The sequence below is a fragment of the Streptomyces sp. NA04227 genome (assembly GCF_013364195.1).
Taxonomy (GTDB): domain Bacteria; phylum Actinomycetota; class Actinomycetes; order Streptomycetales; family Streptomycetaceae; genus Streptomyces.
Map to the genome: position 1 here is coordinate 1276209 of NZ_CP054918.1, position 115343 is coordinate 1391551.

Genomic DNA, 115343 nt, shown 5'->3' on the forward strand with positions numbered 1-115343 from the left:
ACGGAACAGGGCGTCGCCGAGTTTCGCGTCCAGCAGGGCGTCCAGGGCGGCGGGCCCGCGGCCGTTGTTGTTCTGGAAGCCGTCCTTGAGCTCCACCTTGAGGACGACGGGCCGGTGACCCGGGTGCGCCTCGTGCCAGGCGCGGATGTCGGACAGGCAGCCGCCGAGGTCCTGGCTGGTGGGCTTGGTGCGCAGTTCCGCCGGGCTCTGCGCGTTCTCGCAGTTGTTGTCGTTGCCGAGCGGGTTGCTGTGCGAGACGCGCCAGGAGCGGCCGAAGACATTGGTCCACACGTCGAGTTCGAGCATGCCCGCACCGGAGTCCAGGGCGTCGGCGAAGTACGGGTACTTGCTCTTCTCGTAGGCGTTGTGCAGCCCCACGCCGGTGGTCGCCGAGTAGGGCGACTGCTCCGTGTCGGCGGCCGAGGCGGGGCCGGTACCCAGTGCCAGAGCACCCGCCGCCACCAGTGCCGCGGCGGCTCCCGTACGTCCGAACATGTCCCGCTCCCTTCGAGCCCCGTCAAATTCACTGCACGGTAAGGGAGTTGCGTGTCCGCGGGGAAGACACGGGATTTCCGGACCGGAGCAGGGACATGTCAGCGGCAAACGACCCTGTCACGAGTGACGTTGACGGCGGTCCGCTCTTGTCCCGCGACACATGGACACCCCACAATGCCCATGCCAAATCCGGAAGAACCGAAGATTGAAGAACTTCGGTTCGATACACAGAGGAACCCCCCACATGAAGAAGCCTCTGGTCGGTGCGCTGTTCACCGTCGCCCTCCTGGGTGCGGGCATCGCCCCCGCCACCGCGCTGACGGCCTCCGACGCCGCCGCCGCGAAGCCCACCAAGCCCAAGGCCGTCGACTTCGCGGGCACCGTCGCGCTCAGCAACTGCTCCGGCTCCCTGATACGGATGCCCGACTCCAAGCCCGAGGACCCGGCCCTGGTCATGTCCAACGGCCACTGCCTGGAGGAGGGTTTCCCCGCCCCGGGCGAGGTCGTCGTCGACCAGCCCTCCAGCCGTACGTTCACGCTGCTCAAGGGCGACGCGAGCGAGGCCGCGACGCTCACGGCCACCAAGGTCGCCTACGGCACCATGACCGACACCGACCTCTCCGTGTACGAGCTGGACAGCACGTACCAGCAGATCGAGGAGAAGTCGGGCATCAAGGCACTCGAACTCGCCGACCAGCGCCCGGAAGAGGGCAAGGCCATCACCGTGGTCTCCGGCTACTGGAAGAAGACCTACAGCTGCAGCGTCGACGGTTTCGTGCACGAGCTGCGCGAGGGCAAGTGGACCTGGAAGGACTCCATCCGCTACACCCCGGAGTGCAAGACCATCGGCGGCACCTCCGGCTCCCCGGTGATCGACGACGCGACCGGCAAGGTCGTCGCCGTGAACAACACCGGCAACGAGTCCGGCGAGGAGTGCACGGACAACAACCCGTGCGAGGTCGACGAGAACGGCAACGTCACCGTCCACAAGGGCATCAACTACGCCCAGCAGACGTACAACGTCCCCGCCTGCTTCGGCGAGGGCAGCAAGCTGGACCTGGACGCCGAGGGCTGCACCCTGCCCAAGCCGTCCGGCGCCCTGGCCAAGTAAGCACACCCCGAAGGAAGTTGGGGCGGCGCACGCCGCACGCGCACCTGCCCGGTGAGGTGACGGCGGCGCGATGAACACCACGGTGCCGTGGTCCCGGTTGTCTCCGGGACCACGGCACCGTGCATGCTGGTCCGTCGGGCGGCGCGCACCATGGCTGCCCAGGTCACGGCCCCAGGCAAGGAGAACAGTGAGCGTTCGTACGGCGATCCGGCCCGCTCGCGGCGGCCCGTGCACCCTCGTGGTGTGCCGGGGCTGCTGCTGCGGTCAGGCGGCCAAGTACCCCGGCTGGGACCACGCGGCCCAGCTACGGCGGTTCGAGGCCGCGGCGGCCGAGTCCGGCGGGCGGTTCACGGTACGGGTCACCGACTGCCTCGGACCGTGCGACCAGGCCAACATCGTGGTGCTGCGGCCCTCGGCGCAGGGGCGGCTGCGGGGCGGGCGGCCGGTGTGGATCGGCTGGTCGATGGGCGCGGACTGCACGGAGGAGATCATCCGGTGGGCGGCCGAGGGCGGTCCCGGTCTCGTACCGGTGCCCATGACCCTGGAGTTGCAGTCCGTGGAGTCACCGGCCGAACGCAAGCGGCGCAGGGACGGCACCCGGGCGGGCTGACGGCGGGTGAGTGCGGTCACCTATTGGGCGACCCGACGCCGCGCGTACGTCTCGATCTCGATCTTCATACGAGGGTCGGCGAGGCCGCACACGAGCATCGTGGCAGCGGGCCGTACCTCCCCGAACGCACTGCGCAGCACGGGCCAGCAGGGCTCGAAGTCCGCGCGCTCGGGCAACAGATAGCGCACCCGCACCACATCCGCGAAGGTGCACCCCGCCTCGGCCAGCGCGGCCCCGATATTGCGCAGGCACTGCTCGGCCTGGTCGACCACGTCGTCGGAGATGGTCATCGTGGAGTAGTCGAAGCCGGTCGTCCCGGACACGTGCACCCAGTCACCGTCGATCACGGCACGGGCATAACCGATCTGTTCCTCAAAGGTCGAGCCGCTGAGGATCGCGCGTCGCTCTGTCATGCGCCGCACGCTAAGTGTCCCGTACCGATACGTCCAATACTCCCTCGGCGATGATCTGATATCCCTGAGCGTATGGAGCGCCCCGAACTCCCCCTCGCGCAGCTGTACACCTTCGCCGTGCTCGCCGAGGAACTTCACTTCGGCCGCGCGGCCGCCCGACTCGGCATCGCGCAACCGCCGTTGAGCCAGCAGATCCGCCGCCTGGAGGACAAGGTCGGCCATGGTCTGTTCCGTCGCGAGCCGGGCGGCGTCACCCTCACCCCGGCCGGCCGCGAACTGCTGCCCGCGGCACGGCGGGCACTGACCGGCCTGGCCGACGGACTTGCCGCGACACGCGCCGTCGGCGACGGGCGGACCGGCAGCCTGCGCATCGGCTTCGCCGCCTCGCTCGCCCTGACCGTCCTGCCCGGTCTGCTGCGGACCTTCGGCCACCGGTTTCCCGGCGTGCGCCTGGACATCCACGAGATGACCACCGCGCCCCAACTCGCCGCCCTGCGCGACAAGAGCATCGACATCGGCCTGCTCCGCGAACCGCCCGCCGACGACACGGAGATCGGCTTCGCGACCGTACTCGACGAGCCCTTCGTCGCCGTCCTGCCGAAGACGCACCCGCTGGCCGCCCAACGCACCGTGCGCCTCGACCGGTTGGCGCACTCCCCCTTCGTACTCCTGCCCCGCGCGGCCGGTCCGGGACTGTACGACCAGATCACCGGCCTGTGCGTCGCAGCGGGCTTCACGCCGCGGATCGCGCAGCACGCGGTGGAGTGGCAGACGGTGTGCGCGCTGGTGGAAGCCGGTCTCGGCGTCTCCGTGGCCCCGGCGAGCATCCGGCGCATCCGCCTCCAAGGGGTCGCCTTCCGCGGTCTCGGTCCCGGCGTCGCCCGCACCCGGGTCGCCGTCGCCTGGCACAAGAACGAGACGAACCCGCTGGTCGACAACCTTCTGGCGACGGTCGGCCGATATCCACCGGACAGGCTCGCGGACAGACCTTAGGGTCGGTGCCATGACGGCACACACCTCCGACCCGGACGACGGCCACGGCACGAAGAACGACGCGGACGGCGGCGGGTACAAGGCCGCGAACGGCGGCGGGCAAGGCGTGGCGAGCGGTGCGGGGCAGGGCGGATCGGTACGCGTCGACAGCTGGATCTGGTCCGTACGCCTGGTCAAGAGCCGTTCCCTGGCCGCCACCGCCTGCCGTGGCGGACATGTGCGGGTCAACGGCGAGCGGGTCAAGCCCGCGCACGGGGTCACGGTCGGCGACGAGGTACGACTGCGGCACGCGGGCCGGGAGCGGATCGTCGTGGTCACACGGCTGCTGCGCAAGCGCGTGGGCGCACCGGAGGCCGTGCAAGCCTACGTCGACAACAGCCCGCCGCCACCGCCCCGCGAGGCCGTCGCACCCGCGGGCGTACGGGATCGCGGCGCGGGACGCCCCACCAAGCGCGACCGTCGGGACATGGAACGGCTGCGCGGCGGTATCGCGTTCGGCGGGACCGCGGCCCCGGGAGTGCCCCGCGGGTTCAAGGGACCGCATCCGGTGCCGCCCGAGCCGGACGAGTCGTACGAGGGGGACGAGCCGGGCGAGCCGACCGGGCCGGATGCCGGCGAGCCCGGACCCTCCGGGCGGGACGGATCCCGCTCGGGCCGGGACAGCTCGCGCTCCGGACGGGACGAGAACCCCTCCGGCCGGGACAACTCCCGCTCCGGACGCCCCCGTTCGCGAAGGCCCCGCCCGGAGCGGTGACTTGGCACGCGTCACCGCCCCGGACGTGCCTGCCCGGACATGCCTGCCCGGACATGCCTGCCCGGCCGTATCAACCGGTACGGCCGATGTGCGGGAACCGGGCCCGGTGACCCGGTCCCCGCACCGGGTGGTCAGTCGGCGGCGACGGCCCGCACCCAGATCCCGTCCGAGGTGAGATACCGGTCCACGGCGAGACCGGCTTCGGCGAGTGCCGCCTCGAAGGCCTCCTTCGTCAGGGGGCGCGCACGGAAGGTCTGGGTCCAGGAGGCGTCCGGGAACTCGTACTCGACGTGCACCGAGTGGACGCCGCCACCGACCGGTTCGGAGGAGCAGATCCGGACCGTGAACCCGCTCGGATCAACACGCTCGCGCGGCACCCTGGAGTGGTAGTCCTCGCCCTCCCGCTGGATCAGTACGACGCCGCCCGGGCCGAGGTGGCGACGACAGGTGCGCAGCAGTCCCTGCCGGACCCGCTCGTCCCCGGTGTGGACGAGGAAGGAGGCGAGGAGCACGACGTCGAAGGTCTCCCCGAGCTCCAGGCCCTCGATCGGGCCGCACACCGTACGAGCCCCGTCGACCCGCGCCAGCATCTCCGATGATTCGTCCACCGCGGTCACGGTGAAGCCCCGCTCGACCAGGGGATGGGTCATCCGCCCCACCCCGCAGCCCAGTTCGAGCAGCCGCGCCCCCGAGGGCACCGCGGCCGCGATGATGTCCGGCTCGTCGCCGACGGGCAGACGTGCGTAGAGGTCGACCGCGCAGCCGTCCGGCGTGATCGCGCCGGGCCCCGTCCCTTTGTGTCCCGTTCGCATCTGCAGACTCATGCCCTGTCAACGCCCGGACGGCACCCGGCGTTCCCCCGCGAGCACCCTGCGTGCCCCCGCTCCGCGTCGCACACTGGTGGAGAGGAGACCTCCGCCGCCCGGGAGGCGAAACGATGAGGCGCTCGGGAAACGAACCCGTCACCGCGCGCAGCGCCCTGCGCCTGCGCTTCTGGCTGAGCCTGTGGGGCCTGCTCTGGGCCGTGGGCGGAACGGTCGCCTTCGTGCTGGTGGGCAGGCCGGGCTGGGCCGCCGCCTGTGCGGTGCTGTTCCTCGTGGTGGTGACGGACCTGTTCCTGGTCGTACGGCACATCCGGCAGGGGCCGCACTACCAGCCGGGGCCCGAGGTACCGCCGTACCAGCCGCTGGACGATCTCCGGCCGCGTCGACGCCACCGATGAGACGCCACGGCTGAGACGCCACCGCTGAGACGCCACCGCTGAGCGGGACAGTGCCACCGGTCGGACGCGGCGGGTTCCGGGCAGCCCCGGGAGCGGCCCGACCCGGCCCTCAGGAGTCGAAGCGGGCGGCCTGGAGGTACTCGGGCTGGGGGTCGAGCGCGGCCGCGAGCCGGAAGTGGCGCTTGGCCTGCTCGGGGCGTCCGGCCCGCTCGTAGGTGCGGGCGAGGGCGAAGTGGGCGAAGGCGTTGTCCGGCTCGCGCTCCAGCACGATGCTGAACTCCAGCTCGGCGGGCCGTAGTTGGGCGGCGGCGAAGAAGGCGCGGGCCCGCAGCAGGCGGGCCGCGGTGTTCTCCGGGTGCGCGGCGATCACGGAGTCGAGGAGTTTCACCGCTCCTCGGGGGTCGCGCGCGGCGAGCAGTTGCTCGGCAGCGCGGAAGTCGATGACATGCGTCTGCGGCGTCGGTCCGGCGGATCCACTGCTTTCGGGCACGACAGAAGTCCTTCCCTCGCTCCGCTGGTTCAACGCCCGCCGGGCCGCGACTATTCCGCGGCGCTCCGCTCCCCCGCCCTGCGCCGCAGTTCCGCCCAGACCTCGGCGACGCGGGCGTGCAGTGCGGCCAGCTCGCCGTCGTTGTCGATGACGAGGTCGGCGACCGCGCGACGCTGCTCACGGGTGGCCTGGGCGGCCATCCGGGCCCGGGCGTCCTCCTCGCTCATGCCGCGCAGCCCGACCAGGCGCTCCAGCTGGGTCTCGGGCGAGGCGTCCACGACGACGACCAGGTCGTAGAAGGGCGCGAGGCCGTTCTCGGTGAGCAGCGGTACGTCGTGCACCACGACGGCGTCCTGGGCCGCTGCCTTCTCCAGTTCCGCGGACCGGGCCCCGACCAGCGGGTGCACGATGCCGTTCAGGACGGCCAGCTTCTCCTTGTCGGCGAAGACGATGCCGCCGAGTTTCGGCCGGTCCAGGCTGCCGTCCCCGGCGAGCACCTCCTCGCCGAAGGCCTCGACGATCGCCGCGAGCCCGGGCGTACCCGGCTCCACGACCTCGCGCGCGATCCTGTCCGCGTCGATGAGCACCGCACCACTCGCCACGAGCAGCCGGGACACCTCGCTCTTGCCGGCGCCGATGCCACCGGTCAGACCCACCTTCAGCATGGGCGAAAGCCTAGTGCCGCGCGGCGGACGTACGTGCGGGGGTCCGGTGACGGGCCGTTCCCGGCCCTGCGGGAAGGGGCGCCGCGCGGTCCGGCGTCGGCCACGCCGCGGGGCAAAGCTCGCCGGACGCCCAGCCTGTGAGTACGGGTAACAGGACGAACGCCTGTCTGGCTGCCCGGCAGGGCGGCGGAAACGATGGCGGGGGCAGGGCAGCGCAGACGCGCCCACAGCCCCAGGCACCCCGAGCGCCCCAACCGGCGGCATCCGCCGGTGACTTGGTGTGCGGGCCCCTGTCCCTCCTCGTCCCCGCCCTCCCCCTTCCGAAAGGCAGTGATCCCCCGTGAGTTCGAGCGGACAGCAGCCCGCGTTCGACCGATGGCGGTACGCGGGCGTCTTCGTTCTCCTCTTCCTGTTCGGCACCGAGACCTTCCTGGTCTCCCCGCTGCTGCCGAGCATCGCGGACGACATCGACGTCTCCGAGTCCGCCGCCGCCCAGAGCGTCACCGCGTACGTCCTCGTCTACGCGATCGCCGCGCCCTTCCTCGGACTGCTCAGCGACCGCGTCGGACGGCGCCGGGCGCTGCTCGCCGGGACCGTCCTGTTCGCGGTGGCCAACGCGACCGCCGCCGTGTCGACCGGCCTCACCCTGCTGATCGTCTCGCGCGCCCTGGCCGGTCTGGCCGCCGCCGCGGCGGGCCCGGCGATCTGGGCGCACATCGCCGAGACCGCGCCCGAGGAGGTACGCGGCCGGGCGCTCGGGCTCGGCATGGCCCTGTTCTCCTCCGGCCAGGTCATCGGCGTACCGCTCGGCGCGCTCCTTGCCGAAGTCGCGGGCTGGCGTTCGGCGTTCCTCGCCCTGGCCATCGGCACCGCCGCGGCCGTACCGTTGCTGCTGCGCCAGGTGACCGGCGCTCCCCCGGCCGACACCCCGGCGCAGAGCCGCGGAGCGATCGCCGCCGTACTCGCCGCCTGGGGCCACCCCGCGCTGCGCAAGGCTCTGATCGTCAACACGGTCTTCCACGCGGCCAACCTGGGTGCCTACACCTTCCTCGGCGTCCTGCTCGCCGACCGGTTCGATCTGTCGGTGGCCGCGCTCGGCCTGGTCGGTGTCCTGGTCGGCGCGGGCAGCGTGGCCGGTTCCCTGCTGGGCGGCAAGCTGGGCGACCGGGCCCGGGCGGCGGGCCGGAACCATCTGCCGCTGCTGCCGGTGTGGGGGCTGCTCCTCGCGGCGGGCACCGCCCTGACCTCGGTCGGCCCCGGCATCGTGCTCGCCCTCCTCGGCGTGACGATCTGGTTCGTGGCGAGCGGCGGGTTCGTCATCGACCAGCAGACCCTGGCCGGCACCGCCGCACCCGATCTGCGGGCCACCTCCAGCGCCTGGCTGACCTCGACCATGTACGCCGGTACCGGACTCGGCGCCTGGGCCGTGGGCGCCTTCGGTGACACCGGCGACGGCACCCTCGTCGTCGGAGCGGGCCTCGCGCTGATCTCGGCGCTCGCGGCGCTCACCGTCAGCAACGGGCTGCGCCGGAGCGCGTCGGATGCGGCGGCCACGTCGGATGCGGCACCGGCGCCCGGCGCGGGCTCCGAAGAAGCCGCGCGGCCGTAGACCCGAGCGGTGGTGACGGGTCCGGAGAACCGGATCCGTCACCACCGCTCAGCCCGTCACCAAACCGCTCAGTCCAGCAGCACCGCTCAGGCCCTCACCAACCCGCTCAGGCCGTCTTAACCGCTCAGCCCGCCGCGCGCTCCGCGGCGCCCTCCGGTTCCACCGCCCGCAGCGGACGCTCACACAGTGCCGCGATCCGCTGGCGGTCCTGCTCGCTCAGCGGCGTGCAGAGCAGCACCAGCGCGGACGGGTCGTCCACCGGGTGGAAGGACGACAACGACAGGGCCGTCGGCGCCATCCCCGGCGGCTGCACGGTCACCGTGCGGGCCGTCAGCTCCGCCACCGAGTGGCAGTCCCACCAGTGGCGGAGTTCCGGCGCGTCCTCCTCAAGGCGGTCGTAGAGCTCGCCGGTGCGCGGATCGGCGAGCGCGGGTCCCGCCTGGGAACGGAAGTGCTGGAAGATGTTCATGGCCAGCGGCTCCCAGTCGTGCAGCACCGTGCGCAGCCGCTGGTCGGCGACCATCAGCCACATCAGGTTGCGCCGGTCGGCCGGTACGGACTCGGGGCTGCCCCACAGCGCGCTCCACGGCGCGTTCCAGGCGAGCAGGTCGAAGTGCCGGTCGAGCAGCACCGCCGGGCTGACCGGCCAGGAGTCGAGGATCGGCCGGACCGTCGCGGCCAGGCCCGTCGACTCGGCGTCGGACGCCGCCGGTTCGTGGTAACCGGCCAGCCTCATCGCGTGCCGCAGTCCGGCCGCGTCAAGCCGCAGCGCCCTGGCCACCGAGGTCAGCACCTGGCGGCTGGCGGTGACCCGGCCCTGTTCCAGCCAGGTGTACCAGGCCAGGCCGACACCGGACAGCGAGGCGACCTCCTCCCGGCGCAGACCGGGTGTCCGCCGCCGCAGGGTGGCCGTCAGACCCACGTCCGCGGGCTTGAGCAACTCGCGGTGGGCACGCAGAAAGGCACCCAGTTCCTGGCTGGGACCCGGGGTGGCGGTGGACATGGTGACGGCTCCTCGGCCTCGGTCGGCGGGTACGCGGATACGGCGTCCGGGGGTCCGGGCGGCGGTCAACCGGCGCCCGGACCCCCGGAGTTCAACATAGAGCCTGTCGCTCGGATCGTGGCGCGAGCGGCGTCGTACGACACACGCTGTTGACAGCCGGATCCGAACGACAGGCCTCAGGTCGTGTCTGTGCGCTGTCTTGGCTGTGCGCTGTCTTGGCCGCGCGGGACGAGCCGCCACAGCCGCACCGGCATCGCGCTCACCCGTCCCCGCTCCTGCTGCCGCCGCCAGCCCGCCCGGCCGACGGCCCGGAAGAACTCCGCGCGCAGCCCGGGTTCGAGAACCGAGGCGTAGTAGTCGCCGAAGGTGGCCGCGTGGAAGTGCTCGTACTGCGCCGCCTCCCCGACCGTGACCGTCGCCTCCCGCTCCCACCAGGTGTCGACGGTGAAGAACTCGCCGAGCAGTGAGGCGAGTTCGTCCTCGGGGCGGGTGCGGGTGGCGATCGGCAGGACGCCGCGGTCGGCGAGCAGTCCGGGTACCGCCTCGGGTGCGATGCCGAGGCCGGTCAGGGCCTCCCGGACGATGTCGTCCTCGCCACCGAGTCCGTGCTCGTCGCGCGCGGGGTGGTAGGTGGTGAGCAGGAAGCTGCCACCGGGTGCGAGATGGTCGCGCACCCATGCCAGTACCCGTTGTTCGACCGGGAACAGCCAGTGCAGTACCGAGGTCATCGTCACCACGTCGGCCCGGTGCGGCAGTGGCGCGGGAGCGGTGAGGTCGGCCTGGTGCAGGGCCACCCGGGAGGCGTACGGGCGCAGCCGTTCGCCCGCCTCGGCGATCCGGTGCTCGGAGCGTTCCAGGCCCACGGCCAGCCGCAGCGAGGGGTGGCGTTCGAGTGCCGCCTGGAGCAACTGCCCTATGCCGCTGCCGAGATCGACCAGTACCTCGGGCTCGCCGGTGACCCGGTCGAGCACCCAGTCGCGGTCGTGGACCTGGCGCAGTCTGCTGGCGTCGTCGTACCCGCCGAGGGTACGGGCCTGGGCTTCGGTGCCGGACAGGGTCACGAGTGCTCCTCACGGGTGGCTGCCGGGTCGGCGGGGACGGCCGAGGCGGCGGGGACGACGGGTACGGCCGAGTCGGCGACGACGGGGGGTACGGCCGAGGCGGCTGAGGTCGGGGCGGCGATGAAGTCCTCCAGGCGGCGCCGGACCTCGCTCTGGTCGTACCGCTTGAAGAGGTTGATCCGGTTGCGGGCGAGGTCGCCGCGGTGGACCAGTTCGTAGAGGTGCTGGCGCTGGCCGAAACCGTCGCCGGTCAGTTCCCAGGCCAGCCGCAGCAGCCGGGACTTGCGCGCGGCGTCGATGCCCTTGCCGCGCATGTAGCGGTCCAGGAGGGGGCGCAGCCTGTCGTGTTCGAGGTCCTTCTCGGTGGGCTGGATCAGCAGTCCCGAGGCGCCGATGCGGCGCAGCACGTCCACCGCGCTGTCGGCCACCTCGGCCGACCAGACCCGGCTGGCGGCAGTGTCACCGGGGGCGAGCAGCCCGCCGTCGGTGACGGTGGCGCGGGCCTCGGCCGCGTCGAGGAAGATCTCGGTCAGTTCGGCGTACGAGGCGAGGCGGCCGAGGTCCTCCTGGATGTTGCGGAAGCCGTCGACGCCGATGCTCTCGGCCACCAGGGTGGCGGTGGCGAGCAGGGTGCGCAGCCGCTCCCGGTAACGGACGTGCCCGATGTACGCGGACCAGGCGTTGATCCGGCCGAGTCCGGTACGGGCCAGGTCGGCGTCCTTGAGCAGGAAGACCCGGTCCCAGGGGACGAGGACGTCGTCGAAGAAGAGCATGGCGTCCTGCTCGTCGTAGCGGGCGCCCAACGGATGTGCGTGGCCCCAGGTTTCGGCGCCCAGCGGCTCCCGGCACAGCGTCACCAGGCCGGGGGCGTTCAGGGGCAGCGCGAACCAGACGACGAACTGTTCGCCGCGCCGCTGGGTGAACGACGCGGACAGATAGACGAGGACTTCGTGGGCGAGCGGCGCGAGCGTGGTGAGCTGCTTGGCGCCGCGTACGACGATGCCGCGGTCGTTCTCCTCCAGGACCCGCAGGGCGAGGTCCGGGTCGTCCACCGGGTCGGCGGAGCGGTCGATCTGGGGGTCGCCGAGCGCGTGCGAGAGCACCAGGTCGTTGGTGGCGCAGTGCCGGTACCAGGCCGCCGCGTTGGCGCCGAAGCCCGGCCGGGACTTGTCCAGGAGGTTGCGGAAGTCGTAGACGCCGACGGCGATCGAGGCCATGAAGGCGGGTGAACGGCCGTGCTGGCCAAAGGCATTGGCGTGCCAGAACTCGGCGCTGCGGCGCTGCAGCCGCAGTTCTTCGAGGGTGGTGGGCGGCTGGTAGGCGCGGGCCAGCCGCTGCCCGCTCTCGGGGTCCTGGTAGGTGAGCAACTCCCGGTGCTGGGGGTCGTGTTGGAGGTCGAGCAGGTCGGCGAGGGCGTCGGCCGCGGGGCGGAAGGCGGGGTGCCCGGCGGGGTCCGCCACCCGCTTTCCGTCGAGGTACAGCTCCCGGCCGTCGTCGAGTTCGGCGCGGTACCGGTCGCCGGTGAGCAGCCCCCGGCCGGTGGCGGCGGAGGTGTCCAGGAGGGTCATGTGCGGGCTCCCGTGGAGGGTATGGGCGGGCGGGCCAGCGAGTGGTACTCGCCGTGGTGGTAGAGGAGCGGCTCGCCGGGCACCGCGTCCGCGGCGGCGACCTGTCCGACCAGGACGGCGTGGTCGCCGCCGGGCAGCACGGCGTGCAACCGGCAGTCGAACCAGGCCAGACAGTCGTCGAGGACGGGTGTTCCGGTGGTCCGCGGGCGCATCGCCGCCGCGGCGAACGGGCCGAGGGGGCGACCGGATCCCGGTGCGGCGAACTGCCGGGCCAGCGGCTCCTGGTGGCGGGCGAGGACCGACACCGCGTACCGGCCGTCGGCGCGGACCGCCTCGGCGAGGGGGCTGCGGGCGTTGACCGCGACGGTGACCAGGAGCGGGTCGAGGGAGAGGGTGACCAGCGAGGAGACCGTCTTGGCGAAGACCTCCTCGCCGTGCCGGGCGGTGACCACGGCGACCCCGGTACTCCAGCGGCGGGCGGCGGCGCGGAAGGCGTCGGCGGTGGCCTGACCGTGCGGGCCGGGGCGCGCCACGGCGTGCGGATCAGGGAGCGCTCCGGTGTGCGGGCCAGAAGGCGCTCCGGCCTGCGCCCCGGCGTGGGACCCCGCGTGCGGCCCGGCGTGCGGCCCGGCGTGCGGCCCGACCGCGCGGGCCGAGGCGCCGGTGTGCGGGGCGCTCACCGCAGCCCCACCCGGTAGGCGCGCAGCCACTCGTCGACCTGTACCAGGTGGTCGAGGCCGCCCACCGGGTTGGGCGCGGTGCGCGGACTGGGCAGGGTACGGCCCTCGGCCAGCGCCCGGCGTACGGTCTCCCGGTCGACCAGGTCGAACACCGGGGCCGCGGGGTCGGCGAGCAGATCGTGGGCCCGCTCGGTGAGCACCTCGGTGTAGCGCACGGCCGGTGTCGAGGGGTAGCCGCTCTTGGGCCGGTCGGCCACCTGGGGCGGCAGCAGATCGCGTACCGCGTCCCGCAGCAGCCCCTTGGGCCGTCCGTCCGGCGCCTTGAGGGACCAGGGCACGTTCCACGCGTACTCCACCAGCCGGTGGTCGCAGAACGGCACCCGCACTTCGAGACCGACCGACATGCTGACCCGGTCGACCCGCTCCAGCAGGGGCGGCAGCCAGCGGGTCAGCGCCAGGTGGAACAACTCGCGGACCCGGCGGTCCTCGTCGCTCTCGCCGGGCAGCGCAGGGGTCTGGGCCAGCGTGGCCCGGTACTGCTCGGCGGTGTACTCCTCGGGCCGGACCTCGGCGCGTACCTCCGGGCGCAGCAGCGCGGCCGGGGTGGTGCGGCCGTGCAGCCAGGGGAAGGTTTCGGCGGCGCGGGCGGCCGGGTCGTGGAAGTAGGGGTAGCCGCCAAAGATCTCGTCGGCGGCCTCCCCGGACAGGGCGACCGTGGAGCGTCGGCGCACCTCGCGGAAGAGCAGGTGCAGCGAGGCGTCCATCTCGCCCCAGCCGGGCCTGTCCCGGGCTCGCAGTACGGCCTGCCGGGCGTCGAGGAGGTCGTCGTCGGGGATGAGGACCGAGGTGTGCAGGCTGCCGATGTGCTCGGCGGCGGCCTTGACGAACGGGGCGTCGGCTCCGGTGCGCCAGTCGTCGGGCGCCCGGTCCGCGCTGCCGGGGAAGTCCACCGAGAAGCTGCTCACCTTGCCCTGCCCGGCGCGTTCCCGGGCCAGCGCGGCGAGTGCGGTGATGGCGCTGGAGTCGACGCCGCCGGACAGCAGCGTGCACAGCGGTACGTCGCTCATCAACTGGCGTTCCACCGCGTCGGCGAGGAGCTCGCGCACCGTGTGCCGGGTGGTCGCCGCGTCGTCGGTGTGCGGCGCCGACTCCAGGTGCCAGTACCGCGTCTCGCGGGTCACCGAGCGCCGTACCCGGACCAGATGGCCGGGGCGCACCTCGCGCAGGCCCCGGAAGAGGCCGTGCCCGGCCGTGGGCGCGGCGGGCAGCGCGAACAGTTCGGCGATGCCCTCGGCGTCCAGCTCGGCCCGGAAGTCCGGGTGAGCGAGCACGGCCTTCGGCTCGGACCCGAACAGGACACCGGTCCCGTGAACGTGCCAGTACAGCGGCTTGATGCCCAAGTGGTCGCGGACCAGGAGCAGTTCCTCGGTCCGTGCGTCCCACAGCGCGTAGCCGAAGATGCCGTTGAAGCGCCGCGGGGCGTCCGCGCCCCACTGCAGATGGGCGCGCAGGACGACCTCGGTGTCGGAGCGGGTACGGAAGGTGTGACCGAGACCGGTCAACTCCCGCCGCAGTTCGGTGTGGTTGTACAGCTCGCCGTTGTAGGTGAGGACCGTGTGATCGGCCTCAAGCGGCTGGGCGCCGCCGTCGAGGTCGATGACGGACAGCCTGCGGTGGCCGAGCGCGACGTGCCGGGAGACCCAGGTGCCGGAGGCGTCCGGGCCGCGGCAGGCGAGGGTTTCGGCCATCCTCGCGACGGTGGCGCGGTGGGTCCGCAGGTCGGTGGCCCAGTCGAGCCATCCGGTGACTCCGCACATCACCGCTCCCCGGAAGGGTCGGCGGGCAGGTCCCGCGGGGCGGTGGCCTCCCAGCGGCAGCCGTGCCCGGTGGGTCCGGTGCGCAGGCTGTGGGAGGGCTCGAAGCCCTTGGCGCGGATGTTCGCGGACAGGGCCTTGGTGCAGTACGTGCAGGGTGAGGCCAGGGTGATGCGGACGCCGGAGCGGCGGGCCTTCTCGCGGTAGTCCCAGATCGCGCAGTGGGTGATGGTCAGGGCGGCCCGGTCGGCGGCGCCGGATGCGGTGTCGTCGTCGAACTCGTAGTCGGATCCGTACAGTTCGGCCTGCCGGGCGATGCGGTGCACGGGGTCGGCGGCGCCCCGGCCGTGGTCGGGCTCCACGTCGGAGTGCACCGCGGAGATGGCCCGGGCCCAGTCGGCGAGTACCTGTTCGCCGTAGCGGATCACCAGGAAGCGTTCCATGAGGGCCTGGCCGCGGAAGAAGACGCGCTGCCAGCCGAGGGGACCGTCCGAGGGGTCCGGCAGGTCCGCGAAGATCTCGGCCTGGAGGGCGAACCAGTCGGACAGATGGCGGTTGTTGACGTGACGCTCGGCGAGCAGCCGGGTCAGACCGGCCTCCGCCTCGTGCAGCCGCTGCCGCCACAGCGCGGACCGTTCGGCCTCCGGCATGGTCCGGTAGGTGTTGCGCAGCGGATTGGCGGAGGGAGGACGGGGCTCTGGCGGGTGCTCGCGGCCCAGTAGGGTGGTGACGGGGTGTCCGGTCTCCCGGGCCCCGGCACTGTCGTCCGCGGTGGTCGCCGGAACCCCGTCGGAATCGCCGCGCGCGATGCCTCCTGCGGGCGCATCGCTCATCTCGAACTCCTTCGCAGTGGGGAGCGGACCGGTCGGGTCCTGTTGACCGGAAACGCTAGGGACCAGGTCACCGCGCCAGAAGCCCCGAAAGGCGGCGCCGGCGGCGACGATCGGAGCCCGGGAACTGCTCCGAAGGTCGCCCCCGGGTCGCCCGGCCGCGATACGCGAAAGGGCGGGCACCCGAAGGTGCCCGCCCTTGTGTGTCCGTGCCTCCAGGGCACGTATTGAGTCGTGATCAGTTGGTGGTCCGGGTGGGGTCTCGGTGGGACACGAAGACCTCCGCGCGGTGAAGACTCGACACGTCCACCACACCGGAGGTCTCCGCCATGATCAAGCCCAAGCGTCAACAATGCTCGTGATCAATACACCTAGCCGCAGCTCCTGATGTGGTAGACGGGGTTCCAGTCCTGCCAGCGCTGAACGCCGTCCGCGTTGGCGTAGGTGACCTCGCTCCAGCTGCTGTTGTAGAAGATCGCCTGGGCGTGGTTGGTCTGCTGGTTGAGGTAGTAGCCGCCGCCGTTCCAGTAGGCCAGGTCGTAGTAGTCGCAGTACCAGAAGTGGAAGACTTTCCAGCTCGTGGTGGTGGGGTCCCACGCCAGGGCGCACAGGTAGCCGACCTTGCACAGGTAGTAACCGTTGGCGTCAACGTGGGAGGTCTGTACCGCCGGCGTGACGGAAGGGGCGTAGCCGCCGAAGGTGGTGCCGCCGCCGTTGCCGGTGGGTGCGGCCGGCGCCACGTGGAGGGTCTGGGCGGGTCCCGCGGCAGTGGGTGCGGCGGCGTGAGCGGTGGCACCGGCGCCCGCGAACAGGGCACTGGCGGCGGCCAGCGCGACAACGAGCCTGCGGAAACTGGTCATGGTTGAGTCCCTTCCCTCGGCTGATCTGATTTCAGGCGGTTGTGTGGCACCTCGCCATCACAAACTGGTCACTGTGGCGTAAAGACGCCTTCCGGCCGGCATCGTGTCGGCCATGCGCGAGCGCAGACCCCTGAGCCCGAGCCGACGCTCTTCTTCTCCGCTACAGCACCGGGTTAGATGAGTGCGCGTGTCTGATGCCAACCTGACAAGTGGATTGGCGGCTTGAGGCTTACCGAGAGCCCCGCCGACGGGCTGTACCGGAGTTTGACGAGTCCCGGGCAAACAGCTGATTCCGGGATAGAGCAACGGGAGAGGACAACCTCTAATACCAGCCGGTGCAGACGACCTGCCCCCAGGACCTGCCGCAGGCTCGCATGACCATGCCGTCGTCATCGTAGGCAGGCGTGTAACCCCAGGTATCTGTCCCCAGCATCATCCAGCCCAACTGCGGTTCCCAACGCCCTGCGTTGGCATCCGTCAGGCTCCGTGCGCGGTCGACCCAGAGCTCGTCGTACATGTGCCCGTACTGTATGCGGCCCCACGCGCAGGCGGCTGTGCTGCTGTAGCGCAGCTCGTAAAGGGTGCCGCTGGCAGCTCGTACCGACCTCTTCGTCGAGGGGCTTTCCAACGAGCTCGGGTCCATACCGTCGCAGGTCCGCATGGTGCCTGTCGGCACCGCCTGCGCTTGAGGGGCCATCAGAACTGATGCTGCGACGGCCACTACTGCCGATACCGTCGTGCCCGACTTCCGTACCCAACGCTTCACTGGATTCCCCGTTCGTCAGTCCGCCTCCGACAGCGGATCCCCTGCGGTGTGTCGCCTCTTACTTCCAGTGCCGTTTGCCGTAACCGCCCTGCGGCATGGTCGAGTTCTACGTGTCAGATCCTGGCCGAATGCGGGCTTCACCACTACGTTTCCGCCGATGACAAACACCTTGCGATCCATACACTTCTGGTTATGACGGACCCGAAGCGCGGAGACCGTGGGAGCGATCCACCTCCCGTCCCCTGGCCGCCCCGCTCGGAGCCGACCCTGCATCAGCTGCGGCTGCTGCTGGTGGTCGCGGAGGAATTGCACTTCGGCCGGGCGGCGGCCCGGCTGTTCATCACACAGCCCGCACTGAGCCGCCAGATCACCGTGCTCGAACGGCACCTGGGAGTAGGCCTGTTCGTACGCAGCAGCCGCACCGTGGAGGCCACCGCCGCGTGCCGGGCACTCCTGCCGGAGGTCCGCGACGTCATTGAGGCGATGGAACGGCTGCGCCGGTCCTCAGAGGCGCAGCACCGCGAGCTCACCGGGCGGCTCGTCGTGGGGTCCATCGGCGCCGAGTCGTCGATGCGGCACGCGCGGGTCATCCTGGCGGAGCTGCGCGCCCGCTACCCCGAACTCACCGTGGAACTGCGCAACCAGCACCTCGCCGACCACATGCGAGAACTGCTCGACGGCGACGTGGACGTGGCGTTCCTGCGCCCGCCGGTACCCCCGGGCATCCAGATCCGGCACCTGGCCACCGAACCACGCATCGCCTGCCTGCCCGCCGGCGACCCGCTGGCCTCCCGGCCCGAAATCACCCTCGCCGACCTCGCCGGCCACCCCGTCGTCGACCTTCCCCCGCAACTCCCCCGCGTATGGTGGAACTTCTGGGCCGTCGACCCCCGCCCAGACGGCTCTCCCGTCCGCTACGGACCGGTCGTGGCCGACATGGAGGCGCTGCTGCACGTCGTCGCAGAAGGCAGGGCGATGGCGTTCCTGCCGGCCGCCGCCCGCGAATTCTTCCCCCGCCCCGGCGTCAGCTACGTCAACGTCACCGACCTTCCCCCGAGCACCTCGGCCCTCGCATGGGCCACCGCCCACCGCGACCACCCCACCGTCGCCGCAATCCGCCAAGCCGCCGCCGCAGCCTGGCCACCCCGCTGACGGAGCGCGCACATCAGACGGGCGGTCCACCTCTTCACGAGGGTGCATCGCGTCCTGCTTGGCGGGGTCGGCGGCGTTGCGCGCCTTGGAGGACAACGGACGCACGTACACGATCAGCACCAGGAGCTGTTCGCTGTCAGCCGAGTCCGTGCCGGTGTGCGTACAGGGCCGCGCGCAGCCGGTCGGACTGCCCGATCTTGCGCATCGCATGGGTGAGGTGCTTCTTCACCGTGGCCTCGGCCAGGGCCAGTTCGCGTCCGATCTCGGCGTTGCTGAGGCCGCGGGCGAGCTGGGTGAGGACCTGGCGTTCCCGGTCGGTGAGCCCGCAGTGCTGCGGCAACGGCTCGGTGACGTACCGGCTCGGGATCGCCGCCTGGGCACCGGCCGGGGGCGGCGCGGGCAGGAACACCCAGCCGCCCGCGCCCGCGATGCCCACCGCCCGGATGATCCGGTCCTCGGGCAGGTCGAGCGGGAAGCAGCCGCTCGCACCGGCGAGCAGCATCCGGCTCGCCTCGGCGGTGGTCTCCGCGCGCCGCAGCAGCAACACCCTTACCTCGGGCACCAGTTCGACGGCGCGCAGCCGCGCCACCAGGGCCAGGTCCTCGGCGAGCGCGCCGCCCGCGCCGAGCAGCACCACATCCGGTTTGACCCGGCGCAGCGCGTCGAGCAGCCGCAGCGGGTCCCCGGAGCTGCCGACGACCGTGATGCCCGGGTCGGAGCCCAGGACGGCGCGCAGTCCCGCGCTGGCCACCGGATGGCGCTCGGCGACGAAGACCCGGGTGACCGGCGTGCGGCGGTGGACTCCCGGCGCGGGACACGCGGGGTGCCCGCAGTCGCAGGACGCGACCCAGGAACGGCGGTAGGGCAGTTGCCCGCCCGGCCGCTCCTCGCCCTCGGCGAGCAGCTGGTGCCCGGCGATCATGTCGAGGGGGTTGTCGATCTCCGCGTGCAGGGACCCGGGGTCACCGGACGCGGTCGTGGTGGTCATGGTCGTCACCGTGAACTCCCCCGTACGGCAGAGGAGTTGACGCAGAAACGGCGGTACGGCGGCACGTGTGGTCCCCTCAGCGATGGCAGTTCGACCTGGATCGGGGAGTGGGCGCGCTGACGAAGGTTCCGTCAGGTCAGCGCCCGGCACACGGACGACACGACTCGTCGAAACACCTTCGGTGCCACGAGCCGCCGATACCGACCAGCGTGTAGCCGGTTCGCCGTCTGACCATGGCAACAGCGTAATTCGGCCGTTCGGCGGGGGTCAACGAGCTCCGGGTCACGGGCGTATGAGGGAAGTGTTTCCTCTGTACGACGGGTCCTATGACCAGGGGTATCAGCATCAATGCCTGGCTGGTTGTGGCCCCTTGCGCTCGCGCACTCTGCTCCTGCCCCCCCGCAGCCACCGTCCGCCCCGTCGCGACGCCCGGCGCTCCCCTCCCCCGCTCCGCGCGCCGGGAGTGCCCCGGCGCGCACGCACCGGACGCGCTCCCTGACGGGCATACGGACCCGCCGGAGCACGGCGCACGGCGCACCGCTCACCCCAGCCCAGAAAGGACCACACGCATGGCCACCGGACCGCGTCTGCCCCGGGAGACCGACGGATGAGGTGGTACCTGCTGCGGCGTCTGCTGCTCGCCGTCCCCACGCTCTTCGGCGTCACCGTCGTCGTCTTCGCCGCCGTCGCCCTGGTCCCCGGCGACCCCGTGGCCGCCCTGCTCGGACCGGGCGCCCCCGCCGAGGCACGCGAGCGGCTCACCGAGCGGCTGGGGCTCGGCGAACCGCTGCCGGTCCGCTACGGGCACTGGCTCGGGCACGCGCTGCAGGGCGACCTCGGTGTGTCCATCTCCTCCCAACGGCCGGTCGGAGAACTGCTGTTGCCCGCCCTGGGCCAGAGCCTGCTGCTCGCGGGGGCCGCTTTCGCGCTGGTGCTCACCGGCGGCGTCCTGCTGGGCGCCCTCGGTGCCGGCCGCCCGGAAGGACCCGGGGCCAGGCTGTCCCGCGCGCTGGGCACGCTCGCCGTGTCGGCACCGCAGTACGCGGTCGCCCTGCTGCTCATCGCCGTGTTCGCGGTCGAGCTGCGCTGGTTCCCGGCAGGCGGCACCCAGGACCTGTTCGCGGGCGGCACACTCGCCGACCGGCTGCACCACCTCGTCCTGCCCGCCGTGGCGGCGGCCCTGGTCCCGCTCGGCCTGACCGCCCGCGTCTTCGGCGCCGCCCTCGGCGCCACCCTGCGCTCCGACTTCGCCGACGGGCTGCGCGCCCGGGGCCTTGGCCGCACCGCCGTACTGCGGCACTGCGTACACAACGCCGCCCCGGCGCTGCTCACCATCGGCGGGCTCCAACTGGCCTATCTCCTGGAGGGGGTGGTGTTCGTGGAGACCCTGTTCGCCTGGCCGGGCCTGGGCCGTCTGCTCTACGACGCGCTCGCCGCGCGCGACCTGCCGCTGATCCAGGCGGGCGTGCTGCTCGTCGCGGTCGCCTTCGTGGGCGTCAACATCCTCGTCGACACCGCGCACGCCCTCATCGACCCCCGGCTGCGGGGTGCGCTGTGAGCCGACGCCCGCCCCTGTCCGCCGCGCTCGCGGTGACCCTCGTACTGGTCGCCCTCGCCGGGCCGCTGCTCGCCCCCGAGGACCCGGAGGCGGGCAGCCTCCGGGAACGGCTGCTTCCCCCGGGCAGCGAGGGCCATCTGCTCGGCACCGACACCCAGGGGCGGGACATGCTCAGCCGCCTGCTCGTCGCGGCGGGCCCCTCGCTGCTCGGCGGCGTCCTGCCGGTCGTCGTCGCCACCCTCGCCGGGGGCCTGCTCGGCATCGCCGCGGGTCTCGGCGGACGGCGCACCGAACACGCCCTGCTGCGCACCCTCGACGTGCTCTACGCCTTCCCGGGCGTACTGCTCGCGATCACCGTCGCCACCGTGATGCGGCCGGGGCTCGTGACCACCGTCGTCTCCCTCTCGGTCGTGCTCACTCCGGCGGTCACCCGCGTCGCCTTCACCGAGGTGCAGCGCATCCGCAGCGCCGCCTATCTGGAGGCGGCCCGGGTCAGCGGAGCGGGCGCGGGAACCATCGCGGTCCGCCAGGTCGCCCCGGTCGTCGCCCCCGTACTGCTCGTCTACTCATCCTCTCTGGTGGGCCTGGCCATCGTCTACGCCGCCGGGCTGTCCTTCCTCGGCCTCGGTGTGCCGCCGCCCGCCGCCGAATGGGGCGCCATGCTCGACGAGTTGCGGCCCAGCCTGCTCACCCGTCCCGAGGTGGCCGTCCTGCCCGCCGTCACCATCCTGGTGGTCTCCGTGGTCTTCAACGCCCTCGGCGAAGCCCTGCGCCGCGGCACCGAGGCGGGCCGGACGCTGCGTACGGAGGCCGGCCGATGAGCGCCCCGGAACGGCTGGACGTGGTGGATCTGACCGTCACGCACGGCGCGGTGCGGGCCGTGGACGGGGTGTCCCTGACCGTGCACCCCGGCGAAGTCCTGGTCCTGGTGGGTGAGTCGGGCAGCGGCAAGTCGACCCTGGCGCGCACCGTCCTCGGGCTGCCCGGCCCGCGCGCCCGGGTCGAGGGCAGCGTGCTGCTGTCCGGAACCGAGCTGCGCACCCTGGACGAACGGGCCCTGTCCGACGTCCGGGGGCGCCGTATCGGCTACGTCCCGCAGGACCCGGACGCCGGACTCGACCCGCTGCGCCGGATCGGTGCCCAGCTCGTCGAGGTACTACGGCGCCACCGAGTGGCCGTCGGCCGTCGCGCGGCCCGCGACACCGTCCCCGTACTCCTCGACGCGGCCGGGCTCACCGACCCCGACCGGGCGGCCCGCAGCTTTCCCCACGAACTCTCCGGCGGGCAGCGCCAGCGCGCCGTGATCGCGCTGGCCCTCGCCTGCGCCCCCGGGCTGCTGATCGCCGACGAACCGACCACCGCGCTGGACGCCCTGGTCCGCAACCGCGTCCTCGATCTGCTCGCGGCGCGCGGCACCTCGCTGCTCCTGGTCACCCACGACATCGGGGCGGCCCGCCGGATCGGCCACCGGGTGGCGGTGATGCAGTCGGGCCGGATCGTCGAGAGCGGCCCGGCGGACACGGTCCTCGCCGCCCCCGAACACCCGCACACCACCGCCCTCGTGGCGGCACATCCAGGGGGTCGGCGATGAGCCGGGGCACGCATACCGAGCTGCCGCGGGGCGCGGGCGACCGGCAGCCGGGCGAGACCCTCCAGGACCATCGGGTCGACGCCGAGGCCGACGCCGCCAAGAACACCGCCGACCAGGCGCCCACCTCGCTCCTCCGCCTCGACAACGTCTCCAAGCGCTACCGCCGCGGCCGCCTCGCCGTGGACGGCGTCTCCCTCACCGTCACCCGCAGGGAGACCGTCGCTCTCGTCGGTGAGTCGGGGTCCGGCAAGTCGACCCTGGCCCGGCTGGCCCTCGGGCTGCTCGCGCCCGACGCGGGAACCGTGCGCTTCGACGGGCACGAGCCGCACCGGCTGCGCGGGCGCACCGGCCGTCGCGTCCGGGCCCGGCTCCAGTTCGTGCCGCAGCAGCCGGGCGGCTCACTCAACCCGGCGCTGCGTGCCGGTGAGGCGGTCGCCTTCACGCTGCGCGTGCACGGCACACCCCGCCGGGAGCGCCCCGCGCTCGTCGCCGACCTGTTCCGCAGGGTCGGCCTGGACCCCGCGCTGGCCCGGCGCCACCCGCGTGAGCTGTCCGGCGGGCAGCTCCAGCGCGTCGCCCTCGCCCGGGCCCTGGCGACCGGCCCCGACCTGCTGGTGTGCGACGAGCCGACCTCGGCCCTGGACACCACGGTGCAGGCCCAGATCCTCGACCTGCTCACCGAACTGCGCGAAACCCTCGGTCTCGCCTGCCTGTTCATCTCCCACGACCTGGCCGTCGTACGGCGCCTGGCGCACCGGGTCGTGGTGCTGCGCGAAGGACGGGTGGTGGAGGAGGCCACGACCGCCGCCCTGTGGTCGGCGCCTGGCCACCCGTACACCCGCGCCCTGCTCGCCGCCGACGACGACGGCGACCACCAGTCCCCCACGCCGCCCCGGCCCGGTGATCCGGCCCGGGCCGGTGAACCGTCCGCCCCTTAGTGACGAGGAACCCATGACGCACCACCACGATCCAACCGCCCGCCGACGGCGCGGCTCCCTGGCCGCCGTACTGCTGCTGAGTCTCGCCGCGGCCGGCTGCGGCACCGGCTCCGCGGACTCCTCCGACGGGAAGTCCGGCGGCACCCTCGTCATCGGCGCGACGGGCAAGATCCCCAACGCCGACACGATGATCGGCGGCAACGGCTTCGAGGGCAAACGCCTCGTCACCTTCCAGCTCTACGAGGGCCTGACCCGCTACGACCTGTCCAAGAACAACGGCCCGGCCGAGATCACCGGCGCCCTGGCCACCTCCTGGAAGGTCGCGCCGGACCACCGGACCTGGACGTTCAGCCTGCGCAAGGGCGTGAAGTTCCAGGACGGCACCCGCTTCGACGCCGACGCCGTCCTGTTCAACCTCGACCGCTACCTCAACAAGAAGAGCCGCTACTACACGGACGCGGTCGGTGCCGGAGCGAGCGAGTACGCGGGCGGCATCACCAAGTACACCAAGCTCGCCGACGACCGCGTACAACTGGTCACCAAGCAGCCCAACGGGCACTTCCCCGAGGACCTCGCCCACGTCCTCATCGCCAGCCCCGCCGCCGTACGCAAGACCGGCTCGGCGAACTTCGCCGAACACCCCGTCGGCACCGGCCCGTTCCGCTTCGTACGGCAGAAGTCCGGTGAACAGATCGAGCTCGCCGGGTTCGACGGCTACTGGCGTGGCGCGCCCAAGCTCGACCGGCTGATCGTGAAGGCGCTGCCGGACGCCGCCGCGCGCACCGCCGCCCTGCGCTCCGGCTCGGTGAACTGGATCGAGTACCCGAACCCGGACGACCTGGAGAGCCTGAAGTCGGACGGCGCCAAGGTGCTCACCAACGCCTACGACCACCTCTGGTACTGGATCCTCGACACCGAGAAGGGGCCCTGGCGCGACCCGAAGGTGCGCCGGGCCGCCAACTACGCCATCGACCGCGAGGCCATCGCCGAGAACCTTCTGCACGGCACCGCCGAACCCGCCGAACAGGCCGCGCCCCGTGGCACGTTCGCCTACGACGCGGCGAACGACACCTACCGCCACGACCCGGCCAAGGCCCGCAGGCTGCTCGCCGAAGCCGGTTACCCCAAGGGCTTCACCACCTCCGTCACCGTGCCGACCGGCGGCTCCGGCAACCTCGTCCCGGTGCCCATCGCCGAGGCGGTGCAGCGCGACCTCGCCGCCATCGGCATCAAGGCGGACATCCGTACCACCGACTGGTCGACCCTGATCAGCGCCGAGGCCAAGGGCGAGGTGGCCCGCGGCTCGCAGGCCATCGCGCAGTCCACCACCCTCTTCCAGTCGGAGGCGCTGCTGCCGCTGTTCATCGGCACCGACAGCCCCTTCTGGACCGGGAACTACAGCAACCCGAAGGTGGACAAGCTCCTCGCCTCCGCAGGGCCCAATCCCGACCGAGCCGCCCGCGAGGCCGACTACACGCGGGCCCTGGAGCTGGTCACCGCCGACGCGCCCTGGCTGTTCGTGGTCAACGACCGCAATCCGCGGGCGCTTTCACCGAAGGTGCGCGGGCTCGTCCAGCCGCAGTCCTGGTTCCTCGACCTCACGACCGTAGAGGTGGCCCGATGACCCTCACACCGGCTTCCGCGCCCGGGACGCAACCGAAGTGGGGCGTCACCCTGCCCCTGCCCGGTCTCACCATCGACCGGCACCGCTTCCTCATCGAGCAGCTGCCCGACCTCGGCTACACGGACGTGTGGAGCGCGGAGGGCGGCGGCACCGACGCCTTCACCCCACTCGCCACGGTCGCCGCCTGGTCGCCTTCGCTGCGGATCGCCACCGGCATCGTCCCGGTGCACACCCGCGGTCCGGCGGTACTCGCCCAGACCGCCGCCACCCTCGCCCAACTCGCCCCGGGCAGGCTGCTGTTGGGCATCGGCGCCTCGGTGCCCGCCCATGTCACCGACATCAACGGCATTCCGTTCGACGAGCCGTACAAGCGCACCAGGGACGTCCTCAGGTTCGTCACCCGCGCCCTGCGCGGCGAACACATCGCGGGCGACTTCGACACCTTCTCCATCACCGGCTACCGGCTGCCGCACCCGCCCGCCGACCCGGTCAAGGTGATCCTCGGCGCCCTGCGCCCCGGCATGCTGCGCCTCGGCTTCCGCGAGGGCGACGGCGCCATCACCAATCTGCTCTTCCCCGAGGACGTACCGAAGATCCTGGACGCGGTCGGGCCGCAGCCGCCCGGCAAGGAACTCGTCGTCAAGGTGTTCGTCTGCCCCACCGAGGACACCGGCTACGCCCACCGCGCCTCGCGCCCCTTCCTCGCCTGGATCCTCAACCGCGAGCCCTACCGCAAGTTCCACGAGTGGCTGGGCCACGGCGAGTTGCTGCGCGAGTGCCACGAGCGGTGGGCCGAGGGCGATGTCGCGGGCGCGCAGAAGGCGCTCCCGGACGAGGTCGTCGACGGCCTGTTCATCAGCGGCTCGCCCGAGGAGTGCCGGGAACGCATCCTGCGCTACCACCAACCCGGCGTGACCACCATCCAGTTGTACGTGTCCCTGCCGCCCGAGGTCTTCATCAGCAAGGCCAGGGTCCTGGACACCCTGGCCCGGCTGGGCCCGGCCGCGGCTCGCTGAACCCCCGCCCCGGAGGCAACCGATGGAGCTCGACATACGCGGCGGCGTGCGCGCCGCACCCGTCACCGGCGAGACACCCGAGGAGCGTCAGGCCCTGCGCTTCGCCCCCGACCCGCGCGAGCGCGACGCCGATCCCGCGTTCGTGGCGCGCGGCGCCCGGGAGAACGAGGAGGACGGGCTCGACAGCGCCCTCGTCGTGCAGTCGAGCTCCTGGCCGGATCCCTGGCTGGTGGCCTCCTGGGCGCTGGCGGCCACCAGCAGGCTCCGGGTGGCGGTGGCCCACCGGGTCGGTACCACCGCGCCGACCGTGGCCGCCCGCTCACTGGCCACCCTGGACCGGCTGTCCGGCGGGCGGGCGGCCGCCCATGTCATCGTCGGCTCCAGCGACGCCGACGTGGCCCGCGACGGCGACACCCTCGGCAAGGCGGACCGCTACCGCCGGGCCGGTGAGTACCTGGAGGTCTTCCACCGGGCCCTGACCGAGGACCGGGACTTCGACCACGACGGCGAGTTCTACACCGTGCGCGGGGCTCGCGCGGGCCTGTTCCCGCGCCCCCGCGCCGAGTTGCTGTCGTTCGGCGGCTCCTCCCCGCAGGGTGTCGCGCTCGCCGGGCGGTACGCCGAGGTGTACGCGGTGTCGCCGCAGCCGCTGACCGCCACCCGCCGTCAGATCGCACAGGTGCACGCGGCGGCCGCGGAACACGGCAGGACGGTCCGGATCTGGCGCCATGTCACCGTCGTCACGGCCCGCACCGACGAGGAGGCCGAGCAGCGTGCCCGGCGCATCCGCGCGGACGCGCTCCGGCTCACCTCCGGACCGGGCGCTGCGGCACGGCTCGATGCCGTCCAACTCGACCGGGACCGCGAACGGGGCCGCGCGGCGGACACCCACCAGCTGTCCGCCTACATCGACCGTTCACTGGCGGGCGCGTTCATCGGCTCACCGGAGACCGTCGCCGCCCGGATCGGCTGGCTGCGCGCGGCCGGGGTGAGCATCGTCCAACTGGACATGCCGCTGGAGACCGACCAGGACCGGGAGCTGCGCCGCGACCTGGTCGCCCGGCTCCGCGCCGCCTACCTCCCGCCGCAGCCCCGCCGCGCCGCGCACGCGGGCCGCCGCTGGTGAGCCGGGCGCTGTCCGGGCCGGGCACCAGAGGGTGCCGGTGACACCGGAGGGTGTCGGTCGGCCCGGACAGCGCTCAGTTGTCGCCTTCGCGCTCGGCGAGGAAGCGTTCGAAGTCGCGGCCGATCTCGTCGGCGGAGGGCAGATCCGTCGGCTCGGCGAGCATGTTGCCGCGCGTCTGCGAGCCCGCGGCGGCGTCGTACTGGTGCTCAAGTCCCTCGACGAGGGCGACCAGTTCGCTGTCGCCCTGCTGGATCTGCCGGTCGATCTCGGTCTGCGTCCGGTGTGCCTGGGTGCGCAGGCTGTGCGCGGCGGTGGGCAGGACGAGGCCGGTGGCCGCCGTGATGGCCTCCAGCACACTGAGCGCGGCGTCCGGGTAGGGCGAGCGCGCGATGTAGTGCGGCACGTGGGCGGCGACGCCGAGGACGTCGTGGCCCGCGTTCATCAGGCGGTACTCGATCAGGGACTCCGCGCTGCCGGGCACCTGGGCCTCGTCGAACGGGCTGCGGTGGCCGGGCACCAGGTCGGTGCGGTTGCCGTGCGGGGTCAGGCCGACCGGACGGGTGTGCGGCACACCCATCGGGATGCCGTGGAAGTTGACCGTCAGCCGTACCCCCAGCCGCTCCACGATCTGCTGCACGGCGGCGGCGAAGCGCTCCCACTCGACGTCCGGCTCGGGCCCGGACAGTACGAGGAACGGCGCACCGGTGGCGTCCTGGAGCAGGCGCACCACCAGCTCGGGCTCCTCGTAGGCGGCCCAGCGGTCCCGCTTGAACGTCAGCAGCGGGCGACGGGCCCGGTAGTCCACCAGCCGGTCGTGGTCGAAACGGGCGACCGTCTGCTGGGGCAGGGTGTCGAGGAGCTGGTCGACGACTTGCTCACCGGTCTCCCCCGCGTCGATGTAACCCTCGAAGTGATACAGCATGACCAGACCCGCCGACTCCTGGGCGAGGGCCATGTCGACGACGGACAGACCCTTGGGGTCCCATGCGAACAAATCCTGTGGATCAACCACCGTGACCGCTCCTCCTCGTGTCCACAGAACAAGAACGCATCCCGAGGGGCGGTCATTCCCCGGCTCCCACATCAATTGGCAAAGCCGGGGCGGGAGTCGGGGTGAGGGCCGGGGGCGGCCCGTTGCCGCACACCTCCGGAAAACGCGGCGCGGCCCGCACTCCGTGAGGAGTACGGGCCGCGCTGCTTGCGCTCAGGGCATGTGCCCGGTGATCAGCTCTGGCCGCCGGCCAGCTTCTCGCGCAGAGCCGCCAGGGCCTCGTCCGAGGCCAGGGCTCCGGAGTTGTCGTCCGGCTGCTCCGAGGAGTACGAACCGCCACCGCCACCGCCGGAGGCGGCCGGAGCGGCAGCGTCGCCACCCTCGGCGGCCGCAGCGGCGTCCGCCTCGCGGGACTTGATGACCTGCGCCTGGTGCTGCTCGAAGCGCTGCTGCGCCTCGGCGTACTGGCGCTCCCACTCCTCGCGCTGCTTCTCGTAACCCTCGAGCCAGTCGTTGGTCTCGGGGTCGAAGCCCTCGGGGTAGATGTAGTTGCCCTGGTCGTCGTAGGACGCGGCCATGCCGTACAGGGTCGGGTCGAACTCGACCGAGGACGGGTCGGCACCGAAGGACTCGTTGGCCTGCTTCAGCGAGAGGCTGATGCGACGGCGCTCGAGGTCGATGTCGATGACCTTGACGAAGATCTCGTCGTTGACCTGGACGACCTGCTCCGGGATCTCCACGTGGCGCTCGGCCAGCTCGGAGATGTGGACCAGGCCCTCGATGCCCTCGTCGACGCGGACGAACGCACCGAACGGAACCAGCTTGGTGACCTTGCCGGGAACGACCTGGCCGATCTGGTGGGTCCGGGCGAACTGCTGCCACGGGTCTTCCTGGGTCGCCTTGAGCGACAGGGAGACACGCTCGCGGTCCATGTCGACGTCGAGAACCTCGACGGTGACTTCCTGGCCGACCTCGACAACCTCGGAGGGGTGGTCGATGTGCTTCCAGGAGAGCTCGGAGACGTGGACCAGACCGTCGACGCCACCCAGGTCCACGAAGGCACCGAAGTTGACGATCGAGGAGACGACGCCGGAGCGGACCTGACCCTTCTGCAGGGTGGTGAGGAACGTCTGGCGCACCTCGGACTGGGTCTGCTCCAGCCAGGCACGGCGGGACAGGACCACGTTGTTGCGGTTCTTGTCCAGCTCGATGATCTTCGCCTCGAGCTCCTTGCCCACGTAGGGCTGGAGGTCGCGGACGCGACGCATCTCCACGAGGGAGGCGGGGAGGAAGCCGCGGAGGCCGATGTCGAGGATGAGACCACCCTTGACGACCTCGATGACGGTACCGGTGACGATGCCGTCCTCTTCCTTGATCTTCTCGATCGTGCCCCAGGCGCGCTCGTACTGGGCGCGCTTCTTCGAGAGGATCAGGCGGCCTTCCTTGTCCTCCTTCTGGAGAACAAGGGCTTCGATCTCGTCGCCGACGGCAACGACCTCGTTGGGGTCGACGTCGTGCTTGATCGAGAGCTCACGGCTCGGGATGACACCTTCGGTCTTGTAACCGATGTCGAGCAGGACCTCGTCCCGGTCGACCTTCACGATGACGCCGTCGACGATGTCGCCGTCGTTGAAGTACTTGATCGTCTCGTCGATCGCGGCGAGGAAGGCTTCCTCGTTACCGATGTCGTTGACCGCTACCTGCGGAGTGGTGGCGGTGGTCTCGGTGCTGCTCGTCATGTGGGAAAGGGCTCCGGTACGGACATTGAAGTCGTAGGTACTGCTACGCCGGGAGCCCGTATCGCTCTGATGAAGCCGGACAGCCAAGGAAGCGCCGATTCCGTCTCTTCCGGGTCCCGGAGAGGGGAAAGCGCCTCGACAACCGAGGGGACATACAACAGATGCGAGCGCAGCCTGCTCGGTCCGAGGAGCGCAGGCTCGCAGCGCAACTTGTAGCATACGGGGGCAGCCGGGCAGGGTCAACGCACGAAGACGGACACCCGGGACGGATCAGTACACACCGGGCACAACATTGTGCGCACGACCGTCCACCGCTCGGCGCGCGGCGGCCCCGGTATCGCGGCCGCCCCGGGAGACCCGCGGCGGGTTTCCCGGAGAATACGACGAGGGAGCCGATCATCCAAGGGTCCGGAACACAGCAGGAGCCGGAAGCGACCCGGCGTGCCGCCGGAGCGACCGAGAGCAGCCGCGCCAATCGCGGCTGGTGGGACCGCAACGCCGACGAGTACCAGCGCGAGCACGGCACCTTCCTCGGCGACGACCGCTTCGTCTGGTGCCCCGAGGGCCTGGACGAGGTGGAGGCCGAACTGCTCGGCCCGGTCGAGGAGCTGAAGGGCGCCCGGATCCTGGAGATCGGCGCGGGCGCGGCGCAGTGTGCGCGCTGGCTGCGCGCCCAGGGCGCGGAGCCCGTCGCACTGGACCTCTCGCACCGCCAGCTCCAGCACGCGCTGCGCATCGGCGGCGACGGCATCGCCCTCGTCCAGGCCGACGCGGGCGCCCTCCCCTTCGCGGACGCCTCCTTCGACCTGGCCTGTTCCGCGTACGGAGCGCTGCCGTTCGTCGCGGATCCGGTACGGGTGCTCGCCGAGGTGCGACGGGTACTGCGTCCCGGCGGGCGCTTCGTCTTCTCGGTGACCCACCCGGTGCGCTGGGCGTTCCCCGACGAGCCCGGCCCCGACGGCCTGTCGGTGTCCGCCTCGTACTTCGACCGCACGCCGTACGTGGAGCAGAACGAGCAAGGCGGCGCGGTCTACGTGGAGCACCACCGCACGCTCGGCGACCGGGTCCGCGACGTGGTCGCGGCGGGGCTGCGCCTGGTGGACCTGGTCGAGCCCGAGTGGCCGGACTGGAACACCCAGGAATGGGGCGGCTGGTCCCCGCTGCGCGGCGGCCTGATCCCCGGTACGGCGATCTTCGTCTGCGAGCGTGAGCGGGGGGCGTGAGCGCCCGCGCCGGTTTCGCGATCCCGGGTTTCGCGATCCCGGGTTTCGCGATCCGGGGCTCCACGACCCGAGGCCCGGCCGGTCCGGGACACTGACCGGGTGATCCGCACCGAAGCCCTGGCACAGCTGCCCGTTCGCGCCGTCCTGTCCGAGTTGCGTGCGGCCCTGGAGGGGCCCGGCCGGGCGGTGCTGTGCGCGCCGCCCGGCACCGGGAAGACGACGCTGGTGCCGCTGGCCCTGGCCGGGCTGCTCGGCGAGGGCGGCCCGGGCCGGGTCGTGGTGGCCGAGCCGCGCCGGATCGCCGCGCGTGCCGCGGCGCGGCGGATGGCCTGGCTCCTTGGTGAGCGGGTGGGTGAGCGCGTCGGCTACACCGTGCGCGGGGAGCGCAGGGCGGGTCCGGACACCGTGGTCGAGGTCGTGACCACGGGTGTACTGCTCCAACGCCTCCAGCGCGACCAGGAGTTGGCGGGCGTGGACACGGTGATCCTCGACGAGTGCCACGAGCGGCATCTGGACGCGGACACGGTCGCCGCGTTCCTTCTGGACGTACGGGCGGCGCTGCGGCCGGAGCTGCGGCTGCTGGCCGCCTCGGCGACGACGGACGCGGCCGGCTGGGCAGAGCTGCTCGGCGGGGCGCCGGTGGTCGAGGCGCGGGGGGTGGCGCATCCGGTGGAGGTGGTGTGGGCGCCACCGGCCCGTGAGGTGCGTCCGCCGCACGGGATGCGGGTGGACCCGGCGCAGCTCGCCCATGTGGCCGCGATGGTGCGCCGGGCGCTGGCCGAGCGCACGGGTGACGTCCTGTGCTTCCTGCCCGGCGTCGGCGAACTCGCCCGGGTGGCCGGACAGTTGGGCAACCCGGGCGATGTCGAGGTGCTCCAGGTGCACGGCGGGGCGCCGCCCGAGGTGCAGGACGCGGTGCTCGCGCCGGGGCGGGGCAGGCGCGTGGTCCTGGCGACCGCCGTCGCCGAGTCCTCCTTGACGGTGCCGGGCGTGCGGGTCGTCGTCGACTCGGGTCTGGCCAGGGAACCGCGCGTCGACCACGCCCGTGGGCTCAGTGCCCTGACCACGGTGCGCGCCTCCCAGGCGGCGGGCCGACAGCGGGCGGGCCGTGCGGGGCGCGAGGCGCCGGGCACCGTGTACCGCTGCTGGGCCGAGGCGCAGGACGCACGGCTGCCCCGGTTCCCGGCACCGGAGATCAAACTGGCCGATCTGACGGCCTTCGCGCTGCAGGCCGCCTGCTGGGGCGATCCGGACGCCTCGGGCCTGGCGCTGCTCGACCCGCCCCCGGCGGGTGCGATGGCGGCCGCGCGTGAGGTGCTCGTCGCGATCGGCGCGGTGGACGCGGGAACAGGGCGGGCGACGAAACGTGGCGTACGGATGGCACGGCTCGGCCTGCACCCACGGCTTGCGCGTGCGCTGCTGGACGCCTCGGTCCCGCTCGGCGCCCGCCGCGCCGCCGAGGTGGTGGCCCTGCTCAGCGAGGAGCCGCCGCGCGAGTACGGCGACGACCTCGCGGCGGCCTGGCGCGCGGCCCGCCGCGGCCGCGACGCCTACGCCGCCCGTTGGCAGAAGGAAGCACGGCGGCTGACCTCGGCGGTCGGCTCTTCCGCCGGGGGCGCGGGGGCGGGCGCGCCCGCCACGTCCGGCGCCCCCTCCGGTTCCGGTGACGAGCGGGCGGCGGGCCTTGTCGCCGCGCTCGCGTTTCCGGAGCGGATCGGGCGGGTGCGGGCGGAGCACACGTACGGGATGGTGCAGGGGACGCGGGCTCAGACCGCCGAGGGCTCGCCGCTTCGAGGGGCGCCCTGGCTGGCGATCGCGGTCGCGGACCGGCCGGTGGGCGCGGAACTGGCGCGGGTACGGCTCGCGGCGGTGCTGGACGAGGAGACGGCGCTGCGGGCGGCGGCGCCGTTGCGGGTGGACGAGGAGGAGGTGCGGTGGTCCGAGGGTGAGGTGGTGGCGCGGCGGGTGAGCAGGCTCGGCGCGATCGAACTCACCGCCAGGCCGCTCACGGGCGCCGACGTCGATCCCGGTCAGGTGCGCGAGGCGCTCCTCGACGGACTGCGCCGGGAGGGCCTGGGGCTCCTCGGCTGGTCGCGCGAGGCGCGGGCGCTGCGGGAGCGACTGGCCTTTGTGTACGGACGGTTGGGCGCGCCCTGGCCCGAGGTCTCCGACGAGGCGCTGCTCGGCCGGGCGTCCGACTGGCTGGAACCGGAGCTCGGGCGGGCCCGCCGCCGCGGCGACCTCGCCCGTATCGACGCGGGTCAGGCCCTGAACCGGCTGCTGCCCTGGGCGAGCGGCGAGGCGGTCCGGCTGGACGAACTGGCCCCGGAGCGGGTGGAGGTGCCCAGCGGTTCGCGGGTGCGGGTGGACTACGCGGACCCGCAGCGCCCCGTACTCGCGGTGAAGTTGCAGGAGATGTTCGGGCTGACGTCGACGCCCACGGTCGCCGGACTGCCGCTCGTGGTCGAGCTGTTGTCGCCCGCGGGACGTCCGGCGGCGGTCACCAGCGACCTGGCGTCGTTCTGGCGGGAGGGCTACCGCGCGGTGCGCGCCGAGCTGCGCGGCCGCTATCCGAAGCACCCCTGGCCGGAGGATCCGTCGACGGCTCCGGCGACCCGCCGGACCAATCCACGGCGCTGAGCAACCCGAGCGGCAGCGCCACGCGAACCGGTCCGAGGCATCAAGGGGCCCAAGCAGCGGTGCCGAACGAACCGGCCCGTGACATTGAGGGGCCCGATCCGCAGCGCCGAACCAACCGGTCCGAGGCGTCGAGGAAACCAATTCACGGCCTTGAGCAGCCCAACCCGCGGCGCTGAGCGGCACGTTGGCCGAGGACCCCGAAACGAACGCGCTCGCCCCGCTCGTACGTCCGGCCTGTGCGAGTCGGCCGTACGAGCGGGGCGAGCGGACCGAATCAGGCCGAGGCGGGCTCGGTCACGGTGAGTTCGACGGTCAGGGTGGCGCCGCCCTCGGTGGTCAGGCGGAGCAGGTAGGTGCCGGTGGCGGAGTCCGCGTACAGCTTCGGCAGGGTGAGCAGGCCGTCGGCGTCGGTGGTGAGGTCCGTGAGGGTGCGTACCGGCTTGCCTTCGGCGTCCTTGAAGTAAGGGCCCTTGTCGTTCTCGGCGGCGTCCTCGGCCGACTTGACCAGGGTGGCGGTGGTGGCCACCTTGGCCGCGGGGGCGCCCTTGAGGGTGGCCTTGACCTCGATGTCGTCGGCGAAGGCGGTGGCGGCCTCGCAGCTCAGCGCCTTGTCGTCGGTACGGACGAGGGCGTCGGCGGTGCGCGGGGCGACCGTCGCGGTGCGGTCGACGGGGGCGAGGTCGCGGCCGGGGACGGTGGCGCGGACGGTGAAGGTGCCGTCCTTCTCGCCCGCGAGCAGGGTGGGCGCGGTGGCCTTGCCGTTGGCGTCGGTGGTGACGGTGGCGACGGTCTTTCCGCCGGGGAAGCGGGTGTCGGTGTCACCGATGATCTCGAAGCGCACCTTGGCCTCGGCGACGTCCCGGCCCGCCTTGTTCTGCGCGTGCACGACGGGCCGTTCGGCGAAGCGCTCGCCCGCCGTGGCGGTGAGATCTCCGGTGCCCGCCTCCTCGATGAGGGCGACGGTCTCGGTCGGGGCGGGCGGGGTCGGCGTCTCCTCGCCGGGCTCCCCCGGTTCGCCGGGTTCACCGGGCTCTCCCGGCTTCTCGGGCTCGTCCGGATCTCCGGGCTTGTCCGGCTTCCCGTCGTCACCGGGCTTGCCCGGCTCTTCGGGCTTGTCCGGCTCTTCGGGCTTGTCCGTCTCCCCCGGCTTCGAGGGCTCGGGAGAGGGACCGGCCGGCTTGGTGGGCTTCGGCGTGTGCGGCGGACCGCTCGGCGGGGCGCCGGTGCCGTCCGGGATCTCGTGGGTGCCGCGGCGGTAGAACTCGTACCAGGTCAGGACCGTACGCAGGTACTCCTGCGAGTGGTTGTAGCCGAGGATGGCGCGGTGCAGGTCCTTCTCGTCGGACAGGTCCCGGTCGCCCGCGCACAGGTAACGGCCCGCCGAAAGGGCGGCGTCGTAGATGTTGTTGGGGTCCTGGCGGCCGTCGCCGTTGCCGTCGCTGCCCCAGCGCTGCCAGGTGGAAGGGATGAACTGCATCGGGCCCACCGCGCGGTCGTGCACGGTGTCGCCGTCGTACAGACCGCCGTCGCTGTCCTTGATCAGCGCGAAGCCGTTGCCGTCGAGGGCGGGCCCGAGGATCGCCCCGAGGGTGGTGCCCTCGGCGTCGACGCGGCCGCCCCGGGCCTGGCCGGACTCGACCTTGCCGATGGCGGCGAGGAGTTCCCAGGGCAGGTTGCAGCCGGGGTTCGAGCGGGCGAGGGCGGTCTCGGCCTTCTTGTACGCGTCGAGCACGCTCGCCGGGATGCCGGACTCGGTGGGCCGTGAGCGGGCCGGTTCCTGTGAAGTGGGCTTCTCGGTGGGGCTGTTCAGGGGCGGCAGGTCGGTGTAGTACGGCGAGTTGCCGGTGACCGAGTTGTCCTCGGCGGGCGGCGGCGTGTCCTCGGCACCGACGTTGCGGTCGCTTCTGTCCGGGCGTTCGTCGGGCAGGCCGGGAGCCTGCGAGGCCGACAGTGCCGCGACGACGACGGCCGCGACCGCCGCGGATCCCGCGCCCCTGCGCAACCTTGATCCGAAGAACCCAGACATCCCGTTCCCCTCCCGTGGGCTGTGGTCTCGCCCGTACTCCCCCGACACGGATGTGGGCCCGACCCTACGCAACTTCCCCCGATCGAGCACCTGTCCGCCGGAGCAATTCCCCATTTGGTGGGGTACGAGGCCCTCACGCTCCGAAGTGCGTGCAGGTCAGAGGGAGTTCGGGGCGATTGAGACGGATCGGAGCGCTCCAGAGGTCCGGTATGCGGACGGCGGCCCGGAGCGGGTTCTCCGGAGCGCGTTCCCGGTGCGGTTGCCAGAGACGAAGCCGACGGTGCCGCAGCCCTCGGCGGCCTCGGCTCCTCAACTCCCATGGGAAATCGCCTGTCTGGGAAGCGAGGCGCGGGGAGCGAGCGGGGCAACGGGCCGGGCGGGAACGGACGTGCCGGGCCGGGCTCAGTTACGGACGGGCCGGGCCGGGCTCAGTTCCAGTGCGGCTGGCGCAGGGACAGGCCGACGCTGCCGTCGGAGAAGCGCACGGTGACGCCGAGGGTGCCGGGGTCGGTGGTGCCCAGGCGGCGGCGCAGGGTTTCGGCGCGGCGCATCACGGTGTCGACGAGAAGGGTGCGCAGGCCGAGGCCCCAGTCACAGCGGATCTTGCTGGCGGTGGGGCAGTCGGTGCGGCCGCGTCCTCGGGTGGCGGCCAGGTGGAGCGCGGTGCGGCCGCGGGCGGCGAGTGTCCGCAGGTCCCTGCCCAGTCGGGCGGCGGGGTGCGGGTCGCGTGCCTCCTCGGTCGCGGTGCGCAGTTCGGCATGTGTGTCGGCGGCGGCCGCGGCTATCGGCACCAGTAGCGCCGAGAGTGCGGCGGCCACGAGAGAGCGGCGGGAACGCCGGGTACGGGGACCCATGCCGCCCATCGTGACCCCGGCCGCTCCCGGCGGGCGCCCGCTCGTGGCCCGTACGGGTGAGCGCCCATCGTGACCGCCCCTTCACCGGGCACATAAGCCCTGGTGGGAGGCGGTTTCAGGGGTCCGGCGAGGGGCCGCCCGCAGGTGCCGTGGCACCGGGTGCGGGGGCCCGCCGCCGGTCCTCAGTGGGCGGCCGACTCCCAGTCCGCGCCGACGCCCACGGAGACGTCCAGCGGGGCCCTGAGGTGGACCGCTCCGGCCATCTCGCGGCGCATGATCTCCTCCGCCGCCTCGCGTTCGCCGGGGGCGAGCTCCAGGACGATTTCGTCGTGGACCTGAAGCAGTATCCGGGAGGTCAGCGAGGCCTCGGTGAGGGCGCGGTCCACGTTGAGCATGGCGATCTTCACGATGTCCGCCGCGGTGCCCTGGATGGGCGCGTTCAGGGCCATCCGCTCGGCGGACTCGCGGCGCTGGCGGTTGTCGCTGTTGAGGTCGGGCAGGTAGCGGCGGCGGCCGAAGAGGGTCTCGGTGTACCCGGTGGCGCGGGCCTCGTCGACGACGCGGCGCAGATAGTCGCGTACGCCGCCGAAGCGCTCGAAGTAGGTCTCCATCAGCGCGCGGGCCTCGCCGGCGTCGATGTTCAGCTGCTGGGAGAGGCCGAACGCGGACAGTCCGTAGGCCAGTCCGTACGACATGGCCTTGATCTTGCGGCGCATCTCGGCGTCGACGGCGGAGCGCTCGACGCCGAACACCTGGGAGGCGACGGTGGTGTGCAGGTCCTCGCCGGAGGTGAACGCCTCGATGAGGCCCTCGTCCTCGGAGAGGTGGGCCATGACGCGCAGTTCGATCTGGCTGTAGTCGGCGGTCAGCAGGGACTCGTACCCCTCGCCGACGACGAAGCCGCGGCGGATGGCGCGGCCCTCGTCGGTGCGCACCGGGATGTTCTGCAGGTTGGGGTCGGTGGAGGAGAGCCGTCCGGTGGCGGCGACGGTCTGGTTGAAGGTGGTGTGGATGCGCTCGTCGGGGGCGACCGACTTGATCAGGCCCTCCACGGTGACGCGCAGCTTGGCCTGTTCGCGGTGGCGGAGCATGAGGACGGGCAGTTCGTGCTCGGTCTGGGTGGCGAGCCAGGCCAGGGCGTCCGCGTCGGTGGTGTAGCCGGTCTTGGTCTTCTTGGTCTTGGGCAGGTTGAGTTCGCCGAAGAGGACTTCCTGGAGCTGCTTGGGCGAGCCGAGGTTGAACTCGCGGCCGACGGAGGCGTGGGCCTCCTTGACGGCCTGCTGCACGGCGCCCGCGAACATCTGCTCCATGGCCTCCAGATGGGCGCGGTCGGCGGCGATGCCGTGCCGTTCCATCCGGGCCAGGAGCAGCGAGGTGGGCAGTTCGATGTCGCGCAGCAGACCGGCGGCGCCGACCTCGGTCAGCTTCTCGCCGAAGACGACCGCGAGGTCCAGGACGGCGCGGGCCTGCCACATCAGCGCCTCGGCCTCGGCCTGTTCGTCGGCGCCGAAGGCGAGCTGGCCGTCGGCGGCGGAGGCGGGGGCGAGCTCGCGGTGCAGGTACTCCATGGACAGGGCGTCCAGGGCGAAGGAGCGACGGCCGGGCTTGACGAGGTAGGCGGCGAGCGCGGTGTCCATGGTGATGCCGTCGATGCGCCAGCCGTGCTCGGCGAACACGCGCAGCGCGCCCTTGGCGTTGTGCAGCACCTTGGGCTTGTCGGCGTCGGCGAGCCAGGCCGCGAAGGCCGTCTCGTCGGCGGCGTCGAGCTGTGCGGGTTCGAAGCGGGCGGCCGCTCCCCCGGCGGCGGCCAAGGCCACCTCGGTGACCGATCCGCTGCCCAGCTGCCAGCTGTCGACGCTCGCCAAGCCCAGGACGGCGTTGCCGTGTTCGGCCAGCCACGGGGCGAGTTCGCCGGTGTCCAGCACGGCGCCGTCCACCTCGACGCCGCCCGCGACCTGCTCCGGCTCGCTGTCCTCGGCGCCGGGGTCGACCGCGAGCAGGCGTTCACGCAGCGAGGGGTTGCGGATCTCCAGGGTGTCCAGGACCAGCGTCACGGCCTTGCGGTCGTAGGGGGCGCGCTCCAACTCGGCGACGGTCTTGGGCAGTTCGACGTCGCGGACCATCTCGGTCAGGCGGCGGTTCAGTTTCACCGCTTCGAGGTGGTCGCGGAAGTTCTGTCCGGCCTTGCCCTTGACCTCCTCGGCGCGCTCCACGAGCTCGGCGAACGACCCGAACTGCTTGATCCACTTGGCGGCCGTCTTCTCGCCGACGCCGGGGATGCCGGGCAGGTTGTCCGAGGGGTCGCCGCGCAGGGCCGCGAAGTCCGGGTACTGGGCGGGGGTGAGGCCGTAGCGCTCCTCGACCTGCTCGGGGGTGTAGCGGGTCAGCTCGGAGACGCCCTTGGTCGGGTACAGCACGGTGACGTGGTCGCTGACGAGCTGGAAGGCGTCGCGGTCGCCGGTGACGACGAGGACCTCGTACCCGGCGGCCTCGGCCTGGGTGGCGAGGGTGGCGATGACGTCGTCCGCCTCGAAGCCGTCGACGGCGAAGCGGTCGGCGTGCATGGCGTCGAGGAGTTCACCGATCAGCTCGACCTGGCCCTTGAACTCGTCGGGCGTCTTGGAGCGGTTGGCCTTGTACTCGGTGTACTCCTTGGACCGCCAGGTCTTGCGGGAGACGTCGAAGGCGACCGCGAAGTGCGTGGGGGCCTCGTCGCGCAGGGTGTTCGCCAGCATCGACGCGAAGCCGTAGATCGCGTTCGTCGGCTGCCCGGTCGCGGTGGTGAAGTTCTCCGCGGGCAGCGCGAAGAACGCCCGGTACGCCAGCGAATGCCCGTCCATGAGCATCAGCCTCGGCCGTGCTCCCGCGCCGTCTTGCTCGGTCTTCTTCGATGCTGTCTCTGCCACGCCTCGATCCTGCCACGCCCCACTGACACTCGTGCCACGCCCGCCCGCCCGCGCACCGCTCGGTGTCCCCTGCCCGGGACGACAGTGGGAAGATTCGTACGACAGCGACGTCAGGGTGCACGCGCCCACGAGAAGACGGGGGAGGCCCGCCGATGGCCGCCAAGGCTCCGAAGTCGGACCCGGTCCAGGACGCACCGGAGGTGACCGGGCCGCAGCACTCCGTGGCCGGGGCGACCGCCGTGGTGAGCTCCATGCGGATGGCACAGCAGCAGATGGGGGCGCGGCGCACCGCGCTGACCCTGCTGCGCGTCAACCAGAAGGAGGGCTTCGACTGCCCGGGCTGTGCCTGGCCGGAGGGCGAGAAGCGGCACACCGCCGAGTTCTGCGAGAACGGCGCGAAGGCCGTCGCCGAGGAGGCGACGCTGCGCCGGGTCGCCCCCGCCTTCTTCGCCGAGCACCCGGTCTCGGAGCTGGCCGGGCGCAGCGGTTACTGGCTGGGCCAGCAGGGCCGGCTGACCCACCCCATGTATCTGCCGGAGGGGGCCGACCACTACGAGCCGGTGTCCTGGCAGCGGGCGTTCGACCTGATCGGCGAGGAGCTGACGGCGCTGGGCTCGCCGGACGAGGCGGTGTTCTACACCTCGGGCCGCACCAGCAACGAGGCGGCGTTCCTGTACCAGTTGTTCGCCCGCGAGTTCGGCACCAACAACCTGCCGGACTGTTCCAACATGTGTCACGAGTCCTCCGGTTCGGCGCTGACCGAGACGCTGGGCGTCGGCAAGGGCAGCGTCCTGCTGGAGGACCTGTACCAGGCGGACCTGATCATCGTCGCGGGCCAGAATCCGGGCACCAACCATCCGCGGATGCTGAACGCCCTGGAGAAGGCGAAGGCGGGCGGCGCCCGCATCATCACCGTCAACCCGCTGCCGGAGGCGGGTCTGGAGAAGTTCCACAACCCGCAGACCCCCAAGGGGCTGCTCGCGGGCGCCCGCCTGACCGATCTGTTCCTGCAGATCCGCCTCGGCGGCGACCAGGCCCTGTTCCGCCTCCTCAACAAGCTCATCCTGGACACCGAGGGCGCGGTCGACGAACTCTTCGTACGCGAACACACCCACGGCTTCGCCGAGTTCGCGCGGGCGGCGCGGGAGGCCGACTGGGAGCAGACCCTGGAGGCGACCGGTCTGGAGCGGGCGCGCATCGAGGAGGCGCTGGCGATGGTGCTGGCCTCGCGGCGCGTGGTGGTGTGCTGGGCGATGGGTCTGACCCAGCACAAGCACGCGGTGCCCACCATCCGTGAGGTGGTCAACTTCCTGCTGCTGCGCGGCAACATCGGCCGCAGCGGCGCCGGGGTGTGCCCGGTGCGCGGGCACTCCAATGTGCAGGGCGATCGCACGATGGGCATCTTCGAGCGGCCCGCGCCCGCCTTCCTGGACGCCCTGGAGAAGGAGTTCGGCTTCGCCCCGCCGCGCGAGCACGGCCTGGACGTGGTGCGCTCGATCGAGGGGCTGCGGGACGGCGAGGTGAAGGTGTTCTTCGCGATGGGCGGCAACTTCGTCGCGGCGAGCCCGGACACCGAGGTCACCGAGGCGGCGATGCGCCGGGCCCGGCTGACGGTGCATGTGTCGACGAAGCTGAACCGCTCGCACGTGGTCACCGGCGCCCGGGCGCTGATCCTGCCGACGCTCGGCCGTACCGAGCGCGATGTGCAGCGCGGCGGCGAGCAGTTCGTCACCGTCGAGGACTCGATGGGCATGGTGCACGCCTCGCGCGGCAGGCTGCGGCCCGCCAGCCACACCCTGCTCTCGGAACCGGCGATCGTGTGCCGGCTGGCCCGCCGGGTGCTCGGCGCGGACAGTGCCACCCCCTGGGAGGACTTCGAGCGGGACTACGGCCTGGTGCGCGAGCGCATCGCGCGAGTGGTGCCCGGGTTCGAGGACTTCAACGCCAAGGTGGCGCGGCCCGGCGGCTTCGCCCTGCCGCACGCCCCGCGCGACGAGCGCCGCTTTCCCACGGCCACCGGCAAGGCCAACTTCACCGCGGCGCCGGTGACCTGGCCGCGGCTGCCCGAGGGCAGGCTGCTGTTGCAGACGCTGCGCTCGCACGATCAGTACAACACCACCGTGTACGGACTCGACGACCGCTACCGGGGCATCAGGAACGGCCGCCGGGTGGTGTTCGTGAACCCCGAGGACGCCGCCGCGCTCGGGTTCGCGGACGGCGCGTACGCGGATCTGGTCAGCGAGTGGGAGGACGGCAGCGAGCGCCGCGCCGAGGGCTTCCGGGTGGTGCACTACCCGACCGCGCGCCACTGCGCGGCCGCGTACTACCCGGAGACCAATGTGCTGGTGCCGCTCCAGGCGAAGGCCGACGTCAGCAACACCCCCGCGAGCAAGTCGGTCGTGGTGCGCCTGGAAGAATCCTCCCACGTCTAAGCGTTCGCTCAGGCGTCGTGCGGCGGCATCCCTGCCCCCGCGGCGCCGGGCGGCGCCTGTCCCCACCACGAACGGAGGCGGCCCCCCATGGGCGAGCAGAACCGAGTGAAGTTCCCGCAAGAGGTCATCGACGAGTACGCCTCGCACGGCATCGACCTGCCCGCCCTGTTCTCGGCGGGCGCTCTCGGCATCCGGATGGGCATCGAGATCCGGGAGGCCTCCGCCGAGCGCGTGGTGGGCACCATGCCGGTCGAGGGCAACACCCAGCCTTACGGGCTGCTGCACGGCGGCGCCTCGGCCGTGCTCGCGGAAACCCTCGGCTCCATCGCCGCGATGATGCACGGCGGCATCCACAAGATCGCGGTCGGCGTCGACCTCAACTGCACCCACCACCGCGGCCTGCGCAGCGGGCTTGTCACCGGGGTCGCCACGCCGCTGCACCGCGGGCGCTCGACCGCCACGTACGACATCGCGATCAGCGACGAGGAGGGCCGGCGGGTGTGCAGCGCGCGGCTGACCTGTCTGCTGCGTGACGGCGGCGTGGCACCGGAAAAGGCCTGAAAGGCTATTGAGCCCCTTACCCACATCACGGAAGCACAACGGGCGAGCCCCGGAAAATGGCGCAGAAAGGCGCGGACCACGGCAGGTCCGCGCCTTCGTCGTTCCACAATCGAACCCCCGCTCGGCGCACATACGAAGATCTTTAGGGGCTTTCACACCCTGTTTCACAGGTCGATAAACGAACACCATGTCCGCTGAGAAATTACCTGCATGGGACACGGACTTCCGGCGCCGCGCACCACGATTTCGACCCCGCCGCACCGGAAAGATCACGAAAAGCCGAGGCCGGACCGCTATTCGTCACACTCGGTAACTCAGCTGCAATGTGCACCAGTTGACGCCTCCGGCCCCACCCGCCACACACCCCCGGCACCCATCAGTACCAAAACGCAAAACAGCCCTGTACAAGGCGAACGCGCGGCCGGAGGTGCGCATTCTCAAAATGCGGACGATCGGCAAAGTCCGGCAAAACGGCCGAGAATCCCCCGCCCAGAAGCGCGCATTCCAACGCGGCATAACAAGAAAGTCACAGCATGCCCTTTGCCGCTCCCCAGCACCCCTGATACAGGCTTAGAGTCACGGCCAGTCACCGCTCCAACGGGAGTTCGGTACCAACGCGGCACCAAACCGTCCGACCAAAGACGACGTGCCTGCGGAAAGGACTGATTGTGCGCCAGCGTTCTCTGCTGATCCTTACCACCGTGCTCACCACCGGAGCGCTCACCCTCACCGCCTGCGGTTCGCGCGACGACGACGGCGACAAGTCCGGCGACGGCAACGCCACCACGCTCACCATCGGCGTCGACGCCCCCCTGTCCGGTGAGAACTCCGCAACCGGCCTCGGCATCCAGTACGGCGTCAAGATCGCCGTCGACGACGCCAACGCCAAGAACCTCGTCCCCGGCGTCAAGTTCGAGCTCGACGCCCGCGACGACAAGGCCCAGCCCGCCACCGGCCAGCAGAACGCCTCCGCCCTCATCGGCGACAAGAGCGTCGTCGGCCTCGTCGGCCCGCTCAACTCCGGCGTCGCGCAGTCCATGCAGCAGACGCTCAACGCCGCCAACATGGTGCAGATCTCGCCCTCCAACACGGCCCCCGAGCTCACCCAGGGCAAGAACTGGCAGTCCGGCGACAAGAAGCGCCCCTACGCCTCGTACTTCCGCACCGCCACCACCGACGCCAACCAGGGTGGCTTCGCCGCGGCCTACGCGTACAACGACCTGAAGAAGAAGAAGGTCTTCGTCGTCGACGACAAGCAGGCCTACGGCGCCGGCCTCGCGAAGATCTTCAAGCAGCAGTTCACCAAGCTCGGCGGCAAGGCGGTCGGCACCGACCACGTCAACACCGGCGACAAGGACTTCGGCGCCCTCGTCACCCAGATCAAGAACTCCAAGGCCGACCTGGTCTACTACGGCGGCCAGTACGACGAGTCGCAGCTGATCACCAAGCAGCTCAAGGAAGCCGGCGCCAAGATCCCGCTCATGGGCGGCGACGGCATGTTCAGCGACACCTACATCAAGACCGCCGGCAAGGCCTCCGAAGGCGACCTCGTCACCTCCGTCGGCGTCCCCGCCGACACCCTGCCCAGCGCCCAGGACTTCATCAAGACCTACAAGGCCAAGGGCTACAAGGGCGACTACGGCACCTACGGCGGCTACTCCTACGACGCCGCCACCGCCATCATCAAGGCCGTCGGCGCCGTCAAGGAAGCCAACGGCGGCGAACTGCCCAGCGGCGACGACCTGCGCAAGAAGGTCCTCGAAGCCGTCGGCAAGACCAACTTCGAAGGCATCACCGGCACCATCTCCTTCGACGAGTACGGCGACACCACCAACAAGCAGCTGACCGTCTACCAGGTCACCAAGGGTGCCTGGAAGGCCGTCAAGACCGACGAGTACAAGGGCGAAGCCAACTAAGGCCCCCCGCCCACAACGCACAACCTCCCGGGCCGCGCGGCAGGACGACCCCCACCGCGCGGCCCGACCCATAGGAAGCACCACCCGGTAATCGAACCTCGCTGAGAGGTCACCGGACACCCCTGCACACTTCCACCGAAACAATGGAGGCCACGCGGTGAACACCCTGCCGCAGCAGCTGGCCAACGGGCTGCTCCTGGGCTCGATGTACGGGCTCATCGCCATCGGCTACACGATGGTGTACGGCATCGTCCAGCTCATCAACTTCGCCCACGGCGAGATCTTCATGACCGGCGGCTTCGGCGCGCTCACCGTGTACCTGATCCTCCCCGACGGCATCAACATCTGGGTCGCACTGCCCCTGATGCTCATCGGCGGCGGACTCGTCGCCGTCCTCATAGCCGTCGGAGCCGAACGCTTCGCCTACCGACCACTACGCGGCGCACCACGCCTGGCACCCCTCATCACCGCCATCGGCCTCTCCCTGGCCCTCCAGGAAGCCGTACGCAACTTCTACCCCCAGGCCGACAAGCCCCGTGTCTTCCCCGAACTCGGCTCGAAGACCTACGAAATCGGCGACGTCACCTTCAAGAACGCCGACCTCTTCCTCGTCGCCGCCGCCGCCCTGTGCATGACCGCACTGGCCATCTTCGTCCGCCGCAGCCGCACCGGACGCGCCATGCAGGCCACCGCCCAGGACCCCGACACCGCGCAGCTCATGGGCATCGACACCAGCCGCATCATCGTCATCGCCTTCGCCATCGGCGGCTTCTTCGCCGCCGTCGCCGCCGTCGCCTACGGCGCCAAATACGGCCACGTCGAATACCGCATGGGCTTCCTCATGGGCCTCAAAGCCTTCACCGCGGCCGTACTCGGCGGCATCGGCAACATCTACGGAGCCATGGTCGGCGGCCTCGTCCTCGGCATCGCCGAAGTCCTCGCCAGCGCCTACATCGACGGCATCCCCGGCATGAGCGAACTCGGCGGCTCCAGCTGGGCCAACGTCTGGGCCTTCTGCCTCCTCATCCTCGTCCTCCTGGTAAGGCCACAAGGCCTACTGGGCGAACGCGTCGCGGACAGGGCGTGATCGACATGACCGAGACCACCACGGCCACCGCCGCCACCAAGACGCGCCCCACCACCCTTATCCCGCTGCCCGCCGGCGCGGCACGCCCCCTCGCCCTCGCGGGCGCCGTCGCCACCATCGCCTCCACCTTCCTCGCCTGGACGTGGACCGACGCCTTCCCCGGCGACCTCACCATCTACGCCTACCCCGGCGGCCTGCAGTGGATGACCCTGCTCGCCGGAATCCTCGTCGGCCTCTACGCACTCGCCGACTACGACATCCCGGGCCTGCGCTGGCTCAACCCCGGCCGCAGCAACGCCCCGCTCACCCTCGCCGCCCTCGGCTCCTTCGCCGTCACCTGGTTCACCGTCCTGGCCATCGCCATCACCCTCGGCGGCCTCGTCAACCTCGAACCCGGCGCCTACGTAGCAGCCGTCGCCAGCCTCCTGCCCGTCCTCGCCGTCCTCGGCCTCCCCCAGGACCGCGACGACAACCAGAGCGCCAAGGAAGCACTCCACGCCCGCATCGCCAAGCCCGACCGCATCCCCGCGGGCACGCCCCTGAACGGCTGGCTCGAACGCGGCATCATCACCCTGATCGCCGTCCTCGGCCTGTACGTCTTCACCTACGGCATCGAAACCCCCGCCGACGAAGGCGAAACCTTCATCGGCTACCTCATCCTCGTCATCTTCGCCGCCTGGGCCCTGCACACGGCGGGACTCCTCGACCGGCTCTCCCGGATCACCACCGACAACCGGGCCTTCACCCTCGCGATCGGCTTCGCCGCCGCCATCGCCTTCCCCTTCACCCAGAGCGACGACCACTACGCCAACCTCGGCGTCAACATCCTCATCTTCGGAACCGTCGCCCTCGGCCTCAACATCGTCGTCGGCCTCGCCGGCCTCCTCGACCTCGGATACGTCGCCTTCCTCGGCGTCGGCGCCTACACCGCGGCCCTCGTCTCCGGATCCGAGTTCAGCCGCTTCTCCGGCGTCCAGTTCCCCTTCTGGGCCGCCGCCCTCAGCGGCGCCGCCGCAAGCCTCGTCTTCGGCGTCCTCATCGGCGCACCCACCCTGCGCCTGCGCGGCGACTACCTCGCCATCGTCACCCTCGGCTTCGGAGAAATCTTCCGCATCGCCGTCAACAACATGGACGGCGCCTCCGGACCCAACATCACCGGCGGCCCCAACGGCATCTCCTCCATCCCCGACCTCGACTTCCTCGGGTTCAACTTCGGAGAAAGCCACACCATCGCCGGATTCGAACTCGGCAGGTTCGCCAACTACTACCTGCTGATGGTCTTCATCATGGCCATCGTCGTCCTCGTCTACACCCGCGCCAGCGACAGCCGCATCGGCCGCAGCTGGATCGCCATCCGCGAAGACGAAACCGCCGCCACCGCCATGGGCATCAACGGCTTCCGCGTCAAACTCATCGCCTTCGCCCTCGGCGCCAGCCTCGCCGGACTCGCCGGCACCGTCAGCGCCCACGTCACCTACAGCGTGGTCCCCACGCCGTACCAGTTCGCCGGCTCCACCCCGCCCAACTCCGCGTTCCTCCTCGCCGCCGTCGTCCTCGGCGGCATGGGAACCGTCAGCGGGCCCCTGCTCGGCGCCGCACTGCTCTACCTCATCCCCGAAAAGCTCACGTTCCTCCAGAACAAGAGCCTGCTCGTCTTCGGCATCGCCCTGGTCGTCCTCATGCGCTTCCGCCCCGAAGGCATCATCGCCGACCGCCGCCGCCAACTCGAGTTCCACGACACCGGCCAACAGGACACACCCACCACCAAACTCGTCACCGACACCACCCTCAGCAAGGCGGGGGCATAACCATGACCACAGCTCCCACCAAGGACACCCGCACCACCGTCCTGCAAGCCACCGGCGTCACCATGCGCTTCGGCGGACTCACCGCCGTCAAAAGCGTCGACCTCACCGTCAACAGCGGCGAGATCGTCGGCCTCATCGGCCCCAACGGCGCAGGCAAAACCACCTTCTTCAACTGCCTCACCGGCCTCTACGTGCCCACCGAAGGCACCGTCGCCTACAAAGGCACCGTCCTGCCGCCCAAGCCCCACCTCGTCACCAAGGCAGGCATCGCCCGCACCTTCCAAAACATCCGGCTCTTCGCCAACATGACCGTCCTGGAAAACGTGCTCGTCGGCCGCCACACCCGCACCAAAGAGGGCCTGTGGTCAGCCCTCCTGCGCGGCCCCGGCTTCAAGAAAGCCGAACGCGAAAGCGAAGAACGCGCCATGGAACTCCTCGAGTTCATCGGCCTCGCCCACAAACGCGACCACCTCGCGCGCAACCTCCCCTACGGCGAACAGCGCAAGCTCGAAATCGCCCGCGCCCTCGCCAGCGAACCCGGCCTGCTCCTCCTCGACGAGCCCACCGCAGGCATGAACCCGCAGGAGACCCGCGCCACCGAGGAACTCGTCTTCGCCATCCGCGACCAAGGCATCGCCGTCCTCGTCATCGAGCACGACATGCGCTTCATCTTCAACCTCTGCGACCGCGTCTCCGTCCTCGTCCAGGGCGAAAAACTCGTCGAAGGCACCAGCGACGTCGTCCAGAGCGACGAACGCGTCGTCGCCGCCTACCTCGGCACCCCCTTCGAAGGCGCCCCCGAAGACGAAGCCCTCGCCGAAGTCGAAGCCGCCGAAGCCGCGGCCGACGACACCGCCACCGAGGCAGAGAGCACCACCGGCAAGGACACCACCAAGAACACCGGCACCACCAGCAAGGCCGCAAGCGCCGGCACCACAGGCGAAAACGGCACCGAAGGAGACAACCAGTGACCGCACTGCTCGAGGTCGAAGACCTCAAGGTCGCCTACGGCAAAATCGAAGCCGTCAAAGGCATCTCCTTCACCGTCGAAGCCGGCCAGGTCGTCACCCTCATCGGCACCAACGGCGCCGGAAAGACAACCACACTGCGCACCCTCTCCGGGCTCCTCAAGCCCACCAGCGGAAAAATCGTCTTCGACGGCAAACCCCTCAAAGGCATCCCCGCCCACAAAATCGTCGCCCTCGGACTCGCCCACTCCCCCGAAGGCCGACACATCTTCCCCCGGCTCTCCATCGCCGAAAACCTCCAACTCGGCGCCTTCCTCCGCAAGGACACCGAAGGCATCGCCAAAGACATCCAGCGCGCCTACGACCTCTTCCCCATCCTCGGAGAACGCCGCAAACAAGCGGCAGGCACCCTCTCCGGCGGCGAACAGCAAATGCTCGCCATGGGCCGCGCCCTCATGTCACAACCCAAACTGCTCATGCTCGACGAACCCTCCATGGGCCTCTCGCCGATCATGATGCAGAAAATCATGGCCACCATCGCCGAACTCAAATCCCAGGGCACCACCATCCTGCTCGTCGAGCAGAACGCCCAGGCCGCCCTCTCCCTGGCCGACCAGGGCCACGTCATGGAAATCGGCAAAATCGCCGTCTCCGGCACCGGCCAGGACCTCCTCACCGACGAATCCGTACGCAAGGCCTACCTCGGCGAGGACTGAACAACCGCACCACCACGGACACACGACAGTGGCCCGCCTCCCCACACGGGAAGGCGGGCCACTGCGCCGTTACGAGAACACCCGCTCCGGGACCTCACCCGGCCACCGCGGGCCCCAACAAGGCGCCTACTGACCGCCCTTGGCCTTCTTCTCCTCGGAATCCTGAATCACGGCCTCCGCCACCTGCCGCATCGACAGACGACGATCCATCGACGTCTTCTGAACCCAACGGAACGCCGCCGGCTCCGACAGCCCGTACTCCGTCTGCAGAATCGACTTCGCCCGGTCCACCAGCTTCCGCGTCTCCAGACGCTGCGAAAGGTCCGCGACCTCCGCCTCCAGCGTCCGCAGCTCCGTGAACCGCGACACCGCCATCTCGATCGCCGGAACCACATCCGACTTGCTGAACGGCTTCACCAAGTACGCCATCGCACCCGCGTCCCGCGCCCGCTCCACCAGGTCCCGCTGCGAGAACGCCGTCAGCATCAGCACCGGCGCGATCGAGTCCGCGGCGATCTGCTCGGCCGCCGAGATCCCGTCCAGGACCGGCATCTTCACGTCCAGAATCACCAGATCCGGACGGTGCTCACGGGCCAGGGCCACCGCCGTCTCACCGTCACCGGCCTCACCGACGACGGTGTACCCCTCCTCCTCGAGCATCTCCCTCAGGTCGAGACGGATCAGCGCCTCGTCCTCGGCGATGACGACACGTGTGGTCAGCGGAGGCACATGCGACTTGTCGTCGTCGTTCACGGGCTGGGGCGACTCGGGGGAGGTCACGGGGGCTCCTTGGTGCTGGCAGGAACTGCTGCCCATGAGGGTACCCAGCTGCGGTATGGTGGTCGGGCAGCAGGTCACGGGAAACCTTCGATTCTGCGGGCCCCGGTAGTCCAATTGGTCAGAGACAATGGATTCAAAACCCATCCAGTGTCGGTTCGAGTCCGACTCGGGGCACTTTTCCTTGGATTCCAAGGTTGCAAGTCATTAGCGCGTTGATCACTCCTTCGTGGGTAGATCACCGGCCGACGCACTGAACTGTGCGACCCCGTTTCACTCTCGACCGTATGTACGACGTCGAAACACGGGCCCGGGCAATGGCGCTCGTCCACGCCGGTAGCAGCCTCAGTTCGGTCAGCCGCCAGACCGGGATCTCCCGTTCCACCCTTCGCGCCTGGATGTCCGACAGTTCGATCCGGCTGCGCAACGCACTCCCCTGCCCCCGGTGCCGCACCAGCCCGGGATTACCGGACGACGGCGCCGCCTACACGTATCTCCTGGGCCTGTATCTGGGCGACGGCCACATCAGCGAGCACCGCAGAGGCGTGACGGCGCTCCGCGTGATCTGCGGCAACGCCTGGCCCGGACTCATCGAGCGATGCGCCGCAGCGATCCGGGCCGTACGGCCGGACAACAGGGTTTGCCTGGTCCGGCGCGACGGCTGCGTCGCCGTGACCTCGTACAGCAAGCACTGGCCCTGCCTCTTTCCGCAGCACGGGCCCGGCAAGAAACACGACCGGGAGATCCGGCTCGAACAGTGGCAGCGGGCCCTGGTCGCGGCCCACCCCTGGGAGCTTGTTCGCGGCCTCGTCCACTCCGACGGCTGCCGCATCACCAACTGGACCGAGCGCGAGGTCGGCGGTGTTCGTAAGAGGTACGAGTACCCCCGCTACTTCTTCACCAACAAGTCCGCCGACATCATGCGCCTCTTCACGGACACACTCGATGCCCTGGGCGTCGAGTGGAAGTCCCTGCGGCAGACCCGGCACGCGCCCACGGTGTCCGTCGCCCGCAAGGGCTCGGTCGCCCTCATGGACACCCACATCGGCCCCAAGTACTGACACGGGACGCCGAGTTGACCCACCCCGCCCTACGCGCCGCCGTCCTCCTCCCCGATGTGATGCACACGTACGAGGTTGGTGGCCCCCGGGACGCCGGGGGGTGAGCCCGCGGTGATCACCACGATGTCGCCCGGCTTGCAGAGGCCGAGGTGGAGGAGTTGTTCGTCGACCTGGCGGACCATCGCGTCGGTGGAGTCGGCGTGGGGGCCGAGCAGGGTGCGTACGCCCCAGCTGAGGCCGAGTTGGGCGCGGGTGGCGGGGTCGGGGGTGAAGGCGATCAGGGGGATGGGTGAGCGGTAGCGGGAGAGTCGGCGGACGGTGTCGCCGGTCTGGGTGAAGGCGACGAGGTATTTGGCGTGGAGGAAGTCGCCGATTTCGGCGGCGGCGCGGGCGACGGCGCCGCCTTGGGTGCGGGGTTTGCTGTTTTCGGTGAGGGGTGGGAGTCCTTTGGCGAGGAGGGTTTCTTCGGCGGAGGTGATGATGCGGCTCATGGTTTTGACGGTTTGGGTGGGGAAGCGTCCGATGCTGGTTTCGGCGGAGAGCATGAGGGCGTCGGCTCCGTCGATGACGGCGTTGGCGACGTCGCTGGCTTCGGCGCGGGTGGGGCGGGGGTTGTCGATCATCGAGTCGAGCATTTGGGTGGCGACGATGACGGGTTTGGCATTGCGCTTTGCGAGTTTGATGGCGCGTTTTTGGACGAGGGGGACTTGTTCCAGGGGCATTTCGACGCCGAGGTCGCCGCGGGCGATAAGGATTCCGTCGAAGGCGGCGATGATGTCGTCGATGTGGTCGGGGTGGACGGATTGGGGTTTTTCGAGTTTGGCGAGTACGGGGAGGGTGCGGCCTTCTTCGCGCATGATGCGGTGGACGTGGTCGATGTCGTCGCCGGTGCGGACGAAGGAGAGGGCGATGAGGTCGCAGCCGGTGCGGATGGCCCAGCGGAGGTCGGCTTCGTCCTTGGTGGAGAGGGTGGGGACGGTGAGGGGGGTGCCGGGGAGGTTGAGGGCTTTGTGGTCGGAGACGATGCCGCCGTCGGTGACGAGGGTGTGGATGTGGGGGCCGTCGATTTCGGTGACTTGGAGGGTGACGTTGCCGTGGTCGACGAGGATGTGGTCGCCGCGGTGGAGGTCGCCCGCGAGGTGGGGGTGGGTGGTGCCGCAGCGGTGCTGGTCGCCGGGGGTGTGGGGTTCGGCGCTGAGGGTGAAGGTGTCGCCGCGTTCGAGGAGTACGGGGCCGTGGGTGAAGGTGCCGAGGCGGATTTTGGGGCCTTGGAGGTCGGCGAGGATGCCGAGGCTGTGGCCGGTTTCGTCGGCGGCTTTGCGGGCGTGGTGGTAGCGCTGTTCGTGGTCGGCGCGGGAGCCGTGGCTGAGGTTGAGCCGGGCGATGTTCATTCCGGCTTCGGTGAGGGCTTTGATCTGGTCGTAGGTGTCGGTGGCGGGACCCAGGGTGCAGACGATTTTCGCTCGGCGCATGGGGCGACCCTATGGCTTACTTGCGGGTAGTCGTTTCTTTGGATGTGTCTGTTCAACTGCTGCTGAATGAAGGGTTGTTGACGGGTTTTCCTTTGTGAGCGGGGCTGCTCTTCTGAGCGCTTCGCTTTGCTGTGCGGTGGGTTTGTTTTCGTTGTTCTGACGGGTGTTTGAGGGTGCGGCCGGATTCGGTGGCGAGTTGTTTTCGTTGTGCTCGTTCGTGGCGGGGTGCGCTCCGATGCTCGGTTTCTTTGGTGCGGGCGAGGCGCCCAGGGGGAAGCGCCGGGGGAAGTGGCGCAGGAAGTGGTGGGGTTGGGTGGTGCGAGGGGGTTATGCGGAGGGGGTGGAGTGGGCCAGAATCTACGCGCGTTGTCCTTGCCGGATACGGGTGCGCGTGAGGCGTGTCCGTGTGAAGTGCCGGTGCTCTGGGGTGGGTTGGAGTGCCGGTGGTGAACTCGGCGTCCGGAGGCGGGTTGTGGGGCCCGCTCCGCGGACGCCGGGGTGGGGTGGTTGGCCGCGACCGGCGGAGCAGTTCCGTCGGTCGCGGCCCTTTTTGTGCGTGCGGGCGGGCGCGAGGCCGCGTCGGCTTCGGTGCGCCGGGGGGCGGTCGCGTGAGGTTGTCCCGGTGCGGGCACGGGAGGCAGGGCCCCGGTATAGCCTTGGCAAAGGGCGGGTAATGTCGCTTGCTCAAGCCGGGTACGGACGGGTCGTGCGAGGGGCCGCCGGGCGTCCGGGAGGAACCGTGGAGGGGTGGCGGGGCATGGGCCACGAGGGTTCGGTGGCGGCCGAGGAGGCCGAGGAGTTGGCGCTGGCGGTCCTTGCGGTGTCGCGCCTGTTCACGGCGGCGTCACTGCGGTCGTTGGCGTCGGTGGACGACTCGCTGACCTTGCCGCAGCTCCGGTCGCTGGTGGTCCTCGACCGCGGCGGCCCGATGAAGCTGGCCTCGCTGGCCGCCGCGTTGGGAGTGATCCCGTCGACGGCCTTGCGGATGGTGGAGCGCCTGGAGGCGCAGCAGTTGGCGCGCCGGGTGCCCAATCCGGGGAACCGTCGTGAGGTGGTGCTGCAGATGAGTGCGCGGGGCCGGGCGGTGGTGGACGAGGTGATGCGGCGTCGCAATGCGGAGTTGTGCGCGTTGGTGGAGCACCTTCCGCCGGATCGCCGCCCGGCTCTGGTGGCGTCGTTGCGCGCGCTGGCCGCCGGTGTGGAAGGCACGGTGGAGGGACCGGACGGTGCGCTCGAAGCGGCGGGCGGTTCCGGCGAGGCGCACGCGGGCGGTTCCGGCGACGCGAACCCGGGCGGCTCCGGCGGCGACGCGTACGAGCAAGTGCGCCGTGTGGGCGGGCTGGTGGACGATCCGCTGGATCCGACCTTGGCGGGCGGGATGCCGTCGGAGTAACGCTTTCGCGTCTCGGTCTTGGGGGCGTGCGCGTGTGGTTCACGCGTACGCCCCCTTCTTCGTGTGCTCAGCCGCTGCTCGGGGTGGCGGGCCGCGGAGTGGTGGCGCGGCGCGGCTGGGCCGTGGTCGTTTCGCTCGCGGGGGTGCGCTGTTGGAGCCCGAAGGTGGTGAAGGCGGTGCGCTCCGGGAGGGGGTAGGGGGTGGTGCCGGTGAGGGTGTTGAGGATGGTGGCGCTGCGCCAGGCGGCGAGGCCGAGGTCGGGGGCACCGACGCCGTGGGTGTGGCGTTCGGCGTTCTGTACGTAGATGGTGCTGCCGGTGGCGGTGAGGGCGGGGTCCAGGACGAGCCGGTAGTGCTCGTCGATGGCGAGGCGGCCTTCGGTGTCGCGGGTGAGGTGGGGTTCGAGGGCGACGAGGAGGGGGTCCAGGGGGCGTTCGTGGTAGCCGGTGGCGAGGACGACGGCGTCGGTGGTGTGGCGGCTGCGGGTGTTCTGGCGGGTGTGTTCGAGGTGGAGTTCGATGCGTCCGTCGCCGATGCGGCCCGCGGTGCGGACGGTGACGCCGGGGGTGAGGGTGGCGTCGGGCCAGGTGTTGCCGAGGGTGCGGCGGTAGAGCTCGTCGTGGATGGCGGCGAGGGTTTCGGCGTCGATGCCTTTGTGGAGCTGCCATTGGCGGGGCAGCAGGTCGTCGCGGGCGGCTTGGGGCAGGTGGTGGAAGTAGCGGGTGTAGTCGGGGGTGAAGTGTTCGAGGCCGAGTTTTGAGTACTCCATGGGCGCGAAGGCCTCGGTGCGGGCGAGCCAGTGGAGTTGTTCGCAGCCGGCGGGACGTCGTCTGAGGAGGTCGAGGAAGATCTCGGCGCCGGACTGCCCGGATCCGACGACGGTGACGTGGCCCGCGGCGAGGAGGCGGTCGCGGTGCTGGAGGTAGTCGGCGGAGTGCAGGACGAGGGTGCCGGGGGCATCGGCGAGGGGGCGCAGCGGCTGGGGGACGTGGGGTGCGGTGCCGATGCCGAGGGCGAGGTTCTTGGCGTGGGTGCGGCCGAGGGCTTCGGCTTCGCCATGGGGGTCGATACGGGTGTAGTCGATTTCGAAGTGGGCGTGTTCGCTGTCCCAGCGGACGGCGTCGATCTGGTGGCCGTAGTGGAGGTTGCCGAGGTTGTCGCTGACCCAGCGGCAGTAGGCGTCGTACTCGGTGCGGTCGGTGTGGAAGCGCTCGGCGAAGTAGAAGGGGAAGAGGCGGTCGTGGCCGCGGAGGTAGTTGAGGAAGCTCCAGTCGCTGGTGGGGTCGGCGAGGGTGACGAGGTCGGCGAGGAAGGGGACTTGGAGGGTGGTGCCTTCGATGAGGAGGCCGGGGTGCCAGTGGAAGGCGGGTCTTTGTTCGTAGAAGGCGGTGTCGAGGGTGGTGAGGGGGGCGGCGAGGGCGGCGAGTGACAGGTTGAACGGGCCGATGCCGATGCCGACGAGGTCGTGTGGGGTGCCGGGGCGGCCGGTGGGCTGGGTGGGGATGGTGGTGGGCGTGCTCATCGGGGGAGGTGTCCTTCCACCAGTTTGAGGAGTGCGGCGAGGTCGCCCGGCTGGGTGTGGGGGTTGAGGAGGGTGGCCTTGAGCCAGCGCCGTCCTTGGTGTTGGGCGCGGCCGAGTACGGCGTGGCCGTCGGCGAGCAGGCGCCTGCGGACGTCGGCGAGGGTGTGGTCGTCGGTGCCGGTGGGGCGGAACAGGACGGTGCTGATGACGGGTTCGGCGCCGAGTTCGAAGCGGGGGTGGGTCTCGACGAGGCGGGCGAGTTCGCGGGCCTGGGCGCAGACGTGGTCGGTGAGCCGGCCGAGTCCTTCGCGGCCGAGGGCCTGGAGGGTGACGGCGATCTTGAGGATGTCGGGGCGTCGGGTGGTGCGCAGGGAGCGGCCGAGCAGGTCGGGGATTCCGGCTTGGGTGTCGTCGTCGGGGTTGAGGTAGTCGGCGCGGTGGTCGAGGGCGCTGAGTTCGCCCGGGTCGCGGGCGGTGAGGAGTCCGGCGGCGACGGGTTGCCAGCCGAGTTTGTGGAGGTCGATGGCGGTGGTGTGGGCGCGGTCGAGTCCGGTGAGGAGGTGGCGGTAGGTGTCGCTGAGCAGGAGGGTGCCGCCGTAGGCGGCGTCGATGTGGAGGCGGGCGCCGTGGTGTTCGGTGAGGTCGGCGATGCGGGTGAGCGGGTCGATGAGTCCGGCGTCGGTGGTTCCGGCGGTGGCGGCGACGAGGACGTTGGGGTGTCCGGCGAGGCGGCGCAGGGTGGCGTCGAGGGCGCTGGTGTCGAGGGTGCCGTCGGGGGCGGGCACGGTCAGGGGCGGCGGCTGGCCGAGGAGCCAGGCGGCGCGGTGCAGCGAGTGGTGGGCGTTGGTGCCGCACACCAACTGGACGGTTCCTGGGCGTAGTTCGCGGGCGAGGAGGACGGCGAGCTGGTTGGCCTCGGTGGCGCCGGTGGTGACCAGGGCGTCGGCGCCGGGGTGGACTTCGGCGGCGAGGGCGGTGGTGAGGAGGGCTTCGAGGGCGGAGGCGGCGGGTGCCTGGTCCCAGGAGTCCATGGAGGGGTTGAGTGCCGCGGCGGCGAGGTCGGCGGCGGTGGCGACGGCGAGCGGCGGGCAGTGCAGGTGGGCGGCGCACAGCGGGTCGGCGGGGTCGGCGGCGCCTTCGCTGAGGGTGGTGACGAGGCGGCGCAGGGCGTCGTGGCTGCCGGTGCCCTGCTGGGGCAGTGGGGTGCCGAGGGCCTGGCTGACGCGGCCGGCGACGGCCGCGGGCCCGCCGGCGGGCAGGGGGCCGCCGCGGTTGAGGGCGCCCTGGTGCAGTGCGTCGAGGACGGTGTCGAGCATCGGGCGCAGGTTGGTGGGGCCCGCGGTGCCTCCGGCGAGTGCCCCGGCGGGTGGCGTCTGCCCGTCGAGGAGCGGTGTGCGGTCGGTGTGCTGCGGGCCTCCTGTCTGCTCCGGGAGCTGGGCGGAGCGTGCCGGGCGTCGCGTGGGGGCAGTTGCTGCCTGCCGGGGCGCCAGGGGCGGCGGGGTGCTCAAGGGCGGGTCCTTCGGGTGTGGTCGGGCAGAGGTGACCAAGCCTGGGACACGCGGTGGTGCGTACGGCGTCAAGCGGCGGGATGCGACCCGAAAGGGGGACGAGGGGTGTGGGTGTACGCCTGGGATGGGTCTCGATCGCCGCTTGCCGTAAGGGAGTTGGGGGTGGGCGGGGGCTTCGTACGGGGGAAGGGCGGGTACGGCGGCGGCTCAGTACGGAGAAGAGCCGCGTACGGGCGACGGCTTGTGGAGAGGCCCGGGTACGGGCGACGGCGTATGGCGAAGGACCGCGCAGGGACGTCGGCGTACGGACATGGGTGCGGCCCGTCGCGGAACCCCCTGGGGGAAGTTCCGTGACGGGCCGCGGTGGTCCCGGTGTGGTGCTGGGGCAGCGGTGGTGGACGGTGTGGTGTCGCCCGGCTGCCCGCTGTCGGAGGGCTATGCCTCGCGTACGCGCAGGGCGCGGCGGAGGTCGTCGAGGCCGTCGATGAGTTGGCGGCGCAGGGCGGGGGTGAGGTCGGCCTCGGTGAGGCAGGTCTCGGTGAGGCGGACGGTTTCGGGGTCGATGGCGTGGGCGGGGAAGGCGTAGCGTCCGGCGGCCCCGGCGATGGCGGGGCCGCGGCGGGCGGCGACCGGGGGTGCGTCGGTGAAGTAGCGGGGGACGTAGGAGGCGAGGAGCGCGGCCTGTTCGGGCTGCCAGAAGCCCTGGGCGGTGGCGCTGAACAGGTAGTTGGACAGGTCGTCGGTGTCGAACATGGCCTGCCAGGCGGCCTGTTTCGCGAGCGGGTCGGGCAGGGCGGCGCGGCAGCGGGCGGCGCCTTCCTGGCCGGTGGCGCTGGGGTCCTGGACGAGTTCGGCCTCGATGACGGCGTCGTCGACGGCGCCGAGTACGCACAGGCGGCCGAGGATGCGCCAGCGCAGTTCGGGGTCGAGTTCCGGGCCGCCGGGGACGCTGCCGGAGTCGTACCAGTCGCGGATGATGTCGGGCTGGGTCGCGGCGTCCACGTAGTGGCGTACGGCGAGCAGCCTGAGGCCGGGGTCGCGGCCGGTTTCGGTGCGGCGCAGCAGGTCGCGGCAGAGTTCGCTGAGGGTGACGAGGGCGGCGGGGCGGTCCTCGGCGGGCAGGTAGCGGTCGGCGAGGAGGCGGGTGAACTCCAGGACGCCGCCGACGACGGCGAGGTCGGTTTCGCGTGGGAGGTGGGTGCGGGCGGCGGTCAGGAAGGCGGTGGGGGCGAGTGCGCCGTCGCGTACGGCGTCGCGCAGGCCGTTCCAGACGACGGCGCGGGTGAGCGCGTCGGGGAGCCCCGCGAGGGTGGAGGTGACGGTGGCCGCCGAGGCCGCGTCGAAGCGGATCTTGGCGTAGGTGTGGTCGCCGTCGTTGAGGACGACGAGGTCGGGGGCGGGGCCGAGCGGGCGGGGCTCGCCGGGCAGGTCGAGGTCGAAGCGTTCGCGCAGGGCGAGGTGGCCGGGGTCGGCCGGGTCGCGGTCGTAGACGCCGACGCCGATGCGGTGCGGGCGGCTGCCCTGGTGGCCGACGGTGAGGTGGGTGGTGCGGGCGTCGACGGTGTCGAGCGTGGTGGTGAGGGTGTCGACGCCGGTGGTGCGCAGCCAGGCGTCGGCCCAGGCGTGGACGTCGCGGTCGGTGTGTCCGGCGAGGGAGTCGATGAAGTCGGCGAGGGTGGCGTTGGCGAACTTGTGGCGGGCGAAGTGGGTGTTGATGCCTGCCAGGAAGTCCTTCTCGCCGAGCCAGTGGACGAGTTGGCGCAGCGCGGAGGCGCCCTTGGCGTAGGAGATTCCGTCGAAGTTGAGCAGGGCGGAGTCGGTGTCGTCGACGGCTTCGGGGGCGACGGGGTGGGTGGAGGGCCGCTGGTCGGCGTCGTAGCCCCAGGGCTTGCGGCCGATGGCGAAGTCGGTCCAGGTGCCGGTGAAGCGGGTGACTTCGGAGAGGACCTGGTAGCCCATGTACTCGGCGAAGGACTCGTTCAGCCAGATGTCGTCCCACCAGCGCAGGGTGACCAGGTCGCCGAACCACATGTGGGCCATCTCGTGGGCGATGACCATGCCGCGGGTCTGGCGTTCGACGTCGGTGACGGCGGAGCGGTAGATGAACTCGTCGCGGAACAGGACGAGTCCGGGGTTCTCCATGGCGCCGGCGTTGAACTCGGGGACGAACGCCTGGTCGTAGGAGTCGAAGGGGTAGGGCTCGTCGAACTTCTCGTGGTAGCGGTCGTAGCAGGCGCGGGTGATCTCGAAGAGTTCGTCGGTGTCCGCTTCGAGGTGGGGTGCCATCGAGCGGCGGCAGTGCAGGCCGAAGGGGATGCCCTGGTGTTCGGTGTGGACGGAGTGCCAGGGTCCGGCGGCGAGTGCGATGAGGTAGGTCGGCAGGGGCAGGGTGGGGGCGGCCTGCCAGTGGCCCTTGCCCTCGCGTTCGGTGCGTTCGGCGCGGGTGTTGGTCAGGACGGTCCAGGCGGCGGGCGCGTGGACGCTCACCTCGAAGACGGCCTTGAGGTCGGGCTGGTCGAAGGCGGCGAAGACGCGCTGGACGTCTTCGAGGAAGAGCTGGGTGTAGACGTAGGTCTCGCCGTCGGCGGGGTCGGTGAAGCGGTGCAGTCCTTCGCCGGTGTGCGAGTAGCGCATGGCGGCGTCGACGACGAGTTCGTGTTCGCCCGCGGTGAGTGCGGTCAGCGGCAGGCGGTTGCCGTCCAGCAGGGCGACGTCCAGGGGGTTGCCGTCGAGGGTGACTTTGCGCAGGTCGGCGGGCTTGATCTCGACGAAGGTGTCCGCGTCCGAGCGCGCGGTGAAGCGGATGACGGTGTGGGAGTCGAATGTTTCCTCGCCGCTGTCGAGATCCAGCTCGATCGTGTAGCGGTGGACGTCGAGGAGTTGAGCTCGGGTCTGCGCTTCGTCGCGCGTCAGTACGGACATGGTGGCCATGCTGCCCGATGGCACAGGCCGGAGAACAGGGGGTTTGCGGGAACGGGATGCCCGGTGGGGTCCGGGCGGGCTCGCGGTTCGCGGTGTGCGGGCGGCGCCGGTCTCAGCGGTGGGGGGCGTGGTCGGGCCGGGCGGGGATCTCGGGCGCGGCCGGGGGCCCGGGCTCGGGCGCGGGCTCCGGCTCGTACGCGGGTGTCTCGCGCTGGGTGGGGACGCGGCGGGTGTCGGCTCCGGCGGGCGGTGTCTCGGTGGCCGGTGCGGCGGGGGGCTGCGGGGTGCGGCGGCGGGGCGGCCGGGTGGGGCGGGTGGCCGGGGCGGAGCGCAGTTCGCGCAGCTGGGCTTCGAGGGCCTGGGTGCGCCGGTGGGCCTCGAAGAGGTAGCGGACCTTGGTGCGCAGGGCCAGCGGGTCGATGGGTTTGAGCACCAGGTCGGCGACGCCCAGTTCGTAGGCGATGGCGGTGAGTTCGCTGTCCGGGCCGAAGCCAGTGAGGAGCAGGACGGGGATGTACTGGGTCTGTTCGAGGCGGCGTAAGTAGCGCACCACGTCGAGTCCGCTGACGCCGGGCATCCGTACGTCCAGGACGAGCAGGCCGATGTTGCCGCGCAGGACGTGCTTGAGCGCGTCGTCGCCGTTGCTCGCGCTGACGACGCGGTAGCCGAGCGGGGCGAGGGCACATTCCAGCGCGTACCGCGTGTCCTCGTGGTCGTCGACGATCAGGATGCTCGCTTGAGTCGGCATGGCCCGAGGTCCCCTCGTTTGGGCGGCCAGCTTATGCCGGACTGACGGTGAGTGGGAGAGCACTCAGCGTAGGATGCCCGATTTCCGTTGCCGCGCCGAGGGGGTGTGAGGGTGAAGGCGTGCGCACCGGGGCCGGGTACGCACCGAGTGCCCCAGTCCGGGGGGTGTGCGCAGCGCCGGGTTGACGTTGCCGCGCGGCCGGGGCTTCGGGCGGGCGGCGCGGTGGAACGGGCGTGTGGTCAGGGGCAGTTGGCCGGTTCGTGTGGGGCGGGGTACGCGGCTCGGGGCGCGACCGGGCGGGCCGGGGCGCAGGTCCGTGGCCGGGAGGTTCAGGTGCTTGCCGGACGGTTCAGATGCCCGCCGAGCGATTCAGGTGCCCGCCGGGCGGTGGCCGTGCCGGTCGGATTCGGCGTCGGCGATCTGCTCGTGGTGGCGGATGACCTCGGCGACGATGAAGCCGAGGAGCTTCTCGGCGAAGGCCGGGTCGAGTTTCGCGGTCTCGGCGAGCTGGCGCAGCCGGGCGATCTGGCGGGCCTCACGGGCCGGGTCGGCGGGCGGCAGGTGGTGGGCGGCCTTGAGGTGGCCGACCTGCTGGGTGCACTTGAAGCGTTCGGCGAGCATGTGCACGACGGCGGCGTCGATGTTGTCGATGCTGTCGCGCAGCCGGGCCAGCTCGGCCCGCGCGCTGCTGTCGGGGCCCTCGGCGGCGTCGCTGACGGCCCCGGCGGCGGGTGCGCCCTGTCTCGGCTCGGGGGAGGTCATGGCCCGACACCCTACGTGCCCTGCCCACTGCCGGCCGCCTCGTCCGGTTGCTGGACCAGCGGCGGGTCGTCCGGGTCGGGCACCTCGTTGCTCCAGCCGCCGGGCACGCTGCGGCCCTGCTGGTCGCGGAAGCGGACCGGGGCCATCCCGACTCGGCGGGTGAACAGCCGGGAGAAGTACGCCGGGTCGTCGTAGCCGACGCGCCGCGCGACGGCGGCCACGGGCAGGTCGGTGGCGGCCAGGAGTTCCTTGGCGCGGCCGAGCCGGATGCCCAGGAGGTAGTCCTTGGGGCTGCAGCCCGCGCCGCGCCGTACGGCGGTGCGCAGTTCGGCGGGGGTCATGCCGTGCCGGGCCGCGTGCTCGGCGACCGACAGCGGGCGGCAGGCGTCCTTGGCGAGCGCGGCGAGCACCGGGTCGGCGTCCGGGCCGAGGTCGGCGCGGGCCCTGCGCAGCGCGACCAGGAGTTCGTGGACGCTGGCTGCGGTCTCCACCTCCAGGAGCGGGTTGTCGCGGCGGGCGGCGCGGGCCAGCCGGCCGACGACGTCCCGGGCGGGCCCGGCGTCGGACAGCGGCACCACGGGGCGGCCGGGCTCGATGTAGCCGAGTTCGGTGTACGTGGCGGTGGCGGCGCCGGTGAAGTCGACGAAGCACTCGTCCCAGCCGGTGTCGGCATCGGGTGCGTAGTGGTGCCGGGTGCCCGGGGTGAGCCAGAGCAGCGCGGGCGCGACCACCTCGGTGCGGCGGCCGTCCTCGCCCTCGAACCAGCCGCGTCCGGAACTGATCACGACGGCGACGTGGTGGTCCAGGGTGCGCGGGCCGACGGTGGGCAGGGTGCCGTGCTGGAGGCCGACGCCCAGGCAGACCAGACCGAGCCGGTGGTGTACCGGGCTCGGGGTGAGATACCGCATCCAGGTGTGGTACATCCGCTTCGGTCCTCAGTGGTGCGGGGGCGGTCCTTCGGCCCGGGGCCGCCCCGGTGGACCCTCCGCCCGGTCACGGACCGGCGGCGGTACTCCGGGAACGGGCAGCGGAATCCAATGCCGTCCGATCTTTGTCCATGGACCCTACGCCGGGTGCGGGTGAAGGTGTGCTGGCAGATGCTAGCGAAAGGCGCCAGATGCACGAGTTCACGGTGGGCGACAACGATTTCGCACTGGACGGGCGGCCACTGCGGCTGCTGTCCGGCGCCCTCCACTACTTCCGGGTGCACGAACAGCAGTGGGAGCACCGGCTGTCGATGCTGCGGGCCATGGGCCTGAACTGTGTCGAGACCTATGTGCCGTGGAACCTGCACGAGCCACGGCCCGGTGAGTTCCACGACCCAGGGGCGCTCGGACGGTTCCTGGACGCCGCGCGCGAGGCCGGGCTGTGGGCGATCGTGCGGCCGGGCCCGTACATCTGCGCCGAGTGGGAGAACGGCGGCCTGCCGCACTGGCTGACCGGGCCGCTCGGCCCGCGCGTGCGCACCCGTGACGCCGCCTTCCTGGCCGCCGTCGAGCGCTGGTTCGCCCAGCTCCTTCCGCAGGTCGTCGAGCGGCAGGTGGACCGCGGCGGTCCGGTCCTGATGGTGCAGGTGGAGAACGAGTACGGCTCCTACGGCTCGGACGCCCGCTACCTGGAGCACCTGCGGGCCCTGCTCGTCGAACTCGGCGTGGGCGTGCCGCTGTTCACCTCCGACGGTCCCGAGGACCACATGCTCACCGGCGGCAGCGTCCCCGGGGTGCTGGCCACGGCCAACTTCGGCTCCGGCGCCCGCGAAGGCTTCGCCACGCTGCGCCGCCACCGCCCGGGCGGGCCGCTGATGTGCATGGAGTTCTGGTGCGGCTGGTTCGACCACTGGGGCGCCCGGCATGTCGTACGCGACCCCGAGGACGCGGCGAACGCACTGCGGGAGATCCTCGAGTGCGGGGCCTCGGTGAACCTGTACATGGCGCACGGCGGCACCAACTTCGGCGGCTGGGCGGGCGCGAACCGCTCCGGCGAGTTGCACGACGGGACGCTCGAACCCGACGTCACCTCCTACGACTACGACGCGCCCATCGACGAGTTCGGCCGCCCCACCCCGAAGTTCCATGCCTTCCGTGAGGTGCTCGCCGCCTACGCGGACGGGGAGCTGCCGCCGCTGCCGCCGCAGCCGCCCGCGCTGGGCGAACCGGTGACCGCCACCGCCGACGGCTGGGTGCCGCTGGCCGGGGTGCTCGACGCGCTCGGCGGCCCGGAGACCGAGCACGCGGTGCCGCCCACCTTCGAGGAACTCGACGTGGACCGGGGCCTGGTCCGCTACGCGCTGCGGGTGCCCGGACCGCGCCGGCCGTATCCGCTGAGCGTGCGCGGGCTGCGCGACCGTGCGGTGGTACAGGTCGACGGCCGCCCCGCCGGTGTGCTCACCGAGGAGGACGGTGTCCTCGCCGAACCGGTCGCCGGTCCCGCCGAGGTCACCCTGTGGGTGGAGTCCCTGGGCCGCGTCAACTACGGCCCGCGCACCGGCGAACCCAAGGGCATCACCGGCGGCATCCGGCACGAGCGGCAGTTCCTGCACGGGGTACGGGCCCGTGGCCTGCGCCTGGACGCCTTCGACGCGGCGGAGCGGGTACGGGCGCTGCCCTTCGAGGCGCTTCCGGCGGCGGACGCCGGGACGGGGGCTGCGGCGGATACGGGAGCGGATGCGCGTACGGATTCGGGTGCGGGTGCGGGTGCGGATGCGCGTACGGCCGGGCTGTACCGGGTGCGGCTCACGGTGCGCGGCGCGGGTGACGCCTCGCTGCGGCTGCCGGGCTGGACGCGCGGCTTCGTCTGGGTCAACGGCTTCTGCCTGGGCCGCTACTGGGAACTGGGCCCGCAGGAGGAGCTGTTCGTGCCGGGGCCGGTGCTGACCGAGGGCGAGTGCGAGGTGTGGGTGCTCGAACTGGAGGGCGCCGGGGAGGTCGTGGAGCTGCGCTGAGGGGGGTCCGGCCCCGGGGCCGGGACAGGTACGGGTGGCCGTGCTCGGTCGGGGGGCCGAGCACGGTCACTTTTGTGTTCGGCCCGAGAGGGGCGGGCACCGGTGGCGCCCGCCGTGACACGGCGCGACCGCCGCCGAGGGACCGGACCCACGACGGCGGTTGCGCCTGTCTCAGTTCAGCCGGGTGGTGGCGTAGGCCTCGATGGCGTCGCGCTGGTACGCGGCCAGGCCGGGAACGATGGCCTCGTACGCGGCGCGCCACGTCTGGTTGTCGACGAGGGAACGTCCGATGGCCCGGTACTCCTCGGCGGAGACAGCGCGCAGTCCGGTCAGTGCCCGGTACTGGGCGTCGACTTCGCTCTGGACCGGGTCGGCGTCGGCCGGATGGCCCGCGGCCATGAGTTCGGCCAGCCGGATCATCTGCGCGGTGCGCTCACGGTGCGCGGCGTCGGCGTCGGCCTGGCTCATCGCATCGGCACGGCGTCCGACCGCCTCGGCGAGTTCGGGGAAGTCGCGCATGTTCTCCTCGTACTGCGCGGGCGTCACGCCCTCGAAGAGGTTCTCCGGTCGGTTGATGGTCATGGGGTTGCCGTCCTTCCTGGACCGCTCCAGTTCGGCGATGGTGCGGGAAACCGTGCCGGCCAGTGCGTCGAGCCGGTCCCGTTCCGCGAGGAGGCGCTGATGGTGGCTGCGCAGGGCATCCACCTCGTCGACCTGCTCGGACAGGATCCGGCCGATCTCCGGCAGCCCGACGCCCAACGCCCGCAGCACGAGGATCTGTTGCAACCGCAGGAGCTGGCGCTCCCCGTAGTGGCGGCGCCCGCCGACACCGACCCGGGCCGGTGGCAGCAGGCCGGTCTCGTCGTAGTGGCGCAGGGTCCGGGCGGTAACGCCCGACATCCGGGCCACCTCCGCGATCGGCCAGTCCATCACGACTCCTGCACGTGTGTCGCCGGGCCGGTGTCTCCGGCCCTAATCACGACGGTAGGAGCTGCCGCAACGGCAACTTCAACCCCCGGGGCCCAGGATCCTCCCTCGCGTACTCCCCGGGTGAGCCGGGCCCCATCGGTGTGTGCGCGTGTGTGGCCGGGGACCGGCCGGGTTGCGGGCCGGCCGGTCCCCTGGGGGAGCGCCCCTGCGGAGTGGTGCGGGGCGCTCCGCACGGGACCGGCCTCGGTGCGGCAGCGGTCCCGTGCGCGGAAGGGGGCCGTTTGCGGTACGGCACCCCTTCCGTGACCGGTGGTCCGGGCGGGGCCCCTTGCGCGCTTCCGCGGGGGCCGGGCCCGGACTGACGGCCGGGAGGGTTCGGCTCAGACCTCCCGTACCTCGAAGCCGTCCAGGACGAACTCGGCGGTGCCGTCCTTGCCGGTCTTGCGCAGGCCGACCCAGGCCTCGCCCTTGTCGGGCGCGGTGAACTCGTAGTCGAGCAGGGTCGGTTCGGTGGCCACCGGCAGTGGCTTGCGGTCGAGTTCGCGGGCGCCGGGCTCGTCGACGGCGGTGATCCAGGCGTACTGGTCGGCCTTCTCGTTCTCGTAGCGGAAGGAGACCCGGTAGCGCTTGCCCGCCTCGAAGCGGACGGTGTGCGGGACGGTGCGGTAGACCAGACCCTCGTTCTCGCCGCGCGACTTGAGGGATTCGTTGCCGTCGATGACGTCGTCGATGGCCTTGCCGTTCCAGCCGCGCTGGGTGAACGGGGCGTGCTTCTGGGCGAGGTGGGTGCGCGGGTCGGTGTTGCCGCCCGCGTCGCCCTTCACGAACGGGCCCCAGCCCTGCGGGACGTGCTCGAAGTCCTCGAAGACCAGGGCGCCTTCCTTCGTGCTCCGGCGCGCCGGGACCACCCGGACCGCGTCGAAGCGGACCTGGGCCTGGCCCTCGGCGGCGCCGAGGGTGAGTTCCACCGGGCCGCCGCCCGCGGGGACCGTGAAGTAGGTGAACATCCGCTGGAAGCGGGTCGTCTGCTTGCGATCGGAGGCGACGTGGTTGCCCGCCGTGGAGGTCTCGGTGAAGTTGGTGGCGCTGACGCCGTCGGCGGTGCGCACGGTCAGGCTGGAGCGGCGCCGCTCCCCCGCCTTGGCGCCGACCTCGACCTGTACGGAGGCGGCGTAGGTGCCCGGTGCCAGGCGGCGCAGGCTCTGCGAGACGCTCGCCGCCGCGCCGGAGCCGATGACCAGTTCGTGGTCGCCGCGCTCGCTGACCTCGACGGTGGCCGGGCCCTTGGCCCGCCAGCCGGTCAGGTCACCGGAATGGAAGCCGGGGTTGGCGAGCGGGGTGTGCTCGCCCCAACGCGGGTCGGGCAGCGATTCGGCGCGGCGGCGGTAGACCACGTAGGGCTGCTTCGCCTCGGCGTCGAGGGTGATCTTCCCGGCGCGTACGGGCACGTCGGCGAGGTGGACCCGGCCCTGGTCGGTGAGCCGGTACACGCTCACCGTGCTGCGCGAGGCCCAGCCGCGCGGCAGTTGCCAGGTGCTGCGGCCGCCTGCCGGGTTGTAGTGGTACAGCTTCTGCGGGTCGGTGGCGCGGCGCGGCTGCCAGGGCAGCAGATAGCTGCCGCCGTCGTAGACGAGACGGCCGTCGGTGGTGATCCGGCGGGTGCCGTCGGCGTCGGAGACGACGGTGCGGGTGCGGCCGAAGAAGGTGACCTCGTGCTCGGTCCACTTCTTGACGGGCTGCGCCTGGAGGTACTTGGCGGGCAGGGCGTCGGCCCAGACGATCTCGTAGAAGGCGTTCCAGTCCGTCTTGCCGACCCAGCCCTCGTAGTTGCCCATCCGGGAGTGGCCGAGCAGGCTGGCCCACTTGTTGGCGAAGACGTCCTTCTGGTGATTGCGTACGAAGCGGATCAGCTGGGAGTTGATGCCGCGGGAGGTGTCGCCGCCGTAGTCGGGCTCGTTGGCCCAGTGCGACCAGACCGAGGAGCGTTCCAGGCCGTGGCCCCACTCGGTGGTGACGATCCAGCCCTGTTCGGCCAGGGCGCGCTGGAGCCGGTCGGAGGTCCAGCCGGACTCGCGGAACACGTCGATGTAGAGGGAGTTCAGGGCCGGGTCGGCCTGGGCCCGCAGATCGGCGAAGCGCTTGATGATGTCGCCGGAGACCAGGTCGCGGCGCTGGTCGATCCGGTAGGACTGGTCGAGCCAGTCCCACTGCTCGTTGGCCTTGTCGACGAGGGTCTCGGAGAAGGCGTTCGCGACCGGGTAGGACTCGGTGGCGTTGACGTGCACCGAGAAGTCGCTGTTCCATGAACGGCCCGCGCGGACCAGGGTGTTGAGGTCGTCGAGACCGCCCGCGCGCTTGTTGTAGTTGTCCGCGTAGTCGGGGTGCGCGGAGTCGTGGCCCTCGGAGGCGTACCCCTTGAGCAGTGTGTACTGGCCGAGCCCGTCGGTGGCCAGCGAGATCCGCTTGACCTCGTCCAGGGTGGCCAGGAAGGGGTTGGTGGCCTGCGAGGCGAAGTTGAACGGGATGTGGGCGACCACGCGCAGATGCTGCTCGTCGGCGCCGCGCGGGTTCACCATCACCTCGCGGAAGGCGATCGCGGCGTCCTGCCAGTCGACCCGGCCGTCGTCGTTGCGGTCGGCGGTGACGATCACGGTGGCGTACGGCAGCGGTTCGGTGGCGTCGACCGGGGCGGTCGCGGCGCGGTGGGTCCACTGGCCGGGCGCGAGCTGGGCCTTGGTCCAGCCGTCGCCGCGGACGGTGCTGTGCCACAGCCGCCCGTTCTCCCAGCTGGAGTTCGCATCCGGCTTGTCCCAGACGGTGTTGGTCTCGAAAGCGCCGCCGAGCCGGTCGTGGGCGAGGACCGCGTAGGCGCAGCCCGCGGGGGCGGTGGCGGGACTGTCGGCGGCGGGCCGTACGAAGGTGTCGCCGCTCTTGGCCTTGTCGAGCTGGACCTTGGCGGCGAGCAGGGTGGCGCCGGGCTGGTCGCTGCGGACCGAGAGCAGGGCGAGGCCGGGGAATTGCAGGGTGCCCACGCGCAGGGTCTCGGTGTCGGCGATGCGGGTCACCCGCCAGTCGACGCGGTGGCCCTCGGCTTCGATGCTCACCTCGATACGGGTACCGCCGTCGAAGTCGAGTACGTAGGCGGCGCCGCTGTCGGCGAAGCGGGCGGTGACCTTGGGGGTGTGCTCCTTGCCGTCGATCAGGACGGTGGTGACCTCTTCGTCCTGGCCGTGCAGGACGGCGCCCGAGGCGCGGTCGGTGTAGGAGACGACGCGCGGGAAGGTCTCGGCGACCCGTACCTCCAGGGCGCTGGAGCGGATCACGCGGTCCGCCGGCGCCGCCGAGGCGGTCCCGGGAAGGCCGAGTGCGACAGAGGCACCTGCGAGGGCGCCCGCCGCCACCACGGTTCGTCTCTTTGGCGCAAACGTGTCTGACTGCAAGGCACACCCTCCAGAGCTCAACTGCCGGTGGCCGTAACCCTGCTTGGACCCCGTCGCCAGGCCCATGGACTAAGCGGCGCAGGTCTTGGACTAACGTCCGCCGCGCGCGCCGGGTCGAGGCGGTGAACGGGGCGAGAATCTTCACGGTGCCGGACGCAGCGCGTACGGAAGGGAGCCGTGCGGGAGACAGCCGTGCGGGAGACAGGCCACCACGCACGACAGGGCCCGGAGCAACGAGTGCTGCTCCAGGCCCTGCGATGTGCTCATACCCGACGGTGCCGGTGCGTCAGTGAGTGCGGGGCAGCGCGTTCACACCACACCCTCTGTGGGCGGCTGCCCGTGACGCCGGCAGTCCGCTCGTGCTTCGGGCCGCTTGAGCTCAGCCCGCTTGGGCTTACAGGCCCTCGGCAGCCTTGGCTATGTCCGCGGCGAAGTGCGAGACCTCGGTGTAGACACCGGGCTTGCCGGGACGGGCGCAGCCCTCGCCCCACGAGACGACGCCGACCTGGATCCACTTGTCGGAGTCGTCCTTGCGGAACATGGGACCGCCGGAGTCGCCCTGGCAGGTGTCCACGCCACCCTCGTCGAGACCGGCGCACAGCTCCTCTTCGGCGATGAGGTCGCTGTAGGCGTTGCCGCAGGCGGCGTCGTCGATGAACGGAACCTTGGCCTTGAGCAGCTTCTGCTGCTGGTCGCCGCCCTCCTTGTCGGCACCCCAACCGGCGATGTCGAACTCGCCGTTGTCGTACTTGTTGTCGGTGGCGATCGGCAGGGTGGGCAGGTCGATCTTCTTGTCGAGCTTGATCAGGGCCCAGTCCTTGCCCTTGCCGTCGTAGCCCGGGGCCTGGAGGACCTTGGTGGACTTCGCCGTGATGGCGTCGGGGCTGTCCAGGTCCACCACACCGGCGGTGGCCGTGATGTCGGTGTTGTCGCCCGAGCCGTCCACACAGTGGGCGGCGGTCAGGACGATGTCCTGGGCGTACAGGGAACCGCCACAGCCCATCGACAGACGGACCATGAACGGGAATTCACCCTGCTCGGCGGGGGTTCCACCGACGACCGGCGCGGGCGCGGCGTGGGCGGCGGGCTGCAGGGAGAAGGCCGCGAGGGTGACCGCACCAGCGGCAAGCAGTCTCTTCGTGGTGCTGATCTTCGTTGAGCGCTTCAACGTTCTTCCTTTCGTGGGGGGTTGAACGCGCGCCAACGAGCCGGGCCGCCCGCCGTGTGCTGTGGGGGGTGGCATGGGCCCGTCAAAGCGTTGTTGGATTATGCGGACACACTTCACCGTTCGACAAGAGGCAGGTTTTCGGCCAGCGGCTGAATATGCCCATGAATCGGCTTGGAGTGGACAGCCGTTGAGCGACCTGGGCAGGGGTGCGCATGGCAGACGACGAGGCGGAAGTCGCACACGGCTTCCCGCATCTGGAGACCGTACGCAGGGCGATCACCGCCCTGCACAGGCGACTCGGACAGGATCCGCTACGCGCCTACGGGTGCAGCGTCCCGCCCGTCGACGTCGCCTTCGACGACACCGAGGACCCGCACCTGGGCAGCCAGCGGATCGCGGCCGCACTGGTGCACCACTACCGGCTGCCCGACGCCCGGATGATCGTGAGCTTCCGCGAGATGCGGCACGCCGCGCTCGTCGAACTCGCCGCGGGCCCCGAGTACTTCATCGAACTCAACAGCCGCTTCCGCCACCACCGCCGCGACATCGGCGCCGCCCTCGCCCACGAGATCACCCACGTCCTGCTGCACCGCCTGGATCTCACCTTCCCCGGCACCCGCGACAACGAGATCCTCACCGACACCGCCGCCACCTACCTCGGCACCGGATGGCTCCTCCTGGACGCCTTCCGACAGGACGCGCTCACCTCGCAGAAGCTGGGGTATCTGACGCCGGAGGAGTACGGGTACGTGCTGGCAAAGCGGGCGCTGCTGCTCGGCGGGGGTGACCTGGCGAGCGGGTCCGCTGGACCCAGTGGGTCCGGCGGATCCAGCGGGTCCGGTGCCGTTTCGCCCGGTGAGGACGTCACGCCGTGGTTCACCAGTCCGCAGGCGGCGCCCGCCTACGCACAGGGGATGGCACTGGCACGGCGCGACGTACGGCGCGCACCGCTGACCACCGCGGGGTGGGCGGATCGGCGCCGCTACGCCAAGGACCGCAGACTCGCCGTCGAGGGTGGCACCGCCGCGCGCCCGAACAGCCCTGCCACTGCGGGCATTTCGCGCATCTCCGACATGACAGGGATTTCCGGTATCGCTGGTATCTCGGGCCGCAACGGTCGCCGCCCGCCCGGCTACACCTTCACCGCCTCCGACCACCCCTCGGACCCGCTCTCGGTGTCCTTCGCCTGCCCGACCTGCTTTCAACGGATCCGCGTACCGGTACGTGGACGGGTGCGGGCGCGGTGCGGGCTATGTAAGTCCGTACTGGATTGCGAGACTTGAGGTCCGGAATGCGGGACGGAGGGGTAGCGGGGCGGCGGGGCGGCAGGACGAAGGGGGCAGCGGGAAGGGGCAGAGAGGGTCAGTCGACCTTGGCCTCGTAGACCAGGATCTCGGTGCCGGAGGCCTCTTCACCGTCGTCCGGCGCGGCCCACATCCGCAAGGTGCCGCTCTCGGCCTCCAGATGGACCGGGTTGCGGGTGGCGACATGACCGGCGGACGACCAGAGCTGCACCGGCACCTCGTGCTGAACGGCCCCCGACCGCAGACCGAGCAGAGCGATGCCACCGAGCTCGAAGCCGCTGCCGTTCGCCGCCTTGTAGTTGGTGATACCGGTGCACAGCATTCGCCCACGCTGAGCGTACGCACAGTCCTGGTAGTCCACGAAGTGGCTGGAGTTGGCACTGTGGGCGAGCTGCCGTCCCCGGCCGTTCCAGGTGTAGAACTCGCGCGAGCCCCACGTCACGCCGTGCAGTTCACCGGTCGCGGGGTCGGGCACGATACCGCCGACATGGTCGTCGACCTCGAACTCCTCATGCACGGCAAGGGACTTCAGGTCGATCCGGTACACGAGCGAGTGGCTGTAGGGCCGGTACTCGGCGACCGGAACCCACAGCGACCTTCCGTCGGTGTCGATACCGCCGGGGTGGTAGTCGTTGCCCTCGCCCAGGACGATGTCCTTCAGCAGCTTGCCCTGGAGATCGAGCACGAACAGGTGCCCACGTCCCTTGCCGGGTGAGCGGTCGTACCCGTCGACCGGCTGCGGATACTTCACCGGCGCCTCGATGACCTCCACGCTGGACAGGAACAACCGGTCCCCGACGCGGGCGAAGCCCTGCGGGTGATACGTCGGAAAGTCCAGCTTGAGCCGCCGGGCCTCGGTCCACTGGGTGGACCGGGTCAGCTTTGAGACGGCTTCGACGAGGGGCGTCTTCCGGGCGGAGGGGGCGCCGTCGGCAGCCCGGGCGCTGTCGGCGGCGCTGAGGCTCTCGGCGGGGCGGATGCTCTCGGCGGGCCGGGCATTCGCGGTGGGCCGGGCGCTGTCCGCGCTGGCGGTGACAGTCGCCGTGAGTGCGGCGGCCGCCAGTACGGCCCCGGCCAGGAGTGCGCCGCGTGCCTTGATGGTGGACCTCATCGGAATGCCTCCTGGTGCTGCTCCGCCGGGTGGGAAGTCGTGCGCATGTCTACGGCGGACAGGCAGACCGGCCGTGACGCGGCGGAGCCGGTCCGGTGTCCCGGAACGGAACTTCCGGGCGAGGAGCGGGCCCGCCCCCCGGCCAGCCGTCGCACCGCATCGCACCGCGCCCTCCTCCCCACCAGCCCTGTTCGCTATGTTGGACAGCCGCGCCGCCCACCGCCCCGGCCCCTCCCGCCTCGCGACGTCGTGCGCACGTCCCGTCCCACGAACACGAGGAGGCGCACGTGGACGCCGCCGTCACCACCTGTTACCGGCACCCCGAGGTCGAGGCCCGGGTGAGCTGCACCCGGTGCGAGCGCCACATATGCCCCGACTGCATGCGGGAGGCGTCCGTCGGGCACCACTGCGTGGAGTGCGTGGCCGAGGGCCGGAAGTCGGTCCGGCAGCCGCTCACCGTCTTCGGCGGCCGTATCTCGGCGGTGCCGGTCGTCACGTACGTACTCATCGCGCTCAACGTCCTCTTCTTCCTCGGTGAACTCGTCCGCCCCGCGCTCCTGGACGAGCTCGGCATGCTGGGCGCGGCCATGAAGGGGCCGGACGGCGAGTACTACGTCCACCAGAACCCGGTTCCCGCCGGGTTCGAGGAGGAGGGCGTGGTCGCGGGCGAGTGGTACCGGCTGCTGACCGGCGCGTTCCTGCACCTCTCCCCCACCGAGAGCGTCTTCGGCATCCTGCACATCGCCCTGAACATGTTCTCGCTGTGGACCATCGGCCGCGTAGTGGAACTCCAACTCGGCCGCGCCCGCTACCTCGCGCTGTATCTGCTCTCGGCGCTGGGCAGTTCGGTACTGGTACTGCTGCTCGCCCCGGACACCGACTCGGTCGGCGCCTCGGGCGCCATCTTCGGCCTCGGCGCCGCGTGCTACGTGATCAACCGCCGCATCGGCGCGAACCGCGAGGCCGTGAACCGCCTGATGGCCAACCTGCTGATCTGGATGGTGATCTCCGCCGGATTCGCCTCCTGGCAGGGGCACTTGGGCGGGTTGCTGGCGGGGGCGCTGGTGGGGGTGGGGTTCGCGTTCGCGCCGCGCTCGCGACGGGATGTGGTGCACGTTGCCGTGTGTGGCGGGGTGTTGGTGCTGTTGATGGTGTTGGCGGTGGTGAAGGCTTCATCGCTCTGAGAAGTGGGCCGGGTCTGCGCCTCAGCACACCTCGTCAGTCGAACTCCCGCAACGCGGCGACGAGTTGCCGCCCTTCCTTCGCACCGCGACGTATGAGCAGGGCAGCCGTGGTGTGCAACTCGTTCCATGCGTACGGGCGGCCGACGGCCGCGGCATCGGGGATGCTCGCCACCGCGACGGACACAGCCTGCGCCGACTCGCCCGCTCCGGCGAAGGCGTGCGCGAGGCATACGCGGTACCAGGTCTTGTCCCGGCGAAACTCGTCCGGTAGCGAGTCCAGCCCGGTGGTGAGGTGACCCATAGCCGACTGCCAGTCACGCAAGTGCAGCGCCGCCATACCGCGTTGCAGGGTGAACCACGTCTCGTCATAGAAATACATCCACACCGGCTCGTCCTCAGGCCGCTCTGACGCACGACTGATGAGTACCTGCGCTTCGTCGAGCAGACGGTGGGCGGCGTCGGCGTCACCGTTTAGCGCATGTCCTCGGGCCGCCATCTGCGTGGCCATGCCCTGGACTCCCAGCGAGGATCCGGGCGCCGACCAGCGAGAGGCCTCCGCGAGCCGGATACAGCGGGTGGCCCGCCCTTTGGACCACGCCATGTGCGCCTTCATGTTGAGTGTGGTGGCTGCCATGTTGGCGTCCCCGGCCTCCAAGGCCCACTCGTGCGAACGGTCGTACCAGGCCAAGGCCGCGGCAGGCAGGTCCTGGTCATGGGACATCCAGGCGAGGAACTGTGCATGCTCTGACGCAAGACGTACGACACGATCGGCGAGCGGGCCGCGTGCGCCCGTGTACAGGTCGACGACCGTACGCAACTGCTGGCGCATTACGTCGACAAGCGGTCGAGAGCCGATCTCATCCTCGGCCCGCCGGTGTTCGGCGAGCAGCCGGTCCAGCCAATCGAGGCTGGCGGCGTCCACACGGTTCGAAGAACCGACGACGCTCGTCACTCGGGCCAGCAAGTCCTCGTCAGGTCCGGGTCCGGGGAGCACCAGGTGGGCAACCGAGGCTGTGCCGGTCGGGAGTGGCGCCAGTCCTGCTTCGAGTTCGACCGGGATACCGAGCCCCGACACGATGCGTTGCCGAACTTCGACAGAAGTCACGCGTCGGCGCCCGCGCTCGATGTCGGACACGTCGGGTTGGACGAGTCCAATCCGTTCCCCGAGCTTCATTTGACTGAGGCCGGTGAGTTTCCTGTACACGCGGAATACAGCGCCCCAGTCTTCGCCGGTGACCGCTGCCGCCATCTGCGGGTGGGACCACAGGCCCCCGGGAGTTTCCTCCATATGCCCAATATAGGACAGCGCTATAGGGCCGTGGGATGGGATCAACCGGCTTTCGACACAAGGGTCTTTGCCAGACAAGGCCCCCGCGTCCGGGTGATCGTTCCGGGGGCATGGCCCTCAACCCTCAGGAGATTGACGACATGTACACGGTAGCCGCCGGACTCTTCCACAGCGAGGCGCCCGTATGACGTCTCGCGCACTACGCCTGCTGCCCTGGTCCAACTCCGATGGCCAACCCTGCTATCTGAGCACCGATACAGGAACCGGCATGGTGTCCCGCCTGGCGGACCAAGTCGAAGCCGAGCAACTCGACAACGGGAGCGAATGTGTCGACTACGCCCGCGAGTTGCTCGACGCCGACGTAGCGAATGTCGAACTCGACGAACTCCGGTTCCTCACCGCCGAACTCACCAGCGCCTTGCACCAAGTTCTTCGTATCGCGCACAGCAGGGGTGCGCGGCTCGACATCCCGCCCTTGGCGGAGGAACCCGCCGACAGGCCGACCGCTCTCGCCTCTCCCCGACCGGCGGGAACCACGACATGAACGACGCTCCCGCCGTTGGCGAACTAGCCCGTGACACCAAGCGCGACCGTATCGGGGTGGTCATGGGGAATGAGGGCGGCCTCTACCAGCTCCGGCCGCCCGGCGGCGGCCTTGAGTGGGATGTGCGCCCTGTGAACGTCGAACGCGCGACCCAGGACCAACTGCTCCGGGCACGCGTCCGTGACACCAACCGGCGTAGCAGGGAAGGAAGGCAGGCGATGAACAGCAACGCGGATCGCTCCCGCGCGGAGACCTCACCGCCTCAGAGCCACACCGCTTCCGTTGCAGGAGACATGACGTCAGTGCGGATCACCGGCACTGACGCCAACCCGCTGGAGAACGGGGCTAGTTCAGCATGACCCACCCCCTGGCCTCTCAGAAACTACGGGCCGACCTCGCCCACACCTGGCGACCACCGGGGCACTGCGCAGCCCGGAATGGGAAGCTGCCGTTCTAGCGGTGCCCCGCGAGGCGTTCCTCAGCCGTGGATGGTTCGAGTACGAGGAGGGCGGCTGGTACCGGCCGGTGACCGGCGACAGCGCACCCGGACTGGCGCGCGTCTACGAGGACGACACCCTCGTGACGCAGGTGGCGGGGGCGGTCTTCCCCGACCAGGTCGAAGGGCGTATCGCGGCGGCTCCGTCCTCCTCGTCCACCCTGCCGAGTCTGGTCGTGCGGATGCTCGAAGAGCTCCGGGTGACCGAGGGGATGCGCGTACTGGAGATCGGCACCGGCACGGGTTATTCGACCGCACTGCTCTGTCACGTCGTCGGTGAGGACAACGTGACCACGGTCGAGGTCGACGGGGAGGTGTCGGCCCGTGCGGCGATGGCGCTCGGGGGCGCAGGTCACTGGCCAACCCTCGTGGTTGCCGATGGCCTCGCCGGATACGAGGACGGCGGCCCGTACGACCGGATGATCGCCACCTGCGGCGTACACACGGTGCCCGCGGAGTGGATCGCGCAGACGCGACCCGGTGGCGAGGTGCTGGTCACCGTGGGCGGATGGATGCACGCCTCGGAGCTGGTGCGGCTCACGGTCGCCGAGGACGGCACGGCGAGTGGCCCGGTCCTCGGCGGGCAAGTCTCGTTCATGCTGGCGCGCCCGCAACTGCCGCCGCCGCTCGGCATGTTGCCGAACCTGGACGAAGGCGAAGCCGTGCCCACCGAGTTCGGCGCGGACCTCCTCGACGGCTGGACGGCCAGGTTCGTCGCACAGTTCGCCGCACCTCGCGCGCAGCGGCTCATCCTGGAACGGGACGGCCGGACCGAGCACGTCGTCGTCGATGTGGACTCCGGAAGCTGGGCCGTCGCGTTTCAGGACGGAGGAGGATGGATGGTCCGGCAAGGCGGAGCGGTGCGGCTGTGGGACCGGATCGCCGAGCGAGTCAGGCGGTGGCAGCGGGACGGGCAACCGTCGGCCGACCAGATGCGGTTGCATGTCGGGGCAGAGGGGCAGCAACTGAGCTGGGTATAGCCTCGCGCCCCAACACGCACACCGGCCACGGCCGCGCCGTGCTCCAACACACCCACAACGCCCGCCACTTGTCCCCCTCAGGGCACTCGGCGGGCGTCGCGGTACCGCTCCGTATCCCGTCCTACAGCACGCTCTCGCGCACCCGGACGGAACAGAACCGGACCGCCCCGGCGGGGGCGGTCCGGTGGTCGGGATACCAAACGGGTGGGCCCTCAGACCGTCAAAGCCCGATCCGTAGGCCGCACCGGCCGAGGCAACGAACTGGCCCCCGTAAGGAACTTGTCCACCCCCCGAGCAGCCGACCGCCCCTCCGCGATCGCCCACACGATCAGCGACTGACCACGCCCCGCGTCACCGGCGGCGAAGACGCCCGGGACGTTGGTCTGGTAGTCGGCGTCGCGGGCGATGTTGCCGCGCTGGTCGAGGTCGAGGCCGAACTGGGAGACCAGGCCGTTCTCCTGGTCGGTGCCGGTGAAGCCCATGGCGAGGGTGACCAGTTGGGCGGGGATGACGCGTTCGGTGCCCGGCTTCTGGGTCAGCTTGCCGTCGATGAACTCGACCTCGATGAGGTGGAGCGACTGCACGTTGCCTTCCTCGTCGCCCTCGAAATGGGTGGTCGAGACGGAGTAGACGCGTCCCTCCTCGCCCGCCTTCGGCGAGGAGGGTCCCTCACTGCGGTTGCCCTCTGCCTTCATGCGGGCCAGCACCGCGGTCTCCTCGTGCGCGGAGGTGACCTTGTACAGCATCGGGAAGGTCGGCCACGGCTGGTGCGGGGCGCGGTCCTCGCCGGGGCGGGGCATGATCTCCAGCTGGGTGACCGAGGCGGCGCCCTGGCGGTGGGCGGTGCCCACGCAGTCGGCGCCGGTGTCGCCGCCGCCGATGACGACGACGTGCTTGCCCTCGGCGGTGATCGGAGGGGCGACGAAGTCGCCTTCCTGCACCTTGTTGGCCAGCGGCAGGTACTCCATGGCCTGGTGGATGCCGTTCAGTTCGCGGCCGGGCACCGGCAGGTCGCGCGCGGTGGTGGCACCGGCGGCGATCACCACGGCGTCGTAGCGCCGCCGCAGCTTCGCGGCGTCGATGTCGCGGCCGATCTCGACCTCGGTACGGAACTTGGTGCCCTCCGCGCGCATCTGCTCGATACGGCGGTTGATGTGGCGCTTTTCCATCTTGAACTCGGGGATGCCGTAGCGCAGCAGGCCGCCGATGCGGTCGGCGCGCTCGTACACGGCGACCGTGTGGCCGGCCCGGGTGAGCTGCTGGGCGGCGGCGAGTCCGGCCGGGCCGGAGCCGATCACGGCGACGGTCTTGCCGGACAGGCGGTCCGGGGCCTGGGGCGCGACCGCGTTGGTCTCCCAGGCCTTGTCGATGATGGAGACCTCGACGTTCTTGATGGTGACGGCGGGCTGGTTGATGCCCAGCACACAGGCCGACTCACAGGGAGCCGGGCACAGCCGGCCGGTGAACTCCGGGAAGTTGTTCGTGGCGTGCAGCCGCTCGGAGGCCGCCTGCCAGTCCTCGCGGTAGGCGTAGTCGTTCCACTCGGGGATGAGGTTCCCGAGCGGGCAGCCGTTGTGGCAGAACGGGATACCGCAGTCCATGCAGCGGCTCGCCTGCTTGCTGACGATCGGCAGCAGCGAACCGGGAACGTAGACCTCGTTCCAGTCCTTGACCCGCTCGTCGACGGGGCGGGTCTCGGCGACCTCGCGGCCGTGGTTCAAAAAGCCCTTGGGATCAGCCATTGGTCGCCGCCTCCATCATCTTCTCGGTGATCTCGGACTCGGAGAGTCCGGCTCGCTCGGCGGCGTCCTTGGCGGCGAGCACTGCCTTGTAGGTGCTGGGGATGATCTTGCTGAACCGGGGCAGCGTGGTGTCCCAGTCGGCGAGCAGCTTCGCGGCGACCGTGGAGCCGGTCTCCTCCTGGTGGCGGCGCACGGCCTCGTGCAGCCACTGCTTGTCGTCGGCGTCCAGTTCCTCGATCGCGTCCAGGCTCTGGGAGTTGACGTTGTCGCGGTCCAGGTCGATGACGTACGCGATGCCGCCGGACATACCGGCCGCGAAGTTGCGTCCGGTCTCGCCGAGGACGACCGCGCGGCCGCCGGTCATGTACTCGCAGCCGTGGTCGCCCACGCCTTCGGAGACGACGGTGGCGCCGGAGTTGCGCACGCAGAACCGTTCGCCGGTACGGCCGCGCAGGAACAGCTCGCCGCTGGTGGCTCCGTAGGCGATGGTGTTGCCCGCGATGGTCGAGTACTCGGCGAGGTGGTCGGCGCCGCGGTCCGGGCGGACCACGATGCGGCCGCCGGACAGGCCCTTGCCGACGTAGTCGTTGGCGTCGCCCTCCAGGCGCAGGGTGATGCCACGCGGCACGAAGGCGCCGAAGGACTGGCCGGCGGACCCGGTGAAGGTCACGTCGATGGTGTCGTCGGGCAATCCGGCGCCGCCGAACTTCCGGGTCACCTCGTGGCCGAGCATGGTGCCGACGGTGCGGTTGATGTTGCGGATGGCGATCTGGGCACGCACCGGCTGGGCGGCCTCGGCCGATTCGGCGTTCAGGGCGTCGGCGGCCAGCTTGACGAGCTGGTTGTCGAGCGCCTTCTCCAGGCCGTGGTCCTGGGCGATGAGCTGGTGGCGTACGGCGCCCTCGGGCAGGTCGGGCACGTGGAACAGCGGTGCCAGGTCCAGGCCCTGTGCCTTCCAGTGGTCGACCGCGCGGCTGGTGTCGAGGTTCTCGGCGTGGCCGATCGCCTCGTCCAGGGAGCGGAAGCCCAGCTCGGCGAGGAGTTCGCGGACCTCTTCGGCGATGAACTCGAAGAAGTTGACGACGTACTCGGCCTTGCCGGAGAAGCGCTCGCGCAGGGTCGGGTTCTGGGTGGCGATGCCGACCGGGCAGGTGTCCAGGTGGCAGACGCGCATCATGATGCAGCCGGAGACCACCAGCGGCGCGGTGGCGAAGCAGTACTCCTCCGCGCCGAGGAGCGCGGCGATGACCACGTCGCGGCCGGTCTTGAGCTGGCCGTCGGTCTGCACCACGATGCGGTCGCGCAGGCCGTTGAGCAGCAGGGTCTGCTGGGTTTCGGCCAGGCCCAGCTCCCAGGGGCCGCCCGCGTGCTTGAGCGAGGTCAGCGGGGAGGCGCCGGTGCCGCCGTCGTGGCCGGAGATCAGGACCACGTCCGCGTGCGCCTTGGAGACGCCCGCGGCGACCGTGCCGACGCCGACCTCGGAGACCAGCTTCACGTGGATGCGGGCCTCGGGGTTGGCGTTCTTGAGGTCGTGGATCAGCTGCGCCAGGTCCTCGATGGAGTAGATGTCGTGGTGCGGCGGCGGCGAGATCAGGCCGACACCCGGCGTGGAGTGCCGGGTCTTGGCGACCCACGGGTAGACCTTGTGGCCGGGCAGCTGGCCGCCCTCGCCGGGCTTGGCGCCCTGGGCCATCTTGATCTGGATGTCGTCCGCGTTGACCAGGTATTCGCTGGTCACGCCGAAGCGGCCGGAGGCGACCTGCTTGATCGCCGAGCGCCGCGCCGGGTCGTAGAGCCGCTCCGCGTCCTCGCCGCCCTCACCGGTGTTGGACTTGCCGCCCAGCTGGTTCATGGCGATGGCGAGGGTCTCGTGCGCCTCCTTGGAGATGGAGCCGTACGACATGGCGCCGGTGGAGAAGCGCTTGACGATCTCGCCGACCGGCTCGACCTCCTCGATCGGCACCGAGGGGCGGTCCGAGTTGAAGCCGAACAGGCCGCGCAGCGTCATCAGCCGCTCGGACTGCTCGTTCACGCGGTCCGTGTACTGCTTGAAGATGTCGTAGCGGCGGCTGCGCGCGGAGTGCTGGAGGCGGAAGACCGTCTCCGGGTCGAAGAGGTGCGGCTCGCCCTCGCGGCGCCACTGGTACTCGCCGCCGATCTCCAGGGCACGGTGCGCCGGTGCGATGCCGGTGGCCGGGTAGGCCTTGGCGTGCCGGGCGGCGACCTCCTTGGCGATGACGTCGATGCCGACGCCGCCGATCTTGGTGGCGGTGCCGTCGAAGTACTTGGCGACGAACTCCTCGGCCAGGCCGATCGCTTCGAAGACCTGCGCGCCGCGGTACGAGGCGACGGTGGAGATGCCCATCTTGGACATCACCTTCAGGACGCCCTTGCCGAGCGCCTTGATCAGGTTGCGGATGGCCTGCTCGGGCTCGGTGCCGGGCAGGAACGTCCCTGCGCGGACCAGGTCCTCGACGGACTCCATGGCCAGGTACGGGTTGACCGCCGCGGCGCCGAAACCGATGAGCAGCGCGACGTGGTGCACCTCGCGGACGTCGCCCGCCTCGACCAGCAGGCCCACCTGGGTGCGCTGCTTGGTGCGGATGAGGTGGTGGTGCACGGCCGCGGTGAGCAGCAGCGAGGGGATCGGCGCGTGCTCGGCGTCGGAGTGCCGGTCGGAGAGCACGATCAGGCGGGCACCGGCCTCGATGGCGGCGTCGGCCTCGGCGCAGATCTCCTCCAGGCGGGCGGCGAGGGCGTCACCGCCGCCGCCGACCCGGTAGAGGCCGGACAGGGTCGCGGCCTTCATGCCGGCCATGTCGCCGTCGGCGTTGATGTGGATGAGCTTGGCCAGCTCGTCGTTGTCGATCACCGGGAACGGCAGCGTGACGCTGCGGCAGGACGCCGCGGTCGGCTCGAGCAGGTTGCCCTGCGGGCCGAGCGAGGAGTACAGCGAGGTGACGAGCTCCTCGCGGATGGCGTCCAGCGGCGGGTTGGTGACCTGCGCGAAGAGCTGGGTGAAGTAGTCGAAGAGCAGCCGGGGGCGCTTGGACAGGGCCGCGATCGGGGTGTCCGTGCCCATCGAGCCGATCGGTTCGGCTCCGGCCCCCGCCATCGGGGCGAGCAGCACACGCAGCTCTTCCTCGGTGTAGCCGAAGGTCTGCTGGCGTCGGGTGACCGAGGCGTGGGTGTGCACGATGTGCTCACGCTCGGGCAGGTCCTCCAGCTCGATCTCGCCCGCTTCCAGCCACTCCGCGTAGGGCTGCTCGGCGGCGAGGGCGGCCTTGATCTCGTCGTCCTCGATGATGCGGTGCTCGGCGGTGTCCACGAGGAACATCCGGCCGGGCTGCAGGCGGCCCTTGCGGACGACCTTGGCCGGGTCGATGTCGAGCACGCCGACCTCGGAGCCGAGTACGACGAGTCCGTCGTCGGTGACCCAGTAGCGGCCGGGGCGCAGACCGTTGCGGTCCAGGACCGCGCCGACCTGGATGCCGTCGGTGAAGGTGACACAGGCCGGGCCGTCCCAGGGCTCCATCAGCGTGGAGTGGTACTGGTAGAAGGCACGTCGCGCCGGGTCCATGGAGGTGTGGTTCTCCCAGGCCTCCGGGATCATCATCAGCACGCTGTGCGGCAGCGAGCGGCCGCCGAGGTGCAGCAGTTCCAGGACCTCGTCGAAGGACGCCGAGTCGGAGGCGTCGGGGGTGCACACCGGGAACAGCCGCGTCAGGTCCGTGTCGGCGCCGAACAGCTCGGAGGCGAGCTGGGACTCGCGGGCGCGCATCCAGTTGCGGTTGCCCTTGACGGTGTTGATCTCACCGTTGTGCGCGACGAAGCGGTACGGGTGCGCCAGCGGCCAGCTCGGGAAGGTGTTCGTCGAGAAGCGCGAGTGGACCAGGGCGACGGCGCTGCCGAAGCGGCGGTCGGACAGGTCCGGGAAGAAGGGCTCCAGCTGGCCGGTGGTCAGCATGCCCTTGTAGACGATGGTGCGCGCGGACAGCGAGGGGAAGTAGACGCCCGCCTCGCGTTCGGCGCGCTTGCGCAGCGCGAAGGCCTTGCGGTCGAGCGCGATGCCCTCGTTGACCCCGTCGGCCACGAAGATCTGCCGGAAGGCGGGCATCGTCGAGCGGGCCATGGAGCCGAGCAGCTCGGGGGCGACCGGCACCTCGCGCCAGCCGAGGACGCTGAGGCCCTCTTCGGCGGCGATCGTCTCGATCCGCGAGACGGCATCGCTGCCGGACTCGTTCTCGGGAAGGAAGGCGATACCGACCGCGTAGCCGCCCTGTGCGGGCAGCTCGAAGTCGGTGACCTCACGCAGGAACGCGTCCGGGACCTGGGTGAGGATGCCGGCGCCGTCGCCGGAGTCCGGCTCGGAGCCGGTGGCACCGCGGTGCTCCAGGTTCCGCAGAACCGTGAGCGCCTGTTCGACCAGCGTGTGGCTCGCCTCACCGGTGAGGGTGGCTACGAAGCCGACACCACAGGCGTCGTGCTCGTTGCGCGGGTCGTACATCCCCTGAGCAGCAGGGCGAGCATCCATGTGACCCCAGGCAGCTGCCTGGGGAACGGAGTGCTGGGACGGCTGGCGCGGCGAACGCATCGGCTCTCCCGTCGTCGTCGTGGCATGGGATCCCCCCGCTGCATCCGGTCTGCGACTGGGCTGCTTCTGGGGGAGCGTGGCACGAGGGACGACTCTGGCCCTCCGCAAAATTTCGTGCAGATTACATGATGGAATGTTTCTCGAAAACCGGATACTTCATTCCAGCATGCGGACATCGCGCGTGCCAGTTGTCGCGCGATGACTATGGGTTGAAGGGGGGACCGAGCGGGCTTCGCTGCCGCCTCGGTCCCGTGCGGCGGGCCTCATTGCCCAGGACGCGCTTACGGCTCATGCCCCGCCGCCCCACAATCGAAACGGCCTGGAAACAAGTATTTATACGCACTTACGCATAGCTGCGCAGCGGCTCATCCTACGGCCGCACCGATCAGATGTCCCAGGGCGTACGTCACACCGGCCGCCGCTCCGCCCAGACCGAGCTGCCGCAGCCCGCTGAACCACCAGCTGCGCGCGGTCACCTTGGCGACGAGGGCACCGCAGGCGAACAGTCCCGCGAGGGCCAGCAGCAGCGCGGGCCACAGTGCGGTGGCGCCGAGCAGATACGGCAGCACCGGCAGCAGGGCGCCGAGCGCGAAGGAACCGAACGAGGCCAGCGCGGCCACCAGCGGGGAGGGCAGCTCGCCCGGGTCGACGCCCAGCTCCTCGCGGGCATGGATCTCCAGCGCCTGCTCGGGGTCCCTGGACAACTGCTTGGCGACCTGCCGGGCCAGTGCGGGATCCACCCCGCGCCCCTCGTACAGGGCGGCCAGCTCGGCCTCCTCGTCCTTGGGGTGCTTGGTCAGCTCCCGCCGCTCCACGGCCAGCTCGGCCTCGACCAGCTCACGCTGGGAGGCCACCGAGGTGTACTCGCCCGCCGCCATCGAGAAGGCACCGGCGGCCAGCCCGGCGAGTCCGGTGACCACGATCGTGGACGGCGCCGCGTTGCCGCCCGCCACACCGGTGAGCAGGGCCAGGTTGGAGACCAGGCCGTCCATCGCGCCGAAGACCGCGGGGCGCAGCCAGCCCCCGTTGACATCGCGGTGGGTGTGGTTGTCGCGGTGCGCCTCGTGCAGTGCCGCTTCGGTCTCGATGAGCGCCATGACGCCGGTTTCCCCTTCCTTTGGGCAGGGTTCGGCCACGGCTTTCCGTGGGTCTCCCGCCCCCTCCCACAACCTCGAAAGTACGCACGAAAATCCCGGCCCGCCAGCAAGGAAGGCCGTACTTACCTGCGAAAACGCGGTTCGGAGGCATGATCGCGAGTACGCCGGGAACGCGTCCGAACGGTTCGCCGAGTGCCGTACGCGCGGCGACGGGGAGTCGGCGTGGCCGGGCCGGAAGTCGGCGTGGCTGGGTCCGCCGCGGCGCCCCGGAGGGCAGGCTTCGGACGAGGCCCGTCCCGACCCCGAAGGAAGGCATGACCGTATGACCGCCGTCGTCGTGCTCGGCAGCATCAACATGGACCTGATCACCTACGTGGCCCGCGCGCCGCGCCGCGGGGAGACCGTCACCGGGCGCGCGTTCCACACACTGCCCGGCGGCAAGGGCGCGAACCAAGCGGTGGCCGCCGCCCGTGCCGGGGCCACTGAGGTGTCCCTGATCGGCGCGGTCGGCACGGACACCTTCGGGGCCGGGCTGCTCGCCAACCTCGAACACTGCGGGGTGGACATCGACCTGGTGCGCACCGTGGAGGGCGCCAGCGGTACGGCGCACATCGTGGTGGACGACCGGGGCGGCAACGCCATCGTCGTCATCCCCGGCACCAACGGCACCGTCGACCACCTCACCCCCGGCGACGAGACCCTGATCGCCACCGCCGACACCCTGCTGCTCCAGCTGGAGATCCCGCTCGACGGCGTCCTCGCCGGGGCGAAGGCGGCCCACCGCCACGACGTCCGTACGGTGCTCACCCCCTCCCCCGCGCCCGACGAACTGCCCGACGAACTGCTCGCCGTGACGGATCTGCTCGTACTCAACGAGCACGAGGCCGCGACACTGACCCGCCAGGGGAACCCGCGCACCGCGCTCGGCGCCCTGCTGGGCAAGGTGCCCGAGGTGGTGCTGACCCTCGGCGCGGAGGGCTGCCTCTACGCGAGCCGGGAGCACGAGCCGCTGCACGTCCCGGCGCCCGTGGTCGAGGCCGTGGACTCCACCGGCGCGGGCGACACCTTCGTCGGCGCGCTCGCGGTGGCGCTCGGCGAGGGCCGCACCATGCCGCAGGCCCTGAGCTGGGCGGCGTGCGCGGCAGCCCTGACCGTGACCAAGCCGGGCGCCATCGCCGCAATGCCGTTCCGCACCGAGATCGAGAGCGCCGGGGAGCAGGGCGGGAGCTGAGACCGCCGACGCCGGAGCGGCCGCCGCGAGGCCGGACACCACGGGACCACTTGCGGCGGCACCACACGCCACAGGGGCGGGAGCCGGGCGTACAGCCCGGGCTCCCGCCCCTGCGTCGATTCGTCCGAAGTCCGAGGTCCGGAGCTCGAAGCCCCAGCGCCCGGAGTCCGAACTCAGCTCTTGCCCGAGGACCCGGCCTTGTCGCCGTTCCGGTCCTTGCCCCCGGCGTCCTTGCCTCCGGCGTCCTTGTCCGCGCCGTGGCCCGCTCCTGCGTCCGTGCCGGACTCCCCGGACTCGTCGGAGCCGCCGCCGTGCGCACCGTCCCCGAGTACCGGACCCTCGCCCGGCTCGACGACCTCTTCGCGTCCGGGCCGCAGCCGGGACGAGATGACGATGTACGCGACCGCGGCGGCGAAGACCAGGATCGCGGTCCAGACGTTCAGGCGTACGCCGAGGATGTGGTGCGCCTCGTCGACCCGCATGTACTCGATCCAGCCGCGGCCCGCGCAGTACGCGGCGACGTACAGCGCGAAGGCGCGGCCGTGGCCGAGGCGGAAGCGGCGGTCGGCCCAGATGACGAGCAGCGCGACGCCGATGCACCACAGCGACTCGTACAGGAAGGTCGGGTGGTACGTGCCGGGGACCCGGCCGCCGTCGTCGCTGGTGATCTTCAGCGCCCAGGGCAGGTCGGTGGACTTGCCGTACAGCTCCTGGTTGAACCAGTTGCCCCAGCGGCCCGCGGCCTGGGCGAGGGCGATGCCCGGGGCGACGGCGTCCGCGTAGGCGGGCAGCGGGATGCCGCGGCGGCGGGCGCCGATCCAGGCGCCGACCGCGCCGAGCGAGATGGCGCCCCAGATGCCGAGGCCACCTTCCCAGATCTTGAAGGCGTCGACCCAGTCACGGCCCTCGCTGAAGTACAGCTGGTAGTCCGTGATCACGTGGTAGAGACGGCCGCCGACCAGGCCGAAGGGCACCGCCCACACCGCGATGTCCGCGACCGTTCCGGCGCGGCCGCCGCGGGCGATCCACCGCCGGTTTCCGAGCCAGACGGCAAGGAAGACACCGAGGATGATGCAGAGGGCGTAGCCACGCAGCGGGATCGGGCCGAGATTCAGCACGCCGTGCGAGGGGCTGGGAATGAAGGCAATGTCCATGGCAGGGTCGACGCTACCTTGCCGGGCCTCCCGCACGCCCGCCCGCCCGGCAACGGCTCCGTAACGGGCACCGCCGCGCACGGAGCGCACACGGCCGGTGCCACGGGGGCCTACTCGGTCTCGGTCGTCGTCGGTCGGCCCAAAACGCTCAGTCCTTGTCCGCCTGCTCGACCATCTTCTTCAGCTTGTCGGGGGTCAGCGGGTTGCTCTGGTCGCCGTAGATGTTCTTGCCGTTCAGGAGCACCGTCGGAGTGCCCTGCAGGCCGCTCTTCTCGAAGGCCTGCTGCGACTTGGCGACCCAGCTGTTGTGCCGCCCTTCCTCGACGCACTTGCGGAAGGCCGGAGTGTCCAGGCCCTCGACCTTGCCCGCGAGTTCGGTCAGCCGGGCGTCGCTGCCGTAGGCGTCGTCGGTCTCGGGAGGCTGGTTCTCGAAGAGGAGGTCGTGGTACGGGGCGAACTTCCCGGCGTCCTGTGCGCAGACCGCGGCGTTGGCCGCGCGCCGGGAGCCGCTGCCGCCCATGTTGTTGTCGATCAGCGTGACCAGGTGGTACTCGACCTTGAGCTTGCCGCTGTCGGTCAGCTCGTGGACCGTCTTGCGGAAGGTGTCCTCGAACTGCTTGCAGGCGGGGCAGCGGAAGTCCTCCCAGACCGTCAGCGTCGACCTCGCCTCGGGCTTGCCCAGCGGAACGGCCAGATTGTCCTTGCCCGAGGCCCCCTTGGGCGCCACCACCGGGCCCGAACTCTCGTCTCCGTCCCCGCCGGTGTTGGCCGCGATCACACCGATGACCGCGGCCAGGGCGAGCACGCAGATGACGGCACCGCCGACGATCGTGGTCCGCCGCCGCTTGTCATGTGCCTTCTGCCGCTCGCGTTCCGCGGCCAGCCGCTCACGTGCGGCGCGCTTGTGTTCAGGATTGTTCTCGCTCACACCCCGCAAACGAACCGGGGAGGCGACGGCGCGCCTCCCCGGTCACTGATCCACCCGGACGAGTTACCCGGCCTGTCCGGACTTCGCGCCCTTGCGTACGCCCTCGGCCAGTTCAGCCGCGAGGGCGCGGACCGCTGCGAACCCCGCGGCCCGATCGGGCGCGTCGAGCATCCGCTTGACGAACGCGGATCCGACGATGACCCCGTCCGCGAAACCGGCGACCTCGGCGGCCTGCGTCGCGTTGGAGACGCCGAGGCCGACACAGACCGGCAGGTCGGTGGTCCGGCGGGTGCGCGCCACCAGGTCCTGGGCCTGTGCGCCGACCGACTCGCGGGTGCCGGTGACGCCCATCAGGGAGGCCGCGTACACAAAGCCGGAACCGGCGGCCGTGATGGTGGCGAGCCGGGCGTCCTTGCTGCTGGGCGCGACGACGAAGACGGTCGCCAGACCGTGCTTGTCGGCGTGCTCGCGCCAGGTCGCCGACTCCTGCACCGGCAGGTCGGGCAGGATGCACCCGGCGCCGCCCGCCTCGGCGAGCTCGGCGGCGAAGCGCTCGACGCCGTAGCGGTCCACCGGGTTCCAGTACGTCATCACCAGCACCGGCTTGCCGGTGGCCGCGTGCGCCTCGCGGACCGTGCGCAGGACGTCGGCGATACGGACGCCGCCGCGCAGCGCGATGTCGTCGGCGGTCTGGATGACCGGTCCGTCGAGCACCGGGTCGCTGTGCGGCAGGCCGACCTCGACCACGTCGGCGCCGCCGTCGAAGGCCGCCTTGACGGCCTCGATGCCGCCGTCCACGTCGGGGAAGCCCGCCGGGAGGTAGGCGATCAGGGCGGACCGCGACTCGGCCTTGGCCCGGTTCAGCGTCTCGTTCAACAGCCGGATGTTGCCGCTCACTTGGCGTCCCCCTGGATCTCTGCCTGGATGTCGGCGGCGCCGCCGCCCGCGTCCGCCTCGACCACGCCGTCGGCGGGGCGGTCGTACAGCCCGAAGTAGCGGGCCGCGGTGTCCATGTCCTTGTCGCCGCGCCCGGAGAGGTTCACGACGAGCAGCGCGTCCTTGCCCAGTTCCCGGCCGACCTCCAGCGCACCGGCCAGCGCGTGCGCGCTCTCGATGGCCGGGATGATGCCCTCGGTGCGCGAGAGCAGCCGCAGTGCCTGCATGGCCGCGTCGTCGGTGACGGCACGGTACTCGCCGCGCCCGCTGTCCTTGAGGTACGCGTGCTCCGGTCCGATGCCCGGGTAGTCCAGGCCCGCCGAGATCGAGTACGGCTCGGTGATCTGGCCCTCGTCGTCCTGGAGGACGTACGAGCGCGAGCCGTGCAGGATGCCGGGCTCGCCCATGGTGAGGGTGGCCGCGTGCTCTCCGCTGTCGATGCCGTGTCCGGCCGGTTCGCAGCCGATGAGGCGTACCGAGGCGTCCGGGATGAAGGCGTGGAACAGGCCGATGGCGTTGGAGCCGCCGCCGACGCAGGCGATCGCGGCGTCCGGCAGGCGGCCCGCGCGCTCCAGGAGCTGGCGGCGGGCCTCGACCCCGATCACCCGGTGGAAGTCGCGGACCATGGCCGGGAAGGGGTGGGGACCGGCGACCGTGCCGAAGAGGTAGTGGGTGTGGTCGACGTTGGCGACCCAGTCGCGGAAGGCCTCGTTGATGGCGTCCTTGAGGGTGCGGCTGCCCGACTTCACGGCGATGACCTCGGCGCCGAGCATGCGCATCCTGGCCACGTTGAGGGCCTGGCGCTGGGTGTCGATCTCGCCCATGTAGATGGTGCAGTCGAGGCCGAACAGGGCACAGGCGGTGGCGGTGGCGACGCCGTGCTGGCCCGCGCCGGTCTCCGCGATCACCCGGGTCTTGCCCATCCGCCGGGTGAGCAGGGCCTGGCCGAGCACGTTGTTGATCTTGTGCGAGCCGGTGTGGTTGAGGTCCTCGCGCTTGAGGAACACCCGGGCGCCGCCCGCGTGTTCGGCGAACCGCGGCACCTCGGTGAGCGCGCTGGGGCGCCCGGTGTAGTTGACCAGGAGGTCGTCGAGTTCGGCCGCGAAGGCGGGGTCGGCCTTGGCCTTGTCGTACTCGACGGCGACCTCGTCCACGGCGGCGACCAGCGCCTCGGGGATGAAGGTGCCGCCGAAGGCGCCGAAGTAGCCCGCGGCGTCGGGCACTTGGCCCTCGGGATCGGGAAGGAAGAACTCGCTGGGCATGGGCATGCTCCTGACGGGGCGTGAGAGGCCCCCGACGGTTCGGTCGGTGATCACCGTATGCGCGCGCGTACGCCGTCGCGGGAAGGCCGTCGCACGGAAAGCCGCGTGGGCGAGTGGACGAGCGCAAGAGCCGTCCTGCGGAAGCCGTACGGGTGGGCCCTCGCGCGAAAGCCACGGAAAGCCACGTGAACCGCGTGCGACCGGCGCACACCGCGCGCCGTACGCGGGCGCGCGAGGCGCGTCGCATAGGCGCGGTGAGGCGCGGTGCGGTGGACCGGCTGTCGGTCCCGGGTGAGGTGCGGTGGCGTGGTTACGGGCGCGCGGGGCGCCCGTGCCATCGCATCCCGTTGACCTGGCCAGGCTCGTCGCCGATCACATAGCGGACCCGGCGGCCGTGCACACGGCGGGCCGGGGCCCGGCAGCCGCGGGGGCGGCAGCCACGGGCGAGGCGGGCGTAGGGGTCACGGGCGCGGTCACCGCCGGGCGGGCACGGGCAGGCGTCGGCGCCGCAGAGGCTGCTGCCCCCGCGGAGGTCGACGGCGCCGCGTGCCCGTGTCACCGTCGGGTCAGCTCCTGCCGTGCCGGAGCGCGGGGTGGGCGCCGGCGGCCACCAGATCGGCGACGGCGGACTTCGGGTCACGGCCGGTCACCAGGGACTCGCCGACCAGGACGGCGTCGGCACCGGCGTTGGCGTAGGCGATCAGGTCGTGCGGGCCGCGTACACCGGACTCGGCGATCTTGACGATGTGGTCGGGGATCTCCGGGGCGACCCGCTCGAAGGTCGACCTGTCGACTTCGAGGGTCTTGAGGTTGCGGGCGTTGACGCCGATCACCCGGGCCCCGGCGTCGACCGCGCGCTCGGCCTCGTCCTCGTCGTGGACCTCGACGATCGGGGTGAGCCCGATCGACTCGGCACGCTCGATGAGCGAGACCAAGGCCTCCTGGTCGAGGGCGGCGACGATCAGCAGCGCGAGGTCGGCACCGTAGGCGCGGGCCTCCCAGAGCTGGTACGAGGTGACAATGAAGTCCTTGCGCAGGACCGGGATCTCCACCCGGGCGCGGACCGCCTCCAGGTCGTCGAGCGAACCGCCGAAGCGGCGCTGCTCGGTGAGTACGGAGATGACGGCGGCGCCGCCCGCCTCGTAGTCCGCGGCGAGGGCGGCCGGATCGGCGATCGCGGCCAGCGCTCCCTTGGACGGGCTGGAACGCTTCACCTCGCAGATGACGCGGACGCTGTCGCCGCGCAGCGCGGCGGCGCCGTCCTTGGCCTGCGGGGCGTTCGCCGCACGCTCCTTGAGCTCATCGAGGCCGACTGCGGCCTGCCGCTCGGCGAGGTCGGCGCGGACTCCTTCGATGATCTCATCGAGCACACTCACGCGAGCGGTCCCCTTTGCTTGGAGCGGTCGGATGCGGACCCCGGTGCGGATTTCCCGTACGGCGTTCGCTGGTCACCTGCGATGGTATCCGCAGCGGACGGCTGCCTCTGCATCCGGCCGGGCACGGTCCCATTACCTGGACATTCTCCCCTTCTCAAGGATGCAGCCAGCCTCCGAACGGCAAGTTCCGGACAACCGTGAAGACGAGGGCGAGGCCGCCGAGGACCCACATCTGGGCCGGGCGCAGCACCAGGAGCGCGGACGAGCCCCGCCCGCGCGCCAGGCGCACCGTCCACAGCACCCAGAGCACCGCGAAGGCGCCGAAGCCGAACACGGCGAAGGCGTTGTCGGTCAGCGCGGCACCGAGGTCCCCGTGGGCGAAGGCGTGGGCGCTGCGCAGGCCACCGCAGCCGGGGCAGTAGATCCCGGTGAACCGCAGCAGCGGGCAGACCGGGTAGTGGCCCGGTTCGTTCGGGTCGACGGTGGCGACATAGCCGAAGGCCGCGACCACGGCGCCCAGGGTGCCCACCGGCACCAGCAGCCGCCGGACCAGTGCGCCCGCTCCCGGGGCGGCGGCGGTCTCGGTCTCTGCGTTCACCCGCGCATCGTTCACCCGAGCATTGTGTCGCGGCCCGGCCTCGGGCGCGCGGGCCGGGTGCCGTACGGCTGGCAGGGCTTCCCCGGCGACGCGTTCCGCCCGGGTCGACGGACGAGAGCGACCCGTGGCGCGGGTGGCCACGGGTCGCTCTCGACGCCGTCGGTCGTTGTCGTGCCACCGCCGGGGCGGCGGCACGGTGCCGTCCGCGCGGGGGCGGACGGCGGTGGATCAGACGGTCTCGCTCTGCGGCTCGGTGGCGCGGACGGTGCGGGGCGCGGCGGCGGTGCGCGGCTTCGAGCCCAGGCCCATGAGGTGCATGACACCGCCGACGATCGGGGCGAGCAGGATGATCGCCGCTCCGGCCCAGAAGCCCACCGGGTTGGCCATCACCATGAACGCGCCCGCCACGGTGAAACCGATGAAGGCGATGATGACACCGGTCCAGGCGGCCGGGGTGTGTCCGTGACCGTGGCTGCTCGCCGACATGACGTGCTCCCTCATTGCTCGAAATGCTCGATAGTGCTCGTGGTCAGTGTGCTGAGCGCTCGAGGTGCGCCGTTGGCCGCACACTCGTCGCCCATTGTCCCGCACGCCACCCCGTGCCCGGGCCCGGGGTGGTGCGATTCACGTCGCCCTCGCGGGCGCCTCGACCGCAGCCGGTACGAGGGCCTCGTACTGACGCCGGATGCGGGTCAGCCGCGGGTCGGGTCCTCGCCGCGGTCGAGTGCCTTCCACAGTTCGCCGGGGTGCTCCGCGTCGGCGTCCGCGCCGCGGCGCGGACGCGGGGCGCCCGCTCGCTCGTAGCGTCCCGACATGGCGGGCCAGTCGCCGCCGCAGCGCAGCGCGATCAGTCCGGCGATCAGCAGGAGCAGGCCGCCCGCCGCGGCCACGTAGGGCCAGGGCGTATGGCTGAGCGACTCGACCGTGGCGGCGGTGTCGCCGGTGGCCCGGGCCGCCTTCTCGTCCAGGGCGCCGCTGTCCGAGGCGCCGAGCACGGAGGCCACGACGATCCCGGCGCCGGTCAGGGCGAGCAGCCCGGAGACGACACGGCGGCCGGTGCGGCGCACGGCGAACACGGCGACCAGAGCGGCGAGTCCGACGATGGCGAGCGCGGCCGGCACACCGGTGACGTCGCCGCCCTTGGCGGTGAGCGGGAAGTCGCCGCCCGCCACCGCGGCGGTGCCCTCCGCCCAGCGCTGGCGCGAGGCGAGCAGCGTCACGGCGGCGCCGCCGGCGCCCGCGAGCAGGGCCAGGCCCAGGCTGCGTCGGCCGGAGCGGACCGGTGTCGCGGCTTCGGTTCGGGGGTGAGGTACAGCAGTCACCCCCCCACTATCGCCTGAACCCACCCGGATCCGTCACCCGGGGCGGCTCCCGGGACGCAGATCACGGCCACGGTTCGGTCACACTCCGGCCGGAAACCGCGTGTGACCGGTCACCGGCCGGGCGCTGAACGGACAGCGTGCGTACGTGGTCGGGCATCCCGCACGCCGTGAGGCGGGGCTCGGCCCCGCCCCGCGCCCTCAGCCCCCGAGCCGCCCCGCCGTGTGGACCGCGCGCAGGACCGCCGCCGCCTTGTTGCGGCACTCGGTGTCCTCGGCGGCCGGGTCGGAGTCGGCGACCACCCCGGCGCCCGCCTGTACGTACGCCTTGCCGTCGCGGAGCAGGGCGGTACGGATCGCGATGGCGGTGTCGGAGTCGCCCGCGAAGTCGAGGTAGCCGACGCAACCGCCGTACAGGCCGCGGCGGCTGGGTTCGAGTTCGTCGATGATCTGCATCGCCCGGGGCTTGGGGGCACCGGAGAGGGTGCCGGCCGGGAAGCAGGCGGTCAGTACGTCGAAGGCGGTGCGGTCCTCGGCCACCTTGCCGGTGACCGTCGAGACGATGTGCATGACGTGCGAGTACTTCTCGATCGACATGAAGTCGACCACCTCGACGCTGCCGGGTTCGCAGACCCGGCCGAGGTCGTTGCGGCCGAGGTCGACCAGCATCAGGTGCTCGGCGCGCTCCTTGGGGTCGGCGAGCAGTTCCTCGGCGAGCTGCTGGTCCTCCTGCGGGGTCGCGCCGCGCGGCCGGGTGCCCGCGATGGGGTGCACCATCGCCTGCCCGTCCGCGACCTTGACCAGCGCCTCGGGCGAGGAGCCCACGACGTCGAAGCCGTCGAAGCGGATCAGGTACATGTACGGCGAGGGGTTGGTGGCCCGCAGCACCCGGTACACGTCGAGCGCGCTCGCCTCGCACGGGGCCTCGAAGCGCTGCGAGGGCACCACCTGGAAGGCCTCGCCCGCGCGGATCCGCTCCTTGATGTCCGCCACCGCGTCCTGGAAGTCCTCGCCGCCCCACAGGGCGCGGAACGGCGGGAGTTCGGCGGGCGGCATCGCGGCGGGCGGCTGGGCGAGGGGACGGGCCAGGTCCGCCTGCATCGCGTCGAGCCGGGCCACCGCGTCGGCGTAGGCCTCGTCGACCCCGGTGTCCAGGTCGTTGTGGTTGATGGCGTTGGCGATGAGCAGGACCGTGCCGTCCCGGTGATCCAGTACGGCGAGGTCGCTGGTGAGCAGCATCGTCAGCTCGGGCAGCTTGAGGTCGTCCTGCTCGCCGGGGCCGATCCGCTCCAGGCGCCGCACGATGTCGTAGCCGAGATAGCCGACCATGCCGCCGGTGAACGGCGGTGTCCCGGCGGCAAGATCGCGCGGGGTGTGCAGTGCCTCGATCGTGGCACGCAGCGCGGCGAGCGGGTCGCCCGTCAGGGGGACGCCCACCGGCGGGCTGCCCTCCCAGTGCACCTGCCCCTCGCGCTCGGTGAGCGTGGCCGAGGAGCGCACCCCGACGAAGGAGTAGCGGGACCAGGAGTTTCCGTTCTCGGCGGACTCCAGGAGGAAGGTGCCCGGCCGTTCGGCGGCGAGCTTGCGGTACAGGGCGAGCGGGGTGTCCCCGTCGGCGAGCAGTCTGCGGCCGACCGGGATGACCCGGCGGTCGGCCGCCAGCTTGCGGAAGGTCTCGAGGTCCATGGCCACCGACCCTACTGAGCCAGCGGCAACGAGCCGGCGTCGAAGCAGGTGCGGTCGCCGGTGTGGCAGGCGGCGCCCACCTGGTCGACCTTCACCAGGACGGTGTCCGCGTCGCAGTCCAGGGCCACCGACTTCACGTGCTGGACGTGGCCCGAGGTGTCGCCCTTGACCCAGTACTCCTGTCGGCTGCGCGACCAGTACGTGGCGCGGCCCGTGGTGAGGGTGCGATGCAGCGCCTCGTCGTCCATCCAGCCGAGCATGAGCACCTCGCCGGTGTCGTACTGCTGGGCGACGGCGGGAACGAGCCCGTCGGCGCCGCGCTTGAGGCGCGCGGCGACCTGGGGATCGAGCTGGCTGGGCTGCCTGGGCGTGGTCATGGGGTTCATTGTGCGGGATCACTCCCGGTGGGCGGCGCCGGTCCGGCATCCGGACAGCGGTCGTCCGGATTCCGTTTCGCCGCACGTCGGGGGCTGCGAACGCTTGCCATGGGGCGCCGGTGCGGCCCTAGAGTGTACGCATGTCCACTCATGCGAAGCGTGAACGACTCCTTCTCGCCGAACTCCTGGAAGCGGCGGGACCGGGGGCGCCGACCCTGTGCGAGGGCTGGCTGACCCGTGACCTCGCGGCACATGTGGTGGTGCGCGAGCGCAGGCCCGACGCCGCGGGCGGCATCCTGATCAAGCCGCTGGCCGCCCGCCTGGAGCGGGTGGAGGCCGAGTTCGCCGCCAAGCCCTACGAGGAACTGATCGACCTGATCCGCAGCGGCCCGCCGAAGTTCTCGCCGTTCGCCCTCAAGCAGGTCGACGAGGCGGCGAACGTCATCGAGTTCTACGTCCACGCCGAGGACGTGCGCCGCGCACAGCCCGAGTGGACCGAGCGCACTCTCGACCCGGTCTTCGCCGACGCCCTGTGGTCCCGCCTGGAGCGCGGCGCCCGGCTGCTCGGCCGCAACGCCCCGACCGGCATAGTGCTCCGGCGCCCCGACGGCCGCACCGTGGTCGCCAGCCGCGGCACCCCCGTGGTCACCGTGACCGGCGAGCCCTCGGAACTGGTCCTGTACACCTACGGGCGCCAGTCGGTCGCCAAGGTCGAACTCGACGGTGAGCCGGAGGCGATCGAGAAGCTCAACGGCGCGAAGGAACTGGGGCTTTAGACGCTCGGGTCCCAGCACGCTGGGGCTTTACGACCCCTGCGCCCGGGAACCACGGGCCGACCGCTTGGTGCCGCCGCCCTCCGCGTCGAGGTGCGGCAGCACCCGGTCGAGCCACCGGGGGATCCACCACGCGGAGCGGCCGAGCAGGGTCATCACAGCCGGAACGAGTAGGAGCCGTACGACGGTCGCGTCGATGAGCACGCTGACGGCCAGGCCCAGGCCGAGCATCTTCACCACGATGTTGTCGCTGACGATGAACGCCGCGAAGACGCTCACCATGATCAGCGCGGCGCAGGTGATCACCCGTGCCGTGATCTCCAGGGCGTGCGCCACGCTGTCCCTGGCCTCGCCGGTGCGTACGTACGCCTCGTGGACGCGGGAGAGCAGGAAGATCTCGTAGTCCATGCTCAGGCCGAAGACGATGGCGAACATCATCATCGGCACATAGCTCTCGATCGGCACCTTGCCCGCGACCCCGAGGGCCGGACCGCCCCAGCCCCACTGGAAGACGGCGACGACCACCCCGTACGAGGCGCCGATGGACAGGATGTTGAGGACGGCGGCCTTCAGGGCGACGAGCAGTCCGCGGAAGACGGTCAGGATGATCAGGAAGGCCAGCGCCACCACCACCAGCACGATCAGCGGCAGCCGGTCGGCGACCACGTCGCGGAAGTCGACCTGGGCGGCCGTGGTACCGGTGACATAGCCCTTGGCCGGGGTGCCCTCGACCGCCTTCGGCAGGGTCTGGTCCACCAGCCGGTTGGTCAGGTTCGTGGTGGTCTCGCTCTGCGGCGACTGGGTCGAGTACGCGGTGGCGAGCAGGACGTCGTCGTCCTTGGTCGGCGTCAGCTTGGTGATCGTGGCCGCCCCGGGCACGTCGGTGAGCGCCTTCTGCGCCTGCGAGGCGAGCGAGGAGCGGTCCTTGGAGGACACCTTGGTCTGGTCGATGACGATCGTCAGCGGGCCGTTGGAGCCCGGGCCGAAGGCATCCGACATCAGGTCGTACGCGCGCCGGTCGGTGAACGACTTCGGGTCGGCGCCGTCGCCGATGTGGCCGAGCTGGATGGAGAACAGCGGCACCGCGAGCACCCCGACCACGGCCAGGCCCGCGGCCAGGAACCACCAGGGGCGGCGTTCGACGCGGCGTGCGTAGCGGTGCCAAGTGCCTTGTGCGGTAACGGAGTCGGGGGCGGCGCCGGATGCGGTGGTGCCCGGCTCGGCGGTGCCCGGTTCGGTCTCGGCGATCGGGCGGCGTACCCGGAAGCGGTCGATGTGGCGGCCGAGAAGTCCGAGGAGGGCGGGCACCAGGGTGAGGGCTCCGACCACCGCGGTGATCACGGTGATCGCGGCGGCCACGCCGAGTTTCGCGATGAAGCCGACACCGGAGACGGCGAGCCCGGTCAGCGCGACGACGACGGTGCAGCCGGAGACCAGGACCGCCCGGCCGCTGGTGGCCACCGCCTGCCCGGCGGCGCGGACCGGGTCGGCGCCGTCCATGAGCAACTGGCGGTGCCGGGTGATCAGGAACAGCGCGTAGTCGATGCCCACGCCGAGGCCGATCATGGTGGCCAGGGTCGGCGAGACGGTGGCGAAGTCGAAGGCGGCCGAGAGCAGTCCCAGGCAGGCGAGTCCGCAGATCACCCCGATCAGCGCGGTCACCAGCGGCAGTCCGGCGGCGAGCAGGCTGCCGAAACCGATGAGCAGGACCACGATCGCGACACCGAAGCCGATCAGCTCCGAGACCCGGTCGTCGGGCGAGGGCCGGGCGAGTTCGCCGAGCGGCCCGCCGTACTCGACCTCCGCGCCCGCGTCGCGCAGTGGCTTCACCGACTTGTCGACCCCGTCGAGGTAGTCGTCGCCGAGGGTGGAGGGCTGTTCGTCGAAGAGGACGGTGATGTACGCGGTCTTCTTGTCCTTGGACAGCGGGCCGACGTCGGGGTCCGAGGCGTTCGAGCCGTTCGAGGCGGGGGCGCTGTTCGGGGCGAGGGAGCCGCCCGCCTCCGCGCCGCTTGCACTCGCGGCCGAACTGCCGTACTGATCCGAGGAGTTGGCGCCTCCCGGCGACCGCCCCGCATCCGTCGACCGCCCCGCGTCCGCGTCCGCGTCCGGGCCGGAGCCGGAGCCGGAGCGCGCCTGGGAACCCGACGCCCCGGACGCCTCCAGCGGATTCTGCGCCGACAGGACGTGCGGCAGCTTCTCCAGTGAGGAGATGGTCGACGACATCTGCGAGCCGAGATCGGTCAGCGGTTTCGCGGAGTCGTGCACCACGACCTGGCTGCTGTATCCGGCCGCCGCCGGGTCGTGCGCCCGCAGGACGTCCAGGCCCTTCTCGGACTGGACGTCGGAGAGCGTGAAGTTGTCCGAGTACTCGCTGCCCTGGACGCGGTCGACGACCTGGAGGGCCACCATCGCCACCAGCCAGACCACGATCACCAGGACAAAGTGCCGTGCGCACCACTCGCCGAGGTGACGCAGCGCCCCCTTCGGGGGGTTCTCCGCCGTCGCCATCCGTGCCTCCTCGCTGCGCCCACCCTGAGCGGGCTCACACCAAATCGGGAGGTACCGGACGATACCGACGGTGTGGGGTGCGGCGGGACGACACTCCGGAGGCAGCGGTGTGCCCTGCGCGCTGGGCAGGGCAGCGGCCCTGCGGCCGGGTCAGCGCACCGGCGCCCCGGCCGCCCGCAGGGTCTCCTTGACCTGGCCGATGCGCAGGTCGCCGAAGTGGAACACGGAGGCGGCGAGCACCGCGTCGGCGCCCGCGCCGACGGCGGGCGGGAAGTCGTCGAGCCGGCCCGCGCCGCCGGAGGCGATCACCGGTACCGCGACCTCGGCACGGACGGCGCGGATCATCTCCAGGTCGTAGCCGTCCTTGGTGCCGTCCGCGTCCATGGAGTTGAGCAGGATCTCGCCCGCGCCGAGTTCGGCCGCGCGGGCCGCCCATGCGACGGCGTCGAGGCCGGTGCCCTTGCGGCCGCCGTGCGTGGTGACCTCGAAGCCGCCCTCGGGGGTGCGCCGGGCATCGACGGAGAGCACCAGGACCTGGCGGCCGAAACGTTCGGCGATCTCGCGGATCAGTTCCGGGCGGGCGATGGCCGCGGTGTTGACGCCGACCTTGTCCGCGCCCGCGCGCAGCAGCTTGTCGACGTCCTCGGTGGTACGCACTCCCCCGCCGACGGTGAGCGGGATGAAGACCTGCTCGGCGGTGCGGCGGACGACATCGTAGGTGGTCTCGCGGTTGCCGGAGGAGGCGGTGATGTCGAGGAAGGTGAGCTCGTCCGCGCCCTCGGCGTCGTAGACCTTCGCCATCTCGACCGGGTCACCGGCGTCACGCAGGTTCTGGAAGTTGACACCCTTGACGACGCGGCCGCCGTCGACGTCCAGGCAGGGGATGACTCGGACCGCCAGGGTCATTGCTTCACAGCTCCTCGAAGGGTCGGGTGGCTTGCGGCTGTTGGGGGCGCAGGGCTTCGAGCTCGACCTCGACCAGGATGCGCGGGTCGACGAAGCCCTGGACGACGAGCAGGGTGGCGACGGGGCGCACGGCGCCGAACAGTTCGCGGTGGGCCCGGCCCACCTGGTCCACGTCGCGGGTGTGGGTCAGGTACATCCGGGTGCGGACCACCGACTCGGGTCCGAGCCCGAACTCGGCGATGGCGTCCAGGGCGTTGGTGAAGGCGACCTTGGCCTGCTCGTACGGATCGCTCTCGCCGTGCAGGACGGTGCCCTTGAAGGAGGTGGTGCCCGCGACCAGGACGCGGTCACCGGCCGCGACGGCGCGCGCGAAGCCGATCGACTCCTCCCAGGGAGTTCCGCTCTGCACGCGCCGTGCGGCTTCGGTCATGACGCCACCGTCTCCAGGGCCTCTTCGAGGGTGAACGCCTTGGCGTACAGGGCCTTGCCGACGATCGCGCCCTCCACACCCTGCGGGACGAGTGCGGCGATGGCCCGCAGATCGGCGAGCGAGGAGACGCCGCCGGAGGCGACCACGGGTCGGTCGGTGGCCTCGCAGACGTTCTTCAGGAGCTCCAGGTTCGGGCCCTTGAGGGTGCCGTCCTTGGCGATGTCGGTGACCACGTAGCGGGCGCAGCCCTCGGAGTTGAGGCGGGCCAGGGTCTCGTAGAGGTCGCCGCCGTCCCGGGTCCAGCCGCGGCCGCGCAGCGTGGTGCCGCGTACGTCGAGGCCGACCGCGATCTTGTCGCCGTGCTCGGCGATGACCTTGGCGACCCAGTCGGGGGTCTCCAGTGCGGCGGTGCCCAGGTTGACGCGGGTGCAGCCGGTGGCGAGCGCGGCGGCGAGGGTGTCGTCGTCGCGGATGCCGCCGGACAGCTCCACCTTGATGTCCATGGCGCGGGTGACCTCGGCGATCAGCGACCGGTTGTCGCCGGTGCCGAACGCGGCGTCCAGGTCGACCAGATGCAGCCACTCGGCACCGGAGCGCTGCCAGGCGAGGGCGGCCTCCAGCGGGGAGCCGTAGGAGGTCTCGGTACCGGACTCGCCGTGCACGAGCCGGACGGCCTGGCCGTCGCGGACGTCGACGGCGGGGAGGAGTTCGAGCTTCGGTGCCATGGTCAGAGCGTCTCGATCCAGTTGGTGAGGAGCTGGGCTCCGGCGTCGCCGGATTTCTCGGGGTGGAACTGGGTGGCCCACAGGGCGCCGTTCTCGACCGCCGCGACGAAGCGTTCGCCGTGCGTGGACCAGGCGACCTTGGGGGCGCGCATCGCGGGGTTGGCGGTTTCGAGGGTCCACTCGTGGGCCGCGTAGGAGTGCACGAAGTAGTAGCGGGACTCGGGGTCCAGGCCCGCGAACAGCTGGGAGTCGGCCGGGGCGTCCACGGTGTTCCAGCCCATGTGCGGGACGACGTCGGCCTTGAGCGGGCCGACGGTGCCGGGCCACTCGTCCAGGCCCTCGGTCTGGACGCCGTGCTCGATGCCGCGGGCGAACAGGACCTGCATGCCCACACAGATCCCCATCACCGGACGGCCGCCGGACAGGCGCCGGTCGATGATCCAGTCGCCGCGGGCCTTCGTCAGGCCCTTCATGCAGGCGGCGAAGGCACCCACGCCGGGGACGAGCAGTCCGTCGGCGTTCAGCGCCCGGTCGTAGTCGTGGGTGATCTCCACCTCGGCGCCGGTCCTGGCCAGGGCCCGCTCGGCCGAACGGACGTTGCCGAAGCCGTAGTCGAAGACGACGACCCGCTTACGCCGTGAGCTGGTCGTGTTCGTGCCCGTCGTGCTCGTCGCGCTGCTCAATTCCACACCTCCAGCCGCACCACACCGGCCAGGATGCACATGGCCGCGCCGATCGACAGGAGTGCGATCAGGCTCTTGGGCATCTCCTGCTTGACGAAGGAGTAGATCCCGCCGAGCAGGAACAGACCGACGACGATCAGGACCGTGGAGAGACCGTTCACAGGGCACCTTTGGTGGAGGGAAGGATTCCGGCGGCGCGCGGGTCGCGCTCGCTCGCGTAGCGCAGCGCCCGGGCCAGGGCCTTGAACTGGCACTCCACGATGTGGTGGGCGTTGCGCCCGTACGGAACGTGGACGTGCAGGGCGACCTGCGCCTGGGCGACGAACGACTCCATGATGTGCCGCGTCATGGTGGTGTCGTAGGAGCCGATCATCGGCGCCATGTTCTCAGGCTCGGTGTGCACCAGGTACGGGCGCCCCGACAGGTCCACGGTGACCTGGGCGAGCGACTCGTCCAGCGGGACCGTGCAGTTGCCGAAGCGGTAGATGCCGACCTTGTCGCCGAGGGCCTGCCGGAAGGCGGCGCCGAGCGCCAGCGAGGTGTCCTCGATGGTGTGGTGGGTGTCGATGTGCAGGTCGCCCTCGGTCTTCACGGTGAGGTCGAACAGGCCGTGGCGGCCGAGCTGGTCGAGCATGTGGTCGAAGAAGCCGACCCCGGTGGAGATGTCGGTACGCCCGGTCCCGTCGAGGCCGATCTCGACCAGGACCGAGGTCTCCTTGGTGGTCCGCTCGGTGCGGCCGGTGCGGCCGGCCGTGTCCGCGGTGAAATCGCTCGTGCTGCTGGTGTTGCTCATACGCCTTGGTCCTTCATCAGTGCGCGGGCCGCGTCCAGGAACGCGTCGTTCTCGTGCGGGGTGCCGGTGGAGACCCTCAGCCGTCCGGGTACGCCGTTGTCCCGGACCAGGACGCCGCGTTCCAGGAACGCCTCCCAGACGGCGTGCGCGTCCTCGAACCGGCCGAACTGGACGAAGTTGGCGTCCGATTCGGTCACTTCGTAGCCCGCGGCGCGCAGCTCGGTGACCAGCCGGTCGCGTTCGGCCTTCAGCTGGTCGACATAGCCGAGCAGGGTGTCGGTGTGTTCCAGGGCGGCCAGCGCGGTGGCCTGGGTGACCGCCGACAGGTGGTACGGAAGCCGTACCAGCTGGACCGCGTCGACCACCGCCGGGTCGGCGGCCAGATAACCGAGCCGGAGGCCCGCGGCGCCGAAGGCCTTCGACATGGTGCGCGAGACCACCAGGTGCGGCCGTCCCTGAAGCAGCGGGAGCAGCGAGTCGCCGTGGCTGAATTCGATGTACGCCTCGTCGACGACCACCATCGACGGCTTGGCCGCCTGCGCCGCCTCGTACAGCGCGAGTACGGTCTCGGCCGGAACGGCGTTGCCGGTCGGGTTGTTGGGCGTGGTCACGAAGACGACGTCGGGGCGGTGCTCGGCGATGGCGCGGGCGGCCGCCTCGGGGTCCAGGGTGAACTCCGGGGTGCGCGGCCCGGAGATCCAGGCGGTGCCGGTGCCCCGGGCGATCAGCGAGTGCATCGAGTACGAGGGCTCGAAGCCGAGCGCGGTACGGCCAGGACCGCCGAAGGCCTGGAGCAGTTGCTGGATGACCTCGTTGGAGCCGTTGGCCGCCCAGACGTTCTCGCGCGAGACCGGGTACCTGCCGGTCTTGCTGAGGTACTCGGCCAGCCTGGTGCGCAGTTCCACCGCGTCCCGGTCGGGGTAGCGGTTCAGGTCGTACGCGGCCTCCCGTACCCGCTCGGCGATCCGGGCCACCAGCGGCTCGGGCAGCGGGTACGGGTTCTCGTTGGTGTTCAGCCGGACCGGGACGTCCAACTGGGGTGCGCCGTAAGGGGACTTGCCACGCAGTTCGGTGCGGATGGGTAGATCGTCGATGCTGTTGCGGGTCGGCTGGTTCACTGGCCCGGAACCTTCCACTCGAACCGTGCCTTGATCGCGGCGCCGTGCGCGGGCAGGTCCTCGGCCTCGGCGAGGGTGACCACGTGGTGGGCGACCTCGGCGAGCGCGTCGCGGGTGTAGTCGACGACGTGGATGCCGCGCAGGAAGGACTGCACGGACAGGCCCGAGGAGTGGCAGGCGCAGCCGCCGGTGGGCAGGACGTGGTTGGAGCCCGCGCAGTAGTCGCCGAGCGAGACCGGCGCCCAGGGGCCGACGAAGATCGCTCCGGCGTTGCGTACCCGCTCGGCGAGCGCGGCGGCGTCGGCGGTCTGGATCTCCAGGTGCTCGGCGCCGTAGGCGTCCACCACCCGCAGCCCCTCCTCGATGCCGTCGACGAGGACGATCGCGGACTGCTTTCCGGCCAGGGCCGGGGTGATCCGGTCCTCGATGTGCTTGCTCGCGGCCACCTGCGGCGCGAGTTCCTTCTCCACTCGCCGGGCGAGTTCCTCGGAGTCGGTGACCAGGACGGCGGCGGCCATCGGGTCGTGCTCGGCCTGGCTGATCAGGTCCGCGGCGACGTGCGCGGGGTCGGCCGTGCTGTCCGCGAGGATCGCGATCTCGGTCGGCCCGGCCTCCGCGTCGATACCGATCCGGCCGGTGAAATAGCGCTTGGCCGCGGCGACCCAGATGTTGCCGGGGCCGGTGACCATGTTGGCCGGGGGGCAGCCGTCCGTCTCGCCCGGGCGCTCGGTGCCGTACGCGAACATCGCCACCGCCTGGGCGCCGCCGACCGCGTACACCTCGTCGATGCCGAGCAGGGCGCAGGCGGCGAGGATCGTCGGGTGCGGCAGGCCCCCGGCCGGGTCTCCTTCAAAACGGGGCTTCTGCGGCGGGCTGGCCAGCGCCATGGAGGGCACTCCGGCCTCCTGCGCCGGGACCGCGTTCATGATCACGGACGACGGGTACACGGAGCGGCCGCCCGGCGCGTAGAGGCCGACGCGGTCGACCGGTACCCACTTCTCGGTGACGGTGCCGCCGGGGACGACCTGGGTGGTGTGGGCGGGGCGGCGCTGGGCGCGGTGCACGATGCGGGCGCGCCGGATGGACTCCTCCAGGGCGGCGCGGACCGCGGGGTCCAGTTCCCGCAAGGCTTCGGCCAGGGCCTCGGCGGGCACCCGGACCTTCTCCTGGCGGACGCCGTCGAAGCGTTCCGCGTAGTCGATCAGCGCCGCGTTGCCACGATGATGCACGTCCTCGCAGATCGGCCGCACCTTCTCCAGGGCGGCGCTCACGTCGAATTCGGCACGGGGCAGCAGGTCGCGCAGGGCGGAGCCCTCGGGGAGGGTCTCGCCGCGCAGATCGATTCGGGAGATCACGTGGCCAATTCTCTCAGACCCGGGCGGAGCACCGTCGCAGCGTTCCACTGGCTGATACATCGGTCGGAGCACACCTTCGGCCGTGGCCGAAAAGAGCTCCCCAAGAACCTCGAAAGATCACCTTCACCACTAGCGTTCAGCCGGTCACGGAACGGGCATTACGCAAGAGGAACAGCTGTGCGCAGTGCGTACAGCGGCATGTGCGCACGGGAACCCGGCGCGGCCCAGGGCCGCGCGCCCGGCATCGACCACCCGCCGGGCAGGGTGCCCCCTTGGCCCGGCGACATCGGCGACAGTCGCACCCGCCGACGCCGGATGTGACAGCAGCGACAACACAACAGCAGCAGGACGCACGGGGGAAAGGACGAAGAACACGTGGTCGACGTCACCGAGGTCGTCGGGGACCCACCGGACTGGCTCACCGCCGCCGAGATAGGCATGTGGCAGGCCTTCCGCAACGGCAGCGTCTACGACCTGCGCAGCCACGACCCGGTGGTGGACGACCCGCACGGCGGTCATCCCTGGGGCCCGGAGCGGACCGTGCGCGCCCGCATCGTGTGCATGCTGCTGCTCGACGGACCACCGCCGCTGCCGGGCCGGGTCTCCTCGCTGAAGCTCCAGGGCCTTCAGGTCGTGGACGCGCTCGATCTGGCGGGCGGAGCGGTCGAGCCCTATGTGGAGATGAAGGGCTGCCGCTTCGAGAAGGAGATCCTGCTGCCGGAGGCGCGGGTGACCACCCTGCGCCTGGTCGACTGCTCGATCCCGCGCCTGGAGGCCGCCCGGCTGCACACCGAGGGCGATCTGCATCTGCCGCGCTGCCGCCTGCACAACGGCATGCGCCTGACGGACGCGCAGATCGGCACGGACCTGATGCTCAACCAGGCCATCGTCTACCGCGACCGGCGGGGCCGCTCGATCATGGGCGACGGGCTCAACGTCGGCCAGGACGTCCAGGCCGAAATGATGGAGTCGCACGGGGAGTTGAGCCTGCGCGGCGCCAAGGTGGGCGTCTCGCTGAGCCTGCGCGGCAGCCGCCTCGCCAATCCCTACGGGCGGCGCGCGCTGAACGCCCCGCAACTGACCGTCGAGCGCACCCTGTACCTGACCCCGGCGAGCCTCGGCAACCCCCTGATGACCGGCGGCACTCCGGCACGCGGCACCCGTATCCAGCGGTTCGAGTGCCAGGGCGGGGTCCGCCTGGACGACGGCCGTTTCGGCGACGCGGTCGACCTGGAGCAGGCACGCTTCACCCTGGAGAACGACCAGGAGGTCTCGATGCGCCGCATCCAGACCCCGGAGCTGCGCTTCACCTGCGAGCGGCCCCGGCGCGGACAGGTGGTGCTGTCCGGCGCCAAGGTCGTCAACCTGGTCGACAAGTCGACGAGTTGGCCCGGGATCGGCGGGCTGCGCCTGGGCGGCTTCACGTACGAGAACCTGGTGCCGCGCGGCTCGTTCCCGCTGACGCGGCGCCTGGAGTGGGTCGCGGCGGCCACCGCCGAGTACAGCCCGGAGCCGTACGAGAAGCTGGCCACCGTGCTGCGCAACACCGGCGAGGACGCGGACGCGCGCGAGGTGCTGCTCGCCAAGCAGCGCCGACGCCGCGAGACGCTGCCGCTCGCGGGCAAGCTCTGGGGCTACGCACAGGACTGGACGGTGGCCTACGGCTACCGCCCGGGGCGGGCCGCGGTCTGGATGGCGGTGCTCTGGTTCCTCAGCGCCCTCGCCTTCGCGCACGCCCCGCATCCCCCGCTCAAGGGCCAGGAACACCCGCAGTGGAACGCCACCCTGTACTCCCTCGATCTGCTGCTCCCGGTGATCAATCTGGGCCAGGAGGGCTACTGGCGCCTGGACGGGCCGTGGCAGTGGGCCTCGGCCACGCTGATCATCCTGGGCTGGATCCTGGCCACCACGGTGGCCGCGGGCGCGACCCGGCTGCTGCGGCGGGGGTGACCGGGCGCGCGACGGCGCGGCCCCGAGGGGCAGTTCCCGGCCACTCCGGCACCGTCTGTCCGGCATACGCCGCTCGCACCGCGTATGCCCGATCGGCGCCGCCACATTCCCCCACATGTTCGTGACCAAACCAACACCCGGTGCCCCCTGGCCGGTTCGGGGTCGTGGGCCTTTCACTGGTCCACACCATGGTTCTGTTTCGCACGCTGCGCCGTACCCCACGTACGACCTCGCCCTCCCCCACGGGGACGACCTCGCGCCGCTCGTCCCCGGAACTTCCCCCGGACGACGAGGTGATCCTCGACGCGCCCGAGGAGTGCCTCGCGCCCGTACTGGTACACGCCGGAAGAGGCGAGTACGAGGCCGCCGCGAAACTGCTCACCTCGACCCGCGAGAAGGCGGACTGGGAGCTGCGGGACCGGGTGACGCTGCGGCTCGCCGCGTTCGCCCGGCGCCGCCCCGAGTGGTTCACCGCCTGGCAGGCGGCCTCCCCGCACGACCCCGACCTGCTGCTCGTCAAGGCCCAACTCGCCCTCGACCAGGGCTGGGAGTCGCCCGCGCGGGCCGAACTCCTGCGCGCGACCGGGCCGTTGATCACCGCGGCCGCCGAGGGCGACGCCCGTGATCCGGTGCCCTGGCGACTCGCGCTCGACCACGCGCGCGGCACCAACGAGTCGCACACCGTCTTCGAGCTGCTGTGGGAACAGGCGCTGCGCCGCTCCCCGCACCACTACGGCAGCCATGTGGCGGCGCTGCGCTATCTGTCCGCCGCCTGGTACGGCTCGCACCGGGAGTGCTTCGACTTCGCGGAACGCGCCGCGCAGGACGCGCACCACGGCTCGCTGCTCCGCGCGCTCCCGGCGCGCGCGGCGCTCGCGTATCTGACCGGGCCCGGGCCTGCCACCGGGCTCTCCGCGGTCCTGGCGCCGGAACGCCTGCACCTCGCGGCCGGTCTCGGCATCGAGCTGTCCGCCACCTTCCCGCCGCACGACCCGTGGCCCGCCGAGGTCCGCAACGTCCTCGTCTGCGTCCTGGCCCACCTCGGCAGGCACGACGACGCCCTGGAACAGCTGCGCCTGATCGGCCCGTACGCCTGCTCCTTCCCCTGGAACCACTACGCCGAGGACCCGCTCGGCCACTTCCTCGGCGTACGCGCGGCGGTGGTCACCGCGCAGGCGCGCGGCCGAGCGCCCCTGCGCAAGGGCGAGCGGCCGGGGCCGGACGCGGCCCGGGGAGCGGGGAGGTAGGCGCTACGGGTGCCCTGCCGGACAGGGCCCCCGTCACCGCACAGGAAGCAGGACGCAACACCCGCGGGACCACGCAGGAATCCGGTCCCCGGCACCGCGGCGAACCGCGTCGGAGCAGGTCCCGGTGGACGTCCGGGCGGGCCCACGGGCCGTCCTCGTCTAGGCTTGCCGGTCGTGACCACCGTCCGACTGCCGCTGTTCCCGCTCAACTCGGTGCTGTTCCCCGGTCTTGTGCTCCCGCTGAACGTCTTCGAGGAGCGCTACCGGGCCATGATGCGCGAACTGCTCAAGACACCCGAGGACGCTCCGCGCCGCTTCGCCGTCGTCGCCATCCGCGACGGCTACGAGGTCGCGCCGAGCGCTCCCGGGCTGCCCGACCAGACGGCGGTGCCCGAGCGCGGGCCCGCCGCCGGGTTCGGCACGGAGCCCATCAAGGCGTTCCACCCGGTGGGCTGCATCGCGGACGCCGCGACGGTGCGCGAGCGCGCCGACGGCGGCTTCGAGGTACTGGCCACCGGCACCACCCGGGTCCGCATCGACGCGGTCGACGCCTCGGGACCGTTCCTCACCGCCGACCTCGAAGAGCTGCCCGAGGAACCCGGCGAGGGGGCGGGCGCGCTGGCGGCCGGTGTGCTGCGGTCCTTCCGCAACTACCAGAAGCAGCTCGCCGGGGCCCGCGAGCGCTCCCTGTCGACCGGCGCCGAGCTGCCCGACGACCCCTCGGTGGTCTCGTACCTGGTGGCCGCCGCGACCGTCCTGGACACCCCCACCAAGCAGCGCCTCCTGGAGGCCGAGGACACCGCGGCCCGGCTGCACGCGGAGCTGCGGCTGCTGCGCCGCGAGACGGCCGTCATCCGGCACCTGCCCTCACTGCCCTCCACGGACCTGACCCGCTCCCCCACCAGCCTCAACTGACCGGCGGGCCACCGGCCCCACCCGAAGCGCTCGGCCGCCCGGATCCCGGAGACCCGTACCCACACCCATGGCCAAGAAGCAGAAGAAACAGCAACAGGGCGGCACCCCCGCCACGGTGGAACTCACCCGGGCGGGCATCGACTTCACCGTGCACGCGTACACCCACGACCCGGCCCATCCCTCCTACGGCGAGGAGGCGGCCGAGGCCATGGGGGTCGCCCCGGAGCGCGTCTTCAAGACGCTGGTCGCGGAGGTGGACGGCGAACTGACCGTCGCCGTGGTCCCGGTCGCGGGCACCCTGGACCTCAAGGCCCTGGCCTCGGCCGTCGGCGGCAAGCGGGCCACCATGGCCGATCCGGCGGCCGCCGAGCGGACCACCGGATACGTCCGCGGCGGCATCTCCCCACTCGGCCAGCGCAAGCGGCTGCGCACCGTCCTGGACGCCTCGGCGCAGCAGTACGAGACCGTCTGCGTCTCGGCGGGCCGACGGGGTCTGGAGGTCGAACTGAGCCCGGCCGACCTCGCCTCGGCGACGGGGGCAGTACTCGCGGACATCGGGCGGGGCTGAGGAGCCCTGCGACCGGCCGAACCCGCCGTACGACCGGCCGGAGCGCGCCGTACGACCGGGCCCCTGCCGTGCTGCGCCCGGCCTCAGTCCGCGCTGGACCCGTGCGGGTGCGGGGCCGGACCCTGCGGCGGGCCGTAGAGCGGCGGGTACTGCGGCTCCGGGTCGCGCGGCCCGAAGAGCCCGTTGAGCGCGAGGTGCACGGCCAGCGAGGCGATCGGCCAGGCAAGCAGCGCGCCCTTGGCCTTCAGTTCCAGTGGGGCGTCGAAGGTGACGCCCTTGCCGACCTCGCGCGCGTGGCCCACGACGTCGTCGGTCGGCCCGAGCCACATCCCGAACCGCCAGGCGATCACCGCGCCGAGCAGGCTGCCGAGCATCAGCGCGACGACCAGCGGCACGCCTCCGCGCCTGCGCAGCAGGAAGACGAGCAGCCCGCTGACCACTCCGAGGCCGATGCCGATGAGCGTGAACGTGCCGTCGACGCCGATCGCCTGCTCACCCTCGGAGTCCTTGAGGTAGACCGTGGTCTCGTCGGCGACGAGCGGGATCTGCGGGGCCAGCCGCCACCACAGAAGCCCGAACAGCAGACCCGCGACGAGCAGCACGACCAGCAGCACGGCGGCCTGACGCAGTTCCACCGCGAGCCCCGGCCCGTCGGAGGTGTGCGCGGGATCGGCCGAACTCCCGGCGGGGGGCGCCTGCCAGGGATCGGACGACGGTTGTTGGGGAGGAGTCAACGGAGCGGTCACCCTGCCATCGTGCCAGGCGGCTCCGTGGGCCGCGTCACCGGACGGCCCACGTCACCGGGCGGCCGCATGGTCACCGGACGGCCGCGCGACGGTACGCCCACGTCGCCACGGCCAGCGAGATCACGCCCACCGCGGCGCACACCCCGAGGTCGAGGACGACCCGGGCCCAGTCCGGATCGTCCGCGAAGGTACGGGCGAGCGCCTCCACGCCGTACGTCGAGGGCAGCAGGTCGCGGGCGAGACGGATGAAGGCGGGCAGGCGCTCCGGCGGCAGGACGCCGAGCAGCAGGGCCGCCGACATGCCGAGCTGGCCGAGCAGCGTGGCCAGTTCGGGCCGCGGGGCCAGCAGCCCGAGCGCGGCACCGAGCCCGGCGAGCGCGGCACCGGCGAGCGGGATCACGGCGGCCAGGACCCACAGGTTCGCCAGCGGCAGCCCGAACAGCGCGCAGCCCGCGACGGCCGTCACCACGGTGCCGGGCACCGTGAAGGAGGCGTACGCGGCGGCGGTGCCGAGCACCACGGAGGCGGGCGGCACGGGCAGGGTGGCGTAGTGGTCCAGGCCCCCGTCGGCGCGGAGCTGGCCGAAGTACTGGGCGAGCAGGTTGAGCGCGACGAAGGCCACCACGAGTACCGAGGAACCGGCGACCACCGCATGCGCCTCGCTGCCGCCGTCGACCACACCCCGCATCAGGATCATGATCCCGACGGACTGGAAGGTGGCCACGAACAGCAGCGGGATCCGCGCCACCCGGGCGCGGGAGAGCTGGGCACGGTAGACCGCCGCGAGCGAGGGCAGCAGCCGGGCGCGCGGCGCGAGTTCGGCCGCCTCCTCGCCGTGGTCGTCGCTGCGGGCGGTGCCCCGGTGGGCACGGCCGGACAGCATCTCCGCGGGCAGAACGCTCATGCGGCACCCTCCCCCGTCGCCCTCGCGGGCGTCAGGCGTCGCGGGGCGGGCGTGCCCTGACGGACACGGCCCGGGGGCCGGTGCGTGACGGCGGCACCGCGGGTCATGTCTTCACCAGCCCCTTCAGATTCCTCGTATCGCCGCCGAGGGCGAGGTACACATCTTCCAGGCTCGGTGTGGCAAGTGTGAAATCGTCCAGCGCCGCGAAGGCCTCGCCGCCGGTCACCGCCGCCACCGCGGCGCGTGCCTCGTCGGGGGCGAGCCGCAGCGACCAGCGGCGGCCGGAGCGTACGGCGAAGTCCCGCAGTGCGGCGACCTCGGGCACGTCCAGCGGAGCGCGCTCGCGCCAGACCAGTTCCACCCGTACCTCGCCGGCCACGCGCTCCTTGAGACCGGCGGGTGTGTCACAGGCGATCACCCGGCCCCGGTCGAGCACGGCGACGCGGTCGAGCACGGTCTCGGCCTCGATGACGTTGTGGGTGACGAGCAGCACCGTGGTGCCGTACTCGTCGCGGCGGCGGTCGACTGCGGACCACACCGCGCGCCGTGCGATGGGGTCCATCGCGGCCGTCGGCTCGTCCAGGACCAGGAGCGGACGCTCGGCCACGAGGGCGGTGGCGAAGCAGGCGAGCCGTCGCTGGCCGCCGGAGAGCTTGCGGATCGGCCGGGAGGCGAGCGGGGCCAGGTTCAGTTCGTCGAGTACCTCGTCGCGCGCGGTACGGGCCGCGGCGGCGTCGAGTCCGCGCAGACGGGCGGTGGTCTCGGCGGCGAGCGCGACCGTCAGGTCGTCGAGGGCGGTGGTCTCCTGGCCGAGGTAGGCGAGGATGCGGGAGGCCCGCTCGGGGTGGCGCACGATGTCGTGGCCGAGGATCTCCACGGCGCCCTCGTCGGGGCGCATCAGACCGGTGAGCTGCCGGACGAGGGTGGACTTGCCCGCCCCGTTGGGCCCGAGCAGTCCGAAGATCTCGCCGCCGCGGATGTCGAAGGTGACGCCGTCGGTGGCCCGCACCTCGGGCGTGGCCGGGGCTCCGCGGCGCCCCCGCACCGCCGGATAGGTCTTCACCAGGTCCCGCACCGCACACACGACTGAGGTGCCACGGCCGTTGCGGCCGGCCTGCGCCCTGCGGGTACTCACAAGGTACGAGACTACGGGGTGCCGCGACCCGCCCCGCGCGCGGGGCGTCAATCCGACCTGCAATGGCGCATTCGGGGCCAGGTGCTCGGGACCGGGAAGCGGGAGGTCGGCCACGCGGGGACGCGGGAACCGCCCACCGGTACCCGTGGGAGTGCCGTCCTATTTGTGCGCGGGGTGCGTGGGGTGCGACGGCGCGGAGTGCGTCGGGTCCTCGGCTCGCTGGGCGGCGGAGGCCTGCGGCCCGGGCTGGCCCGAGGACGGCGTCCCCTGCTGGCCGGGCTGGCCGTGCGCCCCGGACTGACCCTGCTGACCGCTCTGCTGGCCGGAGTGCGCGGCCGCCCCGTGCGCCTGGCCCGACTGCGCCGCGGCGGACGCATGCCCGCCGTGCGCTTCGCCACCGGACGACGGGCCTTGGTCGCCCGCTCCGGGCACATCCGCCTGGCGCCAGAACCCGGCCCGGATCGCGTACCGGTCGTTCTCGTCGATCTGGTCGTCCTTGTGCGCGAGCAGCCCGAAGCGGGCCGCGTAGCGCAGCAGCTCGCCGTCCACCCGGTGCGGGATACGCGGGTACATGTCGGCCAGTACGCGGACCTGCACGGTCTCGGGGAGGCGCTCCAGCCAGCGGCGGGCGAAGACCTGGCCGACCTCGTACGGGTCACCGCCGACCGTGGTGATGTCCTCCTCGCGGTCGGCCCAGCGCTGTTCGGCGGTGGTGACCTGGGCGAGGGTCGGCAGCGCGGCGGCGTCCGCGGGTTCGCTGGGGGCGCCGGGGCGATCCACCCAGCCCTTGTCGGAGGACCAGCGCAGGGTGGCGTTGGGGGCGGGCGCGGGCTGCGGGGGTCCCGGGGCGGCGTGCGGCCGCAGTCCCGCCAGGTCCTTGGGGGTGGGCACACCTCGTACGGTCGAGCTGCGCTCCCCGGTGCCGTTCTGGGTACGGGCCGCGGGCTCGGCGGGGCTCGGCGGGGCGGACTCCTCGCGGGAGGAGCCGAGCGCGGACTCGGGCAGCGGCGCGGAGAGGATCGCCGCGATGTCGGGGCGGGCCACCGGCGGGGAGGCGCAGACCCCGGTCGGTTCCTTGACCCGTACCGCCTGGGTGATCCAGGCCCGGTCGAGCACGCGGCGCTCGTCGGCCTCGGCGACCAGGTCCTCGGACTGGTTGTAGTCACCGTCGGCGGCCTGCACCGCCCACAGGTGTACGGCGACGCCGTGCTCCTTGGCCGACATCATCCCCGGCAGCAGGTCGCCGTCGCCGGTCACCAGGACGATGTCCGAGCAGGCGCGGTTGCGGGCCAGTTCGGTCAGCTCGGCGTGCATGGCGGCGTCCACGCCCTTCTGCGCCCAGCGGCCGTCGCTGCGGGTCAGCGCGCCGAGCCGGACGGTGACCCGGGGCATCACCCGGAGCCTGCGGTGTTCGGGCTGGGGCACCCGGTCGGGGGCACCGTCGAACCAGTAGATCCGCAGCAGCGGCTGCGCGGTGTCCGATTCCGCACGCTCGCGCAGAGCCTGGATGAGAGCGGAGTGGTCGACGGTGATGCGGGACCTGGAGGGCTCACCGGCGAGCAGACTCGCGGCGGCGCCCAGCAAGTACCCGGCGTCCACCAGGACGATGCAGCGGTCCACGCGATCCACCCTCTTTCCCTGGAAAGGTTTCTGGAGGTGCTCTCGACGAGGATCTTCGACGCCCCGCAGAGACAACGCCAGCGGTCTGCTTCGGGTTTCCTTCGAGTCTGCCCGACCACGCCAGGGTTAACGGTCCGAACTCGATCTTCGGCGTGGCGCATCTGGTACGGATCTTCCCGATGAACCTTCTTACACAGGGTAATTATCCGAAATGCAGCACTTTCCATCCTATGTGAGTCTGATTTTGGATTTGGCCCAACAGGTCACCCTAGGAGGAAGATCACCATGGCCAAGAACAAGCGAGAGCGCAAGCAGCCGAAGAGCGAGAGTCAGGCCGAACGCGGCCAGCAGGAAGCTCAGAAGTCGAGCATGGAGTCGCTGACCCATCCGCAGCAGTCGCAGGGCAGCCCCGCCGACGTCGCCCGCAAGCACCAGCGCCGTTTCGGCCACAACTGAGCCCGCCGACCGCGGACTTCGGTTTCGCGGACACCGCGGATCTCTGCGGTCTCACTGTCGTGTTGTCACAACCTCATCCCTCGTGTTGTCACAACTAATGCTGTGTGCGAGGCAGTTGGCACCGTCGTGAGAAGTCGAGGGGTGCACCCGGTCCACGGGTGCACCCCTCACACGTACGTCTGCGTCCGGTGCCGCTGCGCGCCGCCGGGCGGGGCCTTCAGCCCGCCAGGCAGGACGGGCCGAGCAGCACCTTGAGGTCGCCGAACAGGGCCGGGTCGGGCTGCACCCGGTGCCGGTCGAGCCGCAGCACGGTGGTCTTGTGGGCGTCCTGGAGGCGGATCCGCACCTCGCTGTTGCCCTTGTGGTGGCTGAGGATCTCGCCGAGCCTGCTGACCATCGGCGGGGTGACCCGGCCCGAGGGGATCGTGATCACCACGGGGGCGTTCGCCCCGGCCGAGGACAGGTCGGGGACCATCAGCTCCATCGCCACCAGGCGTGGCACGTCCTCGCGCTTGTCGAGACGGCCCTTGACGAACACCACGGCGTCCTCGACGAGTTGGGTGGACACCAGCTGGTAGGTCGCCGGGAAGAACATGCACTCGATGGAGCCCGCGAGGTCCTCGACGGTGGCGATCGCCCAGGCGTTGCCCTGCTTGGTCATCTTGCGCTGGAGCCCGGAGATGATGCCGCCGATGGTGACCACCGCGCCGTCCGCGTGCTCGCCACCGGTGAGCTGGGCGATACCCGCGTCGGTCTTGTCGGACAGGATGTGCTCCAGACCGAACAGCGGGTGGTCGGAGACGTACAGGCCGAGCATCTCCCGCTCCTGGGCGAGCAGATACGTCTTCTCCCACTCCTCGTCGGAGAACTCCACGTCCAGGCCGAAGCCCGGCTCGCTGTTGTCCTCCTCCCCCATCCCGCCGAAGAGGTCGAACTGCCCCTCGGCCTCCTTGCGTTTGACCTGCACGACGTTGTCGATCATGGGCTCGTACTGCGCGGTGAGGCCCTTGCGGGTGTGCCCCATCTCGTCGAAGGCACCGGCCTTGATCAGCGACTCCGTGGTCCGCTTGTTGCAGGCGATCGCCTCGACCTTGTCGAGGTAGTCCGGGAAGGAGGTGTACTTCCCCTTGGCCCTGCGGCTCCTGATGATCGACTCGACGACGTTCGTACCGACGTTGCGCACGGCCTCCAGGCCGAAGAGGATCACGTCGTCACCCTGTGCGGCGAAGTTGTGCACCGACTCGTTGACGTTCGGCGGCAGCACCTTGATGCCCATACGGCGGCACTCGTTCAGATAGACGGCCGACTTGTCCTTGTCGTCCTTGACCGAGGTGAGCAGCCCGGCCATGTACTCGGCGGGGTGGTTGGCCTTCAGGTACGCGGTCCAGTACGAGACCAGTCCGTACGCGGCGGAGTGGGCCTTGTTGAAGGCGTATCCGGCGAAGGGGACCAGGACGTCCCACAGGGCCTGGATGGCCTCGTCGGTGTAGCCCTTCTTGCGGGCGCCCTCCTGGAAGAGGACGAAGTTCTTGGCCAGTTCGTCGGGCTTCTTCTTGCCCATCACACGGCGCAGGATGTCGGCCTCGCCGAGCGAGTAACCGGCGATGATCTGGGCGGCCTTCTGCACCTGCTCCTGGTAGACGATCAGGCCGTAGGTGACGCTGAGGACCTCCTGGAGCGGCTCCTCCAGCTCCTTGTGGATCGGGGTGATCTCCTGGAGCTTGTTCTTGCGCAGCGCGTAGTTCGTGTGCGAGTCCATGCCCATCGGGCCCGGACGGTAGAGCGCCGACACGGCGGAGATGTCTTCGAAGTTGTCGGGCTTCATCAGGCGCAGCAGGGAGCGCATCGGGCCG

The 115343-nt window shown here is 71.3% G+C and carries 98 protein-coding genes, 1 tRNA gene and 1 pseudogene (2 of these 100 cut by a window edge); 40 read left to right on the top strand and 60 right to left on the bottom strand.

What is annotated here, in order from left to right; genetic code table 11:
- Positions 1-495 carry the beginning of a phosphatidylinositol-specific phospholipase C domain-containing protein gene (locus HUT18_RS05255; RefSeq protein WP_176098243.1) on the bottom strand. Its footprint begins 549 nt before the window's first position, so only the first 495 of its 1044 coding nucleotides appear in the window; its start codon is at positions 493-495; the stop codon falls past the left edge of the window.
- Between the two features lie 244 nt (positions 496-739).
- On the opposite strand from HUT18_RS05255, the gene HUT18_RS05260 reads away from it, so the two are divergent.
- Together HUT18_RS05260 and HUT18_RS05265 are read left to right on the top strand one after the other, a co-directional pair.
- Complete coding sequence (locus tag HUT18_RS05260) at positions 740-1606, top strand: serine protease (RefSeq protein ID WP_176098245.1); 867 nt, start codon at positions 740-742, stop codon at positions 1604-1606.
- Between the two features lie 187 nt (positions 1607-1793).
- Positions 1794-2216, top strand: a complete 423-nt coding sequence (locus tag HUT18_RS05265) for a (2Fe-2S) ferredoxin domain-containing protein (protein ID WP_176098247.1) — start codon at positions 1794-1796, stop codon at positions 2214-2216.
- Between the two features lie 20 nt (positions 2217-2236).
- Here HUT18_RS05265 and HUT18_RS05270 read toward each other — a convergent pair whose 3' ends face one another.
- Positions 2237-2629, bottom strand: a complete 393-nt coding sequence (locus HUT18_RS05270) for a RidA family protein (protein ID WP_176098248.1) — start codon at positions 2627-2629, stop codon at positions 2237-2239.
- Between the two features lie 72 nt (positions 2630-2701).
- On the opposite strand from HUT18_RS05270, the gene HUT18_RS05275 reads away from it, so the two are divergent.
- On the top strand, positions 2702-3622 hold the full coding sequence (locus tag HUT18_RS05275) for a LysR family transcriptional regulator (protein ID WP_176098250.1): 921 nt from the start codon (positions 2702-2704) through the stop codon (positions 3620-3622).
- Positions 3623-3632: 10 nt separating this feature from the next.
- Positions 3633-4376 carry an RNA-binding S4 domain-containing protein gene (locus HUT18_RS05280; protein ID WP_176098252.1) on the top strand — a complete coding sequence of 248 codons (744 nt, stop codon included), beginning with the start codon at positions 3633-3635 and terminating at the stop codon, positions 4374-4376.
- Positions 4377-4507: 131 nt separating this feature from the next.
- Here the strand turns inward: HUT18_RS05280 and HUT18_RS05285 are convergent, their stop codons facing one another.
- Positions 4508-5200, bottom strand: a complete 693-nt coding sequence (locus HUT18_RS05285; protein WP_176098253.1) for a bifunctional 2-polyprenyl-6-hydroxyphenol methylase/3-demethylubiquinol 3-O-methyltransferase UbiG — start codon at positions 5198-5200, stop codon at positions 4508-4510.
- A gap of 113 nt (positions 5201-5313) precedes the next feature.
- Here HUT18_RS05285 and HUT18_RS05290 point away from each other — a divergent pair, with 113 nt between their 5' ends.
- On the top strand, positions 5314-5598 hold the full coding sequence (locus HUT18_RS05290) for a DUF6343 family protein (protein WP_176098255.1): 285 nt from the start codon (positions 5314-5316) through the stop codon (positions 5596-5598).
- Between the two features lie 109 nt (positions 5599-5707).
- On the opposite strand, the gene HUT18_RS05295 is transcribed toward HUT18_RS05290, so the two are convergent.
- Positions 5708-6088 carry a tetratricopeptide repeat protein gene (locus tag HUT18_RS05295; protein ID WP_176098257.1) on the bottom strand — a complete coding sequence of 127 codons (381 nt, stop codon included), beginning with the start codon at positions 6086-6088 and terminating at the stop codon, positions 5708-5710.
- 50 nt (positions 6089-6138) lie between these two features.
- Positions 6139-6753, bottom strand: a complete 615-nt coding sequence (coaE, locus tag HUT18_RS05300; protein WP_176098259.1) for a dephospho-CoA kinase — start codon at positions 6751-6753, stop codon at positions 6139-6141.
- A gap of 340 nt (positions 6754-7093) precedes the next feature.
- Between coaE and HUT18_RS05305 the strand changes: the two genes are divergently transcribed.
- On the top strand, positions 7094-8362 hold the full coding sequence (locus HUT18_RS05305; RefSeq protein ID WP_176098261.1) for an MFS transporter: 1269 nt from the start codon (positions 7094-7096) through the stop codon (positions 8360-8362).
- A gap of 124 nt (positions 8363-8486) precedes the next feature.
- Here HUT18_RS05305 and HUT18_RS05310 read toward each other — a convergent pair whose 3' ends face one another.
- From HUT18_RS05310 to HUT18_RS34280, 8 genes are all read right to left on the bottom strand, one after another.
- Positions 8487-9365 (bottom strand): helix-turn-helix domain-containing protein, encoded by an 879-nt coding sequence (locus tag HUT18_RS05310; protein WP_176098263.1) that lies wholly within the window; start codon positions 9363-9365, stop codon positions 8487-8489.
- Between the two features lie 176 nt (positions 9366-9541).
- Positions 9542-10426, bottom strand: coding sequence for a trans-aconitate 2-methyltransferase (locus HUT18_RS05315; protein WP_176098264.1), 885 nt, complete (start codon positions 10424-10426; stop codon positions 9542-9544).
- The gene (locus tag HUT18_RS05320) at positions 10423-11994 is read right to left on the bottom strand and encodes a 4-hydroxyphenylacetate 3-hydroxylase N-terminal domain-containing protein (protein ID WP_176098266.1); all 1572 of its coding nucleotides are present in this window, start codon (positions 11992-11994) and stop codon (positions 10423-10425) included. The genes HUT18_RS05315 and HUT18_RS05320 overlap by 4 nt, the downstream gene beginning before the upstream one ends.
- Positions 11991-12674, bottom strand: coding sequence for a flavin reductase family protein (locus tag HUT18_RS05325; RefSeq protein ID WP_176098267.1), 684 nt, complete (start codon positions 12672-12674; stop codon positions 11991-11993). Before HUT18_RS05325 ends, HUT18_RS05320 begins: the two co-directional genes overlap by 4 nt.
- Positions 12671-14491 (bottom strand): asparagine synthase (glutamine-hydrolyzing), encoded by a 1821-nt coding sequence (gene asnB / locus HUT18_RS05330; RefSeq protein WP_176098269.1) that lies wholly within the window; start codon positions 14489-14491, stop codon positions 12671-12673. Before asnB ends, HUT18_RS05325 begins: the two co-directional genes overlap by 4 nt.
- Positions 14491-15321 carry a hypothetical protein gene (locus tag HUT18_RS05335; protein WP_176098271.1) on the bottom strand — a complete coding sequence of 277 codons (831 nt, stop codon included), beginning with the start codon at positions 15319-15321 and terminating at the stop codon, positions 14491-14493. Before HUT18_RS05335 ends, asnB begins: the two co-directional genes overlap by 1 nt.
- Positions 15322-15689: 368 nt before the next feature.
- Complete coding sequence (locus HUT18_RS05340) at positions 15690-16178, bottom strand: hypothetical protein (protein WP_176098273.1); 489 nt, start codon at positions 16176-16178, stop codon at positions 15690-15692.
- Positions 16179-16500: 322 nt separating this feature from the next.
- Positions 16501-16695: a hypothetical protein gene (locus tag HUT18_RS34280; protein WP_254878431.1), complete on the bottom strand. Its 195-nt coding sequence runs from the start codon at positions 16693-16695 to the stop codon at positions 16501-16503.
- 441 nt (positions 16696-17136) lie between these two features.
- Between HUT18_RS34280 and HUT18_RS05350 the strand changes: the two genes are divergently transcribed.
- Positions 17137-18096, top strand: coding sequence for a LysR family transcriptional regulator (locus tag HUT18_RS05350; RefSeq protein WP_176098277.1), 960 nt, complete (start codon positions 17137-17139; stop codon positions 18094-18096).
- Positions 18097-18232: 136 nt separating this feature from the next.
- Here the strand turns inward: HUT18_RS05350 and HUT18_RS05355 are convergent, their stop codons facing one another.
- Positions 18233-19084: a response regulator transcription factor gene (locus HUT18_RS05355; protein WP_176098279.1), complete on the bottom strand. Its 852-nt coding sequence runs from the start codon at positions 19082-19084 to the stop codon at positions 18233-18235.
- Positions 19085-19691: 607 nt separating this feature from the next.
- Between HUT18_RS05355 and HUT18_RS33260 the strand changes: the two genes are divergently transcribed.
- The 7 genes from HUT18_RS33260 to HUT18_RS05380 are packed head-to-tail and all read left to right on the top strand — an operon-like array spanning position 19692 to position 26937.
- On the top strand, positions 19692-20642 hold the full coding sequence (locus HUT18_RS33260) for an ABC transporter permease (RefSeq protein WP_217710462.1): 951 nt from the start codon (positions 19692-19694) through the stop codon (positions 20640-20642).
- Positions 20639-21463, top strand: coding sequence for an ABC transporter permease (locus tag HUT18_RS33265; RefSeq protein ID WP_217710463.1), 825 nt, complete (start codon positions 20639-20641; stop codon positions 21461-21463). The genes HUT18_RS33260 and HUT18_RS33265 overlap by 4 nt, the downstream gene beginning before the upstream one ends.
- Positions 21460-22233: an ABC transporter ATP-binding protein gene (locus tag HUT18_RS33515; protein WP_254878432.1), complete on the top strand. Its 774-nt coding sequence runs from the start codon at positions 21460-21462 to the stop codon at positions 22231-22233. Before HUT18_RS33265 ends, HUT18_RS33515 begins: the two co-directional genes overlap by 4 nt.
- Complete coding sequence (locus HUT18_RS33520; protein WP_254878433.1) at positions 22230-23171, top strand: ABC transporter ATP-binding protein; 942 nt, start codon at positions 22230-22232, stop codon at positions 23169-23171. Before HUT18_RS33515 ends, HUT18_RS33520 begins: the two co-directional genes overlap by 4 nt.
- Positions 23172-23184: 13 nt before the next feature.
- Positions 23185-24795 carry an ABC transporter substrate-binding protein gene (locus HUT18_RS05370; RefSeq protein WP_176098281.1) on the top strand — a complete coding sequence of 537 codons (1611 nt, stop codon included), beginning with the start codon at positions 23185-23187 and terminating at the stop codon, positions 24793-24795.
- Positions 24792-25811 carry an LLM class F420-dependent oxidoreductase gene (locus HUT18_RS05375; RefSeq protein ID WP_176098283.1) on the top strand — a complete coding sequence of 340 codons (1020 nt, stop codon included), beginning with the start codon at positions 24792-24794 and terminating at the stop codon, positions 25809-25811. Before HUT18_RS05370 ends, HUT18_RS05375 begins: the two co-directional genes overlap by 4 nt.
- A gap of 22 nt (positions 25812-25833) precedes the next feature.
- Complete coding sequence (locus HUT18_RS05380; protein ID WP_176098285.1) at positions 25834-26937, top strand: LLM class flavin-dependent oxidoreductase; 1104 nt, start codon at positions 25834-25836, stop codon at positions 26935-26937.
- Positions 26938-27010: 73 nt separating this feature from the next.
- Here HUT18_RS05380 and HUT18_RS05385 read toward each other — a convergent pair whose 3' ends face one another.
- Both HUT18_RS05385 and rpsA read right to left on the bottom strand, forming a co-directional pair.
- The gene (locus HUT18_RS05385; RefSeq protein WP_176098287.1) at positions 27011-27949 is read right to left on the bottom strand and encodes a proteasome assembly chaperone family protein; all 939 of its coding nucleotides are present in this window, start codon (positions 27947-27949) and stop codon (positions 27011-27013) included.
- A 212-nt stretch (positions 27950-28161) separates the two neighbouring features.
- On the bottom strand, positions 28162-29667 hold the full coding sequence (rpsA, locus tag HUT18_RS05390; protein WP_176098289.1) for a 30S ribosomal protein S1: 1506 nt from the start codon (positions 29665-29667) through the stop codon (positions 28162-28164).
- Between the two features lie 161 nt (positions 29668-29828).
- On the opposite strand from rpsA, the gene HUT18_RS05395 reads away from it, so the two are divergent.
- Entirely contained in the window at positions 29829-30890 is a 1062-nt protein-coding gene (locus HUT18_RS05395) for a class I SAM-dependent methyltransferase (RefSeq protein WP_254878434.1), read from the top strand.
- A gap of 99 nt (positions 30891-30989) precedes the next feature.
- Positions 30990-33530 carry an ATP-dependent helicase HrpB gene (hrpB, locus tag HUT18_RS05400; protein ID WP_176098291.1) on the top strand — a complete coding sequence of 847 codons (2541 nt, stop codon included), beginning with the start codon at positions 30990-30992 and terminating at the stop codon, positions 33528-33530.
- 274 nt (positions 33531-33804) lie between these two features.
- On the opposite strand, the gene HUT18_RS05405 is transcribed toward hrpB, so the two are convergent.
- From HUT18_RS05405 to polA, 3 genes are all read right to left on the bottom strand, one after another.
- Positions 33805-35556, bottom strand: coding sequence for a lytic transglycosylase domain-containing protein (locus tag HUT18_RS05405; RefSeq protein WP_176098293.1), 1752 nt, complete (start codon positions 35554-35556; stop codon positions 33805-33807).
- A 428-nt stretch (positions 35557-35984) separates the two neighbouring features.
- Positions 35985-36410 (bottom strand): hypothetical protein, encoded by a 426-nt coding sequence (locus HUT18_RS05410; RefSeq protein ID WP_176098295.1) that lies wholly within the window; start codon positions 36408-36410, stop codon positions 35985-35987.
- Positions 36411-36592: 182 nt separating this feature from the next.
- Positions 36593-39316, bottom strand: coding sequence for a DNA polymerase I (gene polA, locus HUT18_RS05415; RefSeq protein ID WP_176098296.1), 2724 nt, complete (start codon positions 39314-39316; stop codon positions 36593-36595).
- A gap of 152 nt (positions 39317-39468) precedes the next feature.
- On the opposite strand from polA, the gene HUT18_RS05420 reads away from it, so the two are divergent.
- From HUT18_RS05420 to HUT18_RS05450, 7 genes are all read left to right on the top strand, one after another.
- Positions 39469-41748 carry an FdhF/YdeP family oxidoreductase gene (locus HUT18_RS05420; protein WP_176098298.1) on the top strand — a complete coding sequence of 760 codons (2280 nt, stop codon included), beginning with the start codon at positions 39469-39471 and terminating at the stop codon, positions 41746-41748.
- An 87-nt stretch (positions 41749-41835) separates the two neighbouring features.
- Positions 41836-42309 carry a PaaI family thioesterase gene (locus tag HUT18_RS05425; protein WP_176098300.1) on the top strand — a complete coding sequence of 158 codons (474 nt, stop codon included), beginning with the start codon at positions 41836-41838 and terminating at the stop codon, positions 42307-42309.
- 683 nt (positions 42310-42992) lie between these two features.
- A complete protein-coding gene (locus HUT18_RS05430; protein WP_176104302.1) occupies positions 42993-44225 on the top strand; it encodes a branched-chain amino acid ABC transporter substrate-binding protein in 1233 nt (410 codons plus the stop codon).
- A 157-nt stretch (positions 44226-44382) separates the two neighbouring features.
- Positions 44383-45312, top strand: a complete 930-nt coding sequence (locus tag HUT18_RS05435) for a branched-chain amino acid ABC transporter permease (RefSeq protein WP_176098302.1) — start codon at positions 44383-44385, stop codon at positions 45310-45312.
- A 5-nt stretch (positions 45313-45317) separates the two neighbouring features.
- Positions 45318-47120 (top strand): branched-chain amino acid ABC transporter permease, encoded by a 1803-nt coding sequence (locus tag HUT18_RS05440; protein ID WP_176098303.1) that lies wholly within the window; start codon positions 45318-45320, stop codon positions 47118-47120.
- Between the two features lie 2 nt (positions 47121-47122).
- Entirely contained in the window at positions 47123-48091 is a 969-nt protein-coding gene (locus HUT18_RS05445; protein ID WP_176098305.1) for an ABC transporter ATP-binding protein, read from the top strand.
- The gene (locus HUT18_RS05450) at positions 48088-48804 is read left to right on the top strand and encodes an ABC transporter ATP-binding protein (protein WP_176098307.1); all 717 of its coding nucleotides are present in this window, start codon (positions 48088-48090) and stop codon (positions 48802-48804) included. The genes HUT18_RS05445 and HUT18_RS05450 overlap by 4 nt, the downstream gene beginning before the upstream one ends.
- A gap of 126 nt (positions 48805-48930) precedes the next feature.
- Here the strand turns inward: HUT18_RS05450 and HUT18_RS05455 are convergent, their stop codons facing one another.
- Positions 48931-49584 (bottom strand): ANTAR domain-containing response regulator, encoded by a 654-nt coding sequence (locus HUT18_RS05455; RefSeq protein ID WP_176098309.1) that lies wholly within the window; start codon positions 49582-49584, stop codon positions 48931-48933.
- 99 nt (positions 49585-49683) lie between these two features.
- Here HUT18_RS05455 and HUT18_RS05460 point away from each other — a divergent pair.
- Both HUT18_RS05460 and HUT18_RS05465 read left to right on the top strand, forming a co-directional pair.
- Positions 49684-49758 (top strand) — tRNA-Leu (locus HUT18_RS05460).
- Positions 49759-49868: 110 nt separating this feature from the next.
- The gene (locus HUT18_RS05465) at positions 49869-50642 is read left to right on the top strand and encodes a helix-turn-helix domain-containing protein (RefSeq protein ID WP_176098311.1); all 774 of its coding nucleotides are present in this window, start codon (positions 49869-49871) and stop codon (positions 50640-50642) included.
- A 29-nt stretch (positions 50643-50671) separates the two neighbouring features.
- Here HUT18_RS05465 and pyk read toward each other — a convergent pair whose 3' ends face one another.
- Positions 50672-52114, bottom strand: a complete 1443-nt coding sequence (gene pyk / locus HUT18_RS05470; protein ID WP_176098313.1) for a pyruvate kinase — start codon at positions 52112-52114, stop codon at positions 50672-50674.
- 739 nt (positions 52115-52853) lie between these two features.
- Here pyk and HUT18_RS05475 point away from each other — a divergent pair.
- Positions 52854-53507, top strand: a complete 654-nt coding sequence (locus tag HUT18_RS05475) for a MarR family winged helix-turn-helix transcriptional regulator (protein WP_254878435.1) — start codon at positions 52854-52856, stop codon at positions 53505-53507.
- Between the two features lie 67 nt (positions 53508-53574).
- Here HUT18_RS05475 and HUT18_RS05480 read toward each other — a convergent pair whose 3' ends face one another.
- The 6 genes from HUT18_RS05480 to HUT18_RS05505 form a co-directional block, all read right to left on the bottom strand.
- A complete protein-coding gene (locus HUT18_RS05480; RefSeq protein ID WP_176098315.1) occupies positions 53575-55029 on the bottom strand; it encodes a lysine N(6)-hydroxylase/L-ornithine N(5)-oxygenase family protein in 1455 nt (484 codons plus the stop codon).
- A complete protein-coding gene (locus HUT18_RS05485; RefSeq protein WP_176104304.1) occupies positions 55026-56345 on the bottom strand; it encodes an aminotransferase class V-fold PLP-dependent enzyme in 1320 nt (439 codons plus the stop codon). The genes HUT18_RS05480 and HUT18_RS05485 overlap by 4 nt, the downstream gene beginning before the upstream one ends.
- 627 nt (positions 56346-56972) lie before the next feature.
- Positions 56973-59459, bottom strand: coding sequence for an aminopeptidase N (pepN, locus tag HUT18_RS05490; protein ID WP_176098317.1), 2487 nt, complete (start codon positions 59457-59459; stop codon positions 56973-56975).
- Positions 59460-59571: 112 nt separating this feature from the next.
- Complete coding sequence (locus HUT18_RS05495; protein ID WP_217710464.1) at positions 59572-60207, bottom strand: two-component system response regulator; 636 nt, start codon at positions 60205-60207, stop codon at positions 59572-59574.
- 369 nt (positions 60208-60576) lie between these two features.
- Entirely contained in the window at positions 60577-60969 is a 393-nt protein-coding gene (locus HUT18_RS05500) for a chorismate mutase (protein ID WP_254878436.1), read from the bottom strand.
- 11 nt (positions 60970-60980) lie between these two features.
- The gene (locus tag HUT18_RS05505) at positions 60981-61892 is read right to left on the bottom strand and encodes an AraC family transcriptional regulator (RefSeq protein WP_176098319.1); all 912 of its coding nucleotides are present in this window, start codon (positions 61890-61892) and stop codon (positions 60981-60983) included.
- A gap of 194 nt (positions 61893-62086) precedes the next feature.
- On the opposite strand from HUT18_RS05505, the gene HUT18_RS05510 reads away from it, so the two are divergent.
- The gene (locus HUT18_RS05510) at positions 62087-63910 is read left to right on the top strand and encodes a beta-galactosidase family protein (RefSeq protein ID WP_176098321.1); all 1824 of its coding nucleotides are present in this window, start codon (positions 62087-62089) and stop codon (positions 63908-63910) included.
- A gap of 171 nt (positions 63911-64081) precedes the next feature.
- Here HUT18_RS05510 and HUT18_RS05515 read toward each other — a convergent pair whose 3' ends face one another.
- The 3 genes from HUT18_RS05515 to HUT18_RS05525 all read right to left on the bottom strand — a co-directional run bounded on the left by HUT18_RS05515 (position 64082) and on the right by HUT18_RS05525 (position 69448).
- Entirely contained in the window at positions 64082-64840 is a 759-nt protein-coding gene (locus HUT18_RS05515) for a MerR family transcriptional regulator (protein ID WP_176098323.1), read from the bottom strand.
- A 380-nt stretch (positions 64841-65220) separates the two neighbouring features.
- A complete protein-coding gene (locus HUT18_RS05520; protein ID WP_254878437.1) occupies positions 65221-68280 on the bottom strand; it encodes an endo-alpha-N-acetylgalactosaminidase family protein in 3060 nt (1019 codons plus the stop codon).
- Between the two features lie 394 nt (positions 68281-68674).
- Positions 68675-69448 (bottom strand): trypsin-like serine protease, encoded by a 774-nt coding sequence (locus HUT18_RS05525; RefSeq protein WP_254878438.1) that lies wholly within the window; start codon positions 69446-69448, stop codon positions 68675-68677.
- Positions 69449-69660: 212 nt separating this feature from the next.
- Here HUT18_RS05525 and HUT18_RS05530 point away from each other — a divergent pair, with 212 nt between their 5' ends.
- Entirely contained in the window at positions 69661-70731 is a 1071-nt protein-coding gene (locus HUT18_RS05530) for a hypothetical protein (RefSeq protein WP_176098328.1), read from the top strand.
- A gap of 79 nt (positions 70732-70810) precedes the next feature.
- On the opposite strand, the gene HUT18_RS05535 is transcribed toward HUT18_RS05530, so the two are convergent.
- Positions 70811-71863, bottom strand: a complete 1053-nt coding sequence (locus HUT18_RS05535; protein WP_176098330.1) for a DUF6454 family protein — start codon at positions 71861-71863, stop codon at positions 70811-70813.
- A 287-nt stretch (positions 71864-72150) separates the two neighbouring features.
- Here HUT18_RS05535 and HUT18_RS05540 point away from each other — a divergent pair, with 287 nt between their 5' ends.
- On the top strand, positions 72151-73047 hold the full coding sequence (locus tag HUT18_RS05540) for a rhomboid family intramembrane serine protease (protein WP_254878439.1): 897 nt from the start codon (positions 72151-72153) through the stop codon (positions 73045-73047).
- Between the two features lie 34 nt (positions 73048-73081).
- Here the strand turns inward: HUT18_RS05540 and HUT18_RS05545 are convergent, their stop codons facing one another.
- Positions 73082-74335, bottom strand: coding sequence for a helix-turn-helix domain-containing protein (locus tag HUT18_RS05545; protein ID WP_176098332.1), 1254 nt, complete (start codon positions 74333-74335; stop codon positions 73082-73084).
- A gap of 184 nt (positions 74336-74519) precedes the next feature.
- Between HUT18_RS05545 and HUT18_RS05550 the strand changes: the two genes are divergently transcribed.
- The 3 genes from HUT18_RS05550 to tgmC all read left to right on the top strand — a co-directional run bounded on the left by HUT18_RS05550 (position 74520) and on the right by tgmC (position 76355).
- Positions 74520-74879 (top strand): hypothetical protein, encoded by a 360-nt coding sequence (locus HUT18_RS05550; protein ID WP_176098334.1) that lies wholly within the window; start codon positions 74520-74522, stop codon positions 74877-74879.
- The gene (locus HUT18_RS05555) at positions 74876-75238 is read left to right on the top strand and encodes a hypothetical protein (RefSeq protein WP_176098335.1); all 363 of its coding nucleotides are present in this window, start codon (positions 74876-74878) and stop codon (positions 75236-75238) included. The genes HUT18_RS05550 and HUT18_RS05555 overlap by 4 nt, the downstream gene beginning before the upstream one ends.
- A gap of 100 nt (positions 75239-75338) precedes the next feature.
- Positions 75339-76355: an ATP-grasp peptide maturase system methyltransferase gene (gene tgmC, locus HUT18_RS05560; protein ID WP_254878440.1), complete on the top strand. Its 1017-nt coding sequence runs from the start codon at positions 75339-75341 to the stop codon at positions 76353-76355.
- Positions 76356-76567: 212 nt separating this feature from the next.
- Here the strand turns inward: tgmC and HUT18_RS05565 are convergent, their stop codons facing one another.
- The 3 genes from HUT18_RS05565 to HUT18_RS05575 all read right to left on the bottom strand — a co-directional run bounded on the left by HUT18_RS05565 (position 76568) and on the right by HUT18_RS05575 (position 83788).
- Positions 76568-78097, bottom strand: a complete 1530-nt coding sequence (locus tag HUT18_RS05565) for a glutamate synthase subunit beta (protein ID WP_176098337.1) — start codon at positions 78095-78097, stop codon at positions 76568-76570.
- Entirely contained in the window at positions 78090-82691 is a 4602-nt protein-coding gene (gene gltB, locus HUT18_RS05570; protein WP_176098339.1) for a glutamate synthase large subunit, read from the bottom strand. Before gltB ends, HUT18_RS05565 begins: the two co-directional genes overlap by 8 nt.
- Before the next feature lie 365 nt (positions 82692-83056).
- On the bottom strand, positions 83057-83788 hold the full coding sequence (locus HUT18_RS05575; RefSeq protein WP_176098341.1) for a VIT1/CCC1 transporter family protein: 732 nt from the start codon (positions 83786-83788) through the stop codon (positions 83057-83059).
- A 322-nt stretch (positions 83789-84110) separates the two neighbouring features.
- Here HUT18_RS05575 and HUT18_RS05580 point away from each other — a divergent pair, with 322 nt between their 5' ends.
- Positions 84111-85019, top strand: coding sequence for a ribokinase (locus tag HUT18_RS05580; protein WP_176098343.1), 909 nt, complete (start codon positions 84111-84113; stop codon positions 85017-85019).
- A gap of 173 nt (positions 85020-85192) precedes the next feature.
- On the opposite strand, the gene lgt is transcribed toward HUT18_RS05580, so the two are convergent.
- The 11 genes from lgt to hisI all read right to left on the bottom strand — a co-directional run bounded on the left by lgt (position 85193) and on the right by hisI (position 94655).
- Positions 85193-86173, bottom strand: a complete 981-nt coding sequence (lgt, locus tag HUT18_RS05585) for a prolipoprotein diacylglyceryl transferase (RefSeq protein ID WP_176098345.1) — start codon at positions 86171-86173, stop codon at positions 85193-85195.
- Between the two features lie 148 nt (positions 86174-86321).
- Positions 86322-87101 (bottom strand): thioredoxin domain-containing protein, encoded by a 780-nt coding sequence (locus HUT18_RS05590; RefSeq protein ID WP_176098347.1) that lies wholly within the window; start codon positions 87099-87101, stop codon positions 86322-86324.
- A gap of 63 nt (positions 87102-87164) precedes the next feature.
- The gene (trpA, locus tag HUT18_RS05595; protein ID WP_176098349.1) at positions 87165-87998 is read right to left on the bottom strand and encodes a tryptophan synthase subunit alpha; all 834 of its coding nucleotides are present in this window, start codon (positions 87996-87998) and stop codon (positions 87165-87167) included.
- The gene (trpB, locus tag HUT18_RS05600) at positions 87995-89299 is read right to left on the bottom strand and encodes a tryptophan synthase subunit beta (protein ID WP_176098351.1); all 1305 of its coding nucleotides are present in this window, start codon (positions 89297-89299) and stop codon (positions 87995-87997) included. The genes trpA and trpB overlap by 4 nt, the downstream gene beginning before the upstream one ends.
- Before the next feature lie 310 nt (positions 89300-89609).
- Positions 89610-89858 (bottom strand): tryptophan biosynthesis modulator TrpM, encoded by a 249-nt coding sequence (trpM, locus tag HUT18_RS05605; protein ID WP_176098353.1) that lies wholly within the window; start codon positions 89856-89858, stop codon positions 89610-89612.
- Positions 89859-89865: 7 nt separating this feature from the next.
- Positions 89866-90675: an indole-3-glycerol phosphate synthase TrpC gene (trpC, locus tag HUT18_RS05610; RefSeq protein WP_176098355.1), complete on the bottom strand. Its 810-nt coding sequence runs from the start codon at positions 90673-90675 to the stop codon at positions 89866-89868.
- Between the two features lie 154 nt (positions 90676-90829).
- Complete coding sequence (locus HUT18_RS05615; protein WP_176098356.1) at positions 90830-91273, bottom strand: DUF2752 domain-containing protein; 444 nt, start codon at positions 91271-91273, stop codon at positions 90830-90832.
- Between the two features lie 228 nt (positions 91274-91501).
- Complete coding sequence (locus tag HUT18_RS05620) at positions 91502-91759, bottom strand: HGxxPAAW family protein (protein WP_176098358.1); 258 nt, start codon at positions 91757-91759, stop codon at positions 91502-91504.
- Between the two features lie 206 nt (positions 91760-91965).
- A complete protein-coding gene (locus HUT18_RS05625; RefSeq protein ID WP_176098360.1) occupies positions 91966-92595 on the bottom strand; it encodes a TIGR02234 family membrane protein in 630 nt (209 codons plus the stop codon).
- A gap of 198 nt (positions 92596-92793) precedes the next feature.
- Complete coding sequence (locus HUT18_RS05630) at positions 92794-94278, bottom strand: anthranilate synthase component I (RefSeq protein ID WP_176098362.1); 1485 nt, start codon at positions 94276-94278, stop codon at positions 92794-92796.
- A gap of 11 nt (positions 94279-94289) precedes the next feature.
- Positions 94290-94655: a phosphoribosyl-AMP cyclohydrolase gene (gene hisI, locus HUT18_RS05635; protein ID WP_176098364.1), complete on the bottom strand. Its 366-nt coding sequence runs from the start codon at positions 94653-94655 to the stop codon at positions 94290-94292.
- Positions 94656-94795: 140 nt separating this feature from the next.
- Between hisI and HUT18_RS05640 the strand changes: the two genes are divergently transcribed.
- A complete protein-coding gene (locus HUT18_RS05640; protein WP_176098366.1) occupies positions 94796-95431 on the top strand; it encodes a TIGR03085 family metal-binding protein in 636 nt (211 codons plus the stop codon).
- Between the two features lie 27 nt (positions 95432-95458).
- On the opposite strand, the gene HUT18_RS05645 is transcribed toward HUT18_RS05640, so the two are convergent.
- The 9 genes from HUT18_RS05645 to hisD all read right to left on the bottom strand — a co-directional run bounded on the left by HUT18_RS05645 (position 95459) and on the right by hisD (position 103949).
- Complete coding sequence (locus HUT18_RS05645) at positions 95459-97939, bottom strand: MMPL family transporter (RefSeq protein ID WP_176098368.1); 2481 nt, start codon at positions 97937-97939, stop codon at positions 95459-95461.
- Between the two features lie 150 nt (positions 97940-98089).
- Entirely contained in the window at positions 98090-98845 is a 756-nt protein-coding gene (hisF, locus tag HUT18_RS05650; RefSeq protein ID WP_176098370.1) for an imidazole glycerol phosphate synthase subunit HisF, read from the bottom strand.
- Positions 98846-98849: 4 nt separating this feature from the next.
- Positions 98850-99275 carry a RidA family protein gene (locus tag HUT18_RS05655; protein ID WP_176098372.1) on the bottom strand — a complete coding sequence of 142 codons (426 nt, stop codon included), beginning with the start codon at positions 99273-99275 and terminating at the stop codon, positions 98850-98852.
- Positions 99272-100000: a bifunctional 1-(5-phosphoribosyl)-5-((5-phosphoribosylamino)methylideneamino)imidazole-4-carboxamide isomerase/phosphoribosylanthranilate isomerase PriA gene (gene priA / locus HUT18_RS05660; protein ID WP_176098374.1), complete on the bottom strand. Its 729-nt coding sequence runs from the start codon at positions 99998-100000 to the stop codon at positions 99272-99274. Before priA ends, HUT18_RS05655 begins: the two co-directional genes overlap by 4 nt.
- 2 nt (positions 100001-100002) lie before the next feature.
- Positions 100003-100683 carry an imidazole glycerol phosphate synthase subunit HisH gene (gene hisH, locus HUT18_RS05665; protein ID WP_176098376.1) on the bottom strand — a complete coding sequence of 227 codons (681 nt, stop codon included), beginning with the start codon at positions 100681-100683 and terminating at the stop codon, positions 100003-100005.
- Positions 100680-100844 carry a hypothetical protein gene (locus HUT18_RS05670; RefSeq protein WP_176098378.1) on the bottom strand — a complete coding sequence of 55 codons (165 nt, stop codon included), beginning with the start codon at positions 100842-100844 and terminating at the stop codon, positions 100680-100682. Before HUT18_RS05670 ends, hisH begins: the two co-directional genes overlap by 4 nt.
- Entirely contained in the window at positions 100841-101476 is a 636-nt protein-coding gene (gene hisB / locus HUT18_RS05675) for an imidazoleglycerol-phosphate dehydratase HisB (RefSeq protein WP_176098379.1), read from the bottom strand. The genes HUT18_RS05670 and hisB overlap by 4 nt, the downstream gene beginning before the upstream one ends.
- Entirely contained in the window at positions 101473-102594 is a 1122-nt protein-coding gene (locus HUT18_RS05680) for a histidinol-phosphate transaminase (protein WP_176098381.1), read from the bottom strand. Before HUT18_RS05680 ends, hisB begins: the two co-directional genes overlap by 4 nt.
- Positions 102591-103949, bottom strand: coding sequence for a histidinol dehydrogenase (hisD, locus tag HUT18_RS05685; protein WP_176098383.1), 1359 nt, complete (start codon positions 103947-103949; stop codon positions 102591-102593). The genes HUT18_RS05680 and hisD overlap by 4 nt, the downstream gene beginning before the upstream one ends.
- 177 nt (positions 103950-104126) lie before the next feature.
- Between hisD and HUT18_RS05690 the strand changes: the two genes are divergently transcribed.
- From HUT18_RS05690 to ybaK, 5 genes are all read left to right on the top strand, one after another.
- A complete protein-coding gene (locus tag HUT18_RS05690) occupies positions 104127-104270 on the top strand; it encodes a hypothetical protein (RefSeq protein WP_176098385.1) in 144 nt (47 codons plus the stop codon).
- Positions 104271-104387: 117 nt separating this feature from the next.
- The gene (locus HUT18_RS05695) at positions 104388-105899 is read left to right on the top strand and encodes an oxidoreductase (RefSeq protein ID WP_254878932.1); all 1512 of its coding nucleotides are present in this window, start codon (positions 104388-104390) and stop codon (positions 105897-105899) included.
- Positions 105900-106087: 188 nt separating this feature from the next.
- Positions 106088-107146 carry a hypothetical protein gene (locus tag HUT18_RS05700; RefSeq protein ID WP_176098389.1) on the top strand — a complete coding sequence of 353 codons (1059 nt, stop codon included), beginning with the start codon at positions 106088-106090 and terminating at the stop codon, positions 107144-107146.
- A 174-nt stretch (positions 107147-107320) separates the two neighbouring features.
- Entirely contained in the window at positions 107321-108061 is a 741-nt protein-coding gene (locus tag HUT18_RS05705) for an LON peptidase substrate-binding domain-containing protein (RefSeq protein ID WP_176098391.1), read from the top strand.
- A gap of 67 nt (positions 108062-108128) precedes the next feature.
- Positions 108129-108629, top strand: coding sequence for a Cys-tRNA(Pro) deacylase (gene ybaK / locus HUT18_RS05710; protein WP_176098393.1), 501 nt, complete (start codon positions 108129-108131; stop codon positions 108627-108629).
- An 83-nt stretch (positions 108630-108712) separates the two neighbouring features.
- Here ybaK and HUT18_RS05715 read toward each other — a convergent pair whose 3' ends face one another.
- The 4 genes and pseudogenes from HUT18_RS05715 to HUT18_RS05730 form a co-directional block, all read right to left on the bottom strand.
- A complete protein-coding gene (locus HUT18_RS05715; protein WP_176098395.1) occupies positions 108713-109375 on the bottom strand; it encodes a hypothetical protein in 663 nt (220 codons plus the stop codon).
- Between the two features lie 70 nt (positions 109376-109445).
- Positions 109446-110279 (bottom strand): ABC transporter permease, encoded by an 834-nt coding sequence (locus tag HUT18_RS05720; RefSeq protein ID WP_176098397.1) that lies wholly within the window; start codon positions 110277-110279, stop codon positions 109446-109448.
- A 103-nt stretch (positions 110280-110382) separates the two neighbouring features.
- Positions 110383-111414, bottom strand: a complete 1032-nt coding sequence (locus HUT18_RS05725) for an ABC transporter ATP-binding protein (RefSeq protein WP_176098399.1) — start codon at positions 111412-111414, stop codon at positions 110383-110385.
- A gap of 429 nt (positions 111415-111843) precedes the next feature.
- Positions 111844-113043, bottom strand: a pseudogene (locus HUT18_RS05730) (NYN domain-containing protein); the annotation flags it as partial.
- A gap of 276 nt (positions 113044-113319) precedes the next feature.
- Here HUT18_RS05730 and HUT18_RS05735 point away from each other — a divergent pair.
- Positions 113320-113490 carry a hypothetical protein gene (locus HUT18_RS05735; RefSeq protein WP_176098401.1) on the top strand — a complete coding sequence of 57 codons (171 nt, stop codon included), beginning with the start codon at positions 113320-113322 and terminating at the stop codon, positions 113488-113490.
- A gap of 217 nt (positions 113491-113707) precedes the next feature.
- On the opposite strand, the gene dnaE is transcribed toward HUT18_RS05735, so the two are convergent.
- A protein-coding gene (gene dnaE, locus HUT18_RS05740) for a DNA polymerase III subunit alpha (protein ID WP_254878441.1) crosses the window boundary here: on the bottom strand, positions 113708-115343 show its end. Its footprint extends 1925 nt past the window's final position; 1636 of the gene's 3561 nt are visible here — the last part of the coding sequence; its start codon lies off the right edge, out of view; its stop codon occupies positions 113708-113710.

Excerpts from the sequence above, each read along its gene's own strand:
- HUT18_RS05355 (WP_176098279.1), bottom strand. The coding sequence starts at position 19,084 with ATGACCACCACGACCGCGTCCGGTGACCCCGGGTCCCTGCACGCGGAG.
- HUT18_RS05310 (WP_176098263.1), bottom strand. The coding sequence starts at position 9,365 with ATGTCCACCGCCACCCCGGGTCCCAGCCAGGAACTGGGTGCCTTTCTG.
- HUT18_RS05485 (WP_176104304.1), bottom strand. The coding sequence starts at position 56,345 with ATGCTCGACACCGTCCTCGACGCACTGCACCAGGGCGCCCTCAACCGC.
- HUT18_RS05290 (WP_176098255.1), top strand. The coding sequence starts at position 5,314 with ATGAGGCGCTCGGGAAACGAACCCGTCACCGCGCGCAGCGCCCTGCGC.
- asnB (WP_176098269.1), bottom strand. The coding sequence starts at position 14,491 with ATGTGCGGAGTCACCGGATGGCTCGACTGGGCCACCGACCTGCGGACC.
- HUT18_RS05275 (WP_176098250.1), top strand. The coding sequence starts at position 2,702 with ATGGAGCGCCCCGAACTCCCCCTCGCGCAGCTGTACACCTTCGCCGTG.
- HUT18_RS05550 (WP_176098334.1), top strand. The coding sequence starts at position 74,520 with ATGACGTCTCGCGCACTACGCCTGCTGCCCTGGTCCAACTCCGATGGC.
- hisF (WP_176098370.1), bottom strand. The coding sequence starts at position 98,845 with ATGACCCTGGCGGTCCGAGTCATCCCCTGCCTGGACGTCGACGGCGGC.
- HUT18_RS05620 (WP_176098358.1), bottom strand. The coding sequence starts at position 91,759 with ATGTCGGCGAGCAGCCACGGTCACGGACACACCCCGGCCGCCTGGACC.
- HUT18_RS05580 (WP_176098343.1), top strand. The coding sequence starts at position 84,111 with ATGACCGCCGTCGTCGTGCTCGGCAGCATCAACATGGACCTGATCACC.
- HUT18_RS05285 (WP_176098253.1), bottom strand. The coding sequence starts at position 5,200 with ATGAGTCTGCAGATGCGAACGGGACACAAAGGGACGGGGCCCGGCGCG.
- hisI (WP_176098364.1), bottom strand. The coding sequence starts at position 94,655 with ATGACCACGCCCAGGCAGCCCAGCCAGCTCGATCCCCAGGTCGCCGCG.
- HUT18_RS05645 (WP_176098368.1), bottom strand. The coding sequence starts at position 97,939 with ATGGCGACGGCGGAGAACCCCCCGAAGGGGGCGCTGCGTCACCTCGGC.
- HUT18_RS05530 (WP_176098328.1), top strand. The coding sequence starts at position 69,661 with ATGGCAGACGACGAGGCGGAAGTCGCACACGGCTTCCCGCATCTGGAG.
- pyk (WP_176098313.1), bottom strand. The coding sequence starts at position 52,114 with ATGCGCCGAGCGAAAATCGTCTGCACCCTGGGTCCCGCCACCGACACC.
- HUT18_RS05565 (WP_176098337.1), bottom strand. The coding sequence starts at position 78,097 with ATGGCTGATCCCAAGGGCTTTTTGAACCACGGCCGCGAGGTCGCCGAG.
- HUT18_RS33520 (WP_254878433.1), top strand. The coding sequence starts at position 22,230 with ATGAGCCGGGGCACGCATACCGAGCTGCCGCGGGGCGCGGGCGACCGG.
- HUT18_RS05555 (WP_176098335.1), top strand. The coding sequence starts at position 74,876 with ATGAACGACGCTCCCGCCGTTGGCGAACTAGCCCGTGACACCAAGCGC.
- HUT18_RS05535 (WP_176098330.1), bottom strand. The coding sequence starts at position 71,863 with ATGAGGTCCACCATCAAGGCACGCGGCGCACTCCTGGCCGGGGCCGTA.
- ybaK (WP_176098393.1), top strand. The coding sequence starts at position 108,129 with ATGGCCAAGAAGCAGAAGAAACAGCAACAGGGCGGCACCCCCGCCACG.
- HUT18_RS34280 (WP_254878431.1), bottom strand. The coding sequence starts at position 16,695 with ATGTACGACGAGCTCTGGGTCGACCGCGCACGGAGCCTGACGGATGCC.
- HUT18_RS05735 (WP_176098401.1), top strand. The coding sequence starts at position 113,320 with ATGGCCAAGAACAAGCGAGAGCGCAAGCAGCCGAAGAGCGAGAGTCAG.
- HUT18_RS05630 (WP_176098362.1), bottom strand. The coding sequence starts at position 94,278 with ATGGACCTCGAGACCTTCCGCAAGCTGGCGGCCGACCGCCGGGTCATC.
- rpsA (WP_176098289.1), bottom strand. The coding sequence starts at position 29,667 with ATGACGAGCAGCACCGAGACCACCGCCACCACTCCGCAGGTAGCGGTC.
- HUT18_RS33515 (WP_254878432.1), top strand. The coding sequence starts at position 21,460 with ATGAGCGCCCCGGAACGGCTGGACGTGGTGGATCTGACCGTCACGCAC.
- HUT18_RS33260 (WP_217710462.1), top strand. The coding sequence starts at position 19,692 with ATGAGGTGGTACCTGCTGCGGCGTCTGCTGCTCGCCGTCCCCACGCTC.
- HUT18_RS05440 (WP_176098303.1), top strand. The coding sequence starts at position 45,318 with ATGACCGAGACCACCACGGCCACCGCCGCCACCAAGACGCGCCCCACC.
- HUT18_RS05465 (WP_176098311.1), top strand. The coding sequence starts at position 49,869 with ATGTACGACGTCGAAACACGGGCCCGGGCAATGGCGCTCGTCCACGCC.
- HUT18_RS05445 (WP_176098305.1), top strand. The coding sequence starts at position 47,123 with ATGACCACAGCTCCCACCAAGGACACCCGCACCACCGTCCTGCAAGCC.
- priA (WP_176098374.1), bottom strand. The coding sequence starts at position 100,000 with ATGGCACCGAAGCTCGAACTCCTCCCCGCCGTCGACGTCCGCGACGGC.
- HUT18_RS05505 (WP_176098319.1), bottom strand. The coding sequence starts at position 61,892 with ATGTACCACACCTGGATGCGGTATCTCACCCCGAGCCCGGTACACCAC.
- hisB (WP_176098379.1), bottom strand. The coding sequence starts at position 101,476 with ATGAGCAACACCAGCAGCACGAGCGATTTCACCGCGGACACGGCCGGC.
- HUT18_RS05495 (WP_217710464.1), bottom strand. The coding sequence starts at position 60,207 with ATGCCGACTCAAGCGAGCATCCTGATCGTCGACGACCACGAGGACACG.
- HUT18_RS05640 (WP_176098366.1), top strand. The coding sequence starts at position 94,796 with ATGTCCACTCATGCGAAGCGTGAACGACTCCTTCTCGCCGAACTCCTG.
- HUT18_RS05425 (WP_176098300.1), top strand. The coding sequence starts at position 41,836 with ATGGGCGAGCAGAACCGAGTGAAGTTCCCGCAAGAGGTCATCGACGAG.
- HUT18_RS05720 (WP_176098397.1), bottom strand. The coding sequence starts at position 110,279 with ATGAGCGTTCTGCCCGCGGAGATGCTGTCCGGCCGTGCCCACCGGGGC.
- HUT18_RS05575 (WP_176098341.1), bottom strand. The coding sequence starts at position 83,788 with ATGGCGCTCATCGAGACCGAAGCGGCACTGCACGAGGCGCACCGCGAC.
- HUT18_RS05500 (WP_254878436.1), bottom strand. The coding sequence starts at position 60,969 with ATGACCTCCCCCGAGCCGAGACAGGGCGCACCCGCCGCCGGGGCCGTC.
- HUT18_RS05410 (WP_176098295.1), bottom strand. The coding sequence starts at position 36,410 with ATGGGTCCCCGTACCCGGCGTTCCCGCCGCTCTCTCGTGGCCGCCGCA.
- trpB (WP_176098351.1), bottom strand. The coding sequence starts at position 89,299 with ATGCCCAGCGAGTTCTTCCTTCCCGATCCCGAGGGCCAAGTGCCCGAC.
- pepN (WP_176098317.1), bottom strand. The coding sequence starts at position 59,459 with ATGTCCGTACTGACGCGCGACGAAGCGCAGACCCGAGCTCAACTCCTC.
- HUT18_RS05700 (WP_176098389.1), top strand. The coding sequence starts at position 106,088 with ATGGTTCTGTTTCGCACGCTGCGCCGTACCCCACGTACGACCTCGCCC.
- HUT18_RS05515 (WP_176098323.1), bottom strand. The coding sequence starts at position 64,840 with ATGGACTGGCCGATCGCGGAGGTGGCCCGGATGTCGGGCGTTACCGCC.
- HUT18_RS05335 (WP_176098271.1), bottom strand. The coding sequence starts at position 15,321 with ATGAGCGATGCGCCCGCAGGAGGCATCGCGCGCGGCGATTCCGACGGG.
- HUT18_RS05350 (WP_176098277.1), top strand. The coding sequence starts at position 17,137 with ATGACGGACCCGAAGCGCGGAGACCGTGGGAGCGATCCACCTCCCGTC.
- lgt (WP_176098345.1), bottom strand. The coding sequence starts at position 86,173 with ATGGACATTGCCTTCATTCCCAGCCCCTCGCACGGCGTGCTGAATCTC.
- HUT18_RS05655 (WP_176098372.1), bottom strand. The coding sequence starts at position 99,275 with ATGACCGAAGCCGCACGGCGCGTGCAGAGCGGAACTCCCTGGGAGGAG.
- gltB (WP_176098339.1), bottom strand. The coding sequence starts at position 82,691 with ATGCGTTCGCCGCGCCAGCCGTCCCAGCACTCCGTTCCCCAGGCAGCT.
- HUT18_RS05380 (WP_176098285.1), top strand. The coding sequence starts at position 25,834 with ATGGAGCTCGACATACGCGGCGGCGTGCGCGCCGCACCCGTCACCGGC.
- HUT18_RS05280 (WP_176098252.1), top strand. The coding sequence starts at position 3,633 with ATGACGGCACACACCTCCGACCCGGACGACGGCCACGGCACGAAGAAC.
- HUT18_RS05420 (WP_176098298.1), top strand. The coding sequence starts at position 39,469 with ATGGCCGCCAAGGCTCCGAAGTCGGACCCGGTCCAGGACGCACCGGAG.
- HUT18_RS05320 (WP_176098266.1), bottom strand. The coding sequence starts at position 11,994 with ATGACCCTCCTGGACACCTCCGCCGCCACCGGCCGGGGGCTGCTCACC.
- HUT18_RS05395 (WP_254878434.1), top strand. The coding sequence starts at position 29,829 with ATGCGAGCGCAGCCTGCTCGGTCCGAGGAGCGCAGGCTCGCAGCGCAA.
- HUT18_RS05405 (WP_176098293.1), bottom strand. The coding sequence starts at position 35,556 with ATGTCTGGGTTCTTCGGATCAAGGTTGCGCAGGGGCGCGGGATCCGCG.
- HUT18_RS05340 (WP_176098273.1), bottom strand. The coding sequence starts at position 16,178 with ATGACCAGTTTCCGCAGGCTCGTTGTCGCGCTGGCCGCCGCCAGTGCC.
- HUT18_RS05545 (WP_176098332.1), bottom strand. The coding sequence starts at position 74,335 with ATGGAGGAAACTCCCGGGGGCCTGTGGTCCCACCCGCAGATGGCGGCA.
- HUT18_RS05375 (WP_176098283.1), top strand. The coding sequence starts at position 24,792 with ATGACCCTCACACCGGCTTCCGCGCCCGGGACGCAACCGAAGTGGGGC.
- HUT18_RS05370 (WP_176098281.1), top strand. The coding sequence starts at position 23,185 with ATGACGCACCACCACGATCCAACCGCCCGCCGACGGCGCGGCTCCCTG.
- HUT18_RS05260 (WP_176098245.1), top strand. The coding sequence starts at position 740 with ATGAAGAAGCCTCTGGTCGGTGCGCTGTTCACCGTCGCCCTCCTGGGT.
- HUT18_RS05480 (WP_176098315.1), bottom strand. The coding sequence starts at position 55,029 with ATGAGCACGCCCACCACCATCCCCACCCAGCCCACCGGCCGCCCCGGC.
- coaE (WP_176098259.1), bottom strand. The coding sequence starts at position 6,753 with ATGCTGAAGGTGGGTCTGACCGGTGGCATCGGCGCCGGCAAGAGCGAG.
- HUT18_RS05270 (WP_176098248.1), bottom strand. The coding sequence starts at position 2,629 with ATGACAGAGCGACGCGCGATCCTCAGCGGCTCGACCTTTGAGGAACAG.
- HUT18_RS05510 (WP_176098321.1), top strand. The coding sequence starts at position 62,087 with ATGCACGAGTTCACGGTGGGCGACAACGATTTCGCACTGGACGGGCGG.
- HUT18_RS05695 (WP_254878932.1), top strand. The coding sequence starts at position 104,388 with ATGTGGCAGGCCTTCCGCAACGGCAGCGTCTACGACCTGCGCAGCCAC.